103 protein-coding genes, 1 pseudogene and 1 riboswitch (2 of these 105 only partly in view) are annotated in these 113,397 nt (G+C 67.1%); of the genes and pseudogenes, 66 read left to right on the top strand and 38 right to left on the bottom strand.

Features of this window, described 5'->3' with window-relative positions; translation table 11 throughout:
- The 4 genes in view from hemB to F0U60_RS30290 are tightly spaced (at most 37 nt apart) and all read left to right on the top strand, a layout consistent with a single transcriptional unit that may run on beyond the window.
- Nucleotides 1–842, top strand: the 3' portion of a protein-coding gene (hemB, locus tag F0U60_RS30305) for a porphobilinogen synthase (protein ID WP_395804875.1). 130 nt of this gene lie to the left of the window's left edge; only the last 842 of its 972 coding nucleotides appear in the window; its start codon lies off the left edge, out of view; its stop codon occupies nt 840–842.
- Between the two features lie 37 nt (nt 843–879).
- Complete coding sequence (locus F0U60_RS30300; RefSeq protein ID WP_395804873.1) at nt 880–1,428, top strand: hypothetical protein; 549 nt, start codon at nt 880–882, stop codon at nt 1,426–1,428.
- Nucleotides 1,425–2,057, top strand: coding sequence for an RDD family protein (locus F0U60_RS30295; protein WP_239014222.1), 633 nt, complete (start codon nt 1,425–1,427; stop codon nt 2,055–2,057). Before F0U60_RS30300 ends, F0U60_RS30295 begins: the two co-directional genes overlap by 4 nt.
- Nucleotides 2,042–4,258 carry an ATP-grasp domain-containing protein gene (locus F0U60_RS30290; protein ID WP_395804870.1) on the top strand — a complete coding sequence of 739 codons (2,217 nt, stop codon included), beginning with the start codon at nt 2,042–2,044 and terminating at the stop codon, nt 4,256–4,258. The genes F0U60_RS30295 and F0U60_RS30290 overlap by 16 nt, the downstream gene beginning before the upstream one ends.
- 24 nt (nt 4,259–4,282) lie before the next feature.
- On the opposite strand, the gene F0U60_RS30285 is transcribed toward F0U60_RS30290, so the two are convergent.
- A complete protein-coding gene (locus tag F0U60_RS30285) occupies nt 4,283–5,473 on the bottom strand; it encodes an acyl-CoA dehydrogenase family protein (RefSeq protein ID WP_395804868.1) in 1,191 nt (396 codons plus the stop codon).
- A gap of 123 nt (nt 5,474–5,596) precedes the next feature.
- Here F0U60_RS30285 and F0U60_RS30280 point away from each other — a divergent pair, with 123 nt between their 5' ends.
- Nucleotides 5,597–6,541: an NAD-dependent epimerase/dehydratase family protein gene (locus F0U60_RS30280; RefSeq protein WP_395804866.1), complete on the top strand. Its 945-nt coding sequence runs from the start codon at nt 5,597–5,599 to the stop codon at nt 6,539–6,541.
- A gap of 28 nt (nt 6,542–6,569) precedes the next feature.
- Here F0U60_RS30280 and F0U60_RS30275 read toward each other — a convergent pair whose 3' ends face one another.
- Nucleotides 6,570–8,006: a carotenoid oxygenase family protein gene (locus F0U60_RS30275; RefSeq protein ID WP_395804864.1), complete on the bottom strand. Its 1,437-nt coding sequence runs from the start codon at nt 8,004–8,006 to the stop codon at nt 6,570–6,572.
- Between the two features lie 144 nt (nt 8,007–8,150).
- Here F0U60_RS30275 and F0U60_RS30270 point away from each other — a divergent pair, with 144 nt between their 5' ends.
- The 3 genes from F0U60_RS30270 to F0U60_RS30260 are packed head-to-tail and all read left to right on the top strand — an operon-like array spanning nt 8,151 to nt 10,316.
- A complete protein-coding gene (locus F0U60_RS30270; RefSeq protein ID WP_395804862.1) occupies nt 8,151–8,798 on the top strand; it encodes a TetR/AcrR family transcriptional regulator in 648 nt (215 codons plus the stop codon).
- Between the two features lie 32 nt (nt 8,799–8,830).
- Nucleotides 8,831–10,165 carry a P1 family peptidase gene (locus tag F0U60_RS30265; protein WP_395804860.1) on the top strand — a complete coding sequence of 445 codons (1,335 nt, stop codon included), beginning with the start codon at nt 8,831–8,833 and terminating at the stop codon, nt 10,163–10,165.
- Between the two features lie 40 nt (nt 10,166–10,205).
- Nucleotides 10,206–10,316, top strand: coding sequence for an aminopeptidase (locus F0U60_RS30260; protein ID WP_203405390.1), 111 nt, complete (start codon nt 10,206–10,208; stop codon nt 10,314–10,316).
- A gap of 51 nt (nt 10,317–10,367) precedes the next feature.
- Here the strand turns inward: F0U60_RS30260 and F0U60_RS30255 are convergent, their stop codons facing one another.
- Nucleotides 10,368–10,886 carry a hypothetical protein gene (locus F0U60_RS30255; RefSeq protein WP_395804858.1) on the bottom strand — a complete coding sequence of 173 codons (519 nt, stop codon included), beginning with the start codon at nt 10,884–10,886 and terminating at the stop codon, nt 10,368–10,370.
- Nucleotides 10,887–10,993: 107 nt separating this feature from the next.
- On the opposite strand from F0U60_RS30255, the gene F0U60_RS30250 reads away from it, so the two are divergent.
- Together F0U60_RS30250 and F0U60_RS30245 are read left to right on the top strand one after the other, a co-directional pair.
- Nucleotides 10,994–12,145, top strand: a complete 1,152-nt coding sequence (locus F0U60_RS30250) for an AI-2E family transporter (protein ID WP_395804856.1) — start codon at nt 10,994–10,996, stop codon at nt 12,143–12,145.
- 56 nt (nt 12,146–12,201) lie between these two features.
- Nucleotides 12,202–13,797, top strand: coding sequence for a hypothetical protein (locus tag F0U60_RS30245; protein WP_395804854.1), 1,596 nt, complete (start codon nt 12,202–12,204; stop codon nt 13,795–13,797).
- A 15-nt stretch (nt 13,798–13,812) separates the two neighbouring features.
- Here the strand turns inward: F0U60_RS30245 and F0U60_RS30240 are convergent, their stop codons facing one another.
- From F0U60_RS30240 to F0U60_RS30230, 3 genes are all read right to left on the bottom strand, one after another.
- Complete coding sequence (locus F0U60_RS30240) at nt 13,813–14,553, bottom strand: response regulator (RefSeq protein ID WP_395804852.1); 741 nt, start codon at nt 14,551–14,553, stop codon at nt 13,813–13,815.
- Nucleotides 14,550–15,830: a sensor histidine kinase gene (locus tag F0U60_RS30235; protein ID WP_395804850.1), complete on the bottom strand. Its 1,281-nt coding sequence runs from the start codon at nt 15,828–15,830 to the stop codon at nt 14,550–14,552. Before F0U60_RS30235 ends, F0U60_RS30240 begins: the two co-directional genes overlap by 4 nt.
- Nucleotides 15,831–15,929: 99 nt before the next feature.
- Nucleotides 15,930–16,331: a hypothetical protein gene (locus F0U60_RS30230; RefSeq protein ID WP_395804848.1), complete on the bottom strand. Its 402-nt coding sequence runs from the start codon at nt 16,329–16,331 to the stop codon at nt 15,930–15,932.
- 182 nt (nt 16,332–16,513) lie between these two features.
- Between F0U60_RS30230 and F0U60_RS30225 the strand changes: the two genes are divergently transcribed.
- The 6 genes from F0U60_RS30225 to F0U60_RS30200 all read left to right on the top strand — a co-directional run bounded on the left by F0U60_RS30225 (nt 16,514) and on the right by F0U60_RS30200 (nt 19,997).
- Nucleotides 16,514–16,786, top strand: a complete 273-nt coding sequence (locus tag F0U60_RS30225) for a ubiquitin-like small modifier protein 1 (RefSeq protein ID WP_395804846.1) — start codon at nt 16,514–16,516, stop codon at nt 16,784–16,786.
- Between the two features lie 14 nt (nt 16,787–16,800).
- On the top strand, nt 16,801–17,226 hold the full coding sequence (locus F0U60_RS30220) for a Mov34/MPN/PAD-1 family protein (protein WP_395804843.1): 426 nt from the start codon (nt 16,801–16,803) through the stop codon (nt 17,224–17,226).
- A gap of 193 nt (nt 17,227–17,419) precedes the next feature.
- Complete coding sequence (gene cysC / locus F0U60_RS30215) at nt 17,420–18,163, top strand: adenylyl-sulfate kinase (RefSeq protein ID WP_395804841.1); 744 nt, start codon at nt 17,420–17,422, stop codon at nt 18,161–18,163.
- Nucleotides 18,164–18,275: 112 nt separating this feature from the next.
- Nucleotides 18,276–19,160 carry an ATP-dependent sacrificial sulfur transferase LarE gene (gene larE, locus F0U60_RS30210; protein ID WP_395804839.1) on the top strand — a complete coding sequence of 295 codons (885 nt, stop codon included), beginning with the start codon at nt 18,276–18,278 and terminating at the stop codon, nt 19,158–19,160.
- 64 nt (nt 19,161–19,224) lie between these two features.
- Complete coding sequence (locus F0U60_RS30205) at nt 19,225–19,734, top strand: hypothetical protein (protein ID WP_395804837.1); 510 nt, start codon at nt 19,225–19,227, stop codon at nt 19,732–19,734.
- 98 nt (nt 19,735–19,832) lie between these two features.
- Nucleotides 19,833–19,997 carry a ribbon-helix-helix domain-containing protein gene (locus F0U60_RS30200; protein WP_095981058.1) on the top strand — a complete coding sequence of 55 codons (165 nt, stop codon included), beginning with the start codon at nt 19,833–19,835 and terminating at the stop codon, nt 19,995–19,997.
- Here F0U60_RS30200 and F0U60_RS30195 read toward each other — a convergent pair.
- Nucleotides 19,994–20,851, bottom strand: a complete 858-nt coding sequence (locus F0U60_RS30195) for a tRNA pseudouridine synthase A (protein ID WP_395804835.1) — start codon at nt 20,849–20,851, stop codon at nt 19,994–19,996. The genes F0U60_RS30200 and F0U60_RS30195 overlap by 4 nt on opposite strands.
- Nucleotides 20,852–20,913: 62 nt before the next feature.
- Here F0U60_RS30195 and F0U60_RS30190 point away from each other — a divergent pair, with 62 nt between their 5' ends.
- The 4 genes from F0U60_RS30190 (at nt 20,914) to F0U60_RS30175 (ending at nt 24,576) form a co-directional block, all read left to right on the top strand.
- Nucleotides 20,914–21,846, top strand: a complete 933-nt coding sequence (locus F0U60_RS30190) for an AgmX/PglI C-terminal domain-containing protein (RefSeq protein WP_395804833.1) — start codon at nt 20,914–20,916, stop codon at nt 21,844–21,846.
- Between the two features lie 68 nt (nt 21,847–21,914).
- Complete coding sequence (locus tag F0U60_RS30185) at nt 21,915–22,547, top strand: hypothetical protein (protein WP_203405377.1); 633 nt, start codon at nt 21,915–21,917, stop codon at nt 22,545–22,547.
- 201 nt (nt 22,548–22,748) lie between these two features.
- Nucleotides 22,749–24,026 (top strand): ATP-dependent Clp protease ATP-binding subunit ClpX, encoded by a 1,278-nt coding sequence (gene clpX / locus F0U60_RS30180; RefSeq protein ID WP_395804831.1) that lies wholly within the window; start codon nt 22,749–22,751, stop codon nt 24,024–24,026.
- A 178-nt stretch (nt 24,027–24,204) separates the two neighbouring features.
- Nucleotides 24,205–24,576, top strand: a complete 372-nt coding sequence (locus F0U60_RS30175) for an endonuclease domain-containing protein (RefSeq protein ID WP_395804829.1) — start codon at nt 24,205–24,207, stop codon at nt 24,574–24,576.
- A gap of 6 nt (nt 24,577–24,582) precedes the next feature.
- On the opposite strand, the gene F0U60_RS30170 is transcribed toward F0U60_RS30175, so the two are convergent.
- Nucleotides 24,583–26,100 (bottom strand): Hsp70 family protein, encoded by a 1,518-nt coding sequence (locus F0U60_RS30170; RefSeq protein ID WP_395804827.1) that lies wholly within the window; start codon nt 26,098–26,100, stop codon nt 24,583–24,585.
- Nucleotides 26,101–26,568: 468 nt separating this feature from the next.
- On the opposite strand from F0U60_RS30170, the gene F0U60_RS30165 reads away from it, so the two are divergent.
- The 6 genes from F0U60_RS30165 (at nt 26,569) to F0U60_RS30140 (ending at nt 35,238) form a co-directional block, all read left to right on the top strand.
- The gene (locus F0U60_RS30165; protein WP_395804825.1) at nt 26,569–28,851 is read left to right on the top strand and encodes a PrkA family serine protein kinase; all 2,283 of its coding nucleotides are present in this window, start codon (nt 26,569–26,571) and stop codon (nt 28,849–28,851) included.
- Between the two features lie 136 nt (nt 28,852–28,987).
- Entirely contained in the window at nt 28,988–29,878 is an 891-nt protein-coding gene (locus tag F0U60_RS30160; RefSeq protein WP_395804823.1) for a serine protease, read from the top strand.
- 79 nt (nt 29,879–29,957) lie between these two features.
- A complete protein-coding gene (locus tag F0U60_RS30155) occupies nt 29,958–30,419 on the top strand; it encodes a deoxycytidylate deaminase (protein ID WP_395804821.1) in 462 nt (153 codons plus the stop codon).
- Between the two features lie 257 nt (nt 30,420–30,676).
- The gene (locus tag F0U60_RS30150) at nt 30,677–31,357 is read left to right on the top strand and encodes a histidine kinase dimerization/phospho-acceptor domain-containing protein (protein WP_395804819.1); all 681 of its coding nucleotides are present in this window, start codon (nt 30,677–30,679) and stop codon (nt 31,355–31,357) included.
- 63 nt (nt 31,358–31,420) lie between these two features.
- Nucleotides 31,421–32,863, top strand: coding sequence for an enhancer binding protein Nla6 (gene nla6, locus F0U60_RS30145; RefSeq protein ID WP_395825523.1), 1,443 nt, complete (start codon nt 31,421–31,423; stop codon nt 32,861–32,863).
- A 356-nt stretch (nt 32,864–33,219) separates the two neighbouring features.
- Nucleotides 33,220–35,238, top strand: coding sequence for an ArsA family ATPase (locus tag F0U60_RS30140; protein ID WP_395804817.1), 2,019 nt, complete (start codon nt 33,220–33,222; stop codon nt 35,236–35,238).
- Between the two features lie 107 nt (nt 35,239–35,345).
- Here F0U60_RS30140 and F0U60_RS30135 read toward each other — a convergent pair whose 3' ends face one another.
- Together F0U60_RS30135 and F0U60_RS30130 are read right to left on the bottom strand one after the other, a co-directional pair.
- Nucleotides 35,346–35,813, bottom strand: a complete 468-nt coding sequence (locus F0U60_RS30135; protein WP_395804815.1) for a hypothetical protein — start codon at nt 35,811–35,813, stop codon at nt 35,346–35,348.
- A gap of 73 nt (nt 35,814–35,886) precedes the next feature.
- The gene (locus tag F0U60_RS30130; protein ID WP_395804813.1) at nt 35,887–36,576 is read right to left on the bottom strand and encodes a tetratricopeptide repeat protein; all 690 of its coding nucleotides are present in this window, start codon (nt 36,574–36,576) and stop codon (nt 35,887–35,889) included.
- A 97-nt stretch (nt 36,577–36,673) separates the two neighbouring features.
- Between F0U60_RS30130 and F0U60_RS30125 the strand changes: the two genes are divergently transcribed.
- Genes F0U60_RS30125 through cmk form a run of 3 tightly spaced genes read left to right on the top strand, consistent with a single transcriptional unit; the run spans nt 36,674 to nt 39,449 of the window.
- Nucleotides 36,674–37,642, top strand: coding sequence for an acetyl-CoA carboxylase carboxyltransferase subunit alpha (locus F0U60_RS30125; RefSeq protein ID WP_395804811.1), 969 nt, complete (start codon nt 36,674–36,676; stop codon nt 37,640–37,642).
- A 26-nt stretch (nt 37,643–37,668) separates the two neighbouring features.
- On the top strand, nt 37,669–38,763 hold the full coding sequence (gene hisC, locus F0U60_RS30120) for a histidinol-phosphate transaminase (protein WP_395804809.1): 1,095 nt from the start codon (nt 37,669–37,671) through the stop codon (nt 38,761–38,763).
- The gene (gene cmk, locus F0U60_RS30115; protein ID WP_395804807.1) at nt 38,760–39,449 is read left to right on the top strand and encodes a (d)CMP kinase; all 690 of its coding nucleotides are present in this window, start codon (nt 38,760–38,762) and stop codon (nt 39,447–39,449) included. Before hisC ends, cmk begins: the two co-directional genes overlap by 4 nt.
- 49 nt (nt 39,450–39,498) lie before the next feature.
- On the opposite strand, the gene F0U60_RS30110 is transcribed toward cmk, so the two are convergent.
- Nucleotides 39,499–39,990, bottom strand: a complete 492-nt coding sequence (locus F0U60_RS30110; protein WP_395804805.1) for a GAF domain-containing protein — start codon at nt 39,988–39,990, stop codon at nt 39,499–39,501.
- 130 nt (nt 39,991–40,120) lie between these two features.
- The gene (locus tag F0U60_RS30105) at nt 40,121–41,836 is read right to left on the bottom strand and encodes a serine/threonine protein kinase (protein WP_395804803.1); all 1,716 of its coding nucleotides are present in this window, start codon (nt 41,834–41,836) and stop codon (nt 40,121–40,123) included.
- 147 nt (nt 41,837–41,983) lie between these two features.
- Here F0U60_RS30105 and F0U60_RS30100 point away from each other — a divergent pair, with 147 nt between their 5' ends.
- Nucleotides 41,984–43,945 carry an ABC-F family ATP-binding cassette domain-containing protein gene (locus F0U60_RS30100; protein ID WP_395804801.1) on the top strand — a complete coding sequence of 654 codons (1,962 nt, stop codon included), beginning with the start codon at nt 41,984–41,986 and terminating at the stop codon, nt 43,943–43,945.
- Nucleotides 43,946–44,003: 58 nt separating this feature from the next.
- On the opposite strand, the gene F0U60_RS30095 is transcribed toward F0U60_RS30100, so the two are convergent.
- Nucleotides 44,004–44,807, bottom strand: coding sequence for a hypothetical protein (locus F0U60_RS30095; RefSeq protein WP_395804799.1), 804 nt, complete (start codon nt 44,805–44,807; stop codon nt 44,004–44,006).
- Between the two features lie 272 nt (nt 44,808–45,079).
- Between F0U60_RS30095 and F0U60_RS30090 the strand changes: the two genes are divergently transcribed.
- On the top strand, nt 45,080–46,339 hold the full coding sequence (locus tag F0U60_RS30090; protein WP_395804797.1) for a dipeptidase: 1,260 nt from the start codon (nt 45,080–45,082) through the stop codon (nt 46,337–46,339).
- 5 nt (nt 46,340–46,344) lie between these two features.
- On the opposite strand, the gene lnt is transcribed toward F0U60_RS30090, so the two are convergent.
- A complete protein-coding gene (gene lnt, locus F0U60_RS30085; RefSeq protein WP_395804795.1) occupies nt 46,345–48,012 on the bottom strand; it encodes an apolipoprotein N-acyltransferase in 1,668 nt (555 codons plus the stop codon).
- On the bottom strand, nt 48,009–48,662 hold the full coding sequence (locus tag F0U60_RS30080) for a hypothetical protein (protein ID WP_395804793.1): 654 nt from the start codon (nt 48,660–48,662) through the stop codon (nt 48,009–48,011). The genes lnt and F0U60_RS30080 overlap by 4 nt, the downstream gene beginning before the upstream one ends.
- Nucleotides 48,663–48,762: 100 nt before the next feature.
- Between F0U60_RS30080 and F0U60_RS30075 the strand changes: the two genes are divergently transcribed.
- Nucleotides 48,763–49,665: a hypothetical protein gene (locus tag F0U60_RS30075; protein ID WP_395804791.1), complete on the top strand. Its 903-nt coding sequence runs from the start codon at nt 48,763–48,765 to the stop codon at nt 49,663–49,665.
- Nucleotides 49,666–50,266: 601 nt separating this feature from the next.
- Here the strand turns inward: F0U60_RS30075 and F0U60_RS30070 are convergent.
- The gene (locus F0U60_RS30070; protein WP_395804789.1) at nt 50,267–52,519 is read right to left on the bottom strand and encodes an ATP-binding protein; all 2,253 of its coding nucleotides are present in this window, start codon (nt 52,517–52,519) and stop codon (nt 50,267–50,269) included.
- A 102-nt stretch (nt 52,520–52,621) separates the two neighbouring features.
- Here F0U60_RS30070 and F0U60_RS30065 point away from each other — a divergent pair, with 102 nt between their 5' ends.
- The 9 genes from F0U60_RS30065 to sugE all read left to right on the top strand — a co-directional run bounded on the left by F0U60_RS30065 (nt 52,622) and on the right by sugE (nt 62,984).
- Nucleotides 52,622–55,015, top strand: coding sequence for a transglycosylase SLT domain-containing protein (locus F0U60_RS30065; RefSeq protein WP_395804787.1), 2,394 nt, complete (start codon nt 52,622–52,624; stop codon nt 55,013–55,015).
- 69 nt (nt 55,016–55,084) lie between these two features.
- A complete protein-coding gene (gene selA, locus F0U60_RS30060) occupies nt 55,085–56,482 on the top strand; it encodes an L-seryl-tRNA(Sec) selenium transferase (protein WP_395804785.1) in 1,398 nt (465 codons plus the stop codon).
- Nucleotides 56,476–57,075 carry an HNH endonuclease gene (locus F0U60_RS30055; protein WP_395804783.1) on the top strand — a complete coding sequence of 200 codons (600 nt, stop codon included), beginning with the start codon at nt 56,476–56,478 and terminating at the stop codon, nt 57,073–57,075. The genes selA and F0U60_RS30055 overlap by 7 nt, the downstream gene beginning before the upstream one ends.
- 77 nt (nt 57,076–57,152) lie before the next feature.
- Nucleotides 57,153–58,883, top strand: a complete 1,731-nt coding sequence (locus tag F0U60_RS30050; protein WP_395804781.1) for a hypothetical protein — start codon at nt 57,153–57,155, stop codon at nt 58,881–58,883.
- 191 nt (nt 58,884–59,074) lie between these two features.
- Entirely contained in the window at nt 59,075–59,959 is an 885-nt protein-coding gene (locus tag F0U60_RS30045) for a P-loop NTPase (protein WP_395825520.1), read from the top strand.
- Nucleotides 59,959–61,218, top strand: coding sequence for a helix-turn-helix domain-containing protein (locus tag F0U60_RS30040; protein WP_395804779.1), 1,260 nt, complete (start codon nt 59,959–59,961; stop codon nt 61,216–61,218). The genes F0U60_RS30045 and F0U60_RS30040 overlap by 1 nt, the downstream gene beginning before the upstream one ends.
- Nucleotides 61,219–61,308: 90 nt before the next feature.
- A complete protein-coding gene (locus F0U60_RS30035; protein ID WP_203405347.1) occupies nt 61,309–61,572 on the top strand; it encodes a hypothetical protein in 264 nt (87 codons plus the stop codon).
- A complete protein-coding gene (locus F0U60_RS30030) occupies nt 61,566–62,513 on the top strand; it encodes an RluA family pseudouridine synthase (RefSeq protein WP_395804776.1) in 948 nt (315 codons plus the stop codon). Before F0U60_RS30035 ends, F0U60_RS30030 begins: the two co-directional genes overlap by 7 nt.
- A 69-nt stretch (nt 62,514–62,582) precedes the next feature.
- A riboswitch (guanidine-III (ykkC-III) riboswitch) is annotated at nt 62,583–62,641 on the top strand.
- Nucleotides 62,642–62,657: 16 nt separating this feature from the next.
- Nucleotides 62,658–62,984: a quaternary ammonium compound efflux SMR transporter SugE gene (gene sugE / locus F0U60_RS30025; protein WP_395804774.1), complete on the top strand. Its 327-nt coding sequence runs from the start codon at nt 62,658–62,660 to the stop codon at nt 62,982–62,984.
- 66 nt (nt 62,985–63,050) lie between these two features.
- Here the strand turns inward: sugE and F0U60_RS30020 are convergent, their stop codons facing one another.
- On the bottom strand, nt 63,051–63,719 hold the full coding sequence (locus F0U60_RS30020; RefSeq protein WP_395804772.1) for an ester cyclase: 669 nt from the start codon (nt 63,717–63,719) through the stop codon (nt 63,051–63,053).
- Nucleotides 63,720–63,883: 164 nt separating this feature from the next.
- Here F0U60_RS30020 and F0U60_RS30015 point away from each other — a divergent pair, with 164 nt between their 5' ends.
- Together F0U60_RS30015 and F0U60_RS30010 are read left to right on the top strand one after the other, a co-directional pair.
- On the top strand, nt 63,884–64,366 hold the full coding sequence (locus F0U60_RS30015) for a DUF6310 domain-containing protein (protein ID WP_395804770.1): 483 nt from the start codon (nt 63,884–63,886) through the stop codon (nt 64,364–64,366).
- A 1-nt stretch (nt 64,367) separates the two neighbouring features.
- On the top strand, nt 64,368–65,126 hold the full coding sequence (locus F0U60_RS30010) for a DUF5953 family protein (RefSeq protein WP_395804768.1): 759 nt from the start codon (nt 64,368–64,370) through the stop codon (nt 65,124–65,126).
- A 112-nt stretch (nt 65,127–65,238) separates the two neighbouring features.
- Here F0U60_RS30010 and F0U60_RS30005 read toward each other — a convergent pair whose 3' ends face one another.
- From F0U60_RS30005 to F0U60_RS29960, 10 genes are all read right to left on the bottom strand, one after another.
- Entirely contained in the window at nt 65,239–66,558 is a 1,320-nt protein-coding gene (locus F0U60_RS30005; RefSeq protein ID WP_395804766.1) for an HD-GYP domain-containing protein, read from the bottom strand.
- A gap of 5 nt (nt 66,559–66,563) precedes the next feature.
- Entirely contained in the window at nt 66,564–68,321 is a 1,758-nt protein-coding gene (locus tag F0U60_RS30000) for a HEAT repeat domain-containing protein (protein WP_395804764.1), read from the bottom strand.
- Between the two features lie 135 nt (nt 68,322–68,456).
- The gene (locus F0U60_RS29995; protein WP_395804762.1) at nt 68,457–70,928 is read right to left on the bottom strand and encodes an OPT family oligopeptide transporter; all 2,472 of its coding nucleotides are present in this window, start codon (nt 70,926–70,928) and stop codon (nt 68,457–68,459) included.
- A 127-nt stretch (nt 70,929–71,055) separates the two neighbouring features.
- Nucleotides 71,056–71,946, bottom strand: a complete 891-nt coding sequence (locus tag F0U60_RS29990) for an RNA polymerase factor sigma-32 (protein WP_395804760.1) — start codon at nt 71,944–71,946, stop codon at nt 71,056–71,058.
- A gap of 408 nt (nt 71,947–72,354) precedes the next feature.
- Nucleotides 72,355–74,379, bottom strand: coding sequence for a DUF3488 and DUF4129 domain-containing transglutaminase family protein (locus F0U60_RS29985; protein ID WP_395804758.1), 2,025 nt, complete (start codon nt 74,377–74,379; stop codon nt 72,355–72,357).
- Nucleotides 74,376–75,260 (bottom strand): DUF58 domain-containing protein, encoded by an 885-nt coding sequence (locus F0U60_RS29980; RefSeq protein ID WP_395804756.1) that lies wholly within the window; start codon nt 75,258–75,260, stop codon nt 74,376–74,378. The genes F0U60_RS29985 and F0U60_RS29980 overlap by 4 nt, the downstream gene beginning before the upstream one ends.
- 71 nt (nt 75,261–75,331) lie before the next feature.
- A complete protein-coding gene (locus F0U60_RS29975) occupies nt 75,332–76,312 on the bottom strand; it encodes an AAA family ATPase (RefSeq protein WP_395825517.1) in 981 nt (326 codons plus the stop codon).
- Between the two features lie 350 nt (nt 76,313–76,662).
- Nucleotides 76,663–77,055 (bottom strand): PAS domain-containing protein, encoded by a 393-nt coding sequence (locus F0U60_RS29970; protein ID WP_395804754.1) that lies wholly within the window; start codon nt 77,053–77,055, stop codon nt 76,663–76,665.
- Nucleotides 77,056–77,212: 157 nt separating this feature from the next.
- On the bottom strand, nt 77,213–77,533 hold the full coding sequence (locus tag F0U60_RS29965) for an STAS domain-containing protein (protein ID WP_395804752.1): 321 nt from the start codon (nt 77,531–77,533) through the stop codon (nt 77,213–77,215).
- A gap of 206 nt (nt 77,534–77,739) precedes the next feature.
- Nucleotides 77,740–78,453, bottom strand: coding sequence for a lytic transglycosylase domain-containing protein (locus F0U60_RS29960; RefSeq protein WP_395804750.1), 714 nt, complete (start codon nt 78,451–78,453; stop codon nt 77,740–77,742).
- Between the two features lie 265 nt (nt 78,454–78,718).
- On the opposite strand from F0U60_RS29960, the gene F0U60_RS29955 reads away from it, so the two are divergent.
- The 14 genes from F0U60_RS29955 (at nt 78,719) to cglE (ending at nt 95,070) form a co-directional block, all read left to right on the top strand.
- Nucleotides 78,719–78,874, top strand: coding sequence for a lmo0937 family membrane protein (locus F0U60_RS29955; RefSeq protein WP_116119722.1), 156 nt, complete (start codon nt 78,719–78,721; stop codon nt 78,872–78,874).
- Nucleotides 78,871–79,434 carry a hypothetical protein gene (locus F0U60_RS29950; protein ID WP_395804747.1) on the top strand — a complete coding sequence of 188 codons (564 nt, stop codon included), beginning with the start codon at nt 78,871–78,873 and terminating at the stop codon, nt 79,432–79,434. Before F0U60_RS29955 ends, F0U60_RS29950 begins: the two co-directional genes overlap by 4 nt.
- A 35-nt stretch (nt 79,435–79,469) precedes the next feature.
- Nucleotides 79,470–80,543, top strand: a complete 1,074-nt coding sequence (locus tag F0U60_RS29945; protein WP_395804745.1) for a HupE/UreJ family protein — start codon at nt 79,470–79,472, stop codon at nt 80,541–80,543.
- Between the two features lie 144 nt (nt 80,544–80,687).
- Nucleotides 80,688–81,086 (top strand): hypothetical protein, encoded by a 399-nt coding sequence (locus tag F0U60_RS29940; RefSeq protein ID WP_395804743.1) that lies wholly within the window; start codon nt 80,688–80,690, stop codon nt 81,084–81,086.
- A gap of 33 nt (nt 81,087–81,119) precedes the next feature.
- Complete coding sequence (locus tag F0U60_RS29935) at nt 81,120–81,893, top strand: hypothetical protein (RefSeq protein WP_395804741.1); 774 nt, start codon at nt 81,120–81,122, stop codon at nt 81,891–81,893.
- Nucleotides 81,894–82,035: 142 nt separating this feature from the next.
- Entirely contained in the window at nt 82,036–82,710 is a 675-nt protein-coding gene (gene rplC, locus F0U60_RS29930; RefSeq protein ID WP_395804739.1) for a 50S ribosomal protein L3, read from the top strand.
- 272 nt (nt 82,711–82,982) lie between these two features.
- A complete protein-coding gene (locus F0U60_RS29925) occupies nt 82,983–83,798 on the top strand; it encodes an outer membrane beta-barrel domain-containing protein (protein WP_395804737.1) in 816 nt (271 codons plus the stop codon).
- Nucleotides 83,799–83,812: 14 nt separating this feature from the next.
- The gene (locus tag F0U60_RS29920) at nt 83,813–84,943 is read left to right on the top strand and encodes an outer membrane beta-barrel domain-containing protein (protein ID WP_395804735.1); all 1,131 of its coding nucleotides are present in this window, start codon (nt 83,813–83,815) and stop codon (nt 84,941–84,943) included.
- A gap of 9 nt (nt 84,944–84,952) precedes the next feature.
- Nucleotides 84,953–86,491, top strand: coding sequence for a tol-pal system YbgF family protein (locus F0U60_RS29915; protein ID WP_395804733.1), 1,539 nt, complete (start codon nt 84,953–84,955; stop codon nt 86,489–86,491).
- A 285-nt stretch (nt 86,492–86,776) separates the two neighbouring features.
- Entirely contained in the window at nt 86,777–90,505 is a 3,729-nt protein-coding gene (locus tag F0U60_RS29910) for a tol-pal system YbgF family protein (RefSeq protein WP_395804731.1), read from the top strand.
- A gap of 47 nt (nt 90,506–90,552) precedes the next feature.
- A complete protein-coding gene (locus F0U60_RS29905; protein WP_395804729.1) occupies nt 90,553–91,995 on the top strand; it encodes a tetratricopeptide repeat protein in 1,443 nt (480 codons plus the stop codon).
- Between the two features lie 177 nt (nt 91,996–92,172).
- A complete protein-coding gene (locus F0U60_RS29900; protein ID WP_395804727.1) occupies nt 92,173–92,454 on the top strand; it encodes a hypothetical protein in 282 nt (93 codons plus the stop codon).
- 45 nt (nt 92,455–92,499) lie between these two features.
- Nucleotides 92,500–94,398 carry an AgmX/PglI C-terminal domain-containing protein gene (locus tag F0U60_RS29895; protein WP_395804725.1) on the top strand — a complete coding sequence of 633 codons (1,899 nt, stop codon included), beginning with the start codon at nt 92,500–92,502 and terminating at the stop codon, nt 94,396–94,398.
- Between the two features lie 75 nt (nt 94,399–94,473).
- Nucleotides 94,474–95,070 carry an adventurous gliding motility protein CglE gene (cglE, locus tag F0U60_RS29890; RefSeq protein ID WP_395804723.1) on the top strand — a complete coding sequence of 199 codons (597 nt, stop codon included), beginning with the start codon at nt 94,474–94,476 and terminating at the stop codon, nt 95,068–95,070.
- A 326-nt stretch (nt 95,071–95,396) separates the two neighbouring features.
- Here the strand turns inward: cglE and F0U60_RS29885 are convergent, their stop codons facing one another.
- From F0U60_RS29885 to F0U60_RS29875, 3 genes are read right to left on the bottom strand one after another with little or no spacing between them, the layout of a single operon-like run.
- On the bottom strand, nt 95,397–95,519 hold the full coding sequence (locus F0U60_RS29885; protein WP_395804721.1) for a DUF5953 family protein: 123 nt from the start codon (nt 95,517–95,519) through the stop codon (nt 95,397–95,399).
- A 1-nt stretch (nt 95,520) separates the two neighbouring features.
- Nucleotides 95,521–96,150, bottom strand: a complete 630-nt coding sequence (locus tag F0U60_RS29880; protein ID WP_395804719.1) for an ankyrin repeat domain-containing protein — start codon at nt 96,148–96,150, stop codon at nt 95,521–95,523.
- 3 nt (nt 96,151–96,153) lie between these two features.
- On the bottom strand, nt 96,154–96,939 hold the full coding sequence (locus F0U60_RS29875; protein ID WP_395804717.1) for a hypothetical protein: 786 nt from the start codon (nt 96,937–96,939) through the stop codon (nt 96,154–96,156).
- Between the two features lie 640 nt (nt 96,940–97,579).
- On the opposite strand from F0U60_RS29875, the gene F0U60_RS29870 reads away from it, so the two are divergent.
- On the top strand, nt 97,580–99,595 hold the full coding sequence (locus F0U60_RS29870; protein ID WP_395804715.1) for a DUF2075 domain-containing protein: 2,016 nt from the start codon (nt 97,580–97,582) through the stop codon (nt 99,593–99,595).
- Between the two features lie 142 nt (nt 99,596–99,737).
- On the opposite strand, the pseudogene F0U60_RS29865 reads toward F0U60_RS29870, so the two are convergent.
- The 5 genes and pseudogenes from F0U60_RS29865 to F0U60_RS29845 all read right to left on the bottom strand — a co-directional run bounded on the left by F0U60_RS29865 (nt 99,738) and on the right by F0U60_RS29845 (nt 104,057).
- Nucleotides 99,738–100,497: pseudogene (locus tag F0U60_RS29865) on the bottom strand (DUF5953 family protein).
- A gap of 1 nt (nt 100,498) precedes the next feature.
- Nucleotides 100,499–100,963 (bottom strand): DUF6310 domain-containing protein, encoded by a 465-nt coding sequence (locus F0U60_RS29860; protein WP_395804713.1) that lies wholly within the window; start codon nt 100,961–100,963, stop codon nt 100,499–100,501.
- A gap of 235 nt (nt 100,964–101,198) precedes the next feature.
- Complete coding sequence (gene istB, locus F0U60_RS29855; protein WP_395804711.1) at nt 101,199–102,026, bottom strand: IS21-like element helper ATPase IstB; 828 nt, start codon at nt 102,024–102,026, stop codon at nt 101,199–101,201.
- A complete protein-coding gene (gene istA / locus F0U60_RS29850) occupies nt 102,023–103,510 on the bottom strand; it encodes an IS21 family transposase (RefSeq protein WP_395804709.1) in 1,488 nt (495 codons plus the stop codon). The genes istB and istA overlap by 4 nt, the downstream gene beginning before the upstream one ends.
- 49 nt (nt 103,511–103,559) lie before the next feature.
- Entirely contained in the window at nt 103,560–104,057 is a 498-nt protein-coding gene (locus tag F0U60_RS29845; RefSeq protein ID WP_395804707.1) for a hypothetical protein, read from the bottom strand.
- Between the two features lie 907 nt (nt 104,058–104,964).
- Here F0U60_RS29845 and F0U60_RS29840 point away from each other — a divergent pair.
- The 3 genes from F0U60_RS29840 (at nt 104,965) to F0U60_RS29830 (ending at nt 106,039) form a co-directional block, all read left to right on the top strand.
- On the top strand, nt 104,965–105,288 hold the full coding sequence (locus tag F0U60_RS29840; protein ID WP_395804705.1) for a transposase: 324 nt from the start codon (nt 104,965–104,967) through the stop codon (nt 105,286–105,288).
- A 92-nt stretch (nt 105,289–105,380) separates the two neighbouring features.
- A complete protein-coding gene (locus tag F0U60_RS29835) occupies nt 105,381–105,476 on the top strand; it encodes a transposase (protein ID WP_395804703.1) in 96 nt (31 codons plus the stop codon).
- A 251-nt stretch (nt 105,477–105,727) separates the two neighbouring features.
- Nucleotides 105,728–106,039: a hypothetical protein gene (locus F0U60_RS29830; RefSeq protein ID WP_395804701.1), complete on the top strand. Its 312-nt coding sequence runs from the start codon at nt 105,728–105,730 to the stop codon at nt 106,037–106,039.
- 81 nt (nt 106,040–106,120) lie between these two features.
- On the opposite strand, the gene F0U60_RS29825 is transcribed toward F0U60_RS29830, so the two are convergent.
- Nucleotides 106,121–106,339: a hypothetical protein gene (locus F0U60_RS29825; protein ID WP_395804699.1), complete on the bottom strand. Its 219-nt coding sequence runs from the start codon at nt 106,337–106,339 to the stop codon at nt 106,121–106,123.
- Between the two features lie 213 nt (nt 106,340–106,552).
- Here F0U60_RS29825 and F0U60_RS29820 point away from each other — a divergent pair, with 213 nt between their 5' ends.
- The 4 genes from F0U60_RS29820 (at nt 106,553) to F0U60_RS29805 (ending at nt 109,417) form a co-directional block, all read left to right on the top strand.
- Nucleotides 106,553–106,729 carry a hypothetical protein gene (locus F0U60_RS29820; RefSeq protein WP_395804697.1) on the top strand — a complete coding sequence of 59 codons (177 nt, stop codon included), beginning with the start codon at nt 106,553–106,555 and terminating at the stop codon, nt 106,727–106,729.
- 267 nt (nt 106,730–106,996) lie between these two features.
- Nucleotides 106,997–108,631 (top strand): asparagine synthase-related protein, encoded by a 1,635-nt coding sequence (locus tag F0U60_RS29815; protein WP_395804695.1) that lies wholly within the window; start codon nt 106,997–106,999, stop codon nt 108,629–108,631.
- Nucleotides 108,609–108,887, top strand: coding sequence for a PqqD family protein (locus tag F0U60_RS29810; RefSeq protein WP_395804693.1), 279 nt, complete (start codon nt 108,609–108,611; stop codon nt 108,885–108,887). The genes F0U60_RS29815 and F0U60_RS29810 overlap by 23 nt, the downstream gene beginning before the upstream one ends.
- Nucleotides 108,884–109,417, top strand: a complete 534-nt coding sequence (locus F0U60_RS29805; RefSeq protein ID WP_395804691.1) for a lasso peptide biosynthesis protein — start codon at nt 108,884–108,886, stop codon at nt 109,415–109,417. Before F0U60_RS29810 ends, F0U60_RS29805 begins: the two co-directional genes overlap by 4 nt.
- A gap of 176 nt (nt 109,418–109,593) precedes the next feature.
- On the opposite strand, the gene F0U60_RS29800 is transcribed toward F0U60_RS29805, so the two are convergent.
- On the bottom strand, nt 109,594–111,102 hold the full coding sequence (locus F0U60_RS29800) for a B12-binding domain-containing radical SAM protein (RefSeq protein WP_395804689.1): 1,509 nt from the start codon (nt 111,100–111,102) through the stop codon (nt 109,594–109,596).
- Nucleotides 111,103–111,406: 304 nt separating this feature from the next.
- On the opposite strand from F0U60_RS29800, the gene F0U60_RS29795 reads away from it, so the two are divergent.
- Nucleotides 111,407–112,672: a hypothetical protein gene (locus tag F0U60_RS29795; RefSeq protein WP_395804687.1), complete on the top strand. Its 1,266-nt coding sequence runs from the start codon at nt 111,407–111,409 to the stop codon at nt 112,670–112,672.
- Nucleotides 112,673–112,734: 62 nt separating this feature from the next.
- Here F0U60_RS29795 and F0U60_RS29790 read toward each other — a convergent pair whose 3' ends face one another.
- Nucleotides 112,735–113,397, bottom strand: the 3' portion of a protein-coding gene (locus tag F0U60_RS29790; RefSeq protein ID WP_395804685.1) for a serine hydrolase domain-containing protein. 660 nt of this gene lie beyond the right edge of the window; 663 of the gene's 1,323 nt are visible here — the last part of the coding sequence; the start codon falls outside the window, past its right edge; the stop codon is at nt 112,735–112,737.

Genomic DNA, 113,397 nt, shown 5'->3' with positions numbered 1-113,397 from the left:
GCCGTCCGATCGGCTCCATGCCCGGCGTGTTCAACCTGTCGCTGGAGCATGCCGTCGCCGAGGCGAAGCAGGCCAAGGCGCTCGGTGTGCCCGCGGTGCTCCTCTTCGGCATCCCGGATCACAAGGACGCCCAGGGCTCCCAGGCCTACGCGCGTGAGGGCATCGTTCAGCGCGCCGTTCGGGAGATCAAAAACGCCATCCCGGACATGCTCGTCATCGTGGACGTGTGCCTGTGCGAGTACACGGACCACGGCCACTGCGGCGTCATTGAGGGCGGCCATGTCGCCAACGACGCCACGCTGCCGCTGCTCGCACAGATGGCGGTGACGTGTGCCCAGGCCGGCGCGGACGTCATTGCCCCCTCGGACATGATGGACGGGCGTGTCGCTGCCATCCGCTCGGCGCTCGACGAGGTGAAGCTCACCGAGGTGCCCATCCTGTCCTACGCGGCCAAGTACGCCTCCGGCTTCTACGGACCCTTCCGCGAGGCCGCCCAGAGCACGCCCCAGTTCGGTGATCGCCGCACCCACCAGATGGATCCCGGCAACGTGCGCGAGGCCCTCAAGGAGGTCGACCTGGACCTGGAGGAGGGCGCGGACATGATCATGGTGAAGCCCGCACTGTCCTACCTCGACGTCATCCACCGGGTGCGCGAGCGCGTGGACGTGCCGGTGGTCGCCTACAACGTGTCCGCCGAGTACTCCATGGTGAAGGCTGCCGCGCAGAACGGGTGGGTCGACGGAGATCGGCTGATGCTGGAGATTCTCACCTCCATCAAGCGCGCCGGTTCGGATCTCATCATTACGTACCACTCGCTCGAGGCCGCGAAGCTGCTCGGTTGACGGTGAGGGCGTAGCATCTCAAAGATCCTGATCGGCCATGGCCACCCGCAAGAAGAAACGGCCCCCCAATCGCAAGGCGGCCCCCTCGACCGCGACCCGTCGCCCGCTGCGCGCCGGTAAGCGTCCGGGTGCCGCCCGCACCGCTGTGCCCGCCGCCGCGCCACGTCCCGCGGGCCCGCTTCAGTACAAGGTTGTCGAGCTGTCCACCGTCGACGAAGGGACACTCGAGCGCACGGTGAATGAGTGGAGCTCCAAGGGTTGGGTGTTGGATGGCGTGCAGTTCGCCATGCGCGAGTCCTCCAAGCGTCCGGCCATGGCCTTCGTCTTCTTCACGCGCGAGGGCGAGCCAGCCACCCATGACGTGGAGGCCGCGCGCGGCCGGCTGAGGGAGATGTCCGAGACGGGCTCGCCTACGGCCGCGCTGGTGTCCTCGCCGGACTTCACCGGCAATGCCGCCGCCACTTCCTCGTACACCTACCAGCGGCCCCCGGGCACGGTGAGCGCCCATGAGCGACTCGCGCAGCTCGCGGGCCTGGACGAGCCCGAGCGCCCCGAGCGGGGTCTCATCCTGGAGCCCGAAGAGTGAGCGCCTCGCATCCGGTCTACTCCGCCCCTCGCCGTCCCGGCCTTCGCGTGGTGCACGACGGGGAAGAGCTCGGCTCGCCCTATCCCAAGGCTTCGCTGTGGATGCGGCTGGGTGCACGCATCGTGGACGTCGCCGTGGCGTGGGGGCTCCACGTGGTGTGTGGTGCCGCGGGCGGCGTGGTGGCGCTGCTCTTCCTGCTGCTGGCCGACGGCATGCTCCAGGGCCAGAGCGTGGGCAAGCGCATCTTCGGCGTGAAGGTGATGCACCTGCCCACGCAGTCAGCCGCGCGCCACCGCGACAGCACCCTGCGCAATGCGCCGCTGGCGCTCATCGTCCTCTTGGGGATGATGCCTCCGCCCCTCGGGTTGGTGGCCGGTCTGGCAGGTCTGGTGGTCATTGGAGGTATCGAGGCCCTGCGCGTGGTGAGGGATCCGCTTGGTTGGCGGCTCGGTGATACCTGGGCGCAGACGCAGGTGGTGGACGGGAAGGTCGTCGCCGGAGCAACGGTTGCAGCACGCACGCCCGTGGCGCCCGCTCGCGTCCCGGGCCGGTTTTTGTCCGCGGCCCGGGTTCGCCGGTGCCGCACGTTCAAGAAGTCCAGAAGGGGAAAGCCTTGCGCATCGCGCTGACCTACAACCTCAGGTTGTCCGACTCGGAAGACGAGGCGGAGTTCGATACCCAGGAGACCGTGAACACGCTGGCCGCCGCCATCGAGCGGCTCGGCCACCGTCTGGAGCGCTTCGAGGTGAGCGGCCCGGCCTCCCGCACCGTCGCTCGGCTCGAGGCCTACAGCCCGGACCTCATCTTCAACATCGCCGAGGGTCGCCGCGGTCGCTTCCGTGAGGCCTTCTACCCGGCGCTCTTCGAGGAGCTCGGTTTCGCGTACACCGGCTCGGACGCGTACGCGCTGGCGGTGACGCTGGACAAGCAGCTCACCAAGCTCGTCCTGTCCAAGCACGGCATCCGCACCCCCGGCTGGCAGTTCGTCGAGAAGCTCAACGAGCTCAAGGTCGAGGACCTGCGCTTCCCCGTCATCATCAAGCCCAACTTCGAGGGCTCCTCGAAGGGCATCACCCAGGACTCGGTGGCCGAGACGGTCGAGCAGGCCCGCGAGAAGGTGGCGCAGGCGCTGTCGCGCTATCCGGCCGGCGTCCTCGTCGAGGAGTTCATCAGCGGCAAGGACATCACCGTCCCCTACCTGCCGGCGGTGCAGAACGACCATGACGGCGTGCTCAGCCCGGTGGAGTACGACATCGACCCGGCCGCCATCGCCGGGCGCAAGTACGCCATCTACGACTACGAGCTGAAGACGAAGCGGGAGAGCGCCGTGAAGGTGCGCGCCCCGGCCAACCTTCCCCCGAAGGTGGCCGAGGAGATGCGCAACATGTCGAAGAAGATCCTCCAGGTGCTCGACTGCCGAGACCTGGGGCGCATCGACTTCCGGCTGAGCGACGCGGGCGTGCCGTACTTCCTGGAGCTCAACGCGCTGCCCAGCCTGGAGCCGGGCGCGGGCATCTACGCCGCCGCGGCCCTCGAGGGCATGCACCTGGACGGCGTCGTCAACGCCATCATCCAGAGCGCGGCGCGGCGCTACAAGATCAAGGACGGCAAGCGCCAGGGCAAGCCGACGCGCAAGTCGGGCCCGCTGCGCGTGGGCTTCACCTACAACGTCAAGCGCGTGAAGCCCGTGGCGGAAGGCGCGTCCGTGGAGGACAGCGAGGCCGAGTACGACTCGCCCACCACGCTGCAGGCCATCCGCGAGGCCATTGCTTCGTGGGGCCACGAGGTGGTGGACCTGGAGGCCACGGCGGAGCTGCCCAGCGTGCTGGCGAGCACGCCGCTGGACATCGTCTTCAACATCGCCGAGGGCTTCAAGGGTCGCAACCGCGAGAGCCAGGTGCCGGCCATGCTGGAGCTGCTGGACATCCCGTACACGGGCTCGGATCCGGCCACGCTCTCCATCGCGCTGGACAAGGCGCTGGCCAAGAAGATCGTCCGCCAGGCCGGCATCCACACGCCCAACTTCCAGCTCATGCACACGGGCAAGGAGCGGCTCAACAAGGAGTTCACCAGCTTCCCGCTCATGGTGAAGCCGGTGGCCGAGGGCTCCTCCAAGGGCGTGGTGAGCAAGAGCGTCTGCCACAGCGAGGCCGAGCTGCGCGAGGTGGTGAAGGAAATCGTCACCAAGTACCAGCAGCCCGCGCTCATCGAGGAGTACATCGGCGGGCGTGAGTTCACCGTGGGCCTGCTCGGCGAGCGCCGCCCGCGCGTGTTGCCGCCCATGGAGATCGTCTTCCTGGACAAGACGGAGAAGACGCCCATCTACAGCTTCGAGCACAAGCTGGATTGGACGGATCGCATCCGCTACGACGCGCCGGCGAAGCTCGAGCCTGCGCTGCTGGAGAAGCTCAGGGCCGCGGCGCGCAACTCGTTCATGGCGCTGGGGTGCCGCGACGTGGCGCGCATCGACTTCCGCATGGACGACAAGGGCCGCATCTACTTCATCGAGTGCAACCCGCTGCCGGGCCTCACGCCGGGCTGGAGCGACCTGGTGCTGATCGCCCAGGGCGCCGGCATGGACTACCGGGGCCTCATCGGTGAGATCATGGCCCCCGCCATCCGCCGCTACAAGGAGCGCGAGGCCCGTCGCGCCGCCGATGAGAGCGCTCTGATGAAGCTGGCCCTGGAGAAGGCCGCCCTGGAGAAGGCGGCCATGGCCGAGGACAAGCCCGCGGCCGTCTCCACCGGCAGCTCGTCGGGCTCTTCTGGCTCGGGTTCGTCCTCGTCCGGGGATGCGCCCGCCCGCGTCAGCATGGAGATGAAGGCCTGACGTGTCCGGGCACGGTCATGCCGCTCAGAGCATGACCGTGTTGGCTTCCTGGCCGAGCAGCACGCTGCCGATGAGCTCCAGCGTAGGCTGGGACACCATGGCGTGCTGCGTGGCGACGTGGATGTCGCGCAGGCAGCGCTGCAAGGGACTGGCGCGGTAGACGGCCGCGCCTCCCGCCATTTCGTACATCCGGTCCACCACGCGCGCGGAGCTCTTCATGGCGTGGGTATAGGCCAGCCGCAGCTCCGCCCGGTGGCGCAGGGTCACCTCGCGGCGCGTGGCGGCCTCGTAGGTGGTGTTCACCGTCTCCATCAGGAAGGCACGTGCGGCGCGCAGGGTGGCTTCGGCCTCGGCCACGGCCTCCTGCACCGCCGGCCGGGTGGCGATGGCATGGCGGCCGAGCGGCATGATCTTCTTCTGAGGCGCCAGCGCCGTCAGCTCATCGATGGCGCGGCGGGCGATGCCGAGCCCGACGGCCGGAAGGCCCAGCCCCAGCAGTCCGAAGGCGGGGAGGCCGTAGAGCGGACGGTCGACACGCGGGCGCTCGACGACGAGTGACAGGCTGCGCTCGGCGGGCACGAAGACGTCCCGCACCTCCATGTCGCCGCTGCCCGTGCCGCACAGACCCGCGGCATGCCAGGTGTCGTGCAGCGTCACATCCTCGATGGGGAAGAGGAGCACGCGCGTCTCGGGAACTCCCTCGCGCACCATGCGGGGAGCGCCATCCTTCATCACCACCACGCCTCCCGTCAGCCAGCGGCAGTTCTGGCTGCCACTTGCCCAGGACCAGCGTCCGGTGACGCGGTAACCGCCCTCGACAAGCTCGGCGCGCCCCTGAGGCGCGGCCACTCCGCCGGTGATGACGTCTGGGGCGCCGTAGATGGCGCGCGCGGCTGGCTCGGGCAGCCAGGCCGAGCACATGGCGGTGAGGGCACCGATCATGACGCACCAGCCCGTCGAACCATCCGCCCGCGAAATCTCCTCGACGGCCTCGACGACGAGGGCAGGGTGGAGCTCGAAGCCACCGTAGGTCTCGGGGATCACCATGCGGAAGAGCCCGGCCTCGGCCAGCTCGCGGGCGAGGTCAGCCGGCAGCCTGCGGGCGGTTTCGATCTCCTCGGAGCGGGAGGCCACCTTGGGGGCAAGCTGTCGGACGGCGGAGAGCACCGGGTGCTCTCCAGGGGTCTTCACGGCAGGGGTAGAGGGGATGGTCATGTGGAGAGCGTACGGGGCTTGGAACCGGGCTCGCTAGCAGAGTCTCGCGGGTGAACAGCCCGGCACGTGACGTGTTGCGATGAGGCGCCTCTTTTTCCAGTGTTCCCCATGGGGGGACACGGCATGCGCATCTTCGTCGCCGGGGCCACTGGCGCCATGGGAGTTCCACTGGTGAAGCATCTGGTGGCTGCTGGCCATCACGTGACGGGAATGACTCGGAGCGAGTCGAAGCGGTCGCTCTTGGAAGGGCTGAGCGCCACGGCGGTGGTGGCCGATGTCTTCAATCGCGAGCGGCTCGGGGCGGTGCTCCGCGAGGCCAAGCCCGATGTCGTTGTGCATCTGCTCACGGCCCTCCCGAAGCTGGGTCCCGTACGCCCGGCGGATCTCGTGGCCACCAACCGGCTGCGCATCGAAGGGACGAAGAACCTCGTTGAGGCGGCCATATCGGCCGGAGCGCGGCGGCTCGTGGCCGAGTCCATCGTGCTCGTCTATGGGTATGGAGACCACGGCTCCACGCTCCTGACCGAGGAGGCGCCGGTAGCCCGGACGTCGCCCCGCCCGTGGCTGCAGCCGACCATCGATGCCGGTCTGGCGCTCGAGGAGACGGTGCTGTCGGCCGCTCGCTCTGGGCGGTTGGAGGGCGTGGTCCTCCGTTTTGGCTTCATCTACGGCGCTGGCGCGGGCTCCACCGAAGGCATGGTCGCGATGATGAAGAAGCGACGGATGCCGTTGATCGGAGAGGGGAGCGGGGTCTGGTCGTGGATCCACGTCAACGACGCTGCCGAGGCGACGCTGGCGGCCATCGAGCGGGGCAGGTCCGGCGCGGTCTACAACATCGTCGATGACGAGCCGGTGACGTGGCGTGATTACCTGAACCACGCCGCGCGAGTGCTCGGCGCGCCGAGCCCCTTCCGGCTCCCTCTCTGGCTGGCCCGGCTGGCGAGCCCCTATGCCGCCATCAGCCTCACGAGCCGGTTTGCCGTCTCCAATGCCAGGGCCCGGCGCGAGCTCAACTGGCGGCCCGTGTATCCGACGTACCGGGAAGGGCTGGCGACCCTCTCTCGGTGAGCGTCTAGGTTTCCCAGCGGGGAGGGGCTCACTTCGCTGGCATGAAGCCGCCGTGGAAGGTGATGGGGAAGGAGTGCTCGAACCACGCCTTGGCCAGCGGCTCCGCCCCGGGGTTGCGCGCGTCCAGCACCGCCACGTACGTGAGGTCGCTCGGCGCATCGTACACCTGCGTCAGCACGTAGCCGTCGTCCTCCTGCGTGGCTCCCGCTCGCGGTACGAACACCGGCTCCGTGGCGTACGGCTCCCCGCCGAGCCCGAAGCGCTCCTCCCGGCCCGTCGTCATGTCCACCTTCGCCAGCGCGTCGAATGGGCCGCTCAGCGCCGCTGGCCCCGAGTGCACCGCCTGGTAGAGGTAACGATGCTCGCGCGCCTGCACCCAGGGCGACACGCGGGGGAACTCGCAGGACACCGCTGAGCGCTCCTCGGTGCGGAAGGTGCGCTCCTTCAGGTCCACCGTCGCCCGGTGCAGCCGGCCTCCCACATTGGACGAGGGCACTCCGCGCGGCAGCTCGCGCAGCCACGTGTTGATGCCGAAGTCCGGGAAGCGCACGTAGTCCACCACGAGGCGCCCGTCCTGCTGCTCGTACGCATTGGCGAAGTGCCACGTGAAGAAGGGCTCCGCCTCGATGCGCACCGGGTTCGCCAAGTCGTCGATGGGGATGACCAGGACTTCCGACCCCAGCTCCGGCCGCCACTCCAGGTTCTCCGAGTACGCCCCCAGCCCTAGCAGCATCCGGAAGACCTTCAGCCGCAGCGGCGTCACGAAGAAGATCAGATGGCGCTCGGTGACGATGTAGTCGTGGATCATCGTCGGCCCGGGCAGTGGCACCTGGCCCAGGTGCTTCACGGCCCCGCCGTCCGGCATCTCGTACAGCTCCAGGGTGGTGACGCGGCCGAACCGCATGCCGAAGTTGTATGTCGCCTTGCGCGAAGGCACCCGGTGCGGATGCGCGGAGAAGTTGCTCACGATGACGCCCAGGTTCGTCTCGCCCAGGACGCGCAAGTCCTCCGGGGAGAGCTCCGTGGGCACGCTCCCCTCGAACAGCGCGAAGATCCGCCCGTTCCACGCCATCACCGACGTGTTCGCCGCGTTCTTCTTCCCGCCGCGCCCCGTCAGCTTCGTCAACAGGGGGATGCTCGTGCCGTAGTTGCTGTGGGTGATTCTGCCTGCCTCGCGCTCGGCCAGGATGCTCTGCGTCTCGATCCGCCGTGCCGCCCCTTGCGCGCTGCTTCCGTCAAAGCGCACCGCCAGGATGCCGCCGTCTCCGTCGAACCAGTGCCCGTAACGCTGCGTGCCCACCCCGAAGCTCACCGGGCCCACCCGCATCAGCGTGCCCCGCAGATCCTCCGGCAGCTTCCCCTCCACCCGGAGCGGCTGGAAGCCGTGGTCCCGCGTGAAGTCACGGAAGGCCCCGCGCCAGCCGGGCTGCTCGGGAGGGGAAAGCTTCGTCGCCGTGCTCGTCATCTCGTGTGTCCTCCGGTTCGGGCCGCCCCTGGGTGGCTCCCCTGTCCATGATGAGATGTAGATATCAAAGTTTCCGATGTCAACATTTGAAGTTGACGGCGATTACATCTTGCGCGCGAATGCCCGTTGAGCGAGGAGGGCGGCATGGCCACCCGAGGTACCCGGAAGAAGACGGCGGACAAGCCCCACTACCACCACGGCGATCTGCGCCGGGCGCTGTTGGACGCCTCGCTGGCGCTCATCTCTGAGGAAGGCTTCGGGGCTTTGTCCCTGCGCGAGGTGGCCCGGCGGGCGGGGGTGACGCACGCGGCGCCGTACCGTCATTTTGCGGACAAGGAGGCGCTGCTGGTGGCGGTGGCCGAGGAGGGCTTCCGCGTCATGACGGCCCGCATGAAGGAGCGCATGGCTCGGGAGACGACCCCCGAGGGGCGGCTGCGTGCCTGCGGCGTGGCCTATGTGCTCTTCGCCATGGAGCACCCCTCGCACTTCCGGGTGATGTTCGGGCCGCACTTCACCCAGCCGCCGCAACTGGGCCCGCCCGGTGGGGACACCGATGCATTTGGTCTGCTGGTGGACTCCATCAACGAGGGCCTGCGGGCCGGCGTGTTCCGCGAGGGCGAGCCCCAGGTGCTCGCGTTGGCGTGCTGGTCCATGGTGCACGGGCTGGGCTCGCTGCTGGTGGACCGGAAGCTGGAGTTCGCGGGCGTCACCACCGTCGCGCAGGCGGAGGCGCTGGCCGAGGCGCACACGCGTGTGTTGCTGCAAGGGCTGGTGCGCGCAACGAGCGATTGACCGGAGGTGAGTCTCGGCTAGTTTGAGCACCCATGGCCAACCCACCCGAGACCGAGCCCACCGAGAAGCGAGTCCGAGCCCGGGAGCTCGGCATCCCACTGGGCCGCTTCAAGACAGGCCGGCACAACGCCATCACCGACGTGGAGGGAGTGCTCGTCGGGCACAGCACCATCATCCGGGGCGAGGGGCCGCTGCGGCCCGGCCACGGGCCCGTGCGCACCGGCGTCACCGCCATCCTGCCCAACCGGGGCAACATCTTCATGGAGCGCATGAACGGCGGAGGCTTCGTGCTCAACGGAGCCGGAGAGGTGGCCGGCATGACGCAGCTCATGGAGTGGGGCCTGGTGGAGACGCCCATGCTCCTCACCAACACCATGTCCGTGGGCGCGGTGTCCGACGCGGTGGCCCGCCACATGGTGGAGAAGTACCCGGGCATCGGTGACGAGCACGACGTCATCATCCCCATCGTCGGCGAGTGCGACGACAGCTACCTCAACGACATCGCCGGCCGGCACGTGCGCGCCGAGCACGTCTTCGAGGCCATCAGCAATGCCTCGGACGGCCCAGTGGCCGAGGGCAACGTGGGGGGCGGCACGGGCATGGTGACGTGCGACTTCAAGGGAGGCATTGGCACCTCCTCGCGCAAGCTCCCCGAGGCGCTGGGCGGGTACACCCTGGGCGTGCTGGTGATGTCCAACTTCGGGAAGATGCACAACCTGCGCGTGGGCGGCCTGCCGGTGGGCGAGGTGCTCGCGGAGAAGTTCAAGGACACGCCCCGGCGCGGGCAGACGTACGGCTCCATCATCGCGGTGGTGGCCACGGATGCACCGTTGCTCAGCCATCAGATCAACCGCCTGTGCAAGCGCGTGGCGCTGGGCATCGGCAGGGTGGGCAGCTACGCGGCACACGGCTCGGGAGAGATCGTCGTGGGCTTCTCCACGGCCAACATCATCCCGCGGCGCACCCAGAAGATGGTCTACAAGCTGAAGATCCTCCTGGATCAGCGGCTGGACCCCCTCTACGAGGCGGTGATGGAGGCCACGGAGGAGGCCATCCTCAACTCCATGTGCATGGCCACCTCCATGAAGGGGGTGAACGACAACTTCGTCCCGGCGCTGCCGCTGGACGAGGTGCGGCGCTTCGTGGACGCCTGCCGGCCCATCTTCGCCTCGGTGAAGAAGCGCCCCCAGCAGACGAGCGCTCCGGTGGCCCGGGAGAAGCCGGCGGACGTGGACAAGGAGGGGGAGGTGACAGCCGGGAAGGTGCTCCCTACCGAGGTCCGTGGGGCAGAAGGCATCCCTTACCCTACACGTCCCGCCCCGGACGACATCGAGGACTCCTCTTCCGGGGGAAGTTCTGGTACTTAGGCGCCTTTCGTCTGTCCTACCTGCATCAGGAGACACCTACATGGCCCGCAGCAAGAGCAAGCACCGCCGCGTTCAGCACAAGATCCGTCAGAAGTGGAAGCGCCAGTTCAAGCGCAAGGCGGCGAAGGCGGCCGAGGGCGAGAAGAAGTAGCTCTCGCTGCTTGCCTCGTCGGACCCGCTCCGCCCGAGCACGCCCGCTTGCTTATTGGCGGGTCGCCGTGAAGGGGCGGGTCACCGAGCATCGCCGGGTCGTTCCGGACGAGGTGCTCGAGAAGTTCCCCTGCCAGTCCCCCTCCAGCCTGGGTACGCCGCCGTCCCCGACCGCCGGGACGTAGCTCCCCGTGAGGCTCGCCGACTCGGGCCCGCTGGTCCCCCCATCCATCTGGCCGGTGCCCCCATCCATCTGGCTGGTTCCGAAGCCCATCAGGTTGAAGTCGTTTGTTGAGTAGAGCGTGCCGCGGAGCGTCAGCCCGTCCAGCGTGGCGGTCACGTTGCTGCCCTGTTGGCTCACCTCGATCGGACCCTTGGGCAGCACCACCGACACTCCACTGCAGGACGCAGGCGTCGTCCCTGGGTCGAGCTCCAGCGTGTAGCGCCCCTCGATAGGAGGGCACTGGGTGCATCCTTGTGAGGAGCCTCCGTCACAGGCGGAGGCGGTCAGCATCAGGGCTCCCAATGTGATGAGGGAGAAGGTGGGGAACCGGAAGCGTCCAGAAGTCATGGATCGTCTACCTGGGTGAGAGTGTGCGGGCTTCCCGCGAGGAAGTGACATTCCTACGTTTTGTCACGTCCTGGGCGGGCGTGCGGTGGTGGGGTGGGGGTGGGGACGTGACGGGTTTCGACACCAAGCGGTGGTCCAATCTTATCTTCGCCGGGCTGTTCGCCCTGGCGTTGATCCTCTTTTCGAGGATTCTTCTTCCCTTCCTGATGCCGGTGCTGCTGGGAGGCTTCCTGGTGGTGCTGTTCCTGCCGCTTCAGGATCTCCTGTTCCGCACCCGGCTGAGGGCCTGGCCCTCGCTGTGCGCAGGCCTGTCCACGCTGGCCATCTTCCTGCTCATCCTGGCGCCGCTGGCGCTGGTGGGGTGGCTGGTGGTGCGCGAGGTGTTGGGGATGATGGAGCACGGCCAGGATCTGCTCGACACGGTGGATCTGCGGCAGCTGCTCGCCACGAACCTGCCGCGCGGGCTGCGGCGCTATGTGCCGGCGAACCTGGAGGGCTCGCAGACGGAGCAGGCGCTGGTGGGGGCCATGGCGAGTGGGGCCTCGGTGCTCAGCGGGCTCTTGGGGGCCGGCACGGAGCTGATCATCGATCTGTTCCTGATGACGGTGGCCATGTACTACTTCTTCCTGGATGGCCGTCGTCTGTGGGCCGAGGCCACGCAGCTCATCCCGCTGGACAAGCGCTACATCCAGGCGTTCGCGCAGGAGTTCACCGACGTGGCGCACGCCATCATCTACGGCAACACCATCACCGCGCTGGTGCAGGGGGCGCTGGGGCTGGTGGGGCTGATGCTGGCGAAGGTGCCGCACGCGGGGGTGTGGGGCGCGGCGATGGTGCTGGTGGCGATGGTGCCGGTGGGGGGCACGGCGCTCGTCTGGGGGCCCATTGGCGTGGTGCTGCTGCTGGCCGGCAAGGTGAACGAGGGCGTCTTCCTGTTGGCCTGGGGTGCCTTCGTGGTGGGCAGCATCGACAACGTCATTCGGCCGAAGCTGTGTGGCTCGCGGATGGCGCTCCACCCGCTGCTCGTCTTCTTGTCCATGTTCGGCGGGCTGGCGGTGTTCGGGATGATGGGGCTGCTGGTGGGGCCGCTCATCGCGTCCCTCTTCATGGCCATGGTGCGTATCTACCGGCGCGACTTCCTGAAGCTTCAGCCCGTGGTGCTGACGTCGGACTCCGAGCCTCCGTCCCTGTCGGTCCCCGCGCCCGTCGTTGCATCGCAGTCGGTGGTCGGTCCCACGCCCTCGGTCGTCGAGGGCTGACGACGCTCTCGAGTCTGGACAAGGGCCCGCGCGCTGGGTGAGGCTGCCGGGCATCCATGAAGGCCTCCGGACGCTGGATGTGTCGATGGGGCGGCGCGGCATTGGCCCTGGCCCTGATGCTCACCTCACAGGTGGCGCTCGCCGAGCGCGTTGCCGTCTCGACGCTCGAAGGAGACAAGAGCTATCGGCTCCGAGCGCAGGTGACGGCGGCGCTGCGCAAGACGCGCAAGGTGCAGGTGGCGCCGCCCGCGGCGTGGGGAATGGCGGCCGGGAAGTTGGGACTGAAGGGCCCCGCCATGGTGGGCCCCGAGGCGATGTCCCGCCTGGCGCCGAAGCTCAAGGTGGATGCCGTCCTCACGGGCTCGGTGACGCGTGACGCCTTCAACGCCCGCCTCATCGCGAAGGATGGCCGGGAGCTATGGTCCGAGCGCTACCCGCTCAAGAAAGGGCTGCTCCCGCCCCAGGAGGCGAAGAAGCTCGCCCTGGCCGTGGCCGGGGCGCTGAAGGCGGCGAAGCAGGCCCCGCCCGAGTCACCACCTGAGCCCAAGGTCGCCGAGCCCAAGGCGGCGCAGCCGGCGCCCGAGCTTCCCGTAGTGGCCCGGGTCGAACCGCAGAAGGAGGAGCCGAAGCCGGCGCCTGTTGCCGAGGAGCCGTTGGCCCGGGCACCTCGCGCCTCCGAGGCGAAGCTTGCCGCCAGGTGGGTGGCGCTGGACGACGAGTCGCACACCTACACCCCGGAGTTCGCGGGCAGCGGAGGAGGCTTCCCCCTGGCCGAGGATGCTCAGGCCTCGAAGGCGGAGGAGGCGCCGGAGCGGGGCCAGTTCCCGTCGAGGGCGCGGGTGTTGCTCGGGGCGGCGGTGGCATGGCGCAAGTACTGCGCGCGGCCGGGCGTGGCGTCGTGCGCCCAGTACGACGCGCTGCCCGAGGATCAGCAGGTGGGAGACATCGCGGACTTCACCTCGAATGCGCCGTACGCGGGGCTCGCGGTGGAGGCGGAGGTGTTTCCCCTGTCGCATTGGCCGTCGTTGGTGCGAGGCGTGGGGCTCACACTGGGCTACCAGCGCAGCTTCGCGCGGACGACGGTGACGGTGTCGACGCCCGTGGGCCCGACGCCCGAGCGCGTGGTGTACGCGACGGACACGGCCTACGAGGCCATGCTCGCCTACCGCTACTTCTTCGACCTGGGGAAGCAGGGAACGCCGCAGTGGGGCTATGCGGGGTTGCGGCTGGGGGCACGCGGCCGGGAGTTCGACGTGGACGAGGCGGTGGAGTCGCCGCTACCGGTGACGCACCGCTTCTACCCGGCGGTGGCGCTGGACGCGTCGGTGCCGCTGATGGGCTCGGTGCGTATCGTGGGCTCGGGCCAGTTTTTCCTGCTGCCAACCCCCGGACAGTCGATTGGCGGCAATGAGGACGGCTCGCTGATCTCCGAGGTGCGCGACTACGGCACGTCGGTATCGACTCTCGGCTGGGCGGCGGAGCTGGGCGTGGTGGGCGACATCTGGGGCCCCTTCGGTTACTCCGCGCGCTTCCGGCTGGAGCACTACGTGGACCGCTTCGAGGGGCAGGGCACCCGGCGCGGCTGGACGGCCGGAGGCGTGGCCCAGGACACCTTCTCCAGCATCCTCGCGGGCGTCACGGCCTCCTGGTGAGGAGGCCGGGGGGCGTTACACCGAGATGAGGCCCTTGCGGATGCCCTCCGTGACGGCCTCCACGCGGTTGGTGACCTCGAGCTTGCGGTAGATGTGCTCGAGGTGGGTGCGGATGGTGGCCTTGGAGAGGTTGAGCAGCCGGGCCGCCTCGCTGTTGGACACGCCCTTGGCGATGAGCTGGAGCAGCTCCGTCTCGCGGTTGGACAGCGGCTTGCTCAGGGGCTCCTCCGCGTCAGAGGTGGCCGTGGGCGGTGGCTCGGGGGTGGCGGGAGCCGGGGCCAGGGGCTCGGTGGGCACGGGGCTGGGATCCGGCTCCACGCGGAAGTGGCGCAAAAGCCTGCGCGCCAGGCTGGGCTGGATGACGGTGCCGCCGGCGCGCACCTCCTTGATGGCCTCGATGATCTTGTCCGCGGGCGTGCCCTTGAGCAGGTAGCCCGAGGCGCCGGCCTTCACGGCCTCGAGGACTTTGTCCTCCTCGTCGAAGATGGTGAAGATGAGGATCTCCACCTGGGGCCACTGCGCCTTGACGTGGCGGGTGACGTCGATGCCGCTCATTCGCGGCAGGCCCAGGTCCAGCAGGAGCACGTCCGGGGTGGCCCGGGCCACCTCCTCGAGCGCAGCCTCGCCGGACAGCGCGGTGCCGACGATCTCGATGTCCTGATGGCCCTCGAGCAGGCGGAGCTGGTTCTTGAGGATGCGCGTCTGGTCCTCGACGACGAAGACGCGGATGGGGGAGGACGCGAGCTCTTCGGTCATGGGCTGGAGGGGAGGGAGAAGGAGACGCGGGTGCCGTTACCTGGCGCCGAGTCCACGATGAGGGTGCCGCCGAGCTTCATGGCTCGCTCGCGCATGTTGAGCAAGCCGTAGTGGCCGCGGGGGGTCTGCCGCGGATCAAATCCCTTGCCGTCGTCGTTGACGCTGAGGTGCACCCGGTCCTGGTCGTAGTCGAGCTTTACCTGCACCAGTTGGGGTGTGGCGTGCTTGACGGCGTTGGAGAGGCTCTCCTGGAGGATGCGGAAGAGGGCGAGCTGGGCGTCCGGGGACAGCTTCTGGGGCAGGCCGCTGCGCTCGAAGCGGATGTTGAGCTGGGTGCGCTCGTGGAACGTCTTCACGTAGTCCTCGAGCCCCTGGGTGATCTCGAAGTCCTCGCGCATCATCTGCAGGTTGCGGCGCAGCTCCTCGATGGACTCCTCGGCGGTGCTCTTGAGCTCCTGGATCTCCGAGCGCAGGGCGTCATCCTTCGCCATGCCCAGGAGGTACTCGGACTGGATGATCATCGAGGAGAGCGAGGCACCCAGGCCGTCGTGGATCTCCCGCGCCAGCCGGTTGCGCTCCTCCACCACGGCAATCTCCTTGAGGTCACCCTGCAGCTCCACCACCTCGCGGTGGGCGGCGGCCTCGCGCTCGTTCAGGTACACCAGCACATAGATGATGATGAAGTTGAGCGCCGAGTACCAGAGAAGCGTGAGCACCTCGACGGCGGTGACCTCGCGTTCCAGGAGCAGATCCAGCCGCGCGGTGATGGGCAGCGTCAGCATGGACGGGAGGATCGCCAGCGGCTTGGGGAAGAGGATGGCGAACAGGGTGGTGAAGAGCAGCTGCGTGCCGAGCAGCGGGCTCTGCAGACCGCCACCGACCTGGGGCTTGTTGATGAGCACCACCATGATGGTCAGGTCGAGGCACAGGGTGATGTAGGTCACCCAGCGGCCGGCCTTGGGGTGGTCGATGACCAGGTAGTTCGCGACGCTGTAGAGCAGCATCGTGAAGTAGCCGGCGAAGGCGAGGGTGCCCTGGAAGCCGAAGTAGAGGGACCACCGGGGGACCGCGAGGATGAGCAGGCCCAGGGTGAGGAACATGAGCCGCGCGTAGAAGAGGGCGCGAGCGCGGGCCACGAAGCGATCCTGCTCCCAGGAGGCGGCAGCCTGCTCAGCGGAGACGCTGTCGGTGAGCTTGCGCCGCTCGAGCACCGCACGCACGCGGGCGCGCCGGTGCGAGTCGGGATTGTCGTCTTCGAGCGTGAGGGCAGGTTCCATCAGACCGGCGAGCTTAAGGGACCTGCCGGGTTTTCGGGAATCCTGTCCCTTGGCGGGACGCCTGCCCCCCTGGTTGCGGGGGGCGGCGAGGGGAGGTGACTACTGGGCGCTCTTGTCGGCGCAGGCCTTGCGGGCCTCGGGCTGGCGCGAGAAGACGTACTCGAGCCGATCGCGGCTCTCGCCGGTGGCCTCGTTGAAGAGCGGACTGCCGCCCGCGTACATGGTGCCCTCGGGGTGGCCGTAGGTGTCGAGCTTGCGCTCCTGGAGCCAGCGGTCCACGCAGGACTCCACTGCCGCCCGGTTGCCGCCCTGGGCCTGGGTGCCCGAGTCGGTGGCGCCCGAGTCGGTGGGGGTTGCGCCAGAGAGACCGGCCCCGGTCGAGCCGGTTCCGGCATCACGGTAGGAGGGGTTGTCTGCCGGCGGGTTGGGGTTCTCCCCGGTCTTCTTGGGGCAACCGGTGGTGAGGAGGGCGAAGGTGATCAATGCAAGCGCGTGTCTCATGGGTCCTCTGTGAAAGGGGAAGGGGCTCCGGAGCAGGTGCGCGGCTGAGGGGACGACGGAGCGGGGCGGGAAGATATTCGTTCGGTGTGGGCGGCGGGTGGCTTTTCTCCGAGCGGAGTTGACGGCGGACAGGGGCTCGGCGAGGGTCGCGCGCGTCGAGCACACAGGGAGGAGGTTGAGGCATGGCCACGGTTCGCATTCCCACGTCCTTGAGGAGCTTCACGGGGAACAAGGGAGAAGTCCGCGTCGCGGGCGCCACGGTGGGCGAGGTGCTGAACAACCTGGAGAAGGCGCACCCGGGGATTGGCGCTCGCGTGCTCGACGACAAGGGTGCAGTGCGGCGCTACGTCAACGTGTTCCTCAATGACGAGGACATCCGGTTCCTGGCGGAGTTGTCCACGCCGGTGGCGGACGGAGACCGCATCACCCTCATCCCCGCCATTGCTGGAGGGTAGGGGGAGAGGCTCGGGTGGGCCACGTGTTGCCAGAAGAGCTCTCGGAGGTCGTCCGGCACCTGGAGTCCGCCTATCCGCGGGAGGGCTGCGGGGTTCTGCTGCGCGCGGGGGAGGAGGGCCCCTGGCGATTCCGCCCCTTGCGCAACGCCCATGAAGCACCCCGGCTCGCCTACGCCTTTGATCCGCGCGAGTGGCTCGCCGTCCTGTTGGAGGCCGAGTCTCGCGGTGAGCACGTGGCGTGTGTGGTCCACTCACATGTGGACTGCGGTGCGGATTTCTCCGACGAAGACCGACGCCAGGCGGCCCCGGAGGGGCATCCGCTCCTTCCCGGCGTTTTCTACCTCGTGATGGCTGTCCACGCGGGGGGTGTCAGGGACACCAGAATTTTCCGATGGGAGTGCGGAGAATTCCGGGAGTTTCCATTCTCGCAGGGTTTATAAATCGCCCAACCCTTGGAAATCTCTTGAGAAGACGGGCACCTGGCCGCCTGCCTCCCCCACCTGCGGAAAGGTGGGCACGAATTGTCAAACGACGTGATTTTCGTCTATAACGCCCCCGACTTTTGATCTGCCGCGCTCTCGGGGGGCACGGAGTAGAAGCCCCCCCGGAAGGCGCAGGGAGTTTGGGACCCGTATGGCGCAGACGACTGGTTTTACCGTTTGGCTGACCGGCATGTCCGGCACCGGCAAGAGTACGATGGCTGCCTACATCGCGGCCCGGCTCAGGCAGGTGGATCGCAACGTAGAAATCCTCGATGAGAACGAGCTCGAGGGTGCTCTGTGGCAGGGCATGGGAGACAGCAAGGACGAGCGCAATACGCTCGTGCGCCGGCTGGGTTTCGTGGCTGGTCTGCTCACGCGCAATAACGTGGCGGTGCTGGTTCCTTGCGTGAGCCCCTACAAGGCGGCCCGTGAGGAGAATCGCCGGACGATCGGCCGGTACATTGAGGTGTACGTGGACTGCCCGACCGAGAAGCTCATCGAGCGGGACAGCACGGGGCGCTACAAGAAGGCGCTGAGCGGGGAGATCCCCAACTTCATCGGCATCACCGAGCCGTATGAGCCGCCGGCCTCGGCCGAGGTGGTGATTCACTCGGATCAGGAGAGCGTGGAGGAGGGCGCTGGGAAGATCTTCCAGTCGCTGCTGGACCTCGGGTACGTGACGTCCGAGGAGCTGAAGATCATCACGGGCAAGAAGATGAAGGCGCAGCCGCCCACGAAGACGCCGGTGACGCGGGTGTCGTCGGCGAAGCCGGCCAAGGCGGCGAAGACGGCGGCCAAGTCGGGCAAGGGCACCAAGGCGCGTCCGGCGGCACGGGCGGCCCGGGTGGCCAAGCCGGCGAAGAAGGCAGCGGCTTCCAAGCGCAAGGCGCGCTAGCCAGGCTTCCCCCTGTCCGTTCAGGGGAGGGCCCGTGGGTTGATGCGCATCTGACGAGGACCCCCAGGTTGCATGAGCAACCCGGGGGTTCTTCGTTTATAGAGGTGCCCCCATGCTGACGCCCGAGCGGATCCAGGCCCTGTGTGACTCCTCCCGCCCCAAGCTGGACGCGATGCGTACGGCGTTGCGCGCGCACGGCTCCGTGCTGGTGGCGTTCTCGGGAGGGGTGGACTCCACGTTCGTGCTGAAGATCGCGGTGGAGGAGCTCGGGGAGCGGGCGTTGGCGCTGACCGCGCTGTCGGCGTCGGTGGCACCGGAGGAGGAGCGGGAGGCGCGGGAGCTGGCGGTGCGCCTGGGGGCGAGGCACGTGGTGGTGTCGAGCGACGAGCTGGCCAACCCGAGCTACGCGGCCAACCCGACGAACCGCTGCTACTTCTGCAAGACGGAGCTGTACGACATCTGCGAGGCGAAGCGGAAGGAGCTGGGGCTGGAGGTGGTGCTGGACGGCTTCAACGCGGACGACTTCAAGGATCACCGACCGGGGCACCAGGCGGCGAAGGAGCACGCGGTGCAGTCGCCGCTGGCGAAGGCGGGGCTGACGAAGGAGGAGATCCGAGCGTGGAGCCACGCGCTGGGGCTGCCCACGTGGGACAAGCCGCAGATGGCGTGCCTGGCGTCGCGGATTCCCTACGGGACGTCAGTGACGCGGGAGCGCCTGTTCCAGATCGCGGGGGCGGAGTCCGAGCTGCGCAAGAGGGGCTTCCGTCAGTTCCGGGTGAGGTACCACCAGGAGATCGCACGCATCGAGCTCTCGGCGGACGAGTACGAGCGCTTCCTGTCGGCAGAAGTGAGGCGCGAGGTAGACGCGGCCTTCAAGGCGTTGGGATTCAAGTTCGTGGCGCTGGATCTCGAGCCCTTCCGTTCAGGACGAATGAACGACGCAGCGGGAATCCAGCGCCCGGCAGCGGACAGCCACCCGCTCCCGGTCGTGAGCTAAAACGCCCCTCCCTCTCCCTCTGGGAGAGGGTCGGGGTGAGGGTATGTCGCTCCCGGGTTTTCCCATGCGCCACCTCTCGCTGTCGTTGCTGCTCTCGACACTACCCGCGCTGGCCCTGGCGGAGACCTGGACCACGCCGAGCCGTCCGCGCCGGACCGTGGCGCTACAAGCTGGACCCGCCCTGACATACACGGAGGGCTTCCAGGGAACACAACTGCGTCGGGGACTCAGTGGCCTGCTGGAACTCGGGATGAGCGTCCCGATGGGCTACGAGGAGGACGAGCTCTTCCTGCTGGCGCGAGCGGGAAGGGGAGCGCCGGGCATCAACCTGTCGGCGCACGTGGGCTGGAGGAGCGTCTTCGAGGGCACGGACGTGTGGCGCAGCTACGCGGAGCTGGGGGCCGGGGTGCACCTTCGACCGGACTTCTGGGTAGGACCGCGGCTGGGCCTTGGGGTCCGGCGCACCCTGTCGGAGCGCTTCTCCCTCTACGGAGGGCTGGGCACGCAGCTGGGATTTGGATCCGGACTCCGATTGGACGTAGAGCTGTGCACCGGCGTGCGCTGGGGCCTGTGATCCGTTTCTGATCCACGGGTGATCCAACGGGTCTGATGATTTTCTTGCGATCCGATGCGTCTGTGAGACGTTGTGCGCACCTGTAGGAGACAACGCACATGGACATGAATCCTCGTCTCACCTCGGTGGTGTTCCGTCTCAACCGCGAGAAGCTGGATGCGCTCAAGGAGCTGTCGCGGTCGACGAGGATCCGCCAGAGCGAGTACCTCCGGGAGGCGATCTCGGATCTGCTGACGAAGTACGAGGAGCGGCTGGTCGACTAAGCAGCCTGGGCGTCCGCTTCCGCCGAGAGGCAGAAGGGGGGCGCCGAGGGGAGGCCCGGAGCGAGGGCCCGCTCCTCAGGAGGGAAGGGCTCCTTGTCGGGCGGGTAGTGAACCTCCCAGAGCAGGAGCCCCTGAGCAGGGGCCTTCAGGCCCGGGATGGTCGTGCCCGAGTCGAGCGCCGCGCGGAAGCGCTCCTCGGAGAGGGCGCCCGAGGCGGTGAGCAGCGTGGAGCCCACCAGGTAGCGGACCTGGTAGCGCCCGAAACCATCTCCCCGCAAACGGAACTCGAAGAGACCTCCCCCCAGCTCGTGCAGGGTGGCCGACTCCAGCGTGCGCGGCTTGCGCTGACTGGAGTGCTCGTGGAAGGCGTAGAAGTCGCGGCGACCCACCATGGCGCCGAGCAACTCTGAGATCCGCTCGGGCTTCAGCACCGCGCCCTCCAACCGGGGCTCGAGTGAGGGCTCCATCACGAAGGGCCGCCACGCCTCGGACGGGGAGGAGCCGAGCTGGACGCGGTAGCGATACTCCTTGCCGACAGCGCTCCATTGAGAGTGGAAGCCATCGGGAGCGCGCCTCGCCACACACAGCCCGAGATCCGGCGGGAGCTGTGGGGGGAGCCGCTCGGCGAGCATCTCCGGGGTGTAGCAGGGAGGAAGCCGGACACTCACCACCTGCATGCGCGCGTGGACGCCGCGGTCGGTGCGGCCGGCGGGCATGATGGGGTAGGGGACTCCGGCCCTGCGCATGGAGTCCTCGAGAGCTTCCTGCACGGTGAGGCCGCCTGGTTGGCGCTGGAAACCGATGAAGCGGGCGCCGCGGTACCAGATCCACAGGGTGGCGGGGGTTCTTTTCACGGAGCGTGGGGGGTTGGAGGGGCGTTGTAGTAGCCCGTGTGGCCTGGGATACTTCCCGGCCCATGTCGGCCGCACAAGATCTCCATGACCTCGAGAGGACGCAGCTCGATTCCCAGTGGCTTTACCGTCAGGGGGACCTCGTCCTCGGACCCCTGACCGGGCACCAGGTGGTGGAGAAGCTGTACACCGGGGAGCTCACCGGAGAGACGGATGTGTCCGCCTCGGGCCCGAGCGGCTTCCGCAAGCTCAAGGACCTGGACGCCTTCAAGCTCCACGTCGCCAAGGCAGCGGTGAAGCAGCGGGTGGAGGCGGAGGCTCGGGCTGCACGGGCTCGGCGTAACCGCGCTCGACTCATCACGGGTGGCGTGGCGGCGGTGGTGGCCGGAGGGCTGGGGCTGGGCGCGTGGCAGATCGCGCGCTATTCGGCCGTGTACCTGCCGGGGGTGGATCGGGAGCTCGACATCCAGGTGGACCCGCCCGTCATCACCGTGGCCAAGCGCTCCGTGCCCGAGGAGCTGTTCGACTACCCGGGCGGGCCGAAGCCAGAGAAGCTCCCCAGCAAGCCCTCCGAGACGACGCCGGACAAGCCCGAGAAGCCGGAGAAGGTGGCCTCGGCCTCGCTGTCGCAGAAGCCGGAGCGTCGCGCCTCGGGTGGACGCCCGACGGGCAGGGTCAGTACGGACGCGGACGGCCTGTCGACGGAGGTCAACTACGATCAGGCGGCCATCAACCGGGTGGTGAAGCAGTCCCAGAGCACGCTCTACCACTGCTTCAAGGAGGAGGCCGAGCGCCGTCCGGGGTTCGCCGCCAAGGTGCCGCTCGAGTTCACCATCGGCAACGACGGCCGGGTGGCGCAGCTGTGGGTGGACCACCCGCAGCTCAAGAAGGGCCCGCTCTTTGACTGCCTGCTGGGCGAGATGAAGAAGTGGCCCTTCAAGCCCTATACGGGGGAGCGCGCCACAGTGAACCTCGCGTTCACCATCGGTAAGAAGTAGGCGGAGAAGGTTGGGAGGCAACGGGCCGCTTTTTTGCCCCCTCGGTTTTCCTGCCCGATACAGGGGGCATGGTGACCGCTGCAGAAGTCGACATCGAGAAGAAGGCTGCTTCCGTGCCCCCGGGCACCTTCCGCCACACCGTCCTGGTGGCGGCCAAGCGCTTCAAGTCCACCTGGGCCGAGCTGGGCAAGCTGCTCGTCCAGGTGCGGGACGAGAACCTCTGGGAGCCGTGGGGTTACGCCTCCTTTGAGGCCTACTGCCTCAAGGAGCTCCACATCAAGAAGCAGACGGCCCTGAAGCTGACGCGCTCGTTCAGCTTCCTGGCCAAGCACGAGCCCGCCGAGGATGTGGCCCAGCCGGACTTCCCCCAGAAGGCCCCGGCCTTCGAGGTCATCGAGGTCCTTGCGGACGCCGAGGAGCGGGGACAGCTCTCGCCGCAGGAGTATCGTTCACTGCGTGACAGTATCTGGGACCCCGAGAAGCCGCCGAACGAGCTCAAGAAGGAGATTGTGGAGCGCTTCCCCCGGCCGCCGCCGGAACCCCCTCCGGAGAGCTTCCAGGTGCGCAAGCTGGCGCAGATGGCCCGGAAGCTGGCCGCCGAGGTATCCGGGTGCCGCCGGGTTCCCCATGCCATTGCCGAGCGGGCGGGCGCCCTCGCCCAGGACCTCGAGGAGCTCGCTTCGGGCGTGAATGACGCCTGAACGGGTGTTACTCAACGCTGACCCCGTCCGACGGTGCACAGCCTTTCGGACGACACATTCGGGATGGGCTTCCTGTGGATTCAACCGGGGCCTATATTTTGGCGGAAGGCTGTTCGAGACGTGGGCAGCCAAACGACTTGGGTGTGGTGGTGTCGGCTGATAGGCTCCGGGGAACCGGGGTCGGTGAACTCGGAGGCGGCAGTGAAGAAGGAGCACCACGTCAACCTGTCCTGCTCGTTCTGCGGCAAGTCGCAGCGCGAGGTCCGCAAACTCATCGCGGGCCCCACGGTCTACATCTGCGATGAGTGCATCAAGCTCTGCAACGACATCATCGCGGACGAGAACGAGCGAGAGGAAGGCAAGCCGCAGGTGAGCTTGCCGACGCCGATGGAGATCAAGGCGTTCCTCGATGACTACGTGATTGGCCAGGACCAGGCGAAGAAGGTCCTGTCGGTCGCGGTGTACAACCACTACAAACGCATCTACCAGAAGAAGCCGACAGCACGGCCTCGCCCGGGGATGAAGCCCACGGGCTCGGAGGACGTGGAGCTGAGCAAGAGCAACATCTTGCTCGTGGGCCCCACGGGAAGCGGCAAGACGCTGCTGGCGCAGTCGCTGGCGCGCTTCCTCAACGTCCCCTTCACCATCGCGGACGCCACCAGCCTCACCGAGGCCGGCTACGTGGGTGAGGACGTGGAGAACATCATCCAGAACCTGCTCCACAACGCCGACTACGACGTGGAGAAGGCGGCGCGGGGCATCGTCTACATCGACGAGATCGACAAGATCGCGCGCAAGGGTGACACGCCGAGCGCCACGCGAGACGTGGGCGGCGAGGGTGTGCAGCAGGCGCTCTTGAAGATCATCGAGGGCACGCGGGCCAACGTCACGCCGAGGGGCGGGAAGAAGTACAACCAGCAGGAGTACGTGCAGGTTGATACGACGAACATCCTGTTCATCTGCGGCGGCGCGTTCCACGGCATCGACGGGGTCATCAAGCGCCGAGTGGGTGAGAAGGGCCTGGGGTTCGGGGCGAAGATCACCCACAAGGAAGACCGGAGCGTGGGCGAGCTGCTGGCCATGGTGGAGCCGGAGGATCTGATGAAGTTCGGGATGATTCCCGAGTTCATCGGGCGTCTGCCGGTGGTGGCGACGCTGAACGATCTGAAGGAAGAGGATCTGATCACGATCCTCACGCAGCCGAAGAACGCGCTGATCAAGCAGTACCAGAAGCTCTTCGAGATGGAGAAGGTGAAGCTGACCTTCACGAAGGAAGCGCTGAAGGCGATCGCGCGGGAGGCGATGCGTCGCAACTCGGGAGCGCGCGGACTGCGGGCGATCCTGGAGGACGCGATGCTGGACATCATGTACGACGTCCCGTACCGGGATGGGGTGAAGGAGTGCAAGATCACCGAGACGGTGGTGACCAAGCACGAGCCGCCCCAGTTGGTGATGGAGAAGGAAAAGAAGTCGGCGTAGCGGCCCACTTCATCATCCACAGGGAAACCCCCGATGCCCACGAGGCACGGGGGTTTTTCATTTCAAGGAGGCAACCCTCCGGCCCGTGGTGCTACGCATCCCTCCCTCTCCCCTCGGGAGAGGGTCGGGGTGAGGGTACGTGCATCGGGCGTCACACGGTGAACTGAGTCAACTTGGGTTGATCGACCTGTGTCGGCGGCTCCGAGCGAACACCACGAATGCCGAGTCCCTGCTGTGGAGGCTGCTGAGGGCCCGTCAACTCATGGGGGTGAAGTTCCGGCGCCAGCACCAGTTCGGTCCCTACATCCTCGACTTCTACGCACACGAGGCGAAGCTGGCCCTCGAGCTGGACGGGGACGGCCATGCGAGGCCCGAGCAACAGGCCCGGGATGCGGCGCGCACGGAGTTCCTCGAGGCGCATGGCCTCACGGTACTGCGGTTTTCCAATCGGGAAGTGCTGCAGGAGACCGAGGCGGTGCTCACACGGATTTGGAACCAGCTGAGCACGTCCCCTCACCCCGTCCCTCTCCCGGAGGGAGAGGGGAGATAGGCAAGCTCAGCTGCTCACGCGGACGGTGGTGTTCATCTCTCGTCCGGTGGCTGGATCCCTGGCGCGCATGGTGAGGATGCCTTCCACGTTCACGTCGAAGGTGATCTCCACCTGCACCGAGCCCGCTCGGGCCGGGCGGATCCCCGAGAACGTGAACTCACCCAGCAGATCGTTCTTCACCACCTGCTCGTGGTCGCCCTGGTAGATGCGCATGGCCAGCTCGGTCTGGTTGTCCATGCTCGTGGTCGCCACCAGCTGCCGGGCGTTGGGGATCGGCGCGTTGCGCGGGAACACCGTGTGGAACGCCCCGCCCGCGCGCTCCAGGCCGATGGCCATCGGAATCACGTCCAGCAGCTGCAGCCGCAGGCTCGAATTATCCTCCAGCGACTTCGCGTACAGCGCCGCACCCACGGCCACCGCTTCGTCCGGGTGCACGCCCTTGCTCGGCGTCTTGCCGAAGAACTTCGTCAACCGGTCCTGCACGATGGGCATGCGCGTCTGCCCGCCCACGAGCAGCACCTCGTCAATGTCCTTGGTGCTCAGCCCCGAGTCCACCAGCACCCGCGCCACCATCTGCAGCGTTCTATCCACCAGGTGGTTGGTGAGCTGCTGCAGCATCTTGCGCGTGAACTTCATCTCGATGTTCAGCGGCTGGCCCTGGGCCGTCATCGTGATGAAGGGGATGTTGAACTGCACGTCGTCGCGCGCGGACAGGTCGATCTTCGTGCGCTCGGCGAGGTCCTTGATGCGCTGCATGGCCACCGGATCCGTGGCCAGGTCGATGCCCGTCTTCGAAGCGAAGTCCTTGAGGACGTGGTGGATGATGGCGTTGTCGAAGTCGATGCCGCCCAGGAAGACGTCACCGCCGGTGGCCTTCACCTCGAAGATGCGGTCGCGGATCGCGATGATGGACACGTCGAAGGTTCCGCCGCCCAGGTCATAGACGAGCACCGTCTTGTTGACGCCCTTGCCCGCGCCGTAGGCGAGCGCCGCCGCGGTGGGCTCGTTGATGATGCGCACCACCTCGAGGTCAATGAGCTTGCCGGCTTCCTTCACCGTCTGGCGCTGCCGGTCATTGAAGTACGCCGGCACCGTCACCACGGCGCGCTTGATGGGCGTCTTCAGGTAGTTGGCGGCGACGTCGCGGATCTTGTTGAGGATCTTGGCGCTGATCTCCTGGAGGGTGAACTGCTTCTTGCCCACGTCCAGGACGACGTCGTTCTTCTTGCCAGGGCGCACCGAGTACGCCACGACCTTCTTCATCGCCTCGACGATGTCGCTCTGGAAGGGCCGCCCCACCAGCCGCTTGGAGCCGTAGATGGTGTTCTTCGGGTTGAGCTGCCACTGGCGCTTGGCCTCATAGCCGATCAGCTCGTTGCCCTTGTCATCGATCGCGAAGATGGAGGGGATGGTGTACTCGCCGCCCTTGTAGGGGATGAGCTTCACGTTCCCACCGTCCTCGACGATCGCGGCGCACGAGTTGGTCGTGCCGAGGTCGATGCCGATGATGGGATCCTTGTGCATCTTGCGTGGACTCCGGGCGAAGTGGGGCGCGAGGCGATCAGGGCCTGCCTCGGTCAAGGTCCCGGGAGGTTAGTTCAAGTTCACGGGGGTCGCGAGCGAGAGTAGGTGTCCAGCACAATCTGTGGGTGGTGCAGGTCCGCCCCGGGGGCATCCAGCCAGCGTCCAGCCAGCGGGTCGCCAAGGGCGTGAAGGCGCGGCCCTCGACCGTGTAGGAGCCAGTGGGCACGGACCTGGAACGAGGGCTCATACTCCGGGTGTACCCCCCCGCGTCGAGCCCGGCTGGCAGCAGGGGAAGCAGCACCTGCATGTGATGGAGAAGCACTGCCCACAACACAACGGAAACAAGGGCCCTGGACATCCCGCTCTCCGAGGGGAAAGTTCCGGGGGTCCGCGTGTTGCGTGTGCATGGCGGCGACTGGCCGACGTGGTTAGTGGGTTCCTGAACTACAGCTACAGAGGAGTCATCCCGTGGAAGCCAAGCGATACCTGCAGGAAGTGGGCGCCCAGGTGTCCGACGACTTCGTCAAGAATCGCTCCATCCTCTCCTTCGAGGAGTACCTCACGCTCTTCATGGGGGATCCACGGGGACAGTCGCGCAACGCCGCCCAATACCTGCGCGACGTGATGGACCACTTCGGCACGGAGACGGTGGCTCACCCCACCGGAAAGTTGCGCCGCTTCAAGGTCTTCGACGTCCCCGCCACGGATCGGGATGGCCGGGTCGGAGTCGCGGGCCAGGAGGAGGTGCAGAACGCCATCTACCGGCTGCTCGGCAACTTCACGCGCGCCGGCCGCATCAACAAGCTCATCATGCTGCACGGCCCCAACGGCAGCGCGAAGTCGACCCTCGTCAACGCGCTCAAGGCCGGCATGGAGGACTACTCCCGCCAGCCTCAGGGGGCCCTCTACCGCATCAGCTGGATCTTCCCCTCGGAGAAGCTCGTCAAGGGCTCCATTGGTTTCGGTGGCGAGCGCGCGGCGGCTGCGGCGGCGACGGCGGCTGCGGGGGGAGAGCTGTCCTCCTACGCACACCTGGACGCCGAGTCCATCGACGTGCGCATCCCCTGCGAGCTGCGCGATCACCCGCTCTTCGTGGTTCCTCCCGCCGAGCGCCAGCGGCTGCTCGAGGGCGCGCTGAAGAAGAAGGGCCTGGGCAATGGGGACGGGCAGGGGGACGGTGACTTCGTCCTCTCCGACTACGTGCTGCACGGAGAGCTGTGCCACAAATGCCGCAGCATCTACACGGCGCTCCTGAACAACTACAAGGGCGACTACCTCCAGGTGCTGCGCCACGTGCGCGTGGAGCGCTTCTACATCTCGCGCCGCTACCAGGTGGGCTCGGTGACGGTCGAGCCGCAGATGAGCGTGGACGCCATGTACCAGCAGGTGACGGCGGATCGGGCTCAGCTCCTCAACATGCCGCCTGCGCTCCAGAACGTGGCCCTCTTCGAGCCGCACGGCCCGCTGGTGCACGCCAACCGCGGCATCATCGAGTACTCGGATCTGCTCAAGCGCCCCCTGGAGGCCTTCAAGTACCTGCTGGGCTTCAGCGAGACGTCCCAGGTGCCGCTCGAGCACTTCGTGTTGCAGCTCGACGAGGTGCTCATCGCCTCGTCCAACGAGAAGCACCTGGGCGCCTTCAAGGAGCTGCCGGACTTCGCCTCCTTCAAGGGCCGCATCGAACTGGTGCGCGTGCCGTACCTGCGCCGCTACAGGGTGGAGCAGGAGATCTACGACGCGCAGATCACCCCCACCACCGTGGGCAAGCACGTGGCCCCGCACGCCACCGAGGTGGCCGCCATGTGGGCCGTGCTCACCCGCCTCAAGAAGCCCATCCCTGATCGCTACGCACCCGAGGTGAAGGAGCTCGTGGATCAGGTGACGCCGGTGGAGAAGATGCACCTCTACGAGGAGGGCGTGGTGCCGGATCGGCTCAGCCTCTCCCACGGCAAGGAGCTGCGCAAGCTGCGCACGGACATGTACGAGGAGTCCGACGCGTACCCCAACTACGAGGGCCGCAGCGGCGCCAGCGCTCGGGAGATCAAGACGGCGCTCTTCAACGCCGCGCAGAACGCCGACTACAAGTGCCTCAATGCCCTGGCGGTGCTCGAGGAGCTCGAGTCCATCTGCAAGGACAAGAGCGTCTACGAGTTCCTCCTGCAGGAGGTGGTGGACGGCTACCACGATCACGAGGAGTTCGTGCGCGCGGTGGAGGCCGAGTACCTCGACCGGGTGGACGAGGAGGTGCGTGAGTCCATGGGGCTCGTCTCCGAGGGCCAGTACCGCGAGCTGGTGGAGCGATACGTCTACAACGTGAGCCACTGGGTGAAGAACGAGAAGATCCGCAACCGGATCACCGGCGCCATGGAGCGCCCGGACGAGCAGCGCATGGCGGAGATGGAAGCCATCGTCATGCCGCGGGGCGAGGATCCAGGCGAGTTCCGCCGCGGGCTCATCTCGCAGATTGGCGCGCACAAGCTGGACAACCCGGACGCGGAGATGGACTACCCGCGCATCTTCCCGGACATGTTCCGCCGCCTGCGTGACCACTACTTCGAGGAGCGCAAGCGGGTGCTGCGCCGCAACAAGGAGAACGTCCTCAAGTACCTCTCCGAGGAGCGCAGCACGCTGTCCTCGCGCGAGCAGAGCCAGGTGGAGAGCACCCTGAAGACGATGCACGAGCGCTACGGCTACTGCGAGCACTGCGCCAAGGACGCCATCCTCTTCCTCATGAAGAAGCGCTACGGCTGAGCCGACAGCAGCAGACGGGCGAGCGGGCGCTCGGTGGGTGTGGTGCTTTCCGAAAATGCGTCGCAAGTGGAAGATGGGAACTCAATAGAAGTTGAAGGCTCTTGTTCCCCTTCCACTTCCTCGTCTCGGAGCGTCGATGACCCGTTTCTCCCTGGGCCTGCCCGCCCTCTTCGCCATGTTGTCCTGTGCCGCCGCGCCGAGCTCACAGGTCGTCTCGGAGACCTCGGGCACCGGGGGAGCCGGCAGTGCGCCAGTGGTGATGCAGCAGGTGGGCGCCCATACACCCCGGCTCACGCGCAAGGAGCAGGTGAGGCGGATCCTCCCGCACAACGTCCGGCTCGCCCTCGTCGAGGAAGGCAAGGCGAAGCGCACCGCCTCGGGCGTGGTCATCGGCAACGAGAAGACCGCCGAGGGGCTCGTCAGCTACGTGCTCACCAACGCGCACGCGGTGGAGATGGACGATCTGAAGAACCCGAGCCTCGTCGTCATCGTGGATGATCGCGCCGACTCCACGGAGTACGGGGCGCAGGTGGTGGCCACGGGCTCGGTCCCGGACATGGACCTGGCGCTCTTGAAGGTGCCCGGCCTGTCGCTCGCGCCCGCGCAGCTCGCCGGGGACTCGGAGCTGGAGCTGGGCGATGACGTGGTGGTGGCCGCCTCGCCTTTCGGCCGGGCCCTGTCGCTCTCGGGCGGCATGCTGTCCCAGGTGGAGTGGGACAAGGAGAGCAAGAAGCCGCGCATGGTGAAGACGGATGCGCCCATTGGCTACGGCGCCTCCGGTGGCGGCATCTTCAGCCTCGAGACGGGCAAGCTGCTCGCCATCGTCGAGGGCTATCGCACCGCCAAGGTGGGCTTCGCCGTGGCCGAGCAGAACTACAGCTTCGACGTGCCCATGCCCGGAGAGACCTTCGCCGCTCCGAGCGGCAAGGTGCGCCAGTTCCTCCAGCAGAAGGGCTTTGCTCGGCTGCTCGGTGGCACTGCCGGAACGGGCCCGGCCACGGACGGTTCACAGACCGCCAGCCGCTAGCTGCACGCTCCCGGGCACCTCCGGCGGGAAACTCGACAGCGGTCCCTCCCACGGTACATCCCGGGGAGGGGAGGTACGCATGAGCAACCGGAGCTCCTGGGATCAATACTTCATGGACATCGCGCGTCAGGTGGCCAGCCGTGCCACGTGCGACAGGAAGCACGTGGGCGCGCTCCTGGTGCGCGACAGGACCATCCTCTCTACCGGCTACAACGGCTCCATCCGAGGCCTGCCCCACTGCAGCGACGTGGGCCATATGATGGAAAACGGACACTGTGTGGCCACTGTCCATGCCGAGGCCAACGCCATCATCCAGGCAGCCAAGAACGGCGTGCGGATCGACAGCGAGCGCGACAAACCCACCACGCTCTACACCACCGCCAGCCCCTGTTGGCCGTGCTTCAAGCTGATCGCGAACGCGGGCGTGCGCCGCATCGTCTACGGCGAGTTCTATCGTGATCCGCGCATCTTCGAGTACGCGGCGCGGCTGGACATTGAGCTCGTGGGGCCGGGCCCGGAAGAGCAGCCGGCCGAGCGCTGAGCCCATTTCGATCACATTTTTCTGTACCGCACTGTTGGCAGGTTTACGAAACGCACGTGGACTTGTTCTTCAGTACAGGTGAAGCGTCATCTCGGGAACACCTGATACGCCCGATGGAAGACGCCTCGCTGTGGGAATTCCTCGCAGCCAGCAAGAATTACCGCCCCAGGGTTGACGGTACTTACAGGGCTCCCTAAATCCTCGCAGCGACAGGGCGGCGGGAATGAAGGGCGCCGGTCAAACCTCTAGGAGCTTTTGTGATCAACTCCACGGCTGCGAGCAGCAGTGCGCCCCCAGTGCGTGAAGGGGCGGACCCGGTAGTGGATGCCGCGCGTTATGGCGCGGTGCCCACGCTGATGGACAGCCTTCTCCACGATGTGCGCAACCCCCTGAACGCACTCTCCATCCACCTGGAAGTGCTGACGGAGAAGCTCAAGGGCGAGACGGGGCAGGTGCCGCCCTCGCAAGAGAAGAACCTCAAGGCCATGCGCGATCAGATCCAGCGCGTGGATGGCATCATGCGGCGCTTTGCCGAGTTCATCGTGAGCCGCCCGGGCACGCCCGGCGAGGCGGAGCTGTCCGAGACGGTGACGCGCGCCATGGAGGTGTTGGCGCACGAGGGCCGCAAGCGGCGCCTGCAGGTGCGTCCGGTGATCGCCCCCGGAGTGCGGGCCCGCCTGACGGACACCGGGGAGCTGGGCTTCCTGGTGGTGCAGTCCCTGATGAGGGCCTATGGCCGCTCGGAGCAGGGCGCCGAGGTGACGGTGACGGTGCGGGCCGAGGGTCCGCGCGCGGTGCTCGAGGTGGTGGATGCCACCCCCTCTCCGACAGAGACCGTGCCGGAAGCGGCGGCGGCGCTGGAGCTGCGGTGTGGGCAGCTCGGCGTGGAACTGCAGATGCGTGCCGGTATGTGCCGGTTGTCCTTTCCGCTCGTCTGAGCTGACAAGCGAGTTTCGGAACCCTTTCTTCACCCGAAGTGTCTGATGTCTGGAGGTTCTCACGTGGGCAGCGCGCGAATTCTGGCTGTGGACGACGAGCGCGATACTTGCGAAGCACTGGCGGAGATGTTGACCGCCTGGGGCCACAAGGTGGAGACCGCGTTCGACGCGCACGACGCCCTGCGCAAGGCCGGGGAGTTTCGGCCGGACGTGGTTCTGTCCGACCTGGCCATGCCGGAGACGGATGGTCTGGGTCTCCTGCGGGCGCTGCGTGACGAGTTGCCGGATTGTCCGGTGGTGTTCCTCACGGGTCATGGGACCATCGATGGCGCGGTGGAGGCGATCCGCGAGGGTGCCTATGACTTCATCGTCAAGCCGCTCGACACCGCGCGGTTGAAGGTCTGCATCGACCGGGCGCTGGAGAAGAAGGAGACGATGCGCGAGGTGCAGGGCCTGCGCCGGCGCCTCAAGCAGCTCGGCTCGTCGGACTTCATTGGCCAGTCCTCGGCCATGCGCAAGGTGTTCGAGCTCATCGAGAAGGTGGCCCCCTCCAAGGCGAGCGTGGCCATCACCGGTGAGTCCGGTACGGGTAAGGAGGTGGTGGCGCGCGCCATCCACAACCTGTCGCAGCGCCGCGACAAGCCCTTCATCGCCATCAACTGCGCCTCCATCCCGGCCACGCTGATCGAGTCGGAGATCTTCGGCCACGAGAAGGGCGCCTTCACCGGCGCGGATCAGCGGCGGCCTGGCGTGTTCGAACTTGCCCACGGCGGTACGCTCTTCCTGGACGAGCTCGGTGAGATTCCCATCGAGCTCCAGGCCAAGCTCCTGCGCGTGCTGGAGGAGAGCAAGCTGCGGCGCCTGGGCGGCAAGGTGGAGCTCGAGGTGGACGTGCGCGTGCTGTGCGCCACCAACCGCGATCTGCGCAAGGAGATCGAGGCCAAGCGCTTCCGCGAGGATCTCTACTTCCGCCTCAACGTCTTCCAGGTGCACCTGCCGCCCCTGCGCGAGCGGCGCGAGGACGTGCCCATCCTGGTGCAGTACTTCGTGGAGAAGTTCCGCGGGGACTCGGCCAAGCGCGTGACGGGCGTGCACCCGGACGCGATGGAGATCCTCAAGAACCACGAGTGGCCGGGCAACATCCGCGAGCTGCGCAACGCGGTGGAGCGCGCCGTGATCCTCTGCGATGGCGAGCTCATCATGCGCGAGCACCTGCCCCCCGACATGGCAGGCAAGAGCCCCGAGCGCCACACCTTCCGCCTGCCCTACGGGCTGTCGCTCGACGCGGTGGAGCGCGAGTACATCCTCGGCAGCCTCCAGCGGAACGGGAACAACAAGGCCCGGACGGCGGAGATCCTCGGCGTGAGCGAGAAGACGCTCTACAACAAGCTCAACCGCTATGCGGCCGAGGCTCGTGGCCAGGGTCCCGGTTCGAAGGGCTCCGAGGGGAACGCTTTATCCAGCCATGCCGGCCCCTCGCTGGGCAGCAATCCTGAAATCCGCTGAATCAGCGTTCCACCGCGAGTCCTGCCTACTCCGGAAGAGTCCTGACCGGAGCTAACCTTTGAGGTTGGCTCCGGAGTCCATTCCCGGCGCCCATCCTGACACCGGGAGAGCGGATGCTCGTGCGCATGTTCCTCATGAGAGCGAGGCATGCCGCACTGCGTAAACGGGAGGCTGGAGACCCCGTCTTCGCTTGACTCACAGGGTCACTGCGGGCGATCCTGCGGGTCACACACACCCACGGGGCACCCGGTGTCACAACTCCCTACCCAGGGACACTTCCGGTGTGCCCTCTCCGAGGTTGTCCGAAAAAACGGAGACCGGCCACGCCGGGGGGCGTCAAGGAAGGTCACGTTTTCATGAGCGACGCGCGAGTTCTTCACTTCTTCGGCGGCAAGGGCGGGGTGGGCAAGACCACGCTCGCGGCGGCGTACGCGCTGCGGCTCGCGGATGAAGCGCCCAAGGAGAAGGTGCTGCTCGTCTCGTTGGATCCAGTGCGCTCGTTGTCGGATCTCCTGAAGAAGAAGCTGACGGGGAAGCCGACGAAGGTGGAGGAGGAGGGAGAGGCCGCCAAGGAGCCCAAGCCGGAGACGAAGGCCAAGGGCAAGGCGGTGAAGGGCAAGGCGGACGGGGGCGTATGGGCGATGGAGGTAGAGCCCGCCGCGCTGGCCAAGGGCTTCCTGGCGAAGTACGTGCCCGCGCTGCAGAAGGTGGCGATGAAGGGCACGCACCTGTCGGAGGAGGACCTGGGCAAGCTTTACGGCCAGGCCACGCCGGGGCTGGAGGAGCTGCTGGGGCTCCTGCACGTGTTGGAGCTGCTGGAGAGCGGCGAGTTTGATCGGGTGGTGGTGGACACGGCTCCCACCAGCCACACGTTGCGGCTCTTCGACATGCCGGTGGGGCTGCGCAAGTTCCTGGGCCTGGTGAAGGCGGGGGCGGAGCGCGCCGCGAGCGGCAAGGGCAAGAAGGCTCCGGCTGCGACGGAGGAGCTGACGTTCCTCGAGGAGTTCGCGGCTCGGGCGGAGAAGCTGCTGGCGACGCTGAAGGATCCAGCGCGCTCGGCCTTCCACCTGGTGGCGCTGGCGGAGCCGGTGCCCGAGGCCCAGACGCGCATGTACTTCGCGCAGCTGCGCGAGCGTGGCATTCCGGTGGTTGAAGTCGTGGTGAACCAGGTGGAGGACAAGGAAGGCTGTACGGCCTGCCTGGGTCGCCGGGGGCTTCAGGCGCCGCATGTGCGCAAGTACCAGGCGATGGACAAGAACGTCCCGGTGCACCTGGTGGGCAAGCGCGAGGTGGCGCCGCGGGGCCTGGAGCTGCTCAAGCCGTTTGCCAAGGAGTGGGCGAGCGGCAAGGAGACGAAGTCGCTGGAGTTCGCCGCGTCCGAGGGCCCGCCGGCCCTGGTGCGCGCCCCGTCCATGCCGCCCATCGCGGCGCCGCCGCTGCCTCCCACGCGGCTCATCTTCTTCGTGGGCCAGGGCGGAGTGGGGAAGAGCTCGTGCGCGGCTGCCGCGGCGGTGACGCTGACGGAGAAGGAGGGGCCGGTGCTCCTCATCTCCACGGATCCGGCGCACTCGCTGTCGGACGTGCTGCAGAGCCGGCTGACGGACGTCGAGACGCAGGTGAAGGGCACCAAGGGCCTGTACGCGCGCGAGCTGGACGTGGCGGGCTGGTTCAACAACCTGCGCAAGCGCTGGAAGGAGAAGGCGGAGAAGGCCTTCGAGGGCGCGCCGAAGACGGGCAACGACGTGCCGTTGGATCTGCTGCTGTTCCGCAACCTGCTGGACGCGGCACCTCCGGGCATCGACGAGCTGGCCGCCATGTCGTGCCTGACGGACGCGCTGGTGCAGGAGCGCTTCAAGCGGATCGTCGTGGACTCGGCGCCCATGGTGAACTCCATGCGCGTGGTGGAGCTGGCGGACACGGCGAAGGCGTGGTTCACCGCGCTGCACGGAGTCCTGTCCAAGCACAAGGCGAAGGGCCTGGGCGAGCTGGCCGACGACATGGCCGCCTTCCTCAAGCACGTGAAGCGCTTCGAGGACGCGCTGGCCTCGCCCAACGAGTCACGCTTCGTGGTGGTGACGCGGGGTGAGGAGCTGGCGACGGCGCGCTCGGAGCGGCTGGTGGAGTATCTGAAGGAGCGCAAGCTCCAGGTCGAGCGCGTGCTGGTCAACCGGGTGGGTCCGAAGGCGGACTGCGCCAAGTGCGAGAACCGCCGGAAGAACGAGCTCAACGCGGCGAAGGCCATCGAGAAGAAGATCGGCCTGCCGGTCACGGTCGCGCCGGCCCTGGGCCGTCACCCAGCGGGGCTGCGCGAGCTCAAGGCCTTCCGTACGGCCTGGTACGCGCTGAGCGCCACCGCCAAGACAAAGGCGGCCTAACCGTCGTCCCTTCCTCTCCCTCTGGGAGAGGGTCGGGGTGAGGGTATGCCCCTCCAGGGTTCACCGCCCGTGTCACCCCACGGGCGTCCAATCCGGGCCTCTGCCGCTCACCAGGGATTCGCCCGGGGCAGACTCGGAAGCACCCGGGGCAGCTGCTGCCGAAGAATCCGCTGCGCGAGCTCTCGTGGCGTGCGGCTCTGCTCCCGGCTCGTCATCACCGTCGTGCCACGCTCCAGGCGCAGGGCGAGGGCCGGCCCCGCGAGTAGCAGACACATCGCGGGGACGATGCACAGCCCCACGGGGACGAGCGACGCGAAGGTCATCCCGAGCACACGGCGGACGGGCGAGGTAGCGAACCAGGGCGAGTGCGCCAAGGTGCTCAATCCACCCGCGAACAGGGCACCTCCGAGCAATCCCAGGAGCGCGGCGAGCAGCCAGCTCGCGCCGCCGATCGCCGTTCCGAGCACGGGCTCAACGAGCCCCGGAGCTTGGGCGGCCAGCAGGAAGGCGAAGAAGAAGGGAGTCACCGCCACCACCGCGACCAGCCCCCACTGCCGATTCTCGAGTCGCACCATCCCCCGCAACCTCCTGGGAGAGAGGGTGGGCAGGGGGGCCCCAGGCCGCCAACTGCCCCGGGGGGAATCCGTCCTACGCCTCGCACTCGGAGGGTGAGTCGAGGAACGTTCCCAGCTCCTCGAATTGGAGTACCCCCTTGGGGGTCATCTTCCCCGGAAGGGGCTTCTTTCCCGGGAAGGTCAGGGTGATGGAGCGCCCTTTGACGGTGTACGTCCCGGACACCTCCTCGGTGCGGCCCGGGTTGGCGTCGTCGTCGATGATCCTCCGCCACAGGACGACGCGTTGACCTTCGGAGAAGGTGAGCTTCCGGGTGGAGCCGTAGACGCCCTCACCGGGGGAGTACCAGGTCACCCGCCGGAGGAGCTCCGGAACATCGCCCTGTTTCGCGGGGGAGCGGCCCAGGTGGCGCTGCCAACCCACCGTGTCACGGATGGGATCCAGGTCCGCGTCCTCCTTGGCGCGGGCGAGCCGACGAGGATCGAGCCGGATGGCGGTGTTCAACCGCTCGAGGATTGTTTCCCGGTGAGCAGAGTACTGGCAGATCTCCCCCTTCTTGCGCAGCACGCCCAGGGTGGCGGCCACGTTGTAGTGGGCCAGGGCGTGCTTGGGGTCGGCCTTGGCGGCGGCCTCAAACTTTTCCAGCGCTTCGGGGTACTTGCCCTCCTGATAGAGGCGGAAACCCTCGGAGTTGAGGGCGCGGGCCGACTGGGCGGACGAGGGGAGGGCGAGGACGAGGGCGAGCAGGAGCAGCAGGCGGGGCATGGAACTCCGACGGGCGAGAGAAGGTGGGGATTCTACGCACCGCGTAACGGGTTGCGCGTTGTAAAGGCCTGGGGGCAGGTGATAGGGGTCCGGCGCCATGGCGAACGGCATCAACTATCCACTCGATTTCGAGCGACCGCTCATCGAGCTGGAGAAGAAGATCGACGAGCTCAAGGCCCTCTCGGCGAGCGGCTCGGTGGATTTCACCTCGGAAATCTCCAAGCTGGAGAAGAAGGCCAAGAAGCTGCAGACGGAGATCTTCAGTGATCTCTCGCGCTGGCAGGTGGTGCAGCTGTCGCGCCACAGCTCTCGTCCGTACTTCTTGGATTACGTCCAGCACCTCTTCACGGACTTCTTCGAGATGGCGGGAGACCGCCTCTTCGGAGAGGACCCGTCCATCGTGGGCGGCTTTGCGCGCTTCGAGGGGCAGGTGGTGATGTTGATTGGTCACCAGAAGGGGCGGAACACCAAGGAGAACATGGCGCGCAACTTCGGCATGCCGCGCCCGGAGGGCTACCGCAAGGCGCTGCGGCTGATGGAGCTGGCCGAGCGCTTTGAGAAGCCCATCCTCACCTTCGTGGACACGCCGGGCGCCTACCCGGGCATCGGCGCCGAGGAGCGCGGCCAGGCAGAGGCCATCGCGTACAACCTGGAGGTGATGAGCCGGCTGAAGGTGCCCATCGTCTCCACGGTGATTGGCGAGGGCGGCTCTGGCGGCGCGCTGGCCATCGGCGTGGGCAACCGGGTGCTGATGATGGAGAACAGCATCTACTCGGTCATCTCGCCCGAGGCCTGCTCGTCCATCCTCTACCGCGACGCCTCCAAGGCGGAGAAGGCGGCGGATGCGCTGAAGCTGACGGCCAAGGATCTCAAGGAGATGAACGTCATCGACGAGATCATCCCCGAGCCGGCCGGCGGCGCGCACCGTGACTACGCGAAGGCCGCGGAGAACCTGGGCAAGGCGGTCCGCAAGCACCTGAGCGAGCTGTCCGAGCTGACGGGCAACGAGCTGGTCCAGGACCGGTACCAGAAATTCCGCGCGCTCGGCGTGTTCTCCGGGCGCTAGTTGTTACCCAGGAAGCCAGGCACCCCATGAGACCGCTCGTTCCGCCCTACATCGAGACGCTCAAGCCCTACGTTCCGGGCAAACCCATCGAGGAGACGGAGCGGGAATACGGTCTCACGGGGGTCATCAAGCTGGCTTCCAACGAGAACCCGCTGGGCCCCTCGCCCAAGGCCATTGAGGCCATGCGCGAGGCGGCGCAGAAGGTTCATCTGTACCCGGACGCGAGCAGCTTCACGCTCGTGCGCCGGCTGGCCGAGCACCTCGGGGTAAAGCCTGAGGAGGTCGTGCTGGGCTGTGGTTCGAACGAGCTCATTGAGCTGCTCATCCGCACCTTCACCACGCCCGAGGACGAGGTGCTGCTGTGCAAGGGCTCGTTCCCGGCGTACCGGATCTCCGTGCAGGCCCATGGCCGGCCCTTCGCCGAGGTGCCCATGCGCGAGGGGCACCGGTATGATCTGGAGGCGATGGCGAGGGCGATCAACCCGCGCACGCGGATGATCTTCATCGCCAACCCGGACAACCCGACGGGGACGGCGTTCGGCCGCCAGGAGTGGGAGGCCTTCCTGGCGAAGGTGCCGGAGCACGTGCTGGTGGTCCACGACGAGGCCTACTTCGAGTTCGTGGATTGGCCGGAGTACTTCAGCGCGGTGGAGTACTTCCGCGCGCACCCGAACGTGGTGGCGCTGCGGACGTTTAGCAAGATCTACGGCCTGGCGGGCATTCGGCTGGGGTACGGGGTGATGGACGCGCGGCTGGTGGCGTACCTGCAGCGCACGCGGATGCCGTTCAACCTGACAATCCCCGCGCAGATGGGCGGGCTGGCGGCGCTGGAAGACGTGGAGCACGTGCGGCGTACGCGCGAGCTCAACAGCGAGGGGCTGCGCTTCTTCGAGGCGGAGCTGCCGAAGCTCGGAGCGCGCCTGACGAAGAGCCACGCGAACTTCGTGCTGGCGGACTTCGGGCAGCCGGCGGTGGAGCTGTACGAGAAGCTGCTGCGCAAGGGCGTCATCGTGCGGCCGGTGGCAGGCAACGGCTACCCCACGTCGCTGCGCATTTCCGTGGGCACGCGCGAGGAGAACGCGCGCTGCCTGACGGCGTTGAGGGAGGTTCTCGCTTCATGAGTCAGCGTCCCTTCATCGTGGCCATCGACGGCCCGGCGGGTGCGGGCAAGTCCACTGTGTCGAAGGTGCTGGCACGGCGGCTGGGCTTCGCGCTGGTGGACACCGGGGCCATCTACCGCTGCGTGGCGCTGAAGGCGCGGCGGGAGAGCATCGCGTTCGACGACGACGCGAAGCTGGGCGAGCTGCTGGCCCGGGTGCACGTGTCCTTCCAGGTGGTGGGCGAGGACAACCACGTGTTCCTGGATGGCGAGGATGTGTCAGGGGAGATCCGGACGCCGGAGAACTCCATGGCGGCCTCGCAGGTGTCGAGCCGGCAGGTGGTGCGCGCGGGGCTGCTGTCGCTGCAGCGGCGGCTGGCGCTGGAGACTCCGAAGGGCGCCATCCTGGAGGGCCGCGACATCGGGACGGTGGTGTTCCCGGACGCGGACGCGAAGTTCTTCCTGGAGGCCAACCCGGATATCCGGGCCCGGCGCCGGTACGAGGAGCTCTTCCAGAAGGGCGTGGAGCGCTCGCTGGAAGATGTCCTGGCGGATCAGATCAAGCGCGACCAGGACGATGCCTCGCGAGCGGTGGCTCCGCTGAAGCCGGCGGAGGACGCGGTGCGGATCGACTCGAGCAGCATGCCGCTGTCCGAGGTGGTGCACCGGCTGGAGCAGGACATCCTGGCGAGGATGTCCAAGCGGTAACTCCCTCTCCCTTTGGGAGAGGGCCGGGGTGAGGGTGTATCGGAGCGGACTACTTGCGCCGAGAGAACCACCCCATCAGCTCTTCCAGGGCGCGGCGGTCCACGTCGTCGAAGGTGGCCTTGTGCTCGGAGTCGATGTCGAGCACGGCGATCAGCTCGCGGTTGGGGCCGAACACGGGGACGACGATCTCCGAGGCCGAGCGGCCGTCACAGGTGATGTGGCCCGGAAACGCGTGCACGTCCTCGACGACGACGGTCTCGCCCTTGGCGGCGGAGGTGCCGCAGACGCCCTTGCCGAAGCGGATCTCCAGGCACCCGAGGGTCCCCTGATAGGGGCCGACGCGCAGCAGCTTGCCGGGCTCCACGACACGGTAGAAGCCGGTCCACAGGTGACCGAAGGCGTGGTGGAGCAGGCAGCTCATCGTGGCCATGCCGGCCACGTCGTCGTTGATGCCCTCCAGGACGGCCTCGACGTGCTTCTTGAGCTCGGCATAGGCCTCGGCCTTAGGCCTACCGCGCAAATCCAGGGTGACTTCAGCCATGGTTTGATCCTCGAGTCAGGGGCCGGAGCGAGGTCGCGCCGACATCCGGCGCTTCTTTAACCTGAACCTGATTCAGCCGCGACACCCGAGGAAGTGAACTTCGCGAGTCGCCTCCGAGTGAACCCTGGAGCTACTCGAAGATAGGGACGGAGTCGTCCTTCTCCTTGCTTGGCCTGGCGGGGCGCGAAGTCCTGGAGGGCTCGGCGGGCGCCGACTTCACGGGCTCCAACGTCACGTTCACTTCCTGCGGTGCATCCGACAGCACGCCCCTGAAGTCCAACTTGCGCTTGACGTCCTGGTGCTCGGGCAGCCGGAAGGTGAGCTCGTGCAGCTCGTTGCGGCGCAACTGGCGATCCTGAGGGGTCGTGCCGAGCTGCACGTCACCATCGAACACGGTGGCGCCGGCGGGAGTCGAGCGGAGCTGCACCAGGATCATGCTGTCCGCGGCGGGCGTAGCGGGCTTCTGCGCGGTGTCCGAACTGCTTGCCTCCATGGCGGGAGGAGGGGCCTCGGCCGGCGTAGAGGGGCGCATGACGACGAAGGCGCCTCCCGCAGCGATGAGCGCCAGTGGGACCGCCACGAGCGCGAGCTTCTTGCCCGAGAAGTGGCTCTGCGGCACTTTCGGGAGCGCCTCGGTGTGCTGAGGGACAACAAGGACCACGGGACGCGGAGTCGACTGGCGTGCGGCGCCACCGCTTCCCCTCGCGGAGCTCGGGTTGGACGACTGGGCGTTCCGAGAGGAGGGCTGGGCTCCTCGAGCCGACGAGGGCTGCGAACCCGACCGAGCCGCCGGAACAGCGGACGTCCGGGAGTTCCCGGCACTCGGAGTCGAGCGCCCCGGTTTTGACACGCTGCGCTGGCTTGGCTTGCTTCCGCCACTCACCTCGGGGGCCGAGCTGATGGGGAGCGCATCGAGCTCCTCGGGCGACAGGTCTGCCACCGCGTCCAGCATGGCGTCGATGAACTCCTGGGCGCTCTGGAAGCGGTCCTCCTGCTCGCGGGCCAGCGCCTTCTCGAAGAAGTCCTCGAGGGCCTGGGGCACGGGCGCGCCCTGGCGCTTGGCGGCCACCGTGGGCACCGGCTGCGTCAGCGCGGCGGTGAGCGCCTTGCGTACCGTGTTGGCCCCGTACGGCGAGGTGCCGGTGAGGCAGTAATAAAAGACACCGCCCATCGAGTAGAGGTCGGAGCGGTGATCAACGCCCTCGCCGCCGGCCTGCTCGGGCGGCATGTACTGCGGCGTACCGAGCACCTGGCCGGTGGAGGTGAGCTGCTGCTCATCCTCGTGCTCGAGCGCCTTCACCAGGCCAAAGTCCAGCACCTTGACGAAGTCTCGCCCGTCGAGCTGCTGCACCATGATGTTGTGCGGCTTGATGTCACGGTGGACGGCGCCCTGCTCGTGGGCGTGGGCGAGGCCGCGGCAGGCCTGCTCGATGATGTCCACCGCGCGGCGCAGGCTCATGGGCCCGTCGCGTTTGACCTGCTCGCGGAGGCTCTCGCCCTCCAGGAGCTCCATGACGTAGTAGCAGGTGCCGTCCTGGGCGCGGCCGAAGTCGTAGATGGTGATGATGTTGGGGTGGCGCAGGCGGCTGGCAATTTCCGCCTCACGCCGGAAGCGCTCGAAGAACTGGGGCGCAGCCGCCAGCGAGGGGTTGAGCGTCTTGACCGCCACGGGCCGCTGGACGGACGTCTGGGTGGCGCGGAAGACCATACCCATGCCTCCCTGGCCGAGCACGTCTTCGATCCTGTAGCGGCCGTCGAGCACCTGGCCGATGAGCGCCAACTGGGGAGCGCTGCAGGGATGATCGGGGCCTTCGGCGCTACCGCAGTGCGGGCAGGGGGGAGCCATCAGGGGGGCAAGTATAGGCAAACCCAGCAGGTGACGGGCAGGGGTCCTGACAGGGGGCTGTCTCGGTCTCAGGGGCCGGGGAGGGACCGGGCAGGCATCTCTGTCGTTCCCGGAAGGCCGCCGGACTGTTACACCCCCGGACCCGATATGAGCCTCGTCATCGCCCAGGACATCTGCCTCTCCTACGGGAAGAAGGTTCTCTTCGACAACGAAAGCTTCACCATCGGACCCAAGGACCGCATTGGGTTGGTGGGCGCCAACGGTACGGGGAAGAGCTCGCTGATGAAGATCCTGGCCGGGGTTCAGCACCCGGACTCGGGGACGCTCACCTACCGGCGCAAGTCACGTGTTGGTTACCTGCCCCAGGAGCTGGCGGGCCTGCCCGAGGGCTCGGTGGTGGACGCGGTGATGAGCACCGTGCCGGGCCGGGACTCGCTGGAGAATCGCCTGCGGGAGACCGAGGAGGCGCTCGGCAACGCGTCCTCCGAGGAGGAGCAGCTCGAGCTGGCGCAGACGCTCGCGGACCTGCACACGGAGTTGGATCACTTCGAGGATCACTACGGCCGGCACCACGCCGAGCGCATCCTCAAGGGCCTGGGCTTCCGGGAGGCGGACCTGGCCAAGCCCACTGGAGCACTGAGCGGCGGCTGGCGCATGCGCGCGGCGCTGGCGGGCCTGCTGCTCCAGGATCCGGACTTGCTGCTGATGGACGAGCCCACCAACCACCTGGACGTGCCGACGCTGGCGTGGTTCGACGGCTTCCTCAAGCGCTCGAACAAGTCGCTGGTGCTCATCTCGCACGACCGCGACTTCCTCAACCGGCAGGTGGGCCGCATCCTCTCGCTGGAGATGGAGGGGCTGCGCTCGTACGTGGGCAACTACGACACGTACAAGCGGCAGCGTGCCGAGGAGATGGAGCAGCTCAAGGCCCAGGCCGAGCGCGTTGAGGCGCGCAAGGCGGAGCTCCAGGCCTTCATCGACCGCTTCGGCGCAAAGGCCACCAAGGCCCGGCAGGCGCAGAGCCGCGCGAAGATGCTGGAGAAGATGGAGGACGTGCAGGTGATTGAGGAGCGCGCCACCATGCACTTCCGCTTCCCGGAGGTGGAGCGCTCGGGGCGCGACGTGGTGACGCTGGAGGGCATCCAGAAGCGCTACGGGGAAGCGGTGGTGTACTCGGGGCTGGACGCTCGGGTGGAGCGCGGTCAGCGCATCGCCGTGGTGGGCGCCAACGGCGCGGGTAAGACGACGCTGCTGAAGATCATCGCGAGCGAGCTGGTGCCGGATGGCGGCACGGTGAAGCTCGGGCACAACGTGGTGATGGGGTATTACGCGCAGCACCACGCGGACAAGCTGAACAAGCAAAACACCATCATCGAGGAGGTGCGCCCGCTCGCGGCGGACAAGCCAGAGAGCTTCATCCGCGGAGTGCTCGGGTCGTTCATGTTCTCGGGGGATGACGTGGACAAGCCGGTGGGCGTGCTCAGCGGTGGAGAGCGGGCGCGCGTGGCGCTGGCGAAGCTGCTGCTGGTGCCCTCGAACCTGCTGCTGATGGACGAGCCGACGAACCACCTGGACCTGGACTCGACGGAGATGCTCATCGAGGCGCTACAGGGGTACGGCGGAACGCTGGTGTTCGTGTCACACAACCGGAGCTTCGTGAACGGGCTGGCGACACACGTCTGGGACGTGGTGGGCGGCAAGGTGGAGACGCACCCGGGCAACCTGGACGACTACCTCTACCACCAGGAGCAGCAGCGGCTGGCGGCAGAGGCCGCGGGGCTGGGCGAGAAGCTGTCGGAGAAGACGCCGACGGCGGGGATGACGGAGAAGGAGCGCAAGCGGATGGAGGCCGAGGCGCGGCAGAAGCGCAGCGCCGTGGAGGGCCCCATCAAGAAGGAGATCGCGAAGCTGGAGGAGGCGATCTCCAAGCTGGAGGCGGCGCAGAAGGAGCGCGAGGCGCAGCTGGCGGATCCGGTGCTCTACAACGACTTCGCGAAGGCCAAGCCGCTGATGGACACACATCGCGAGGGCAAGGAGCAACTGGAGCAGCTCTATGCCCAGTGGGAGGCAGCGCAGGAAAAGCTGGCCGAAGCCTCCGCGTCACTCTGAGGTTCGCCCCCTCTCCCTCCGGGAGAGGGCTGGGGTGAGGGTATTCGCTTCCGTACCCCTACCGGTGATGCCGGCCACCCCAGCGGTGTTCTCGGGACGGGCTCGCATCATGATAGCGGGGGCCGCGATAACGAGGCGCTGACCAGCGCCTGTAGTGGTAGTGACGCACCATCGGGTAGCGCCGCCACGTGTGGAAGAAGTAGTGAGGATGTCCCCACCGCACGGTGATGCCCGCGTGCCGGTACTCCGGAACGACGACCCGGACCGAGCCACGCACGGCCCATCCGCCATCGACGAAGACCCACATGGGCCCTCGCCGCACCCATCTCGGAGAGACGAAGACGAGGCCTGGCCGGGGCGGTGCGACCCAGCTCCCACCCACCCAGGCCCACTGCGTGCCGGACCAGAACCAATAACCGGGTGCCCACGTGAGGTTCGGCGCGGGAGCGGGCGGAGGGGCCTCAACCTGGAGTTGAGGAGGGGCCTGGGTCGTCGTGACCTCTTCGCTCGTCAGATCGATGGGGATTTCCACCTCCATCGAGCCGGGACTCGCCCATCCCCCTGAGATCCAACGCCAGACATATCCGTCCTGCTGCCAGTAGCCGTTAACGAACTGGTAGCCCGGCATCTTCGCGATCCACGCCCCCGGCTTGAAGCGCCACTGGCTGTCATCCCAGTACCAATGGCCCGAGGTCCACACGGCATCGGCGAAGGGACGCGCCGTCGGTGTCTCCTCGGGGAGTGGCGGAGGAGGGGAGGGGGCCGTGGGCGCCAGCTCCTCCTCCGCGGCCAGGTCTTCGGCGAACTCGGAATCCGGCGCTGCGGCCGGGGCTGTCTGCGCATGAACGACAGGGGTCGCCAAGCCCAGAACCAAACAGACCAACCATCGAGGACTCATGACGCGTCTCCGTGTCTGCTGCCGAACCATCCTCTGACACGCAGGCAAGGGTGTGCCTCGTTGCCAGAGTTTGCATGCATGGGACGTTCATGACCCGGATTGATTCATGCCACTTCTCCCCACTGCCCAGATTTCAAGGCCGAGAGCCCGGGCTACGGGTCGCCTGGCTGCCTGGGTGTGGAAGACGGTGGAATCGAAGTATCGAGCCTCGTCGCGGGTGGGGTAAGCGATCGGCCATGAGACCCACCACTGCGTTTCTCAGCCTCGTCCTCCTCGCGGGTTCGGCTTGCACCCACGGCACGAACATTCAGCAGGGCACCCCGGTAACCCCCTCGTCCACGGACCTCACCGAGCGCAGCCGCGAGCTCGCCAAGCGCGTCATCATCGCCGATGGCCACGTCGACATGCCCTACCGGCTCAGGGAGAAGCTGGGTCCCGATGGGGAGCCCACCGAGGATGTCTCGCAGCGCACCGCCGAGGGCGACTTCGACTACCCGCGCGCCGTGGAGGGCGGGCTCGACGTGCCCTTCATGTCCATCTACATCCCGGCTGAGTACCAGGAGACGGGCGGGGCCAAGGCGCTCGCGGACTCGCTGATTGACATGGTGGAGAAGATCGCCCGGAAGTCCCCCGAGAAGTTCGCCATGGCCCGCTCGGTCGAGGAGGCCCGGCGCAACACCCGGGAGGGCAAGATCTCCTTCGCGCTGGGCATCGAGAACGGTGCCGCCATCGAGGACAAGCTGGAGAACGTCGCGCACTTCCAGCGGCGCGGTGTGCGCTACATCACCCTCACGCACTCCAAGGACAACCTGCTCAGCGATGCCTCCTTCAACGCGGGCAAGCGCACCTGGAACGGCCTCAGCCCGTTCGGCAAGCAGGTGGTCGCCGAGATGAACCGGGTGGGCATCATGGTGGATGTCTCGCACCTCTCGGATGACGCCATCCGCCAGGCGGTGGAGACGAGCCAGGTGCCTGTCATCGCCTCGCACTCCTCGTGCCGCCACTTCACGCCCGACTTCGAGCGCAACATCAGCGATGAGCTCATCCGCGCCGTGGCCGCGAAGGGTGGGGTGGTGATGATCAACTTCGGCTCCGCCTTCCTCTCCCAGGCCGCCAACGCGTACCAGCAGCAGATCCACAAGGACATCACCACCTTCGCCACGACGCGTGGCCTGAAGCCGGACAGCCCCGAGCTGAAGGCGTTCGTCGAGTCCTATCTGCGCGAGCACCCGGCCCCGCTCGCGAAGGTGGAGGACGTGGCCGATCACATCGACCACGTGGTGAAGCTGGTCGGGATCGATCACGTGGGTCTCGGCTCCGACTTCGATGGCGTGGGCCCCACGCTTCCCATCGGGCTCAAGGACGTGTCCCAGTATCCCAACCTCTTCCGCGTGCTCCTCGAGCGCGGCTATAGCGAGGCGGACATCGAGAAGATCGCCTCGGGCAACGTCTTCCGCGTGTGGCAGCAGGTCGAGGCCCACGCCGCGAGCCGCTGAGCGTCTCAGGCTCCGGGGAGTGGGTGTGGTGACTCGGCCTGGCGTTCCTTCCGCCGGGCCAGCAGCGAGGGGCCGAGGAGGAGCACCACGCTCAGCACCAGGGCGGTGGGGCCTGGCCAGTCACCCCAGGCCACCATCAGTGTGGACAGGTGAGGCGTCTGGGGAACGGTCACGGCCATGCTTCCGCGCTGGTCATCCGGCACCGCGGTGAGCACCTCGCCCGTGGGGCTGATGAGGGCGGAGATGCCCGAGTTGGTGACGCGCACCTGCGGCAGCCGTGTCTCGATGCTGCGAAACGCTGCGTGCATCAGGTGCAGCTTCGGCGCGGGCGTCCCCGAGAACCACGAGTCGTTGGACAGCGTGACGATGAACTCGGCGCCCCGGCGGGCCTCCTCGGCGACGTAGCCGGGGAAGATGGACTCGTAGCAGATGAGCGGCGCGATGGTGAGCGTCCGGCCCTCGCGGAGCTGCATCGACAGGGTCTGTGGGCCGGGGCCCCGCTTCCAATAGCCCGTCCAGGGCAACCGCTCGCGCAGCCACGGCGAGTCGATGGCTTCAGGGACCCACTCGGTCAGCGGGAAGAGCATCGTCTTGCGGTACGCCGAGCGGGTCAGTGTCCCGTCTCGCCCCGGACCCACGAACATGGCGGCGTTGTACTCGCGCTCCTGCTCCAGGTCGTACGTGCCGAAGAGGAGCGGCACCTGGCTTCGCGAGACGTATCCGGAGATCTCCGCATCGAACTCGGCGCCCGCCTCGCTCTTCGGTGTGCCGAAGGTCGTCGGGTACACCGTCTCGGGCCAGACGAGCAGATCCAGCTTCCGGTTCTGGAGCAGCTCGTCCGAGAGCCGGTAGTGCGTGTCCAGGATCATCCGGACGACGTCGTACATGCCCATCTCTGCCGCGAGCTTCTCGTACTTCGTGATGTTCGCCTGTACGACGCCGACCACGAGGTCCGGTCGCGAGGCCTTGGCTTCGGCCACCTGTTGGTAGCGGAGCTGTCCATACCCGAGCCCGCCCAGCAGGATCGCCGCCAGCACTGCCAGAGGCGCCAGCGCGCGCCGCGAGCCCTCCCTCGGCCCGTGGGCTACGAGGGCCTTCCCCGCGGCGAGCACGCACTCGTTGGCGATGAGGACCACGAACGTAAGCCCGTGCGCTCCGGCGATGTCCGCGCCCTGGCGCAGGAGCTCGGACGCGTAGAGGCCATGTCCGAGGGTCTCCGCGAAGAGTTTGGGGCAGAGCCACTCGGTGCCCACGTACACGAGCGCGCCCGTGAGCGTGATGCGCCAGAAGGCCCACGGGCCTGCCTGCGTGGTGCGCTGCAGGTGGTAGCGCACCAGCGCGAAGGTGATGAACTGGAACTCCATGAAGGGAGCCAGCACCCACAGGGCGAGCCAACACACCGCCAGGGGCGCCTGGGAGTAGCTTTGTATCGCCGCGGGGAACCACCCGAAGAGCGCCGAGGTGAAGGCGAGGCTCAGGGCCACACCGGCGAGCACGGCCTCGCGCCAGGAGCTGATCCGGTTCAGCACCAGCAACCAGGGCACGAGCGACACCCAAACGACCGACACCCAGCGTGGTTCCAGACTCCCGAACAGCCACGCGAGAGCCGTGGTGCCCGCGACGCCGAGCAACAGGCTCGCCAGACGTCGCGCGCGTACCGCACCTGTGCTCACGGAATGGGCTCCACTCCCTCGGGTCCCGCCGGAACATCCAGGATTTCGATGGGCATGCCCGGGGGCGCCAGCTCAGGCGGGACGACGCGGTTGGCGGGCAGCTCGACGGGCCTTCCGTTCGAGTCGGTCGGCTTGTAGTCCGGGTGGAACATGAGGATCGGCTTCACGCGCTCACCGTTGTCCGTGGCCTGGTAGTGGCGCACGTAGCCGGGAGGCAGCTCGAAGTCCTCGGGCACGACGATGCCCTGCTTGAGGGGCTTGGTGCCCGGGCGATACAGGTTGATTCCCTCCGCCGGTCCCGAGGGCGTGGCCTCCTGCGTCATGGGCTCTTGCTCGGGGGCGGGCTCGGACGGGGAGGGGATCCCCAGCCCGGACACGGGTATCGCCACGGGCCGCGGGGCCACCTTCCGGGCAGGCCGGAAGGGAGTGGGGGAGGGGGTGCTCTCCGCGAGCTTCACGGGCTCGGCCTCTGGGGTGGCCGGCACGGAGCCTGGCGATGACACGAGCCAGGTACTCAAGAGCAGACACACGACGGTGAAGCCGAGCGCCAGCCCGACGATCCACATGCCGCTGCCCGTGCGCTTTCGCTGGATATGCGTCACGCCGTCGCTGTCGACGCGCCGCTCTTCATTGGGAGGTTGCGAACCCATTCTCGCCCCTGTTCTCAGGGCCTCGTATGCTACGGGTCCCCTGCCGCCCGGGCAATCCGTCGAAGTGCCCGGTGGATGACCCCTGCTCCAAGTGAACCCCATGCACGCAGCCGATGCGTCTGCCGAGCCCTCTGCCGATGGTCGGATCATTGCCCCGCGTTTCCAAGTCCACGCTTACGGACGGGTGCCACGAATCCTCGGGGCCGTGCTTCAGGTGCTGCTCGTCGCAGACCTTCTCTACCTCTCTCTGCTCATTGTCTTCGACACCTTCACCGGGGCGTTGAACCCCACACCGCCTGCTCAGGCGGGCTGGCTTGCCCTGCTCGCGCTCGTCCTGTTCGGCCTTCTCCAGCTCCTCCGTTGGTTCTCCGCAGCCACTTTCTTGGTCGAGCCGGAGCGGCTCGTGCTGGAGCGCCGCGGCGATCGGTTCGAGATTCCCCTGAGCTCGGTGGTGTCCATCCAGCTCTGGCGGCTGCCCCTGCCGGGCGCGGGTCTATCGTTGCGAATGAAGTCGGGGCGCACCTTCCAGTACTCCCCGCAGGTGTCGGATCCCCTGCCGTTGCTGGAGGCGCTAGGCCGCCATAACCCCGAGCTCTCCGCGACGGCGAGGCCTTCGCTCACCGCGTTCGCGCACGCTCGGGCGATGATCGTCCGCCAGCGCTGGTACCACCTGGCATTCAAGTTCGTCCTGTTCCCGCTGCTCCCCGCGGGCATCATGTTCCGAGCCAACCAGTACATCACCTACGGTGGGCCGTTTGGTCAGTACCAGATGTACGGACTCGGGCCCTACCTGCAGAGTTTGGGTACTTACTGGACCTTCTTTACGGCGGTGCTCGTGTTGCTCGCGGTGCTGTTGCGCGTCCCGTCTGAGTTGATTGCTTTCATTGGGGCGTGGCTCTCACCACCGCACGCGAGGGGCGTGAGGCGGTTCGTGGAAGTGGCCAACGCGGTGCTCTACTACGTGGGCTTCCCCGCCTTCATGGCGGCGCGGTTCTTCCTGTAGGCGTCAACGGGGTAAGGCTGCCATGCCCGGGCATCTGACAAGGGAAGAGGGCGAGCGGCTGTCGCGCCTGGCCCAGGAGTGGGATCGTCTCTACCTCTCGCTTCGCAAGGCATCCCTCGCCGAGAAGATCCGAGCATTCAAACGACTCGAAAAGCGGTTTCTGAAGGAGATGCGTACCGCGGCCGGGAAACGAGAAGTGCGCAGGCGGATCACCAGGAGCCTGCTCATGGAGAACCGTACCGGTCCCTGGAGGCGGTTTTCGCCGTACCTGCGGCGAATGGAGCGGCTTGGCTACTCCTCGATGGACTGTCGCTTGTTGGTTTGTTGCTGGGCGGCGCAGGCCGCCAGCGGTTCTCGAGTGGGACTGCGTAGGGCAGCTGCGCTCATTGCCGACGTCGAGCGGCGGGCTCGGATTCGGCCGCCGCATCCGGCAGCACGAGAGCAGGTCGAGTTCATGTTGGCGCGGGCCCGGACATTCGCCGGCCTCGATACCCATGGCGTTGCCTCGGAGGGGCACAAACGCCGCAAGAAGGCGGCTACGCGAAGCCCCACTCGAACGAGTAACCGGTAATGGCGCTGTCCGGTTCTGGTGGGTTCTTCCTCAGCTCGCGCGGCGCTTCTTCTCGCGCTTCGACTTGCGCTCGGACTTCGGCGGCGGCGTGAGCTCCGGGTTGCTGTTTTCCAGCGACAGGGACTCGGCGGACCTCGTGGCGGGGAAGGGGGTCCCGTCCACGATGATCGGCTCCGGGTGCTGGGCTGGCTCGGAGGGGGGCACGGGCACGCGGATGATGAATGTGGCGCCTTCACCCGGCTTGCTCTGCACCAACAGCGTCCCACCGTGGTTCTTCACGATGCGCTGGCTGATGGCCAGCCCCAGCCCCGTGCCCTTCTGCTTCGTCGTGAAGAAGGGCACGAAGATGTGCTGCTGTTGATCCTGCGGAATCCCGGGGCCCGTGTCCGTCACGTGCAGCTCCAGGAACGAGTCCCCCGCAGAGGATCGGAAGTCGTTGAAGCGATCCGGCCGCACCGTCTTCAGCGTGATGCTGCCCCCGGTGTCGCCCATGGCCTGCATCGCGTTCTGCACCAGGTTGATCAACACCTGCTTGAGCTGCTCCGCGTCCGCCTCCACCCGCGGCAGGGACTCCTCCAGCTCGACCTTGAGCTCGATGCCCTGAGGCATCTCGTTGTGGATGAGCTTCACCGTCCGCGTCACCACCTCGTTCAGGTCCGTGGGGCCGAAGCTCTGCTTCAGTGGACGCGAGTAGTCGAGGAACGCCGACACCACGCCATTGAGCCGGTTCACCTCCTCGACGATGACCTCGACGAACTCGCCCTCCTCACCCGGCAGCCGCTTGGGATCGAGGCACTGTGCCGCTCCCTTGATGGCGCCCAGCGGGTTACGGATTTCATGCGCCAGACCCGCGGCCATCTCGCCCAGGGCCGCCAGGCGATCGCGCTCGCGGATCTTCTCGTACAGCTTCGAGTTCTCCAGGGCCGTCGCCAGTCGCTCGGCCACCTCCAAGATGAGGGCGATTTCATCCGAGGCGTAGGCCTCTGGCACGCGCTCATCCCACAGGTTGAGGAAGCCGATGACGCGATCATTGCCCAGCAGCGGCACGGTGATGCCGCCCTTCATCTGCAGGAGCGCCGCGCGCGTGTCGTTGAGCCGCTTGAGCTCATCGCGGAAGCGCTTGCCCTCCACGGCCTGCTGCCGCAGCACCGCGATGCGCCGCTCCACGTTCTCCAGCAGTACCGCCTTCTGTCCCGAGGCCACCGCGAACAGCACGCCACGCGCCGCGCCCGTGTCCAGGAAGGTCACCGGCACCGGCCCCCGCGCGTCCAGCAGCCGATAGCCCGGCCGGTCCTCCGCGAGCAGGTACAGTGAGGCATGGGTGATGCGCCCCGACTCGTGCAGCGCGTCCAGCACCATGCGCGCCAGCTCGGAGATCTCGATGACGCCCGCCATCCTCGCGCGCACGTTGCTGAGCACCCGCAGCAGCTCGAAGCGCTCGCGGAAGAAGATGGCCACCACCTGCTCCTCCACCTTCACCCGCAGCGGCTCCAGGAGGATGAGCACCACGAAGGCCGCTACCACCGTGTTGAAGAGGAAGAGCGAGGTGTTGTTCTCGTCCACCCACACCGTCAGCACGGTGAAGACCGCGGCCAGGATGCTGGCCAGCACCGTCTGCGAGGCGATCTTCCCCAGCAGTTCGTGCAGGTCCATCAGCCGCAGCCGCAGCAGCGTCTGGGCCAGGAAGAACAGGTAGAGCGTGGTGAAGACCGGCCCCAGGGTGGGGAAGGGCAGTCCGTAGCGCTCCAGCAAGTCCAGCGCGCTGAAGAGGATGGCCGCCCCCGCTCCGATGGCCAGGTACGTCAGCCGCAATCGTTCGATACGCGACTCAGAGGTGCTGACTCGTCGGAGCAGCAACGAGACGGAGGCGAGCAGGGCACCGAGCACCCAGGCGCCCATGGCCACGCGGGCCCACCGGTTCTCGGCCAGGGGCGAGACGGCCACGGCCAAGCCGAAGATGGAGGAGAGGAAAGCGAGCCGCCGGCCGAGCAGATGCGTGCCCTTGCTCACCCCCAGAAATTCGAGGAAGAAAGCCACTGCCGCGCCAGGAACCAGCGAAGCCAGTAGAATGGTGGCACCCACGGCCACCCGCGTCACCCACGGGTACTCCGCACGCTCGAACAGGCTGTGCAAGAAGCTGGACAGGTAGTACCCGCCCACCGTCAATGCGAAGACGGAGTAGAGCGTGAGCACTCGAGGACGCCCCGCCCGCAACAACATGGAAACGCCAAGCGCCAGCCCGATGATGGATGCGAGAAGAGCGCTCTGTGTCCGAATGTCCATGCGTGGTGGCCAGTCTAACCTCCGTTCGTTCGCGGAAATTTTTTCCCTGCGCCCAGTTGTCTCCCGGGCTGCTCAGGCGCATCACCTGAGGGCCCATCCCGTATGAAAGCCTTCGTCCCCCTGCTTGCCGCTGCCGCCGCCGCCACGTCGCTGGCCTTCACCCAGGCGCCGCTCTCCGAGGAGCCCTCCGCGGCTCCTCAGGCCCTCACGGGCAGTGCCCCGTCCGAGGCTCAACTCTCGCCCCCTCCCGACTCGGAAAAGGCCGTTGTGCCTCCCGGGTACGTGGAGGTGCTCAACCCCGCGTTCCCGGATGGACCTCCGCCTGCGCCCGCGCAGCCGAAGATCTTCAAGGGTCGCGCCTACGGCCTGGATGACCTGGCGCCGTACTTCGGCGAGGGCAAGCTCAAGGAGGCCAAGGAGGCCTTCGACAAGGGCTTCTACGTCCGCGCCCGGGAGCTGCTGGAGAAGGAGGGGGACTCGCTCCCCGTGCGCTACCTGCGCGCCTTGAGCGCCGTGCGCGCCGGGGATGACAAGCGCGCCGCCGAGGAGATGACCGCCCTGGCCGGAGACTACCCCGCGCTGCGCGATCGCTGCCTCACCCATGCCGGCGTGGCCCTCGAGTCGCTCGGGCGCTTCGCCGACGCCGCCGTGTTGCTCGCGCAGGTGCCTGATAGCTCTCGGCTGTACGCCGATGCCCGCCTGGCGCTCGGCCGCGTCCTGCGCAAGGCGAAGGATCCGGAGGCCGCGCTCGCCGCGCTCGCGCCCCTGTCCAGTCGCACCTCGCCTTCGTGGGGCCGCAACGTGGGCGCCGAGGCCCTCATGGCCAGCGCCGACATCGCCGCGGAGAAGAAGGACAAGACCCGCGAGCGGGAGTTCCTCTGGCGCTTGTGGGCCAGCCATCCTCTCACGCCCCTGGCTCAGCAGGCCGAGAAGCGCCTCAAGGGACAGCAGGCTCCGATCGAGATGAAGGTGCTGCGCGGCGAGCAGCTCATCGAGCTCAACCGCAACCGCCAGGGTCTCGACGTGCTCGAGCCGCTGCTGCCCAAGCTCAAGCTGCCCGACGTGCTCGCCTGCCGCGCGCACTTCGCCTACGGCAAGGGCATGCGCAAGGAGCGCCAGCACACCCGCGCCATCGCCGCGCTCACCCCCGTGGTGGAGAAGTGCCAGGAGCGGGATCTGCTGCCGCGCGCCCTCTACGTGCTCGGCTCGTCGCGCTCCATCGTGGATCAGGTGAAGGGCCCCGAGACGTACGAGCGGCTCGCCCGCGAGTACCCGGACCACTCCTTCGCCGACGACGCGCTCTTCTACGCCGCGGATCTCTATGTGAAGACGGGCCGGCTGGAGCTGGCCTCGCAGCGGCTCAAGGATCTCGCGAAGCTCTATCCCCAGGGCGACTTCCTGGGCGAGGCGCTCTTCAAGGACTTCTGGATCTCCCGCACGCTGAAGACCGCGGACGGTGGCCTGCCCATGCTCGTGGAGATCGAGAAGCGCTTCGCCGACGCGGACGAGACGTACGACGTGGAGCGCGCGGCGTACTGGCGGGCGCGCACCCTGCAGGACAAGGGGGACACGAAGGCCGCCGCGGACATCTTCGAGAGGCTCGCGGTGGAGCACCCGGCCACCTATTACGGGCTGATGGCGCGCACGATGCTGGGCGAGCTGGAGCCGGCGCGCATGGAGCGCGTGACGCCGCAGATCGACTTCACCCAGCAGGAGCGCCGCGGTCCCTGGCCCCTGCACGCGGGGACGATGGAGAAGGATCCGCACTTCACCGCCGCCGTGGAGCTGCTGCGCCTGGGCTTCCCCGAGGCTGTCTCCTCGGAGCTGCTCGCCGTCAACCGCACGAACCTGCCCGCTGAGAACATCCGGCTGCTCGTCCACCTGCTGGCGCAGGCTGGCGACGAGCGTGGGGCTCATGCGGTGGCCCGCGTGGCGCTGCGCCGCGATCTGAGCGGCCGTATCACCCCGGAGACGCGGCCGGTGTGGGAGGTGGCCTATCCCAATGCCTTCCGCGAGCTGATTGAGAAGCACACCCGCGCGGCCGGCGTGGAGCCGGATCTGCTCCAGGCGCTGATGCGCGAGGAGAGCGCGTTGGATCCCAAGGCGCTCTCGTGGGCGGGCGCGCTGGGCCTCACCCAGCTCATGCCCTCCACGGCGCAGGCGGTGGCGCGTCAGCTCAAGCTCAAGAAGGTGACGACCCAGGCGCTGCTGGATCCGGATCTCAACATCAAGCTGGGTGCCCACTACCTGGGCTCGCTCGTGAAGCGCTTCTCCGGACACACCCCGTTCGCCGTGGGCAGCTACAACGCCGGTCCGCTGGCGATTGACCGGTGGCGCGCGGATCGCCCGGGCATGCCGCTGGACGCGTGGGTGGAAGAGGTGCCCATCGCGGAGACGCGCGGCTACATCAAGCGTGTGCTGCGCTCCTACAACACCTACCAGCTGCTCTACGGCCGGCCCGCCAAGGCGCCCGTCGTGCAGGCGTCCAGGAAGTGATGTGAACATGCGGTGAAGGGCAGGGGGGTTGGCTGGCGCGAGCGCCCCCGCTCCCTTACACTTCGGATCGTGGGTGCACCCTCGGCCGAAGACGGGGGGAAGAACGCGCTGCTGCGCGCGCTCCCCTCCATCGAGCAGCTCCTGCGCCGTCCCTCTCTGGAGGCACGGTTGTCAGGCCTCCCGCGAGCCCGGGTCGTGGCGGCGTTGCGGCTCGCGGTGGAGCGTGTGCGCGGGCGGCTGCTGCGCGGCGAGGCCCGTCCCTTCGAGGACTCGGACGTAGACGAGGCGCTGCGCACCCTGGCCACACCCAACCTGCGGCCGGTGCTCAACGCCACGGGCGTCGTGCTGCACACCAACCTTGGCCGTGCTCCCCTGGCGCCCGAGGCCGTGGCCCGCGTGGCCGCTGTGTCTCGCGGCTACTCCAACCTCGAGTACGACCTGGACGAGGGCGAGCGTGGCAGCCGCTATGCCCCCGTCGTTGAGCTGCTCACCCAGCTCACCGGTGCCGAGGACGCCCTGGTGGTGAACAACTGCGCGGGCGCGGCGCTGTTGGTGCTCGCCACACTTGCCGCGGGTCGCGAGGCCATCGTCTCGCGTGGGGAGTTGGTGGAGATCGGCGGCGGCTTCCGAGTGCCGGACGTGATGAAGCAGTCCGGGGCGCGGCTGGTGGAGGTGGGCACGACCAACCGTACTCGGCGCTCGGACTACGAGTCGGCCCTCACGCCGGACACGGGCGTGTTGATGAAGGTGCACCGCTCCAACTTCGCGCTGGTGGGCTTCACGGAAGAGGTGGAGGTGAAGGAGCTGGCCGCGCTCGGCCGTGCGCGCGGGGTGCCTGTGTTCGTGGATTTGGGCTCGGGAGCACTGGTGCCGCTCACCGGCGAGGGGCTCACCGGCGAGCCCACCGTCCCGGCCACTGTGGCCGCGGGCGCTGACGTGGTGGCCTTCTCTGGCGACAAGCTGCTCGGTGGGCCGCAGGCGGGCATCATCGTGGGCCGCGCCGCGCTGATCGCCCGCATCAAGAAACACCCGCTCACCCGAGCGTTGCGCATCGACAAGATGACGGTGGCAGCGCTGGAGGCCACGCTGGAGCTGTACCGGGATGGACGCCCGGAGGCGGTGCCCACCTACCGGTTGCTTACCTGGCCCGTGGACGTCCTCCGCGCGCGCGCCGAGCGGCTTCACACGCTCCTGGCGGAGAAAGGCCTCAAGGCTCGCGTGGCTCCGACTTTGGGACAGGTAGGCGGGGGAGCGATGCCCTTGGCCCGGTTGCCTTCCTTCGCGTGCATCCTCACTGTTGGAGAGCCAGCCGCCTTCCTGGAATGTCTTCGGGGGGCGGACGTTCCGGTGATCGGGCGGATCTCGGACGGCGAGGTGGTTCTCGACGTCCGATGCCTGGCGGAGGAGGACCTTGGGCCGGTCGCTGATGCCGTTGGTACGGCCATACAGGGAAGGCAGCCATGTTGAACAGCGCCGTTCTCGTCCTGAACCGTAATTATCAGCCGGTACACGTCACCTCGGTGAAGCGAGCCCTCTCGCTCCTCTACCTGGGGGTAGCCAAAGCCATCGACGCGCAATACCGCCTCTATGAATTCGAGGACTGGGCCGCGTTGAGCGCCGCCGCTCCGCACGACAGCATCAACACCATCAACCGGCGCATCCGCGTCCCCCGAGTCGTGGTGCTCTCCGCCTACGAGTACCTGCCACGCGGAAGGGTGCGCTTCTCCCGCCTCAACATCTACGCGCGCGACCATGACACCTGTCAGTACTGCGCTCGGCAGTTGCCGCGTTCGGAACTGAACCTGGACCACGTGGTGCCTCGCTCCCAGAACGGCAAGACGAGCTGGGAGAACGTGGTGTGCTCGTGTGTGCCCTGCAACCTGAAGAAGGGCGGGCGCACGCCGGAGCAGGCGGGCATGAAGCTGCTGCGGACGCCCGTGCGTCCTCGCTGGACGCCCTTGTTCCGCGGTGCCTCCCGTCGAGTCACCTACCGTGAGTGGCTGCCGTTCCTGAATCTGGCGGACGCCTCGTATTGGAACGTGGAGTTGCTCGACGACTGAGTGACCGTTGCCCCGGGGGTGGGGTCTCCCTGAACGCGTGGACCATGTCCGCGTGTGGATTGAGAGGGGAGGCACACATGAGGGGCAACCGATGGCTGGTCGCGGGCGCGCTCGCAATGCTCATGAGTTTCATGGGCTGCGACTGTGGCGACACCCCGCCCGGTAACAACGATGACGCCGGAGTCGTGGACGGCCGGGACGCGGGGGATGGCCAGCCGGATGGCGGAGACGGGACGGTTCTAGACGGCGGTCCGGGCTCCCAGTGTGTGGCGGCGGGGGCGCTCTGCAGCCGGGATGTCGGTGCCCAGTGCTGTACGGGCGTGTGCGGTGAGGATGGCCGCTGTCCAGAACCCAACCCACTCTGCCGGAGCGCTGGCGAGGCCTGCACCTCGGGCGTCCAGTGCTGCACCAACGTGTGCTCCAACGGCACGTGCGGCGCCAGCCAGTGCCTCGACATCGGTGGCGCGTGCTCCAGCGCCGAGGAGTGCTGCACCAAGACGTGCACCAACGGTACGTGTGCCCAGATTCCGAGTGACACCACCTCGGCATGCAAGGTGGTGGGCCAGGCCTGCGGCGCGGATGGGGACTGCTGCTCCACCAACTGCCAGGCCGGCATCTGCGCCCGCGCCTACTCGTGCCAGGGCTACAACGACATCTGCACCAGCAACGCGGAGTGCTGCGGAAACGCGTGCTCGGCCAACGGTGACGGCGGCGTGGGCCGGTGCCTGTTCGTCACGGGCGGTGGCGGTGGCGGATGCATCCAGGACGGCAACCCGTGCAGCGAGGGCTCCACGTGCTGCTCGCGCACGTGTGTGGACCTGGGCTACGGCGCCACGGTCTGCCAGCCCGTGGGCGGTTGCAAGCTGACTGGAAACTTCTGCACCCAGGACAGCGACTGCTGCGGCGGTGGGACGTACCCGGATGGCGGGCCGATCAACCCCAACGGCTCCGTGAAGTGCAGCAACGGCCGGTGCGACAACGGGCAGGCCTGCAACGGCGTGGGCAACATCTGCGGCGCCGGCAAGCTGCCGGATGGTGGCATGACGGACATCAACGCGTCGCAGAACTGCTGCGACGGCAGGAAGGCCGTGTGCCATGCCGACTCGACCGGCGTGCCGAGGTGCTTCGGTGGCTCGGGGGTTGATGGCGGCCTGGGGGCGTGCCCCACGGGTTACACGGGCGAGGCGGGTTGCTGCATCGCGCCAAACGACACCTGCCAGTTCTCCGATCAGTGCTGCGACGGCGCCCTCTGCCTGCCGGCGGGAGACGGCACCGGCCGGCTGTCGTGCCAGAAGCCCACGTGTGCTCCGGTGGGCACGTCCTGCGATGACCCGGCGGTGACGTGCTGCGCGGGCACCCAGTGCTTGCCCAACTCCGAGCTGACCAAGGCCTGTCTGGTACCGTACACCCCGCCTCCCTCGGACGGTGGAACGCCCCCCACTGACGGTGGAACCCCTCCTCCCGACGCGGGGACGGGTGGCGGGACGTGCCAGTCCAATGGCGCCACGTGCTCGGCTGGGACGCAGTGCTGCTCGGGCATCTGCTCGGGTGGGACCTGCCAGGCGCCCCAGGCGTGTCAGCCGCAGAACGGTGCGTGCACCTCCGGTTCGGACTGCTGCCAGGGCCTGCGCTGCGACATCCCCCTGGGGACGGTCACCGGCACCTGCCAGCCCGGGGCTACCTGCTCGACCAGCGGACAGGCGTGCTTGACCAGCGGCGAGTGCTGCTCCGGCCTGGCCTGCGGCACCTCAACGGGCAGTGCGTGTGATGGCACTTCGCCCTGTGTGTGCCAGTTGATCCTCAAGTAGTTGGCCAGGGAGTCGACGCGGAGCCCAGGACGGGTTTTGATACGGGTGCTTTGAGTCCCCCCAGTCCCTCCTCCGCGTCGCAGCCCGCCCGGTCACCCTCGCCCGCCCCATCCGCGGGCGGGGCCGCCGCGCGTCCGGACCCCGATTCTCCGGGGCTCGGCGCGCGGGCCCGTCCTCACCGCATCATCGCGGTGGGCGGCGGCAAGGGTGGTATCGGCAAGTCGCTCGTCTCCGCCAACCTCGGTGTCGCGCTGGCCATGAGAGGCCAACGCGTGCTCCTGGTCGATGCGGACCTCGGCGGCGCCAACCTCCACACCTGCCTCGGCGTGGGCCAGCCCACAGCCACCCTGTCGGACTTCATGTTGCGTCCGAAGGCGCGGCTGGAGGACGTCATCGTCCCCACGGGCGTGCCCAACCTGTCGCTGATCGCCGGCGCGCTGGACGTCCTGGACGCGGCCAACATCAAGTACGCCCAGAAGCAGCGGCTGCTGCGCAGCCTTCAGACCCAGACGGTGGACTACCTCATCCTCGATCTGGGGGCGGGCTCCAGCTTCAACACGCTCGACTTCTTCATCATCGCCGACCACGGCGTGCTGGTGATGCTGCCCGAGCCCACCTCGGTGGAGAACGCCTACCGCTTCGTGAAGGCTGCCTTCTACCGGCGGCTGCAGCAGGTGGAGTCCAACTACGGCATTGAGCGGCTCGTGGAGCGCGCCCTGTCCACCCGCGAGGGCGCCGCGCGCACGCCCTTCGAAATCATCCAGCACGTGCGCCAGCACAACGTCTCGCTCGCCGAGCGGCTCGAGAAGGAGCTGACCGCCTTCCGCGTGAAGCTGGTGCTCAACCAGGCGCGCTCCGATGGCGACCTGAACGTGGGCGCCGCGGTGGTGTCCGCGTGGAAGAAGTTCTTCGGTCTGGAGATGGATGACCTTGGGGCCATCCGCTACGACGACGAGGCGTGGCGCGCGGTGCGCAGGCGCCGGCCCATCGTCATTGACAAGCCCGAGTCTCCGGCCGCTGTCGGTATCCAGAGCATCGCCGATCGCCTGTTGGCGCTCGACGGGGTGACGGGGTGATGTCCGCCATGAAGCACTTCGAGCAGCAGTCCTACTATGAACTCCTGGAGGTGCCCGTCAGCGCCTCGGAGGATCAGATCCTCGACGCCTATGCGCGCGCGATGGAGACGTACTCTCCCGACTCCATCGCGGTGTACTCGTTGGTGGAGCCGGAGCAGCTCGATGCCCTGCGGCAGCGGCTCACGCAGGCCATGGAGGTGCTCTGCGAGCTGGAGCTGCGCATCGAGTACGATCGCAAGATCGGCATCACGCGCTCGCCCGAGGAGGTGAGCCGCCTGCGGGCGGAGTCCCTGAAGCGCGCGGCCGAGTCGGATGGCAAGGAAGTGCCCGCGAACGGGGCAGGGGCGTCGCCGGTCTTGACGGTGGTGGCCCCGGTGGAGCCCGTGGCCGAGGTGAAGCCGCAAGAGCTGCCGGTGGAGCAGGCGCAGCCGGTCGTGCAGGCGCAGCCGGTGGCCCTGGCGCCGTCCGCCGCCGAGGCGGAGCCGCTGGATGCCGTGGTGGTGACCGAGGTGGAGCCGGAGTCCGAGACGGCGCCAGTGGTCGAGATGAAGCCCCGCAGGCCGCCGGAGGAGCCCGAGGAGGACGCTCCCGTGGCCATGCCGGATCCGAAACCGGAGCTGGGGTCTGGGGGAGCCGTGGCGAGTGTGGAGGCAGCGGCGGCGGAGGAACCCCTCCCGGCTCCGTCCGTGGCCGCGACGCCGGTCGCAGCTCCGCCCAAGCCCCGCTCCCTCACGCCGATGCCCGGGACCCTGCGGTCGGTGGCCCATGCCCGGCCCAGCGCTCCGGTGGCGCGCCCTGGTGCGCCTGTGCCTCCTCCGTTGCCATCGCGCAATGGGGCCCGACCTTCCCCCGCACGCATGCCCAACGGGCAGCAGCTTGGGGATGCTCCCGTGCTAGCCCAGGCCTCGGCCATCGCCACGGCCGAGTCGGCGCTCGCCCAGGTGGCGGTGAAGGCTCGCGACTCGCGCACCCGGCTCAAGACCGTGGTGGACATTCCCTCTGATGCTGAGTTCAACGGCGAGCTGCTGCGCCGCATTCGTGAGGGCCGCAACATCTCACTGCAGATGCTCGCGGACAGGACCCGCATCTCGGCCCGGCATGTGGAGAACATCGAGGCGGACCGCTACGGCATCCTCCCTGCGGGCGTCTATCTGCGCGGCATGTTGATGAGCATCGCCCGCGAGCTGGGGTTGGATCCGCTCCGCGTCTCCAGGAGCTACATGGGCCTCGTCGCATCCGGTGAGAAAAACCGGCGATGAGACGGTGCTGAGCGGCCGGGCGTCTCCTGGGTGTTTGTCGCGTGTCAGCGAAGTTGACACCCTGGGGGGGGCTGCTTAGAAAGGTCCAGGATGACTGAAGAAGAAAAGATCAAGGCCATGCGGCTGGCCCGCGCGATTGCCTCGGATATCTCGCTCTACAACGAGCAGAAGATCATCAAGGGCATCGAGCAGGACAACCTCTTCGAGGTCCTCAAGGAGGAGCTCGACGAGGGCCGAGAGCTCTACAAGAGCCGCGTCAGCCCCGAGATCTTCCAGAGGATGAATTTCTTCGAGCGGGCCATCAACGACATCGTCCTGCGCTCCAAGGCGCACGTGAAGTCGAAGATTTGGTAGCCCCCGACGCGCGCGAGCACCGGGCCCCGCCCGAGGCCCGTGGCGAGAGGCTGGATCAAGTCCTCGCGCGTCTTTGTCCCGAGCTCACGCGCTCGCGCATCCAAGGCCTCATCGAGGCCGGTCACGCGCAGGTCGACGGCAAGCCCGCGAAGGCCTCCCTGCGTCTGAAAGGCGGCGAGCTGCTCTCCCTCGTGGTCCCCGCGCCAGTCCCCGCCGTGCCGGTGGCCGAGGAGCTGCCGCTGGCGGTGCTGCACGAGGATCGCGATCTCGTCGTGGTGGACAAGGCGGCGGGCATGGTGGTGCACCCGGGGGCGGGTCACGCCTCGGGGACGCTGGTCAACGCGCTGCTGCACCGGGTGAAGGACCTGGCCGGGGTGGGCGGCGAGCTGCGCCCGGGCATCGTCCACCGGCTGGACAAGGACACGACGGGCTGCCTGGTCGTCGCCAAGCACGAGAAGGCGCTGGTGGCGCTGCAGAAGGCCTTCAAGACGCGCGCGGTGGAGAAGACGTACCTGGCGCTCGTGCATGGGGTGCCCAAGGCCGCCGAGGCGCGCATCGAGACGCTCTACGGCCGTCACCCGGTGCACCGCCAGCGCTTCACCGGCAAGGTGAAGGAGGGGAAGCCGGCCATCACCGTGTACCGGGTGCGCGAGGCCTTCGAGGGCGCCGCCTGCGTGGAGGTGGATCTGCTCACGGGCCGCACGCATCAGATTCGCGTGCACCTGGCGGAGGCCGGCCACCCGCTGCTGTGCGACAGCGTGTACGGCGCGGGCCGCAAGGCGAAGGGCAGGGCGGAGGAAGCACAGGAGGTGCTGGGTCGCCAGGCGCTGCACGCTTGGAAGCTGGCCTTCCCCCATCCGCGCACGGGCAAGGTGCTGCACGTGGAGGCGCCTTTGCCTCCGGACTTCACCGCCGCGCTGAAGGTGCTGCGAGGCCGTTAGCCGCTCCAGGAGCGCTGGACAGGTGCGAGGGCCGCGGTTAAGTCTTGCCCCGTCACGATGGGCTCATGGGGAGCGCCATCGGGCCCGGACGAGGTGCGCCGTACCCGGTCACGACAAGACGACGCCTGAGAAGGAGTGTGCGTCATGGCGTGGATTCTCCTCGTCGTTGCGGGTCTGCTCGAGATCTGCTGGGCCATCGGGCTCAAGTACACCGAGGGCTTCACTCGACCCCTACCCACGGTGCTGACGGTCGCGGCCATCATCGCCAGCATGGTGCTGCTGTCGATGGCGGCCCGGAGCCTGCCCATCGGCACGGCCTACGCGGTGTGGGTGGGCATCGGTGCCTTCGGCGCGGCCATCTTGGGCATCTTCCTGTTCCACGAGCCCGTCACTCCCGCGCGTGCCTTGTTTCTCGCCATGCTCCTCACGTCGATCATCGGCTTGAAGCTCACGAGCGGTGGGGAGCACTGAGCTCGGAGTGGGCCCGCCCCGGCGGCCACGAGGGTGACCGGGGCGGGCCGTGAGCGGCGAGAGGGCCTACTTCGTCCCCGCGGCGTGGACCGGGCACCCGGTCGCGATCTGACTGAGGAAGAGGCTGTTGTCGTAGTAGTGCTCCACCTCGACCAGCCGCAGATCTTCCGCCACGCGCGCCACGCTCATGCCGAAGAGCTCCACGCGCTTGCCGGTGGGCTGCTGGCCCTTGTAGGGGCCCGTGAAGTTGCCCCAGTGGCGCCACTTGAAGCTCACCACGGGCGGCGGCGAGTACACCTCGAGCACCTCCCAGAAGAACCCATCGGGGAAGGCCGTGTGGAAGACCTCATGTGACGAGTCGAAGGTCTCCTCGCTGGCCTTGTAATACGGCGTGTCTCCGAGGAAGAGGTTGTAGCTGCCCCTCGCGGCGATGTCCTGGCCGGTGTGCCAGGGCCCGCCGTTGGTGCGATTGCGAAACTTGTCGAGCACGACCGAGACCCACTGGGTGGGATCGGCCTTGTGGGAGACCTCCATCTCGAACACCCGCACGAGGTCCTCCACCACCATCTCCAGCGACTTCTCCGGGAAGTGGCGCGTCCGCTCCTTCCCCACGGTGATGCGCGTCAGGTGGTAGTCGGGACGGCCGTGGCGCCACTTCACGCCCTCGTCGTTCTCGACCACCGCATCTCGTCCTTGCAACCAGAGGGGCTCTGCTGCCGACTTGCCGATGCTCATCTCAGCTCCTTGTGCGTGCAGTGTTCACTGCGGGTCGTATGTTGACTGATTGACGACAAAACCGCGAATTCCCGAGAGCCCTCGGGGTAGGAGCAGGGCGCGGAAGCAGTCTGGAGGGAGCGCCTGCTGCTGTTGGAGCAGAAGCGGACCTGCCCCCTCGCTTGATGAAAGGACGTGACGATGCGCTTGCGGACTTGGAGCGCGCTCCTGGTGCGGCGAGCGCACCGGCCCGGGAGCCCTCGCCGCAGAAGCAGCTCGCGTCCGCCCTCGTGGAGGAAGACGACCCGAGGTGCAAGCCCGTTCCGGTGAAGCACTTGGGCGGTAATGACCCGCACAACAAATGCGCCGACCTGATGCCGAACAACAGCTTCCCCGGTTGGGATGTGTTCGTGAATGGGAAGAACTTCGATGCGCTGCAACTGGCCACGCGCACTCTATGGGATGTCAAGACTGATAATTTCGACAAGCACTCGCCGCGTTCCCGGAGGTTTCTTGCGGAGGTGAAGTACCCCGAGATTAGACGCGAGAAAATGCTTGCAGAGGAGTGTGGGTTCGAATTCGCCGTTGGCGTCCGAAGCCAGGCGCACAAAGATGCGCTGCTTGAGCTAGATCCCGACCTCACTGTCGTTGTCATGGATTGGTGCTGAAATGCCAGCCGAGCAAAACTCCCTTAACGTGATCGTCTACGCGCCTGCGCTCGTGGGTGACGAGAAGCGCCCTCTTGCCATCGTCCAAGGAATGGAGCGCGCGCTTCCCGGCTTGCGGCTGGAGTGGACGACCTCTGGAAAGGACGACCTTATTGCATTGCCCAACCGCGACGAGGGGATCGCGACAGACAAAGCAAACGGCGGGTTCTTCTTTCTTTGCAACGATGACGAAAATCACCCGGTGACACTCAGCGGGTGGGAGAATCCTGATGGCCTTGCCGCAGGAGGGCCGCCGCACTTTCAAGTCTGTGCGAGCCTGCCGCTAGATGCAGTTGGAATTGCTGCGGCCGTAGATGTGCTGGAGGCGGTAGGAGATGGCGCTCGCGCGGTCTGGGGAAAAGCGTCGCCGGACGGCTATGGTGGGATAGTGGCGCAGCAGTTTCGCCGCCAGGGCGACAAGCCGCATGTGCCGCCCCACGGATTGCCCTCACTCAAGCGCCCTCGGGACAATCCTGCGCCTGAGATTCCCCATTACCTCGCGTGGCTGAACTACTGGTCGGCCGCTGCCGCCCGAGCCATCGGTTTCCCGGACCCCGCCCGCGACGCGGAACTGCTCTCGCGGGCGCGGCGCACGCCATCGGGTGGGTGGGTTGTGCAGCTCACGGAGGCGCCGCTCGACCTGGACAACCCCGCGCACCTGGACGCGCTCAAACGGACCTACGAGCGCTTCCCGGAGATCGGCGGGCGTTTCACCCCTTGAGATTGCTGGGCTTCTCTTGGCAAGGAGTACGGGACTTGAACTCGTGGGCAGGACGATAGGAACTTCTGCCGAAGGTCGCGCTTGGGGCCCGGCCCCAACTGCTGGGCAGGGCTCAGAGGCCGCCCAGAGACATCGTCTGCTGCCGCCGGCTCAGCACCTTCACCGGCTGGATGGCCATCACGCGCATGAAGACCTGGAGCAGCTCCGGGTCGAACTTGTTGCGCATCTCCGTCCACATCAGCATCAACGCCACCTCGGGGCCGTACGCCTCCCGGTACGGCCGCCTGGACGTCAGCGCGTCGAACGTGTCGCAGATGGCGATGATCTTCGCGAACACCCCGAGGTTCGTCTTCGGGATGATCATCTGGATGTTGCCTCGCCCGTCCCGCACCGCCGTGCCGAAGTCCGCCTTGTGCTCGAACGTCGTCACCACGCGCAGCAGCGTCGAGCGTGAGAAGCCCTTCTCCATCAGGATGTTGCGGATGGAGATGAGCGGCGCCTTCTGGATGATTGCTTTCTCATCCGCGCTCAGCGCGCCCTTCTTGGTGGCCAGCTCCTCGGGAATGGTGCTCATCCCCGCGTCGTGGAAGAGCGCGATGTAGCCCAGGTCTCTCAGCTGCGCCTTGGTCAGCCCCAGCTCCTGCCCGAACACGATGCTCATCAGGCACACGTTCACCTGGTGGTACACGAGGTAGTCCGCCTCGCGCTTCATCGTGGTCATGCCCAGGAAGTGCGTCTTCTGCTCGAAGGAGATGTCCACGAAGTCCTGCACCAGCCGCAGCGCCTTCGTCGTGTTCAGCGGCTTGCCCTGCTGCACGGACTCCAGGTACTTCGAGAGGAAGAAGACCGCGCGCGCGTAGACCGTCATCGCGTACTTCTTGCGGTCCACCTTCTGATCATCCGGGTTGGCCAGATCGTCTCGGTTCAGCTTCTCCCGGAGCCGGGAGAACTTGGCCACCTTCATGTTGAGCAGCTTGCGGCCCGCCAGCCCGTCCTCCTCGGCCGTCGCCGACTGCTCCTTGCTGAAGATCCAGATGAAGTTCTTCAGGTCCGGCACCGTGACGGGCTTGTTCAGCGAGATACCGCCCACGTCCTTGGAGCGCATCTCCCCCAGCAGGTAGCGCTGGTTGTCGATGGAGTTGAGGTCCACCTTCACCAGCATGTTGTTGAGGTAGAACGAGTCCTTGACGCCCACCAGCTCCAGCCGGCCTTCCTTGGAGATGATCTGGTTGACGATGTCCTGGAGCTGGAGCAGCGGCTTCTCAAAAACCGCGTTGTCCGGGTCGTACATCTTCACCGAGCGGATGAGCATGTACAGGCCCGAGACGAGTCCGCGCGCCAGGGTCTGCAGCTTCTCCGAGTAGGCGCGGCCGAACTCGCCGACGTTCTCGCCCTGGCTCTGGGTGACCTTCAGGTTGTGGTTGTCCAGCATGGCTCCTACTCCTCCTCGGTGGCCGTCTCGCCGAACAGCATCTTCTTCGTCTGGTACATGGCCTTGCGCGCCGCGGTGAGCACCTCGACGGGTTGGCTCTTGTCCTCCACCACGCCCTGCAGGGCCTTGTAGGAGGGGATGGAGCACGCACCCGCCAGCCCGGCGATGGCCAGCAGCTTGTCCTCCAGGACCTTCTTCTTGGTGAGCAGGGTGGGCTTCACCGCCAGCATCTGCAGCATCAGCGAGATGGCTCCAGGCAGCGCCGTGGAGCCGAACGCGGTGTAGATGGCCGTGCGCTCCTCGATGCTCTTCTTCTCGAAGCCCGGATCCTTCATCAGGCGCACCAGCTCCACGTAGGCCTTGTCGCGATCGAACTCGGGCAACAGCCGCGCCGCGAGGATGCGCACCTGGGTGACGGAGTCGTTGAGCGCCTCGACGATGAGCTTGCGCGCCTCGGCGGTGCGGCCGCGGGCGATGATGTTCATCACCTCCAGCTTCACCGCGAGGTTCTTGTTGATCATCACCAGGCCGAACATCTTCACCCGGTCCGGGTGGTTGCTCTTCTCCAGGATGTAGACCATGTCGCGCACCGTCTGGGGCCGCTCGGACTCCAGCCGCTGCACGAAGGGCTGCGGGTTCTCCTGCGCGAAGCGCGCCAGCACGTCGCACACGAGGATGCGGTTCTCCGGGATCTCAATCGTCTCCAGCGCGTTGAGCATGGTGAACACGGTGGAGGGATCCAGCACCTGGAGGTACCGGGTGATGTCCACCGGGTGCTTCGGGCGCGTCGTCTTGAGCACCTCTGCCAGACGCATCACGCGCTGCTCCTCGCCCATCTTCTGGATGAAGTGGGCGAGCAGCTGGGCGGTCGGGCCCTCCGGCTCTCTCTGCGCCATGGCGCGCAGCTTGAGGACCATCTGGTTGATGGTGCCGTAGTCGTCCTGGATGAGCATCGCGTCCAGGAGCTGGACGAAGACCTCCTCGAGCAGCGCCGTGTCGTCCACGCCGCCTTCGACGACCTGGAAGATGGCGCTCACCAGCTTGGGGAAGAGCCGGGAGTGTTCCTCCTCGGTGATCTCCCGCTGGAGCCGGGCCTTGAGGTCATCCGAGGCGTAGTTGCCGGCCACCACCAGGCCGCGCATCTGCTCCACGCCGTCCAGCTTGGAGTCCAGGTCCTCCGCGTTCACGCGGGCAAAGCGCAGGAAGTCGTCCGAGTTCGTCTTGAGGCGCGAGTAGAGGTAGCCCACCACCTTGTCGACCTCGACCTCCACCTCCTGCTCGGTGACCTCGTCCATCTTGAAGCCCTCGACCACCACGTACTCGAGGTGCTCCAGGCCCGCTCGCCACAGCTGGGCCAGCACATCCTCCGCGCCGCGATCGGGGTCGGACAGGGAGATGAGCGTGAACGACACCAGCTCCTCGATCGTGAGGCCTGGGCGGAAGATGATCTGCCGGATGCCGTCCCGGTAGAACTTGTAGGGCAGCGGCGTGTCCTCGGAGAAGACCGCCTCGCCGTGCAGCATGAAGTTCTGCTGCTCCACCCTGAGGGACAGCGGGCCGTACTTGTCCGTGTACGCGGCGAGTGCCTCGTGGGCCCGGCCGAGGAAGTCGGGGAACCTCGCCTCGTTGTGCCGGTACATGCCGATCTGCTTGATGCCCTTGAGCAGATGGAAGGTGAAGTTGCGCGCCGACTCCACCTTCTCCTGCACGGCGGGATCCATCCCGGATTCCCGGTCAGCGGTGCTCGCGGTCTGTGCGGCCATTGACGTCCTTGGGTGGGCGAGTGGGCGAGGGGGGGAGTTCAGTGTACCCTGATTCTTCCCGTTTCGCCTCTCCTTAAACGTCAAGAACCCTGGGGGTTTACCCGCTCGGGCCAACCCTGCTTGGAGGTTCAGTGGCTACTTCGCGGGCCTGGCCTGCGCGCCGCTCTCGCCCTTGAGGCTGGTGAGCAGCAGCAGGGCGGTGAGGAGGGCGAAGACACCCAGGCCCCACATGTTCGACTCCTGCAGGAAGCGCGAGAAGGGCGTGTCGCCGAGTCGCTCGGGGATGTCGATGGCGCGCGTCCAGGCCCCGTCGCTGGCGATCTCCAGGAAGGCGATGAGCACGCCCGCGATGGCGCCACCGGCGATGTAGCCCGAGGAGAGCAGGGTGCCGGGGGAGAACTCGGACTCGGCGGCGGTGCCCCCGCGTACCCGGTCCACCACGTAGCGCACCATGCCGCCCACGAAGATGGGGGCGGTGCTGGAGAGGGGCAGGTACACGCCCACCGCGAAGGGCAGCGAGGACACGCCGCACAGCTCGAGCATCAGCGCGATGAAGACGCCCACCAGCACCAGATCCCACGGCAGCTTGCGCGTGAGGATGCCGTCGATGATGAGGGCGAAGAGCTGCGCCTTGGGGGCGGGGTAGCGGGTGAGCGTCTGCCCCTCGTAGCTGGTGATGCGTCCGCCGATGCCCGGATCCACCACGTAGTGGATGGCCCCCGCGTCATCCACCAGGTACGTGCCCGAGGGCACCGGGGTGTCCGCGCCCCGGACGTATCCCACCCGCCAGGTGCGCTCCGGGCCCTGCGTCACCGCGCCCAGCTCGGACACCTTCACCGTCTGCCCCGAGGGCAGCCGCACGTCCGTGCCCGCCACGCGCTCCACCGGCAGCGCGCTCCAGCTCCGCAGCTCGGGCGCGCCGCCTGGCCCCTGTGCCACCTCGAGCCCCTGTCTCCACAGTGGACCCTTCAGCTCCGCGAGCTTCACGCCTCTCGCCGACAGGGCCTGCTCCGGAACCGCCCAGGGGTACGTGTGCTGCGTGCGCGTCTGGTCGCCCACCACGCTCACCGTCTGACCTGGATGCGTCTCGGGGATGATGGCGGTAGCGCCCCGGTTGAGCACCACCAACACCAGACCGATGAGGAGCGCGCTGGTGAGCACTCCCACGAAGAGGGCGAGCTGCTGCCGCCGGGGCGTGCCTCCCACCAGGAAGGCCGTCTTCAGATCCTGCGCCGTGGTGCCGCCGTTGGAGGCCGCGATACCCACGATGGCCGCCGTGGTGAGCGCCATGAAGCGGTCCTCGGAGCTCGTCCACCCCAGCATCAGGTACACAAGGCAGGTGATGAGCAGCGTGGCCACCACCATGCCGGAGATGGGGTTGGACGAGGAGCCGATCTCTCCCGTGATTCGAGCGCTCACCGTCACGAAGAAGAAGCCGCACACCACGATGAGCACCGAGGACACGAAGTTGACGTGCAGCGGGGGCGCCAGCCAGATGGCCAGCACGAGCAGCGCGCTGCCCACGAGCACGACCGTGATGGGCAGATCCTGCTCGGTGCGCAGCATCACCGGCGCCGCCTCCTTGCGCCGCGAGGCCAGGAGGGTGCCCAGCCCGCGCTGGAAGGCACTGATGATGGTGGGCAGCGAGCGGATGAGGCTGACGAGCCCGCCGGTGGCCACCGCGCCCGCGCCGATGTACAGCACGTACGCGTCCCGCACCGTGTCCGGATCCATGTCCCGGATGAGCGTGCCGTCCGGCCGCAGGAGCGGCTGCTCCAGGCCGCTGCCGAAGAAGGTGATGAGGGGAATGAGGATGAGGTAGCTGAGCACGCCACCCGCGAAGGTGATGGCCGCCACCTGTGGGCCGATGATGTAGCCCACGCCGAGCAGCTCCGGGCTCACCTCCATGGAGATGGAGCCTCCTGCGTAGCCCACCCGCTGCGCCAGCCCAGTCGCTGTCGTCTTCACCTGGCTCAGCGCCGTGCCCACCACTTCCTTGAAGAGGTGCAGGCCCGCGTAGGCGAACTTGTAGAGCCCGCCCACCGAGAAGCCGAGGATGACCGTGCGGGCGTTCGTCCCGCCCTCCTCGCCGACGATGAGCACGTCCGCCGCGGCGGTGCCCTCGGGGTAGGTGAGCTTGCCGTGCTCCTGGACGATGAGCCCGTCACGCAGGGGAATCATCATCAGCACGCCCAGCACTCCGCCGAGCGACGCCACCAGGAAGGCGTGGAAGAGGTCGATGTCGTAGCCGAGCAGCAGCAGGGCAGGCAGCGCCGCGGCCACTCCGAAGGCGAGCGACTCGCCAGCCGAGCCCACCGTCTGGACGATGGTGTTCTCCAGGATGTTGGAGCGGCCCAGCGCCCGGAAGATGGCGATGGACAGCACCGCCACCGGAATGGAGGCGGACACCGTCAGGCCCACCTTCACGGCGAGGTACACCGACGAGGCACCGAAGATGATGCCCAGCACCGAGCCCAGCACCAGCCCGCGTGCCGTCAGCTCCGGGCGCGACTCGGTGGCGGGGACATAGGGCTTGTGGGCGAGGGCCCTGGGGGCCTGGGCAACGGGGACGCGGTCCTCGGAGAGCGGCGGTTGGCCGTGGGACACGGGGGCTCCTCACTTTGTGCGGGAACCCAGCCCTTGTAGCAAAAACCAAGGCGCCTCCACCCCTCATCGGTGTGGAAGCGCCTCGGCGAAGCGTCCCCCCGGACGCAATCGGAGAACCTCGTGTGGCCTACTGCACGGCTGCGGTGGTGTCGGGATCCACCTCGGCCATCAGCGCGGCCAGCTCGGCCTTGAGCTTGTCCTTGGCGCGGATCTCCAGCTGGCGGGCGCGCTCACGCGAGAAGCCGAAGTGCTCACCCAGCTCCTTCAGCGTCATCGGCCGCTCGTTCATCACGCGCTGCTCGATGATGAAGCGCTCGCGCGGATCCAACCGCATGAGGGCCGTGCGCACCCGGGCGTTGATGAGGCCCGCCTCCTCCTTGTCCGCGAACTCATCGTCCTGCGGCGCGCTCGCGCTCACCACGAAGTCCACGTGGCTGTTGCCCCCGTCCTCGCCCATGGGCGCGTCCAGCGACAGATCCCGCCCGCCCATGCGCTGCTCCATCTCGCGCACCTCGCCGGGCTTCACGTGCAGGCGCTTGGCGATCTCATCCACGTTCACCACCGAGCCGTCCACGCTGCCGAACTTCTCCAGCTCGCGGCGCGTGCGGGCCAGGCTGAAGAACAGCTTGCGCTGCGCCTGCGTGGTTCCGAGCTTCACCAGCGACCAGCTCTTGAGGATGTAGTTCTGGATGTACGCGCGGATCCACCACACCGCGTACGAGATGAGGCGGATGCCCTTGTCCGGGTCGAACTTCTGCACCGCCTTCATCAGGCCGATGTTCCCCTCCTGGATGAGGTCGGACATCTTGATGCCGTAGGAGCGGTACTCGTACGCGACCTTCACCACGAAACGCAGGTTGGAAGTCACCAGCCGGTGGCCCGCCGCCAGATCGCCCTTGATGTACTTGCGGGCCAGAGCCTGCTCCTCTTCTACCGAGAGCAGGGCGTACTGGTTGATCTCCGAGAGGTACATCGCCAGCGAGCCCGAGTTGGACGATTGCTCAGTAGAGAGCTGCATGGGTTCTCCCGAGTGGCCTCGCGCCGAGGCCGGTGAGAAGAGGTTTGAACCTCGTGACAACTAGATGGAGGGTGCCTAGAGCAACGGGTGTGCCACGCCTCCACGCGAGATTTCTCCAGTCACAACGCATACTTGGCCGATGCGACCGCACGACGGTGGACGGAAACCCGTAAGCGTTACAGGTCAGGGGCGGCGCCACCGGGGAATTGAGGAAGTAAATAATTCGCCTCTCTCCTCAAATGACCTCCTGGTGCCCTGATTGCCATTGGACTTCTGATCAGGGCGTCGTGGGCGGGAGGGGTCGCCTCCCGTCGTCCCACCGGTAATAAGGAGGCCGCGCAGCCGCTGCGAGGTGCACGTTGATGCACCCCTGGAGGGCGGACGGAGAGGCGAGGGCTCGTCAGCGCGCTACGCGGCGCGGTTGTTCGCGGCCTGCTTGCGTTGCGCGTCGATGGCCTGCTTGAGGTCCTTCAACATGCGGGACGCCTCGCCGGGCTGCAGCGGGCGCTGGCCAAAGCGGGCCTCGAGGTAGCGGCGCGTGAGCGGCGACACCGTGGGCGCCAGCGGATGCGCCTCTCGGGAGAGCCGCGCGGACACGTCCTCGAGCGTCTCGCCCTCCAGTGAGCGCACGCCCACCGTGGCGAGCTGGCGCTCCACTGCGTCCACGAAGCGCGTGGCCTCCAGGGCCGGTGTCCGAGGCTTGCGCCGCGAGAGCTGCTTCCACGTCCAGTACACGGCCGCACCGACGAGCGCCGCCGTCAGCCACGCACGCAGGGGTGGCAGCCGGGTCCGCTCCTTGCCTGGCTCGCGCGGCGGACGCGACAGATCGCGCATGAAGTTCATCTGGTCGCGGAAGGAGTAGTCGACCACGGACGAGCGCCACGCCGACTCGATGGCCTCGTACATGGAGATGAGCGACTCCAGCAGCTGCAGCGACTGGTTGGCGCGGAACGCCGCGGGGGTGGCGTCCACGGTGATGAAGCCTCGTCCGGGCACCAGCACGTGCGTCCAGGCGTGGGCATCTCCGGCGCGGACGATGTACTCGTCTCCCACTCGCTCGCCGCCGAAGAAGCCCGTGGCGAGCCGGGCCTCGAAGCCCAGGGTGCGCAGCATCAGCGTGAGCGCCGAGGCGAAGTGCTCGCAGTGGCCCGCCTTGCGCACGAACAGGAAGTCCACCAGCGGATCCGCCACGTCCCCACCCAGCTCGAGCGTGTACTGGTACTCGCGCTGCAGCCAGGCCGAGAGCTTGTCGGCCGCGGCCAGTGGATCCTTCTCGTCGCCCACGACCTGCCGGGCCAGCGCTTCCACACGGGGATCCAGGTTGTCTGGCAGGGCCAGGAGCTGGTCCGCCTCCTTCTGATCCATCTTGCCCGGATCCGTGTCCGTGCCCGGAGGCACGCTGTACACTTCGTAGGCATACCCGAGCCCCTGCTCCACGAAGCGCAGCTCGTCGCCGCCCAGCTCCTGCAACTGGGTGCGCTTGTCGCCCGTGACGGTGTGCGTCAGGGCATTGCCCAGCTTGGCGGGCGTCTCCAGGGCGATCAGCGTGCGGCTGCCGTAGGCGGGCAGCAGCTCGATCTTCTGGTACACCTGCTTCTCCGAGCCCCGGCGCAGCGTCACGCGCGTGCGGCGGCGATTATTCGGCGCGCCGATCGTCGACCACTCCTGGCCGTCGAAGGTGTCATAGGTGCGGCCCACCCAGTAGGACGCGAGCTGCTCGACGCCGGGGTCAGGCGTCAGCTTCGCCCGCAGCACCACGCGGGGGTTGCTCTTGAGGGTGCCCGAGCCGCCCAGGCGCACGGTGTCGGCGAAGCCGGTGGTGGCCGTGCCGAGCCCCGGGGAAGCGCGGCGCACGCCCATGTTCCAGTTGAGGCGCGGGAAGAGGACGAAGAAGGCAATCGCGCCGAGCATCGCGACGGCGGTGCCCATGGCCAGCGGGCGCACCACCTGGCGTACCGGCACGGGCTCGCCCGGGGGCACGGCGGCCTCCACCACGCCCAGCCCCAGCGAGAGGCTCGCCAGCACCGCAAAGGCCAGCAGGCACACGGCGAAGAGCAGCTCACCGGAGAGCGCCGCGCCACCGGCGATCATCAGCAGTCCGGCCAGCAGCACCTGTCCGTCCGTGGTGGGGCTGGTGTCCGACAGCAGCCGCTGGGAGGCGACGAGGCCTGCGAAGGAGCAGGCGGCCACCACCAGGTCCATCTGTCCCGAGGCCACGGCCAGGTAGAGCGCGCCCGCCACCGGCACCAGCAGCACCGCCGTCAGCCGAGGCGCGCGAGCGAAGGGGCGAAAGCCCATCAACGCCACCACCAGCGCGAGCACGACGAGCCCGAGCGCCCAGATGGGCACCTGGCCGGACACGGCCATGGACGCGAACGCAGCTCCTGTGCCCAAGTCTCGCAGCACCAGCCGCAGCCGGTTGGGCCGTGTCATGCTGCTTCCTCCCGCTGCTCCTCGAAGCCCAGCCACGCCAGCGCTCGGAGGATGGCGCGCTCCTGTCCACTGCCCGCACCCGGACGCAGCCGCTGGCCGGGCAACTCCAGTCCCACCTCATGGCCGGCTTCGATCAGCCGGTGGGCCTGATCCGCCACCTCTTCGCAGCGCCGCTCCAGCGCGTCACCCACGAGCCCTGACTGCACGTCGAGGATGTACGTGCGGCGCTCCTCGCGCTCGCGCTCCACCTTGAGCAGCTTGCCCGCGGAGGCGCTCTTCAACCAGTGCACGCGCCGGGCGTCCTCGTGCTCGCCGAGCTCGCGAAGACCCGCCACATCTCCGGTGCCGTCCAGTCGGTGGGGGTTGTTGGACTCGCCCACGTTGCCCACGACGGCCTCGCCTGGATCCGCGCAGGAGATGCCCCGCCGCGGATAGACGAGCAGGGTGGCCTCCAATGGGAAGACGCGCGTCTTGGCGAAGAGGCCCAGCGGCCAGGTGGTGGTGACGCGCACGCCCGTGAGCTTCAGCGGGCCTCGCCGGGGGGCGGTGAGATCGGCCCGCACCACGTGCTCCGCGCCCGCCGGCAGGTAGCCCACGCCGCCTTCGCCCGTGAGGGGAGAGTCCACCTCGGACAGGGTGAGGGCGAAGGCATGCCCCTTGCGGCGCGTGACGCCCCAACGGCAGGCGAACGGCTCTCCCGCGAACGCACCGTCCGTGCCGACGCGCCGCACCGACAGGTCGCGCAGACAGCGCTCGGACAGCACGCCAGAGAGGATGATGACGCTGAGCAACAACCCGAGCACCAGGTAGAGGAGGTTGTTGCCAGTGTTGAGCGCGCCCAGGCCCACACCGAACGTCACCACGAGATAGGTGCGTCCCATTCGCGTCACCTTGAGGGTGCGCGGCGGACGGAGGGCGGCCTTGAGGCGCCGCCAAGAGACACGCGGAGGACTCACCGGGGCGCCGGGACCTTCCGGGCGACCTCCTCGAGGAGGTGAGCCGCCTCATCACGGGTATAGGCACCCTGGTTGGCGCTGCGCAGCAGCAGCCGGTGCGCCAGGCACGGCCCGAGCACCGCCCGCACGTCCCCGGGCGTTACGAAGGAGCGCTCTTCCCAGAGGGCATACGCGCGGGCGGCCATGCCCAACGCGAGCACTGCGCGCGTCGAGGCACCGCGCTCGATGTCGCCGTGGGCGCGCGTGGCCTGGGCCAGCCGCACCACGTAGTCGGCCACGGTGTCGTCCAGACGCTGCGCGGCCACCTGCGTGCGCAGCTCGCTCAGCTCCTCGGGAGACGTCACCGCGGTCAGGAGGTCCACGGGAGAGCTCGAGTCCCGCGTGGTGAGCAGACGGGCCTCCACCTCGGGCGAGGGGTGGCCCAGCGACAGGCGCATGAGGAAGCGGTCCAGCTGCGAGTCCGGCAGCGGATAGGTGCCGGAGAAGTCCACCGGGTTCTGCGTGGCCACCACCGTGAAGGGGCGGGGCAGGAGATGGGTGGCACCATCCAGGGACACCTGGCCCTGGGCCATGGCCTCCAGCAGCGCGGACTGCGTGCGCGGCGGGGCGCGGTTGAGCTCGTCAGCCAGCACGAGCTGGCGGAAGAGCGGGCCGGGCCTGAAGGTGAAGGTGGCCGTCTGAGCGTGGAACACCTGCGCGCCGAGGATGTCGGCGGGCATCAGGTCCGCGGTGAACTGGACACGAGAGAAGGAGAGGGCGAAGGAGCGGGCGAGTGCTTCCACCAGCGTCGTCTTGCCCACTCCGGGGACGTCTTCCAACAGCAGGTGCCCTCCTGCCACGATGCACGTGACAGCGAGGCGGATCTCCTTGTCCTTGCCCTGCACCGCCAGAGACAGGTGCGCGGCCACGCGCTCCAGCGTGGTCCGCGCGCTGGCGGAGGAGGGAAGGGAACTGACGGATCGGGCAGGGGCGTTCATCTGGCCCACCACTTTACCCCAGTCGAGCGGCCTCAGAACCCGGGGGGTTGGCGATTGCTCACGAGAGCAGGCAGGCAGGGAGGGCATCTCCCGCCGGCTCCCCCTGGGGTTGTCTGTTGCACACTCCCAGGTTGACGGGGAGTGCTGGTGGGCCACGGATTCAGGGGTCGAGGGCTTGCCGGGGCCATACTTCAGCGCGTTGTCCACCAGGTTCACCACCACCTGCTCCAGCCTCAGCCGATCCCACCGGCCTACGACCGGCCCTGGCGCGGTGAGCTCCAACTGGCAGCCCACCGTCGTGGCCTGGAGCTCGAACCGGGACACCACCTCGCGGGTGAGCGTCACCAGGTCTATCTCCTTGAGCCTCGGTTGGAGTCGGCCCTCGGAGATCCGGGAGACGTCCAGCAGATCATCCACCAGCCGCACCAGCCGTTGGAGCTGCCGGCGTCCGGCCTCGGCACTGCGGGTGACGAGCTGGGTGAAGGGGGGGTCCGGCGTTGGTCGGTGATGTCGACCGCGATGGCGTAGATGACGTCCCCGCTCGCGTAGATGCGGTGGGAGAACCAACCCCAGAAGATGTGGCCGAACACTTCTTCCCGCGGCCTGCCAATCATCCGCTCCGCCGCCGGGTTGAGGTAGAGCACCCGAGCCTCTCGGCTGTAGATGCCGATGGCCTCCTCCATCTGCTCATAGAAGCAGGTGTCCAACCCGAGCAGCGGTGGTGCACTTCCAGAGGAAATCACCTTTCAAGGGTGGACCTCGGATGCATTGATTGGCGCCTCCCTCCAGTCGGAGGTCCGCCTTCCAATCAAGAACCCCACCGGATGAACAAATGGGCACGGGAGGATCAGGCTGTCCAGCCCAACGTCGTCACCTTGATCCTCCCGCCCATGCTGATACTCACGCCAGGACTTCTTCTGGCGTGTAATACGCGCGCGGCGTCACGCTGCCCGTGCTGAGTCCGAAGTAGCGGAACATCCGCTCGTGGTGCCCCGCCAGCCCGCGCAGCTGGATCTTCCGATCCTCCAGCGCGTGGGTAAGCACGGCCACCGCGGAGTCGCGAAACTCCCGCAGGTGGGTGAAGTCCACCACCACCTCCCGCGAACCCAGCTCGTCCAACGAGCTGCGCAGCAGCATCGCGGTGCGGCCATCCAGCGTGCCCGTGAGACGCAGGGTCAACCGCCCCGCGAGTTCTTCCCGGTGAATCTCAAGCCCCGCCATGGTTCGTCTCTCTCCATCGAAGCCGGATGCGTCTATTTGTGAAGAACCGGAGTGTGTCGGGTAAGTCCGGTCCGGCGTGGAACCACCCACCCCGGCGCATCAGATCGGCGACTTAGAGTGCTTCCGTTTTCGCGGGAAAGGCAGTCATGCCACTGAAAAAACCGCCTCTTTGTCGTACAGCGGGCTCGCAAACTGTTTGCCACCCATCACCCAGGTCCGCCAGACGTCTTCTTCTGAGCTTCCAGCCGTGACAGCTCCTGTGCCTGCTGGGCCTTCAGGCGACGGAACTCGCGCATCACCTTGGTCGGGTAGCCCGCCATGAAGCGATCTCGCGCGTCGCGCTTGGCGAGGATCTTCTTCGCCAGGGTGGGCCCCGCGTTGTAGGCCACCAGCGCCTTCTCCGGAGTGCCGAAGCGCTCGATGAGGTTGGCCAGGTAGGCCGTCCCCAGCTCCACGTTCAGTTCCGAATCAAACAGATTGGTGTGGCGCCGCAGCTTGAAGCCGGCCTTGTCTGCCAGGTAGCTGCCCGTGTCCGGCATCACCTGCATGAGCCCCATCGCGCCGACGTGGGACACCGCATAGTTGTTGAACGAGCTCTCGCAGCGGATGACCGCCACCACCAGCATGGGGTCCACGCCGTTGCGCTTGGCCTCGCGGACGATAGCCATGGCCAGCCGCCGCTGCTGCCGCTCCGGCAGTTGGGAGGCCTGCACCGCCGCCGTCACCCCCAGCAGCTCCGCCTCCGCGTAGAGCGCCGCCTCCTCCTCCAGCCGCGCCAGATTGGCCTCCTGCTCGGCCAACCTCGCGCGCAGCTCTGTGACCTCCGCGCTGTTCTGCCCAGGGAAATAGGGCTGGAAGGCCAACGCCGTCGTGCTCACCAGACTGCTCGCCACCACCATCGCCACCGCCCACCCTCTCATCACTCACCCTCCCCACGCGCGCTCAGTGAGCCGCACGTCCCGTGTGGCAGATGCCCGCCGCTCAAAGCAGTCACCGTGCCAGCGAGGCAAATGCCCGGAATCACGAGGGAGGCCATGTGGGAGGGAAGGGGCGCTCCAGAAAAAAAGTCAGATCTGGGAAACGATCTTCCCACGCAGAGACTGTCGAAAGGAGGGGTTGCCGAGGCCAACCAGGCGACCCAGCTTTTCGCCCGGTCCCCCGCAACATGGGAGAGGAGTGGGCGGCGTGTACTGGACGATGAGTGCGATCCTGTTCGTGCTGTGGGTGCTCGGGTTGATCAGCGGTTCAACCGAGGGGCGGTGGGTGCACCTGCTGCTGATCTTCTCGATGGTGACCCTCATCCTGGCGCTGGCGCGCCGGGGCAGAGGGGCGCTCGCATGAGACGCTACGCCCCCGCGATCATCGATCTGGAGCTACCGCAGGACGCGAGCGGCTTTGTGCGGCGCGAGTGTCCGCAGTGCCAGCGGGACTTCAAGACGCGGCCCTGCCGCCATGACGCGAGCATCCTCCAGCGGAGGTTGGCCTCGCTCTTTCCGTTCGAGAACGCGCACGAGAGCTTCGACGAGGTGCCGGATTGGTGGTGCCTCTACTGTGGACACCGGGCGCCGGGGGACGAGTGGCTCACCCCCGCGCAGCAGGCCCACGTGGAAGCCCTGGCGCGGGCTTGGGCCAACCACGTGCGCTACGAGCAACTCGCCTACGTGTCGCGCACCCTGTCCCTCAACCCCCGGCCCACCTTTGTCAGCGTGGAGCCAGAGGCGCTTCCCGGGCCCATGCCGCAGGACACGGATGATCTCCGAGTCATCCCCCTGGTGTGCTGCGGTGAGGAGGTGAAGGCCCTCTGGGATTGGGAAGGGCCGCTCTACTGCCCGCGCTGCGGCTCCCGACACGGGGGCTTGAGCGGCCGGCAGCAGATCCACCTGCAATTCATCGAGGAGTAGACGAGAGCGGGCGACCGGGGGCACTCTCCGGACCCATGTGGCTGACGGCCCAGCGGCTGGCCTGCCTCGCCCTGCTGTTGCTGGTGGGGAGCGCGGGCGCGCATGACGCGGACATCCTCTACGCGCAGCTCTGGCGCCCCGAGGCGGGCAAGCCGGAGGTGCGTGAGCGCATCACCCTGACGGCGGACACGCTCGCCCTGCTCATCCCCGCGGACGCGGACGGGGATGGCACGCTCACGCAGGCGGACCTCGACGCACGTGCGCAGGCGCTGGCGGTGGGCATCTGGGACGCCATCCCGCTGAGCGCCCGGGGTCAGCCCTGTACCCGTACCGGCACCACCGCGCGAATCCGCGAGGCCTTCGTGGAGCTCGGCGCCTCTTTCTCCTGCGCGCCCGGCGAGCTTCGTCAGCGCTTCACCCTGCTGTCCCTGTTGCCGCCCAACTACAAGGTGGTGCTCGGCAGCTACGTGCAGGGAGAGCAGGGGCAGCGCTTCGCGGACGCCACCCAGCCCACACTCGTGGTGTCCGAGCCAGGACAACCAGAGCGGCAAGCCGTCTCGGGCCTGCTCGCGTGGATCGGCCTGGGGCTCACGCACATCTTCGAGGGAATTGATCACCTGGCCTTCCTGCTGGCCCTCTTGCTGGTGGGGGGCAACTGGCGACGGGTGCTGCTGTTGGTGACAGCGTTCACCGTGGCCCACTCCCTCACCCTGGGGGCCACCGCGTTGGGCTTCATCCTCCTGGATGACACGCGCACGCGCTGGGTGGAGGCGGCCATCGCCGCGTCCATCATCTGGGTGGCGCTGGAGAACCTGCTGCTGCGTGAACACCGCCACAGGGTCCTGCTCACCTTCCTCTTCGGGCTGGTGCACGGCTTCGGCTTCGCCAGCGTATTGAGTGGCTACGGCCTGGACGACTCCGTGGTGACGGGCTTGTTCGGTTTCAACCTGGGCGTGGAGCTGGGACAGGCGGCCGTCGTCGCCGTGCTGCTGCCGATCGTCCGGCTCGTGCAGCGCCGGCCCGTATTGCACCAGAGGACAGTTCGCGGTCTGTCGCTCCTCATCCTCTCGGCCGGAGGGTATTGGTTCTTGGAGCGCGCACTGGGGTGATCGGTTGAATCCTGGCGAGTCCGTCCCTAGTTTCGAGCCGGGATTGGGGGCAGGACTTGGGGAGGGCCGATGGGCGCAAGGCATACCCGCTTGGCTGCAGCACTGGCCGCGGCGTGGGAATCCGAAGTTGTTTCAGCACGGCGCATGACGATGCTCGCCGAGCGACTGGGTGATAGCCGCGGACGAGCGCGGCTGATGGTACTCGCCGCTTTTTGTAGAGCACATGCTTCGAGGCTGCTGGCCCGGTTGGCGGCACTGGGGCGCGGTCCTCTGCCCGTGCCGCCCGAGGAGATTACCCTCGACGAGGACACGGTGATGGAGTTGCGCCGGGAGGGGGCCTTCGCGCGCGCCTCCGCGGCTCGCTACGAGTCCACCGCCGAGCTGGCCCGCCAGCACGCGGACCTGTCCAGCGCCTGGGTCTGTGAGCTCAACCGCACCGAGGAGCAGGACCGCTCCCGGGAGCTCTTCGCCCTGGCCGAGGGGGCCGCCCAGGCTGCCGCCGAGGCCAGTGCTCCCCCGGTCGCCGCTCCGGCTGAGAGCTGACAGCCTGCTCGCCTTAGGCGTAAAAAGGGGGGCATGCCCAAGGCGGAGAGCTACAACGACTTGATATTCCAACTGGGCGATCTCGCGAGGGATCGTCTGGCGGGCAAGCCCAACTGTCCTCGGACCATGGACCGCGTCTACCGCGCCGAGTCGGCGCTGGTGGCCCGCCGTGATGAGTTGGCCGGGCTCGAGCAGCAGATGAACGACGAGGACGCGGCCTGGCAGGACTACCTCGCTCAGTACGAGGACGAGCGGGCTGTCCAGTTTGAGATCGTCAAGAAGTGGAAGAAGGCGGTAGACGCCGTGGAGGGGCAGACGAAGAACCTCCGCAAGACGCTGTCTGGCCGCCGCGCGGACATGCGCTACGCCCAGGACGCGCTCAAGAAGCTGGAGAAGAAGCACGCCGACCTGGAGCTCACCACCCAGGACGAGGCCAAGCTCTCTGTCTCGCGCGACAACCTGAAGAAGAACCGCATCCAGACCATGCGTCTGGCCCGCGAGGTGGAGGAGCTGGCGCGTCAGATCGAGCTGGTGCTCACGCCCAAGCCCGGGCAGCCCGGGGCGCCCGGCATCCTGGCACACAAGCGCATGCTCGAGCTGGAGGACGAGATGACCGCCCGCAAGGAGGCCTTCGAGCAGGCGATGGCGGAGATCGACCAGGCGATCGCCGAGAAGGAGACCGAGGTCCAGGCCGCGGAGGATTATCTGGATCAGGCGCTGTTCCTCCTCGGCGAGGACGTGTATGCGCAGCGCATTCAGGACGCGCAGCTCGCACCGCTCTATCCCCGGTTGGATCGCGCGGAGTGAAGCCAAGGCCTCCCGCCGTGCTTGACGGTGGGGGGCAAGCTGCTACATTGCGCCGCTTCCCGGCGTCCGGGGACTGAAGTCGGACGCAAACTGCTGAAATCATTGATGTTTTCGTGCAAGACGCACGAGTTGTGAGGACGACGTGAAGGGTCTTATTGGCAAGAAGATTGGAATGACCCAGGTGTTCAACGAGGAGGGTAACCTCGTTCCCGTGACGGTGGTCGACGTCAACACCTGCCAGGTCGTTGGGAAGCGGACTCCGGAGAAGGACCAGTACTCGGCGGTGACGCTGGGCTTTGGGGAGATCCGCGAGAAGAGCCTGACGAAGGCGGATCTGGGCTTCTTCAAGAAGAACAACGCGCCGCTGCGCCGTCACCTGAAGGAGTTCCGGGTGAGCGCGGAGGACGCCGCGGGCTACAACGTGGGCGACGCCGTGAAGGCGGACCTGTTCACCAAGGGCCAGCTCGTGGACGTCACCGGCATCACCAAGGGCCGTGGCTTCCAGGGCGTCATGAAGCGCTGGAGCTTCAAGGGCTCGCAGACGAAGACGCGTGGTACGCACGAGTACCGCCGTCACCCGGGCGCCATCGGTCAGCGTAAGACGCCCGGCCGCGTGTACCCGAACAAGAAGCTGCCCGGTCACTACGGCGTGGAGCAGGTGACCACCCAGAACCTGACCGTGGTGGACGTGGACGTGGAGAAGGGCCTGCTGCTCATCAAGGGCGCGGTCCCCGGCCACAACGACGGCATCATCGTCGTGCGTCCGAGCATCAAGGTGGCCCTGCGCGAGCAGCACAAGGCCGCGCGCGCCAAGTAAGGCCGCAAGCCCTGTGTGTGCTCCCTCCCTCGCTGAGGGAGGGCCGGGTTCATCGTCCTACCGAGCCTCCAGGCACCGCCACAGGGTTCATCCTCGACGCCCCGCTCCGGCTACCCACCGGGCGGGGCGTTCGTGTTTCTGGCCTTCAGATCGGGCCGAAACGTTGGCCAGCGTGCGCTGGAGTGCTGTGTGCATGCCGAAAGCCCACTCCCGGTGAGGCCGGTCCCTTGCCCCTGGGTGATCGCGTGCCCACATGGATGCGCCACAAGGCCATGACTGCACGCATCTTTCCCCGTTTCGTTTCGCTGGCACTGCTGCTGACGGCGCTGTCCGCCTCGGCGCAGGAGCAGGTGCTGGATCCGGCCGCCGTGCGCCACCGGCTCTTCTCTCCAGGGGAGCGGCTGGAGGCGTCCATCACGGTGGGCCTGCCCGCGCGCGAGTACCTCACCGCGCACTACAACCTGAACGTCGGCGTTGCCTACAACCTCTTCAACACGTTCGGGTTGGAGGCACGCGCCGGCTACGCGCTCAGCCGCCACACGGGCCTGGCGCGCTCCATCTCCGAGAGCTTCCTCAACCGTGAGGACAAGAAGATCACGGACGAGCTCGAGGACATGTGGGAGATGGGGGCGCACGGTGTGGTGGGAGCCCGCTGGGCGCCCATCTACGGCAAGCTGTCGCTGCTGGCCGACGAGACGGCGCACTTCCAGGCCTACCTCTGGGCAGGCGGCGGCCTGGCCTCGCTGCGGCGCCAGTCGGTGATCCAGTGCACGCAGGTGGTGGATCGCGGGCTGGGTGTCTGTGACAACCGGACGGACCTGAACGACCGGGGCAGCGCGACGGAGTCCTACTGGCGCGTCGACACGCGCGTGGCGCCGGTGGTCTCGGGCGCGGCGGGCTTCCGCTTCTTCCTGGCGAATGGGCACGCGCTGCGCTTCGAGCTGCGCGACTGGGTCTTCGCGGACCAGTACCGCGTGAATGTGTCGCGAGAGGACTGGGAGGCGGGGCGGGAGAGTGGTGAGCCCGCGCCCAACCCGGGCCTGACGCACCTGGTGCAGTTCGACATCGGCTACTCCTTCCTCTTCTGAGGCTGACGTCTCACATGCGATCGACCTCGCTCTTCGCGTTCCTCCTGGCCACGGCCACTCCGGCGGCGGCCCTGGCGCAGGCCCCTGAATCCGAGCGGCCCGTTCCCTCGGAGACGGCGCCCATTCCCGTAAAGCCGGAGCCCCGGCCCGAGCAGCCTGAGTCCGAGCAGCCCGAGCAGCCCGCGGCCGAGCCTCCCGCGTCCCTGGAGTCCCAGACGCCTGTGGCGGCGCCGCCGGATGCGCCCCTCGTCTCGGCGGATCCGGCCGAGCTCCAGCCGGTGGCGGATCCGAACCAGCAGCGCCTGGTGAACGGGGCGCCGCTGCATAACCCGAACGTGGCCGTCCACGTGGTGCAGAAGAAGCGCTTCGCGGACGAGGGCCGGCACGAGTTCACGCTCTACCCGGTGGTGGCACAGGTGAACGGCCGGTTCACCCAGCACACGGGCAGCGCGTTCCATTATACGTACCACCTGCAGGAGAACTTCGGCCTGCAGCTCTCCACTCAGTACAACTGGTACTCGAACGAGAGCCCCTTCAACCTGGAGCTCATCGACAAGGTGCGCGAGCAGGCGCAGGCGGCCTCGGCGCTGCTGCTGCTGTGGGGCGTGCAGGCGGGCGTGGAGGTGACGCCGCTCTACGGCAAGTTCGCCTTCTACGACAACCACCTCCTGCAGTTCAGCCTGGTCCTCAGCGGCGGAGCGGGCATCGGCTCCACGCGCGTGCTCGTCCGTCCCGAGGTCTCCAACCAGGTGGACGGCGAGTCGTTCACCGTCCCGGCCCGCTTCGGTGACACGGGGACGAAGTTCCTCGGCTCGGTGGGCGGCGGCTTCCGCGTGCAGTTTGGCGACTCCATGGCGCTGCGCCTGGAGGTGCGCGATCAGGTCTACACCGCCCGCGTGGATCGCGTGGACGGGTGCAACCAGCAGGACTTCCAGAAGCTGGAGGACGCCCGGGGCAGCGGCGCGCCCTTCTCGGAGCTGGGACTGAGCGGCAGCTGTCAGTTCCAGAAGTTCGACGGGGTGGACCCGAAGACGCGCAAGAACTACCGCGAGGACATCGTCCTGGGGAAGGACCTGGTCAGCAATCCCTCCTCGGACGTGCTCAACAACCTCAGCTTCTACGCTGGCTTCTCCTACCTCTTCTGAGCCCGCGCCATGCATCGACTGATTGTCGCTACCGTCCTGGTCCTCGCGCCGCTGGTTGCTTCCGCGCAGGACATGAATGCCTACAACCAGGCGCTCGCATCGTTCAACGCGGGCAAGATGGAGGACGCGGCGCCGCGCTTCTTCGAGCTGTCCGTCAACGCGACGGACGCCGACGTGCGCGCCCGCTCCGAGTACTACCTGGCCCAGTCTCTCGCGCGGAAGGGCATGACCGTCAGCGCGCTCGTCACCTACGCGCGGATCCTCGACACGGGTCCCAACCACCCGTCCTACCTCCAGGCCGTGGAGGGTCTGGTGGACGTGCAGCAGCGGCTCAACGAGCAGAACCTGGTGCCCAACATCCTCGACAAGGCGTACACGCCCGAGGTGCAGGACAAGTGGGTGAAGCTGCCCAAGGAGGTGCTGGCGCGTGTCCACTACCTGGTGGCCACCATCCGCCAGCGCCGGGGCCGCTTCGAGGAGGCCCGCTCGATGCTCGAGGCGGTGCCGTCTGACAGCCGCGTCTTCGCCCGTGCGAGCTACCTGCTGGGCGTGGTGCTGGCGGATCCCCACTTCCCGGGCCGCCCCACCGAGGCGGACACGCTGGACGCCGCCGCCCTGGCCGCCTTCCGGCGGGCGCTGGACGCGAAGGGGCCGCAGCTCGGCCATGACGAGGTGAAGCAGCTCTCGCTGCTGGGCATCGGCCGCGTGCACTACGGCCGCCACGAGTACCCGCAGGCGGTGGCCGCCTACGAGGCCGTGCCGCGCTACGCCCGCTTCTGGGATCAGGCCCTCTTCGAGAACGGCTTTGCCCGCTTCCAGGGCGAGGACTTCGGCGGGGCGCTCGGCAGCCTCCAGGCGCTGCACGCCCCGCAGTTCGAGGGCGCCTTCCAACCCGAGTCGTGGATCCTCAAGGCGACCGTCTACTACTACAGCTGCCTCTTCGACGAAGTGAAGACCACGCTGGCCGCCTACGATCAGCTCTACGAGCCCATGGCGAAGCAGCTCGAGCCGTTCGTCGGGGAGGAGATGGATCTCCTGTCCTCCTACAACCTGGTGGCGGCGGAGAACCGGCGGCTGCCGGCCCCCATCTACCTGTGGATCCGCAACAACGAGCGTGTCCAGGACGTGATGCGGATGATCTCCCAGGTGGACGCGGAGAAGCGCCTGACGACGGAGCAGAGTCAGTGGCGGATCTCGGGGCTGGTGCGGGAGCTGAGCGCCTCACTCGAGGAGGTGCGCGGCACGCTGATGCAGATCGGCGGGCGCTTCGCCAAGAGCCGCCTGCAGGAGGCCGCGCAGAACCTCCGCACCTTCGCGGACCAGTCGGAGATCATCCGGGTCCAGACGGCGCTCGACGAGAAGGATCTGCTGCTCGCGGGGGTGGATCAGAAGGCCGTGCTCAAGAGCCAATCCATCTACCGCCCGAAGATGCCCGGCGCCGCGTGGAACTACTGGAAGTTCCAGGGCGAGTTCTGGCGCGACGAGATCGGCTACTACCAGTACACGCTGAAGCGCGGCTGCCCGGCGAAGTTGCAGGGCCAGAAGTAACACCGCGGTAACACCGTGAGGTCGGTGAAGGACATGAGGGGCGGGCCCGCGCATCGTTCGCGTCGGGTGCCGCCCCTTCGTGTTGTTCAGCGCTGAATCCTCACTCTGTCATCACTTCTCATTCCAACACCGCGTTTCTACTTTCCCTTGTCCCTTTCGGTGGGTGGTGAGGGAGGCGATGGGGGCGACCCGGCTTCAGCTGGAGCTCGTGGCGGGTGGGATGCGCATGACGCGAACCTGTCGCCGGGTGACCTCTTTTTACTCGGACCCACCACAGGAGCTCGCATGAAGGCGGTTCTTCGTTTCGGTGCGCTGGCGGTGGGCGTGGCCCTCACCGCGGGTGGGGCAGGGGAGGCGGCAGAACCCTCGCGGAAACCTTCTCAGGCTGCGGTGTCCCGCAAGGGAGAGTCCCGCAAGAGCGCCGCGCGCCAGCAGTCCTCGAAACAGCAGTCGAAGCCGGCGTCTTCCAAGCAGGCGGCCTCCAAGCAGGAGACCACCAGGCAGGAGACCTCCAAGCAGGACGCTTCGCAGCAGGAGGCCGCACGTTCGCAGCCTGCGGAGCGCGAGCCCGAGCGCCAGGGGCCGGCCCGCATGGGGCCCTCGCGCATGGGCCCAGCGTCGATGGACAACACGCCGCGCATCGCCGACGCGAAGAAGGACGCGCTGGCGGATCGCAAGCGTGACGAGGCCATCGAGGGCTTCAAGCGCCTCATCCCCAAGCTTCAGGAGGGCTCGCACCGCAGGGCAGACATGCTCTACCGCCTGGCTGAGCTCTACTGGGAGAAGTCCAAGTACCTCTACCAGCAGGAGATGAACCGCTTCCTCGCGGCGGAGAAGGCCTTCGACGCGGCCACCGCTCGGGGCGAAAAGGTGGAGCCGCCCAAGCAGGATCACCGCGAGAGCGAGCGCTACCGCGCCGAGACGATGGGCATCTACGAGTCGCTGCTGAGCGACTACAAGGACTGGCCCCAGCGCGACGAGATCCTCTTCTACCTGGGCTACAACCTGCAGGAGCTCAGTCGGCGCGATGAGGCGGTGAAGCGCTACCTGCAGCTCATCGAGGAGTTCCCCCAGTCACAGTTCGTCCCGGACACCTACGTCCAGCTGGGCAACCACTACTTCGACAACAACAAGCTGAAGGAGGCGCGTGACTACTACGAGAAGGCGCGCGCCTCGAAGGTGCCCAAGGTGTACGCCTACGCCGTCTACAAGCTGGCGTGGTGTGACTACAACGCGGGTGCCTACGACGAGGGCCTCGCCAAGCTGCACGAGGTGGTGGACTACGCCGGCGAGCGGGGCGAGGAGCTGGGTGACCTCAAGACCGAGTCGCTCAACGACGTCATCGTCTTCTACGTCAAGCTGGACAAGGCGAAGGAGGGCATCGCCTACTTCAAGCAGAAGGCTCCCGAGAAGCGGCAGGAGCGGCTGATCTCCAAGATGGCCGCGCAACTGATCGACGTGGGCCTCTACGACAGCGCCATCGAGACGTACCGTGTCCTCATCAACGACAGGCCGATGGGCTCCGGCGCGCCCGACTACCAGCAGTCCATCGTCCGCGCCTATGAGGGCCTGCGCCAGCGCGACCAGGTGCGCGCTGAGATGAAGCGCATGGTGGAGCTGTACCGGCCCGGCGGCGAGTGGTGGCAGGCCAACTCCGGCAACAAGCCCGTGCTGCGCAATGCCTTCAGCGTCACCGAAGAGGCCATGCGCGTGATGGTGACGGACTACCACCAGGAGGCGCAGAAGACGCGCCAGGTGGAGACGTACCGGCTCGCCCGCGACATCTACAAGCAGTACGTCGACACCTTCGCCTCCAGCGAGGATCCCGAGTTCATCTCCGACTCCGCCTTCAACATGCGGTTCTTCTACGCGGAGATCCTCTGGGCCCTCGAGGAGTGGGAGGCCGCCGCCGCGCAGTACGACGCCGTTGTGGCCTTCCAGGTGCCGGATCGCGACTCGGCTCGCGAGGTGACCAACGAGAGCTACCGCAAGAGCGCGTCCTTCGCCGCCATCATGGCCTACGACAAGCTCGTGAAGATCGAGCGCGGTCAGCTCGCCAAGAGCGACCTCAAGGACGGCCAGAAGGTCGACGAGAACAAGTCCAAGGGCCACGTCGAGAAGAAGGGCCGCATCACCAAGAAGGACACGGATCAGGCCGAGGAGCCGCTCACGCGCTTCGAGGAGCGCCTGGTGGCCGCGTGCGATACCTACAACCGCCTGTACCCGGACAACCCGGATGAGATCGACCTGCGCTACCAGGCGGCCCTCATCGTCTACGACCGGCACCACTACCTCGACGCGGCCCGGCGCTTCGGAGAGATCATCAACAAGTTCCCCTCCGAGCGGCGCTCGCGTGACGCGGCCGACCTGACCATGTACGTGCTCGAGTCCCGCGAGGAGTGGCTCGAGCTCAACAAGCTGTCACGGCAGTTCCTCGCCAACGAGAAGCTGCTCAAGCCCAGCCCCGAGTTCGCCGCGCGCGTGGCTCGCGTGGTGGAGGGCTCGCAGTACAAGTGGATCCACGAGGTCGTCTACCAGAAGGAGAAGAACCCGGCGAAGGCCGCCGAGCTCTTCCTCGACTACGTGAAGGAGTTCCCGAAGTCGGAGAACGCGGATCGCGCGCTGACCTCGGCCATGGTCATCTTCCAGGAGGCCGGGCACATCGACCGGGGCGTCGCCGCCGGCGAGCGCGTCCTCACCGACTACGCGGGCAGCATGTTCGAGCCCAAGGTGCGCTACACGCTCGCGCGCCTCTACGAGAAGATCGCCGAGTTCCGCAAGGCCGCCGCCATGTACGCCGCCTTCGTGGACGCCCAGGACGCCGCCACCCGCGCCATTGACGCGAGCAAGGCGAAGCCGACCAAGGAGGCTACCGCCAAGAAGGGCAAGAAGGACGCCAAGGCCTCCATGTCGTCCAGCGATACGCAGAACACGGATGAGGCCCGGGCCAGCAAGCTCGAGGAGCGCCGCGCGCTGCTCGCCGAGTCCGAGAAGTGGGTGCCGGATGCCCTCTTCAACGCCGGCCTCTGGTGGGAAGGCGTGGGCGAGTCCGACAAGGCCATCGCCGCCTACCGCGCGTACTTGACGCGCTTCAAGGACCGGCCGGACGTACCGCAGATCGCCTTCAACATCGGCCTCGTCTACGAGAAGGATGGCAAGACGGCCGAGGCGGCGCGTGCCTTCGAGTCCTTCGCCGAGATGTACGGGCGTGACTCGCGCACCTCCGCTGCCCAGGTGTACCTGGCGCGCTACCAGCAGCTGATCGCCTACCGGAAGGCGAAGAACGCGAAGGACACCGAGCGCGTGCAGGGCGAGCTCGTGCGCAACTGGGCGAAGCTGTCCTCGCAGGAGAAGCAGCGGCCGGATCTCCTCAATGCCTACGGTCACGCGCGCTTCCTCGCGGTGGAGGCCGACTGGCAGCGCTACGTGGACATCCGCTTCAAGCGTGTCGCCACCATCCGCAGGGACCTGGCCGCCAAGCAGCAGTCCATCCAGAAGCTGGAGAAGGCCTACACGGAAGTGCTGGCCACCGGCTCGGGCGAGTGGGGCATCGCCGCGCTCACCCGCATCGGCCTCGCCTATGCGGACTTCGCGCGCAACATCATCGAGTCGCCGGATCCGGCCGGGCTCGACGAGGAGCAGCTCTCCATGTACCGCGGCGAGCTGGAGAACCTCGCGCTCCCGCTGGAGGACAAGGCCAACGAGGCGCTTGAGAAGGCGCTGGCCAAGGCCTACGAGCTGTCGCTCTACAACGAGTGGACGATCGCCGCGCAGGACCAGGTGAACCGCTTCCACCCGGGCGCCTACGCCCAGGTGCGCCAGATTCCCTTCCGCGGCAGCGAGTTCTTCGTCACCGCCGACGTGGCCAAGGAGCTGGGTCTCCCTGACACCAGCCAGGCCGGTGCTGCTCCGGCGCCCGCTGCTCCGCAGCCCACCGAGGCACCCGCGGCCCCCGAGTCCGCGCAGCCCTCGGCGTCCATTCCGTCCACTGCTTCGGGGGAGGTTCGGCCGTGAAGGTGACGCTCATGCATCCGTGTGATTCTGCAGGGAGGACGACGTTCATGGCGTTCCGCCGCACCCTCGCCGCCGCCACGCTGGCCCTCACGGCCGCGTGCGCCACCACCTCGCAGGTGAAGCCCACCCAGGTGGTCTCCGAGGCACCCACCCAGGCTCCGGTTCCGGAGCAACAGCAGCAGCCCGCTGCTCCCGAGCCGCCTTCGAAGAAGGACGACCGGGCGCGTGAGCTCTTTGCCGAGGCCGTCGCTGCCTTCGACGCGGGCGACTACGCGAAGGCAGAGAAGGGCTTCCGCGAGGTGCTCGAGAAGGCGCCGCAGAGCCTCAACTCTCAGTTCAACCTGGGCGTCATCGCCGAGCGTCAGGGCCGTCTCGAGGACGCCCAGGCCGCCTATGAGAAGGTGCGCTTCCTCGAGCCGGGCCATGTGCCCACGCTGCTCAACCTGGGCCGGCTCTACCGCATGCAGGAGAAGTACGCGGAGGCCATCGCCCTCTACGAGGCCGGGTTGAAGGCGCCGGGCCGCGAGTACGACGCCTCGCTGCTCAACAACCTCACCGTGGCCTACCGGCTCGCGGGCCAGCACGAGAAGGCCGAGGCCACTGCCCGCCGCGTGCTCGCGCGTAAACCGGATGATGCCGAGGCGTACAAGAACCTCGCGCTGGTCTATTACGACCAGGGGAAGTTCCGGCTCGCCGAGCTGGTGCTCGCCAACGCGCGCAAGCTCGATGAGAAGGACCCCGGCATCTACAACAACCTGGGGATGATCTACCTGAAGCTGGAGGATCGAGCCCGCGCACTCGCCCAGTTCCAGAAGGCGGTGTCGCTCGACGAGCGCTTCGCTCCTGGCTACCTCAACCTGGGTGCCATGGCCCTGGCCTGGCGTGACTACGCCGGCGCCGAGCGCTCCTTCGCGAAGGCCGTCGAGCTGGAGCCCGGCTCCCACGAGGCGTGGCTCTATTACGCCTACGCGTTGGACGGACAGAAGGGCAGGGACGCGCAGAAGGGTCTCAAGGCGGGCGAGGCCTTCGAGAAGGTGCTCTCGCTGCGCGCGGATCAACCCGAGGCCCTCTGTGGCGCGGGCTGGGCCTACGCCGTCGAGCGCGCCGGTTGGGACAAGGCCGAGGGCTTCCTGCAGAAGTGCAAGGAATTGGGCACTACGAGCGCGCAGGACAAACAGATGATCGACGCGAAGCTCCAGGGCCTCGCGGCCATGCGCAAGAATGCCCAGCCTCAGCCCACGCCCGAGGAGAAGGAGCAGAATCCGGCGGCGGTCGGAGGCAGTGGTTCGCTGCTCGACAAGGTGTCCGAGGAGGCGGTGCCGCAGGAGGGTGTGCCTCCACAGGACGCCGTCCCCGCGCAGGACGCCGCGTCGGGTGCCGCGCCTTCGGGTGAGGCCTCGCCCACGCAGGAAGGAGCGCCTGCGCAAGAGGCGGCGAAGGAGAGCACTCCAGCGGCCGAGCCTCCGGCTGAGGCCCCGCAGACCGAATAACCTACCGGCCTGGGTGGGAAAATTTTTCCACCCTTTAGGGCCTCGCGTGGTGGCGGTGAGTGCAGATCGCTGGGATTTCGCGGCATTCCAGCACCCAGGACGTTGGTGCAAGGCATGCAAGGGATTGGAGGGAACCTCACCAGGGACCCGCTGTCCCACCCGACGAGGAGACCTGACATGAGACGACTGGCAGCGGCAGTGGCGGTGGTGGCGTTGTGGGCGGGGCCGGCGCTCGCGGAGGACGAGCAGCAGACGCAGGTGAAGGTGATTCAGGAGGAGGACAAGGTCGTCGTTCGAAAGAAGACGACGATCGACTTCACCGACATGGCGGTGGAGGGCGAGCTCACCAAACCGGAAGGCTCGTATGTCTTGAATCGGAAGAAGACGGACTTTCAAAGCCTCATCCGAGTCCGGGACAACTTCAACCCCGAGCTGCAGAAGTCGGTCGACAACCTCTAGTGGGCGGGAATGGGACGGGACGGAAGGGAGGAGGAAGGATCCTCTATGGCGGCGGGGAAGACGAACGGTGTGAAGCTGAGGATCACCGGGCCGGATGGCTCCGTGCACGAGGCTGTCTCCGAATCGGAGAGCATCATCGTGGGCTCGGGGGCACAGGCGGCGGTGAAGATCCTGGATCCAAGGGTCTCGAACCTTCACGTGATGTTGAAGGTGGAGTCCAGCGGTTCAGTGACGGCCATCGATCTGGGCAGCGAGAGTGGCACGCAGGTGGGCGGTCAGCGGGTGGTGGGGCCGAAGACGCTCTCACCCGGTGACGTGCTGCTGGTGGGCGGCTCGCAGGTGGAGGTGCTCTTCGGAGACGCGGAGCTGCCTCCACCGCCGGCGGGTGCGGAGGTGAACGGTGCGGCGTTGCAGGGCTCGGTGCTGCATCCACCCATGCAGGTGGTGGCGCCGGCGCCGAGGGTCCCGGAGATAATCACTCGGGCGACGCCGCCGGGTCTGCGCGCGCGTTCGGCTCCGGGCGTGGTGGCGAAGAAGGCGGCAAGGCCCAGGGTCGCGGCGCACATGCAGGAGCCGCTGCCTCCGGACGCGCTGCCCACGAAGGACGCGAGGGTCCTTCAGGTGCAGCTGCTCTGGGGCGATCAGATCCTCGCGGTGCAGCACTTCCGTGACGGCGTGCCGGTCACCATCGGCGAGGCGAAGAAGAATTTCTTCCACGTGTATGACTCCGAGGTGGGAGCGCGTCACGTGCTGGCGGTGGCGCGCGGCGAGCTGTACGAGCTGCACGTCCCCGAGGCCGCGGGCGTCATCGTCACCCGGAACGGTGACGTGAGGACGAAGGACAGCCTGCGCGCGGAGGGCAAGCTGACGGTGTCGGGCCGGGAGCAGGCGTACACGCTCGGCCTGCACGAGCGGGCGGAGGTGTCGCTCGGGACGCTCACCTTCGTGGTGCGCTACGTGAAGCCTTCGCCGGCCGTGGCGGTGAACACGCTGGAGGAGGCGGACTTCACCTGGTTCAAGATCGTCAGCGTCAGCATGCTGGCGGCTGGCGCGGTGGTGGCGGCCATGCTGCTCGCGCCGCGCTCCGAGGCTCCCTCCGACGACGACATCTTCCAGAGCCAGCAGCGGGTGGCGAAGCTCCTGGTGCAGCCCCAGAAGAAGATCGACACCAAGAAGCTGGATCTGAAGGGCGCGGAAGAGGGCGCGAAGGCCAAGGACGAGGAGGGCAAGTTCGGCAAGGAGGAGGCCAAGAAGGCCGAGGCCGATCCCTCCAAGCCGGGCACCCCGGTGGTGGACAAGAGCAAGCGCGAGAAGGATCGCCAGGTGGTGGGCAAGGTGGGCCTGCTCGGCGCGTTCAAGGGGCTGAAGGGTGGGGCGTCGGACGTCTTCGGTCCGGGCGGCCTGGGGACGGGCATCAACAACGCGCTGGGCGGCCTCAAGAGCGGTGCGGGCATGGGGGATGCGCAGGGCGTGGGCGGGCTCGGCTCGCGTGGCCAGGGCACCGGTGGTGGCGGGACGGCGCTGGGACTGGGCGGCCTGGGCACCAAGGGCAATGGCCGCGGCGCGGGTGACGGCGGCGGCATCGACCTGTCTGGCCGCGGGAAGTCGATCACGAAGATCGTCCCTGGAAAGACGACAGTGATTGGCGGCCTCGACAAGGACGTGATCGCGAAGATCATCCGGAGCCACCAGAACGAGATCAAGTACTGCTACGAGACGGAGCTGAACAAGAACCCGAGCTTGGCGGGCAAGGTGGCGGTGGCGTTCACGATCGATCCGGCGGGAGGGGTGTCGGAGGCGAACGTGACGGAGACCACGCTGAACAACTCGGCGGCGGAGAACTGCATGCTCTCGCGAATCCGCCGCTGGAAGTTCCCCGAGCCGAAGGGTGGCGGAGTGGTGGCGGTGACGTATCCGTGGCTGTTCTCGCCGGCGGGTGAGTAACCGAGCGTCTCTGAAGTGACACCGTGTAGATCCCCTCTCCCTCTGGGAGAGGGTCAGGGTGAGGGTCGTCCCGATATGAAGAAGCCGCTGTTGGTCGCCGTGCTCGCGATGCTGCCTACCACCGCTTTCGCGGCGACACCGCCAGAAGGTGTCCCACTGGAAGTCCGCCGCGGCTTCTTCACGGAGGCCGACATCGGGGCGTTCTTCACGCTGGGCGGGGAGAACATCTACTCAAATGCCCAAACGTACCTGCAGCTTGGGGTGGGGTACGACGTGACGGACAAGCTCACGCTGGGCGTGCACTTCGGGTTGGGCTCGTCGGCGGCGAACTGCTTCGCCGGGTACGTGCCGGACTCGGATGTGTGCAGCATGTCTGACAACTTCACGGTGGCGTTCGCCGACATAACGGCGGGGTACATGGTGTCGCTGGCGGACCGCCTCTACCTGGTGCCGAAGGTAGCGGCGGGCCTCACGCGGTTGGATCCGGCGCCGGTGGGCAGTGGCGATCCGGGAGCGGCGATGACGGCACCGAACGCGGGGTTGGGCATTGGCCTCGAGTACGCGACGCCGATGGACCACTTCTCGGTGGGAGCGGACTTCCTGGCTCGGTACCTCATCGGGCCGAACATCCCCACCTTCGCCATCTTCCCGCGGGTGAAGTACACCTTTTAAAAACTGACGGGTTCGAATCCCGTCGGGGACAACCTGGGAAGCCCAGCAATCGAGGGGCTGGGCCTGGAGGACGCGGCGCAGTTGCTGCGGAGGGTGGCGTGCTGACGCTCACGCGGGCAGTGCGCGTGTACGCCTGTGCGGTCTCCCTGGTATTTTGGCTGCGCGACATGGTGGTGGGCCGCAAGCACCGGAGCAGCTTGGCTGCCCCTGTACCCTCAAGCTGTGGGAGGCAGGCGGGCCGCGTACCCTCACCCTCGGGAACGTCACCTTCCCAGTGAGCCCGAAGGCGGAACCTTGAGCACGGCCACTGCGAGCCGCGCCGAGTCTCAAGGGGTGGCTCGCCCGTAGATCTCAGGGAAGCGCTCGTAGGCCCGTTTAAGCGCGTCCAGGTGGGCGGGGTTGTCGAGATCGAGCGGCGCATCGGTGAGCCGGAGGTGCGCGCCCCACATTCTACGGGTTGCGGCCCTGCGCTCCCCGGAGCAGTTCGAACGCGGCGTCCCATAGTTGGGAATCGGATGCACCGCGCGGCGGCAGGCGGTCGCGGGCGGGCCGGTCGTCCTCGTCCGGGGCCTCTGGATCGGCGCCCGCGTCGAGAAGCAGCCTCATCATCGGGATGTCCAGCCGCGATGCCGCAAGCCCGAGCGCAGTGTATCCGGCCTGCCCGCCCCATTCGTTGATCGTCCTAGCGGCCCCCGCGCCCAGGAGGAGAGAGGCGATGCCCAGATCGCCCACGCCCGCGCACGCCCGCAGCGGCGTGTCCCCTTCGCTGCTACGCACGTTGGGATCAGCTCCCGCCTTCAGGAGCGCTTCGACTGCCGCCTGCTGGCCTTCGAAGACCGCCACCAACAAGGGGGTCACGTCCCGCCCGACGTTCCATGCGTTGACGTCCGCGCCGTGTTCAAGGAGCGCCATGAGCACGTCGAGCCCGCCTCTCTCTGCGAGTTCGTTGATGGCCACATGCAGCGGACGCAAACCCGGCCACTGCGCCTGCGGCTCGTTCGGATCGGCACCACCGGCCAGCAGCGCTTTGACCCGGGACGCATCGTGCTGTTCGATCGCTGCGAAGAGTTCTTTCGACATAACTCATAGCTGCGCCATCGGATGACCAGGGGCGCAATTCTGGTCTTCAAGCTTCCTGGTATTCGCGAAGGCCTTCTCTACTTCGGTGATTGCGTTTTCATGGCTCGGGTCGGGCTTACCTCCAAAGCATTCTTTCTGAATCTGCCACCGCTTCTCCAGGAGCTTTTTCTGAGCTTCAAGACGCTGCCGGATCCTAGAGCACGGCACCTTGGCCATCTTCTTATCGTTCCATGATCCGGGCGACTTCGGATCGAGGGGTGGGACTGACCGGTTGAGCAGATCCTTCTCCTCCTGAAGCTCGTCGAGCCGGCTGTTCTTGCAGGTCTGATCCGCGTGGCGGGGGACCCGGTCGTACTCCTCCACGCTGGTGTAGTTCCTACCCGTCGCCGGATTGGTCTTTTTCCGCCAATGGGTGGGAGCCGTGACCGCCGCAACCGGGTCCGAATCAACGTCCGGCACGACCTCCTCTGATTCCTGACGCTCAAATTCCTCTATGAGCCGCCGCGACTCCTCCGCTACGTCCAGCAGCCGCGCCTCGTACTCCCGCTGAGCGTCGACCCACTCCGGGCGACGGTCGATCTCCGACCCGACGGTGCTGAAGGGGTAGAGCAGGACGAGGCCCACGAGCAACGGGCCCACCCGGGGGAGGAATTCAGCCAACGTCTTGGCGCGTCCCGCCTGCGCGACGCCCTCCGCCCCCCTCACCACCTCGGCGGCTTGCCCGCTCGCTTTCGCGGCTCGGGAGAAGCGCTCGAAGGCCCGTTCCGCTGCGGTGAGCTTGCGGTCCAACTGCTCCCACTGACGCGGCTCGATGTCTTTGCGTGCCCGAGACAGCAGTGCCCTGGCCTTGTCCAGGTCCGTCTTTCCAATCCGCGACCGTTCCGGCGCCGGCTCCATCGGCGCGGAAACGAGCCGGATGCGCGGGCTCGAAGTGGGAGTCGACGCGAAGGCGTGGGGCCGCGGCATCGACTGCGGGGTAGGCGCGCTAGCGCAGGCTGAGAGAAAGATCAGAACTGCGATGCACGCTCGGAAACGCATGGCTAAGTCCTCCAATCGAGTCAGGACCTAGCGGGTCCTGGCGGGGCCGTTCGGAGTCTGACAGCGCGCACCGACAGCAAGGGACGAGCACGCGGGGGGAGCGGCACACGTCAGCCGCAGCTCGGGCCTGTGGAGGGCTCCCAGGGCGGTAGTGGTACCAGCAGCGGGTAACAGCGCGTCCTGCTTGGGGTTTTCTATCGCCTCGTCTGCGGGTTCGAATCCCGTCGGGGACACAAAAGCCAAGGCCGGAAGCCGCTGAGCAATCAGGGGTTTCCGGCCTCGGTGTTTTCAGGCCGCGTTAAATCAGCTGCTTTGCGTAAAGGCGGGCCATACCGAAGGTCATAGTGTGCCCCAGATGCAGAGCCTCGAATGACCTGCTACGCCTAAGGGGATGGAACGCTCGTACTACGCGGCTTGGACTCGCGAATTGGCGGCGACGCCGACGTCGGCGGTGCTCGGTGCCCTCGCGGCGCGCCTCCCCTTCAACCTCGAGGTGACCCAGCGGGAAGCGTGGCTGTTCGAGATCAGGCACCTGAGCGAGCTCGCCGCGGCGCTACCCGACGCTTTTGTCTTCTTCGAGTTCACCATCCCTCGAATGGGGCGTCGTGCTGACGTCGTGTTGCTCTACCGGGGCTTGGTTTTCGTGCTCGAGTACAAGGTAGGCGAGCGCACATTCGGGCGCTCTGCGATCGACCAGGCGCTTGGCTATGCGCTCGACCTCAAGAACTTCCACGAGGCGAGCCACGACGCGCGCATCGTTCCAGTCCTGGTGGCCAGTGACGCGCCCGACACGACGCTCTCGCTCGTATGGAGTGACGACGGCGTGATGCAGCCCGCATTGGCCAATCGGTCGGGGCTTCTCGATGTGATCAAGACCGTCGCGGATCGGTTCGGAGGTGACACCCTAGAGCCCAGAGTCTGGGCGGCCGGCCGGTACAAGCCGACACCGACCATCATCGAGGCGGCTCAGGCGCTCTATCGCGGCCATCGCGTCGAGGAGATCTCGCGATCGGAAGCTGGTGCCGAGAACCTCACGGAGACGGCTGGGTACATCGGTCGGGTGATAGATGACGCCAAGGCACGCGGCCGCAAAACGATCTGCTTCGTGACCGGCGTGCCCGGATCGGGAAAGACGCTCGCCGGTCTCAACATCGCGAACGAACGGATGAAGGCGCACGACGATGAGCACGCGGTGTTCCTGTCGGGCAACGGCCCGCTCGTCGACGTGCTTCGCGAAGCCCTGAAGCTCGATGCCCTCGAGCGTACGCGGCACCTGCCGCGCGCTGAACGGCCCACGGGTGAGGCCGAGTACCAGAAGGCCTGCGCCTTCATTCAGAACATCCACCACTTCCGGGACGACAACCTAGAGAGCGATCTCCCGCCCGTGGAGAAGGTGGTGGTGTTCGACGAGGCGCAACGCGCCTGGGGGCGCGAACAAGCCAGTGCCTTCATGCGGCAGAAGCGCGGGCGCGCGGGCTTCGCGATGTCGGAACCCGAGTTCTTGCTGTCGGTGATGGATCGGCACCAGGACTGGTGCACTGTGGTGTGCCTCATCGGCGGCGGACAGGAGATCAACACGGGTGAAGCGGGTCTTGCCGAGTGGCTAGAAGCGCTCGCCTCGTCATTCCCCACCTGGGACGTGCACCTCCCCGAGCAAATTCTCGGCCCCGAGTACATGCTCACTGGCGCGGCCGAAAAGGCGCTGGCGCGTCTTCAGCTGCACAAGAGCGAGCACTTACACCTGTCGGTTTCCGTTCGCTCCTTCCGCGCCGAACACGTGTCGAACTTCGTCGGGGCACTCATCGAAGGCGACGCTGCTCGTGCTCGGGAGCTTGCCGAAGCGCTGATTAACTACCCAGTGCTGGTGACCCGCGACGTCGCCGCGGCGCGTACGTGGCTACGCTCGCAACGACGGGCCAACGAGCGCGCCGGGCTGCTCGCATCCTCGAACGCGCTCCGGTTGAAACCGGAGGGAGTGTACGTGAAGGCCAAGATCAACCCTCCCCTGTGGTTTCTGGCCCCGAGCACCGACGTTCGCGCGTCGGACGCGCTCGAGGACGTGGGCACGGAATTCGACGTGCAGGGATTGGAGCTCGATTGGGCTTGCGTGTGCTGGGACCTGAACCTCAGGCGTGGTTCGGATGCATGGAAGGCCGCGGCGTTCAAGGGTACCGCCTGGCAGAGTGTCTCCGACCCGCAGCGCCAGAACTACGTCGCGAACAGCTATAGAGTGCTCCTAACCCGAGCACGGCAAGGCATGGTCATCTTCGTACCGAAAGGTGACCCGCTAGACGCCACCCGTGAGCCCGCGTTGTACGACGCCATCTACGAGTTCCTGCTTGATTGCGGCATCGGTGAGCTGGGCCGGCACGACGACGCGATGTCGAGCGCGCGCCATGCTGTGTAGTTCGGTCAACGCCGCCGCGCGTTCGAGTGTCCGGTGAAGGTGTCAAAGCAATCGTTCCAACGACTCCCGCTCTACGAATCGTTTGATTTGACACCTTCCTCGGTGGCGCCCTGAGCACGGCCACCGCGAGCAGTGCCGAGCCTCAAGGGGTGGAGCGCCCGCCGATGTCTGGGAAGCGCTCGTAGGCCCGTTTGAGCGTGTCCAGGTGGGCGGGGTTGTCCAGGTCAAGCGGTGCACCGGTGAGCCGGACAACCCACCCGCCGCTCTCAGTGCGCCGCGCCCGCGAGAGCAGGTCCGCGTCGCGGGCCGGGTCCGGGAAGCCGATGGCGCTTGCGGCAGCGGCTGACCAGTAGTTCAACCACCCAAAGAACTCGGGAATCTCAGGCGAAGGGATCTCCTCTGGGAACTTGATTGCAGGCAGCCCCCGTGGCGGCTTTTCAGGCCCATACAGCTTCGGGCCCGTTTGGTCCGCAATGTCCAGCATTACGCTATCCGGCGTTAAATGGCCCCACAACGCGCGCGCCCTCCGCTACTCCCTCCAATATGTCCACTGCGGCAGCGATAACAGTCTCGTCAACTGGCAGGCTCGCGGAGACTTTAAGCTGCGGTTGGTTGCCCGGGCACTGCCCCGCAGGTATCTCCCAGCCGGTAAGCGTCACGACATGGTTCTCGTCGTCGTTGCAGAGGAACGGAAGGCCCCCGTCTGCCATTTTCTGTGTCCTGACCCACTCATCTCGCTGCGGCAATGGAATAAGTCCTTCCGCCTCTGTCATCGTCCACCCCAGGCGCAAACCGGGGAGCGCTCGTTCCAGACCATGAGCGACGGCGAGAGGGCGGCTGTCGTTGTCTATGAGCACAGGCGCGTAGACGCCGAGGGTGAAAGAAATTTTGTTGTCTGACATTTCAACACCAATCCATGACCACCACATCAAGGGTATTATCTGCCTTGAGCGGAGCTTCTTTGTGCGCCTTGCTGCGCATGCCAACGACAAAGCGATATCCGCAGGCTTTGGCGAGTTCTCGCTCCCGCTGTATTTCCGGCAGTTTCATCCTGACAAAGAACGTTTGAGAGCGAGGCGGTTGCTTTTCAAAGTCATCCGTCTTGACGTCCCACAACGTGCGCGTGGCTAGTTGCAGCGCATCGAAGTTCTTCCCATTCACGTACACATCCCCGCCGGGGAAGGTGTTGCCCGGCATCGTGTCGGCGCATTCATTGTGCGGGTCATGCCCGCCGAGGTGGCGCGGCAAGGGGATGGGCTTGCATCTCGGGTCATCTTGCTGCGTGAAGGCGGACGCGGGCTGCTTCTGCGGCGAGGTCTCCCGAGCCGGTGCTTTCGCCGCACGAGGCTGGACTTCAATCTCCACCATGAGCTGCCGCGAGGCCTCCGAGATGTCCCGCAGCTGTTGCCCAGCGTCAATTACTTTTTCCCCTTGGCGACAATTACACTTCCCCATCGGGTTGATGCCCTGACTGCGTTCACTTCGTCGTCGCCGTAGTCGTCGTCACGTCCATCGAAGCCTCTGGGTCGGTCACCTCCTGTGCTGTGGGCAGGGCTGTGGATGAGGGGGGCCGGGGGGAGACTCAAAACCTGTGGACAGGCTGTTACTCGTCCCCGGGCGCCTTGCGCGGGGCCTTGTCGGCCGTCTCCCGGCTCCTGGCCTTCTCGCTGCGGTAGCTCTCCCCGGTGAGCTCCAGAATCAGCGCGTGGTGCACCACCCGGTCAATCGCCGCCGCCGTCGTCATCGCGTCCTTGAAGATTCGGTCCCACTGCGAAAACACCAGGTTGCTCGTAATCAGGACGCTCCTGCGCTCGTAGCGCTGGGCCAGGAAGGTAAACAGCACCTCCATCTCCTCCCTGTCCTGCTGGATGTAGCCGATGTCGTCGATGATGACCGCGTCGTACCCGTCCAGCCGCCGCAGCTCCTTCTCCAGCAAGAGGCTCTTCTTGGCCGAGAGCAGTCGCTGCACCAGCAGCACCGCCGGGATGAAGAGCACCTCGTAACCGCGCTGCACCAGCTCGTGGCCTATGGCGCTCACCACGTGCGTCTTGCCGCGGCCCGGCAGCCCGAAGGCCAGCACGTTCTCCGCGCGCTCGACGAAGCCGCCCTCGCACAGGGCCGGTAGCTGGCGGCGCACCTTGGCCGGCAGCTTCTCCTGCTCGAGCGTGGCGAGCGTCTTGTCCGTGGACAGCCCCGAGGCCTTGAGCAGTCGCTCTATCCGCCGGCCCCGGCGCTCGCTCAGCTCCAGCTTCACCAGTTGGCGCAGGTAGTGCGGGCACGTCCATCCCTCCTGCCCGGCGCGCCTGGCCAGCTCCTCGTGGTGGGCTGCAAACGCAGGCAGCTTCAGCGCTCGCAGCAGCATGGCCAGCGTCTGCTGCTGCTCGTCGGCGGCGCTCGCCGCTGCTCGCAGGGACGTGGAGGTGGTGCTCATGAGGCCACCTCCCGCTGCGCCACCAGCAGCGCGTCATAGCTGCTCAGGTCCACCTCGGGCTGTGCCAGCTCGGGCACCTCGGGCCTGGCTGGCGCCACCAGCGCCTTCACCTGCTCGGCACCGCGCAGTCCGCCCTCGGCCAGCAGTCGCGTCAGCACCTGCTCCACCTGGGACTCCAGCGTGGAGGCCGAAAGGTGAAGAATCCGCAGGTACTCCACATCCGCGGCTCTCCCCTCGTGCACCCGCTGCAGCTCGTCATACGCCTGGCGGAATACCAGCGAGGGGAAGAGGTCCTCCCGGTAGCGGTACTGCGCGAAGGCCCCTGGCTTCTGCACCAGCGACCAGATGATGTGCCGGTAGTTGATGCGGTGTCCGTTGCGGCCCACCAGCCTGTCCACCACCAGCTGCGGCTTTCCCGCGTGCAGCACCTCCAGCCTGTCGTCGTACACGCGCACCCGCACGCGCTGGCCCACCAGCCGCGAGGGTACCGAGTACGTGTTGTGCTGCACCCGGATGGTGCTCCATGCCGTGACGACTACCTCCAGCTCGCTGTACTCCACCAGCCGCTGCACCGACAGCGGCCTCATCGCCGCGAGCTCCTCCTCCACCTTCGCGCCGCGCAGCCGGTTGGCCTTCTCCAGCACGCTCTGCACCCAGCTCTCGTACGCCGCGGCGCTCTCGAAATCCCGGCTGCCGCGCATCAGCAGGTGCTGCAATAGCCGGCGTTTGAGCGCGCCGTTGAGCGCCTCCACGTCCCCGTTCTGCTCCTTCTTCCCCACTTCAATGGTGCGCGGCTCCATGCCCAGGTGCTTCATGAGCGCGAGGTACTCGGCGTTGAAGCCCCGCTTGCCGTTGCGCAGGTCGTGCGTGGCGCTGGTGGAGTTGTCCGTCTGGTGGTAGCGCGGCACCTTCCCCAGCCGGAAGACGGCCGCCTGCACTCCTCGCTTGATGGCCGCCATGGACTCCGAGTGGCACACCGTCGCCCATTCCCAGTTGGAGTAGGGCAGCACCGGGTGGCACAGCAGGTGCGCGAAGGGCTCGCCTCCCACCGTCACCTCCAACTCCTTGGCCCAGGTGAAGTCCGTCTGCATCGCTTCCCCGGGCCGATGCTCCTGGGCGAAGAACACCTGCTTCTCCGGTCCCTGCTGCGCTCTCCACTGGCGCACTCGCCGCTGCAACGTGCGCAGCTGCCCCGGCTTGTAGCGGCCCGGCTCGCGAGCACACAGCTCCTCGAAGAGCGTCTTGGCCTCCAGCTCCGGCGCCTCCTTCAGCCGCTCGGCCAGGCTGTCCCACTGCTCCTCGAACGGGTCCTCCCGTGTCCTCCAGGTGCGCTCCTGCTTGAGCTCCGAGGGGAACTTCCCCTCCTTCACGTACTTGCGTGCCGTCTTGCGGTCCATCCCCGCCCGGGCCGACGCCAGCCCGAGGCGACCGTGCTTCGCCATCTCTTCCATCAGCTTCCTCACCTGGGCATCCGTCGTCCTCACCCGTCCATCCGAACCTCCGGAGTCACCGGGTTTCTACCGACGGCTGCCGTCACTCTGGATGGGGAGGTGTAATTGTCGTTGATGGGGAGGTGTAGTTGTCGCTGAGCAGCTGTACCTCGAACTCCCGTTGAGCGTCGACCCAGGGCGGGCGGCTATCAGACTCCGGCCCGGCGGTGCTGGAGGGCCAGAGCAGGACGAGGGCCACGAGCACCAGGCCCACCCTGGAGAGCGCTAAAGGGGCCTCGCTTGCGCGTCCAGCCTGGGCGAGGCCCTCGGCTCCCCTCGCCACCTCTGCGACTTGCCCGCTCGTCCTCGCGGCGCGGGAGAAGCGTTCGAAGGCCCGTTCCGCCGCGGTGAGCTTGCGGTCCAACTGTTCCCACTGACGCGGCTCGATGTCTTTGCGCGCCCGAGACAGCAGTGCCCTGGCCTTGTCCAGGTCCGCCCTTCCAATCCGCGACCGTTCCGGCGCAGGCTCCATCGGCGCGGAAACGAGCCGGATGCGCGGGCTCGAAGTGGGAGTCGACGCGAAGGCATGGGACCGTGGCATCGACCGCGGGGCGGGCGCGCTAGCGCAGGCTGTGAGCAGTACCAGGAGCGCGCTCCAAGTTAGCAAGCGCATCGTCACGTCCTTCATCAAGCGAAGGGGCAGGCTCAAGTCGGACCCGTTGGGGAGTATGGCAGCACGATCCCAGCTTCGCAGGACGGTACGAGGAGGGCCTCATCTTTTTCTCTCCCGGAGGGATCCGGGCCTTTGTCGCGGGCAGCCGGCTGCTGAAGACCGACAAGGTGGTGCCCGGCTGTTATTCCGTGTGGAGTGTGAGTCCGCGTCCGCTGGTGAACGGGGGCGCTACACGCTCTTCGGTGATTCGGACCGGACCCGAGAGCTTCGACGCATATGACTGCATGCCGGCTTCGATCATCACGGCCACCGGTAGGTCCTTGACCGGCGCCCCGTTCGCCGTCCAGCAGGCAAGGCCGTCGCGCCACGCTTTGGGGAACCAGCGCGCGCTCGCCGGGAGGCTTCGGACGATCGCTTCCTCAGAGAGGTTGTTAGAGGTCAGGATCGGCTCGAGCACGCTGACACTGGCTATCTTCTCCGGCTGACGGACGGCCAGATGGATCGCCGTCCACCCACGATCGACATCCCGAAGAAATGGAAAAGCTGACGTCCTGCCGGGCAACAACAGCAGCGGTACGGCAGCGGGAGCGGCTCCGGCGAAGTGATAAAATCGTACCACCCCGTACGTCGTACGGAGGTCGAGCGTCGATCCGATCGAGGCATGTCCGCCATCGCGCGCTCGTACGCCACGAGAAGGCGGTCGCGAGTGCGCTCGGTAGGCCTGTAGCGTATCCTCAGGCCCCTGCGTGGAAGTGCGGCGTTACCTGCAACGCCGAGTCGAAGAACTGAATGAACGACACGGCCTCGACCTGCCCACCCCGCAGGCCTTGCCGCCGTGCCCTTTGACACTGCAGAGCGGCATCCTTCAGTAGCACCCACCGCACCCGACTCCCTGCCACTACACCGGCTGGCTAGGGCACTGAGAGGCAAGGGGTGCCCATGGCGCGCAATCACGCTGACGGACCTCCTCCTCCTGGCAGGCCGGGAGGTGGCTCCGCTGGCCGACTGGCTGCTGGAAAAGATTGCCGCCCAGCGGGTGGTGCAGGCTGATGAAACACCTCTCAAGGAGCAGGTGCCACGCAAGACGCGCCAGGGCTACCTGTGGATATTCCTCGCGGATGACGAGGGGAGACAATCCTGTCAGCGGCTACCGTTTTAGCCCGAACCGCAGCGGACAGACGCTCGTGGAGGTGCTGGGCGGCACTCCGGGAGCGCTCATGGTGGGCGGGCATACCCCAAGGCCGCGCGCAGGTGGGCTGCTGGTCACACGCACGCAGGAAATTCTTCAAGGCGCTCCCCGTTGCGCCCGAGGCCCAGCAAGCCATGGACTTCATCCGCGAGCTGTAACCGGGTGGAGAACGAGGCCCTGGCCGCGGCCTTGTCCGCACGAGCGCACAATGTCTGGCGCCAGGAGAGGAGCGGGCCTGTGCTGGAGCAATCCGTCAAATTCCGGATGGGTACGATACATCCTTCTGTTGATCAAAGAGGTAAGGCGCGGAAGGACCGCGCCCCTTGTGACTCCGGAGGGGGAATCACGTGGACGTCCGCAGCTCTCGCCTCGTCCCGCGTGGTGGCTGATCCCTCCGCCTGGAGGTGCCATGAGTCTCAATTGTTTCAGCCGCCTGGCCGTGACCCTGCTCGGGGTGATCACCCCGACCGCCGCCGCCTCGCTCGTCGTTCTGACGACCTATCATCAGCCGTGCCATGCGCCGCTTCGGCAGTGGCCGCTCCCTCAAGTGGAGGCAGAGCCGAAGCAGCAAGAGGCAAGCCCGCCGCCAGAGACAGCGGCGAGGGTGGAGCCGCCGAAGGAGCGCACGTCGCGATTGGGCTGGGCTGCTGCGCCGCACTTCGCGCTGATGTCTTCGCTTGTCCCCTGTGTGGAGGCCTCAGGCGGGTGCTGGCGTACGTGACGGCACCCGGTGGGGTGCGCGCCATCCTGGCGCACCTGGGACTGCCCACGCAGGCTCCGACGCTGGCTGAAGGCGAGGACTTCAGTCTGTCCCGCATGGCCAGGCGTATGGGGACAGCCTCAACGTGCCCCAGAGATGGCCCATGACGAACTCTGACTTGTTGGTGTCCTCCGAGGCATGGTGCAGCGCCTTCACTCCTGGCGTCTTCTTTCCTGCCTTGGCTGACACCAACCCGTCCACGACATACACCGGCTTGCCCTCGAGTTGCAGCAGCGGGGCGCGGCACTCGAGCAATTGCACCCACCGCGCGCAGAGCGCTTGGACGCAGAAGGCGGAGGAAAGAAAAGAGTGTAGTGGATTGTATTATCCACAGGAGGACAGCCGAACCCATCGAAAGAAATGACATTGTCAGCGCTAACGGATCCGAGCCATGAATCCTTGATGCGCACGTCTGGAGCTGTTTGTGGTGCTCTCGAAGTTCACGTGAAGCAACAACCGAAGGAGGAATGAATCATGAACGCCAATCCGAAGAACGGGCAGTTTCATCAGTGCAATGAGCAGATTGTGACGCTGAACGAAAGGGTGGCCTACGAGCCGCCCGTGTTGACCGCCATGGGAAAGGTCGAACACCTCACGGCACTCCTCTTCCGCGGCGTGCCTGATCTGTTAGCGCACGGCAACATCATCTAGCAGCGCGCAGACAGTGTAGGCACTGTAGCGAGCCGTCGTAGACGATCGAACCATTCAGTGAAGATCAAGGGGCCCCGGGTCGACGCTGGTGTGTTGAGACCGCGAACACAGCTCGCTGGATGAATGGCTCGGATCCGGCAGTTTCAAGGTGCGGTTATGGTACATGGCAGTAAAATCAGCGGAGACTACACAGGCTGTTCCGGGCAAGTCGTTTTTTCGGATGCCCCGAATGGTATCCGGCTTCGGGGCGTCTCGGAGCCTGCACGGGTGACGGCTCGCAAGGGGTGCTACGCCCAGCAGTGGCTGAATCCGCGCGGGTCGGGCGCTGCGCTGCCCTCCCCAGCCGAAAATGAGCATGTGTTACTGTCTGGTGCCCTCGCCGAACCGGCGACCGCCGAGTTGGCGGCCCGGATTCGCGACCTGCTGGTGAATGGACGTTACGAGGAGCTAGGGCAGATAGCCGGCGAGCTGGTCGGGTGCCTGGTGACCCCGAAGAAAATCTATCTGTTCAAGAGCATCATGGGCAACAGCAGCACGATCTTCTTCCAGCGTTCTGGAGACGCGGTTCGATGGTCCACCAATCCGGCGGACTTGATCGAGGATCCGGACGCGGAGATCGACCGCGCGGCGATCTGGCGCTGCTGTCGGGGCGAAGGGCCCATCATCTACCACTCCATGGAGCGAGTCCGGCCGGGCCAGGTGGTGGTCCTCGAGCAGCACCGCACGACCGCCGTCGAGTACGATCGGATCACCCCGATGGCGCTGCCGCGCCGCACCACGCTCCCTGAGTACGCTGAGATTGCCTATGACTTGCTGCTCGATGCCGCGCGTCCCTATGCGGGCAGCGGGCGAATCGGTGTGCTGCTCAGTGGCGGCATCGACTCCTCGTCCGTGATCACCGCGCTGGTGGATGCCGGGGCGGATGTGATTGCCTACCATCTGAGCACCGATGATCAGCTCGCCGACGAGTCGAGCTACGCGCGCGCCGTGTGCGAGCATCTCAACGTCCCGCTCGTGTCGATCCTGACCGACAATGGTGAGGGCTATCTTTCCAGGAGTTGGGAGTTCCCGCACCCCTACAGTCACACGGGGTACCGCCACCTTGAGCAAGCCGCCGAACGAGTCGCAGCTGACGGCGTGAGATTCCTGCTCACGGGACGGGAGGGCGATATTCTCTTTGGCCCGCTGCGCTACGGCGTGAGGGACATTCTGTTGGGCGACGTGCGCTGGCGCGAGAAGCAAGAGATGCTGTGTGGAGTGCTGTCCTCGCGCTGGCAATTGCCGAGCATTCTCAAGAGCTGTCTATCCAACGCTTCCCTGCTCGAAGGCAGCATGCCGATCGGCGAAAACGCACGCCGGAGCGACTTTCTCGTCCCCATGCTCGGCATGAGCGAGGAGAAGGTCGACTTCAACTTCATGGTCCAGGAAGCCACCATGGATCTGACCCTGTTCCGGCCGCGCGGCGTGCTCCTGTGTTCGCCGATGGGCAGCAAGGAATTGCGTCGGCTGTCGATGCGCTTGCCCAACGCTTACAGATGTATTCCATTTCAAGGAAGGGTGATCGACAAGCCGGTGCTGCGGATGATGTTGGCCCGTCGGCTGCCGGAGCTCATCTGGCGCCGCGGAGGGCGATCGTGGCTGAACTCGCCGCCGCAGCGGTACGCCTTGCGTTATTCGCAGCCGTTACGCGAGCTGATCGGCAGTCCGGGGTCCCACCTCGTCCGAACGGGCATGGTGAACCCGGCGCTGCTGGCCGAGACGCTTGGTCAGCCCGTGTCGGTCCGGCGCAACGCCGAAGCCCTCATCTGCTCGGCCATGGTCGAGTTGTTCCTCCGGAGCATGGAACAGAGACTCGGCACAGCGTGGAAAGGATCCCAAGATGCCCCTGCTTTCGCTAGCTAACCATGCCATTTTCGACGCCACCGATGGAGCGGGGCTCATCCTCGACACGCGCGCTGGCGTTTACTTCAACCTCAACGTCACGGCCACGCTCATGCTCCAGGCCGCGCTGGCATGCGAGACTATCGAGCAAGTCGTAGCGCACCTTGTCGAACGCATCGACGGCAGCGCCGACACGCTGCGCACCGGCCTCGAGGGACTGGTCACGGAGCTCCGCGCCCGCGAGCTCTTGCTGCCCAGCGCGACGAGGTCAGTATGAGGAATGGAGCCCCCGACTGGGCCTTCCTCCTCGCGAGCTCCGATGGCCCAGAGCCGTCTCCGGTTCCCGTGGGGCTGCGGGTTCGAGCCGCCGCGCACACCGCCCGCGCCCTGCGGATGCTTCGAAAGCAAGGCTGGGGACCTGCTTCTCGCTACCTACAGCGGTTGCGCCCTGTCCCGGGGAGTGACCGCTACGCCGCGCTTCCGCCACTCGCTGCGATCCGCCTCGCCCGCCAAGAGATCCTGTGGAGCCAGCTCGTCCTGCGGCTCCTGGAGCCCAATGGGCTCTGTCTGCCTCGCTCGTTCTCGCTCGCTGTCTACCTCTCCGCTCTGGGCTTGCCCTGCGAGGTCACGGTGACGCGCGAGCTTTGCTCGAGCAACCCAGAGTACAGCTTCCACTCCTGGGCTGAACTCCACGGCGAGGTGCTCAATGACACTCCCGCGGTCAAGCAGGGATTCAAGGTGCTCCAGCGGGTTTCCGCTGACGCCATCGCCGCTCGCAAGGGCGGCGGAAACCCGGAGCGGTGCTGAGGAGAGCAGCCTGGCCTCCGTCAGCTCCTCGTCGATACTCGCGTACTCGTCGCGCTGGCCGAACCGAACGAGCGAAAATCTCGGGAGGGGCGGCGGCGGGCATTGCGGGGTGCTGGGTCACGACGCGCGTGTTACTGGACCGTCCGACACTGCTCGCTCTCCGAGGAACGGGAGCGCTACACGCTGGGACGGATGGGGGACACCATGTGCCCAGGCAGCGAGCCTTCGCGCGCCAGCCGTCGGCGGTAGCGCAGGTGGCGCAGGCGGGTGAGGTGCACCAGCGGCGACCACACCTTGTGCGTGAGGCGGTGGCGGATGAGGAAGCGCCACAGGAAGTTGCTGCGCTTGTAGAGTAGCGCCATCGCCAGGTACGGCAGCACGGCGCTGGCCTGGCGGGGCCTGCGCGCCCAGATGGAGGAGAGTGAGAAGAGCCGCCGGTAGATCCACGCATAGCCGGCCTCCAGCTCCTCGGGGCTCATGTGCTTGGGGCGGAAGACACAGTGCGCCGTGTCGTAGAGCGCCCAGTCCTGGTGCAGCAGCCGCCCCTCGGCCTCCATGCGGCGGAACAGCGGCGTGTTCGGATAGGGCGTGAGGATGTGGAAGGTGGCGCACTCCAGGCGAGTGTCTTCGATCCAGCGCGCCAGGTTCTCGAAGACATCCGGCCGATCGTGGTCGAAGCCCAGCACGAAGCTGCCATTCACCTGGATGCCATTGCGGTGGAACACCTCCACCCGGCGCGCGTAGTCCTCGGCGCGCGGGCTCTTCTTTCCCGCCGCGCGGATGTTGTCGTCGGTCAGGCTCTCGAAGCCGATGAAGACACCCGTGCACCCGGCGAGCGCCATCTCCCGCACCAGGGAGGGATCGTCTGTCACATCCAGGGTGACGGCGGCGCTCCAGATCTTCTCCAGCGGGGCCAGGGCCTGACACAGCTCGCGGAGGTAGCGGCGGCTCGAGCCGAGGTTGTTGTCGACGAAGACGCCATAGGGCGCGCCCGTGGCGCGGAAGTCCTCGGCCACCAGGGCCGGGGTGCGCATCTGGTACTTGATGCGTGTGTCGCCCGTGGCCAGGTAGCAGAAGTCACACCGGTTGTGGCAACCCTGCGTGGCGATGAGCGAGGCGGGGGTGAGAAAGCCGTAGTCCGGCAGGATGCTCCGGTCCGGCGGAGGGTCGGCGGCGTAGTCGCGGTACTCGGCGCTGTAGCGGGGCTTGAGCTCCCCGCGCTCGATGTCCCGCAGCATCCTCGGCCAGACGGGCACGCCGTTGCCCACGCAGACGGAGTCCGCGTGCGCCTGGACCTCGTCCGGGCAGGACAGGGCGTGCAGGCCACCCATCACCACGATGCAGCCGTGCGCCTTGAACCAGGCGGCCAGCGCATAGGCGCGCTGGGCGAAGGTGAGGTGCACGCTGATGCCCACCACCTGCGGCACCTCCTCCATGGGCGGGGCGCCTTGCAGCAGGTTCTCGTCCCAGTAGCGCACGCGCCACTCGGGGGGCGTAGCTCCGGCGAGGCTGGTGAGCGCGAGCGTAGGCGTGAGCACGTGCTTACCGAAGCTCGCGTTCACGTCCTTGGGATAGAAGGGATTCACCAACAGCACCGTGCGCGGTATCGGGGTGCCCTTGCGCGCTGGGGGCAGCACCGGGGCCACCTGCATCGGGTTCGACTGTCTGACAGGCCTCGCATCCATCCGCGTCCTCCCTGGGAGATGACGGGGAGCAGGCTACGGGCCGGCAGTCAGAGATTCGGGGGACCCCGGGTGAGCGGTCGTAAGACGAGGCTGAGCGGTCACTCTCAATGGCGTGGAAGGGCTCAGCCGCGCCGCCGAGCGGCGAATTGGGTGCGGCCTGCCGATATGTCGGGGGACTTTGCCCGTTAATTACCCCGAGAGCCGTCAATCCAGGGGCTCTTCACGAATGACGTGCTACCCCCCCATCCGGGATCGATCTGCCTCATTCCTGATCGACACCGGCTCCGTCTCAGGAGCTTACGCCATGTTTCGTATTGGCCTCGCAATCGCCGTGCTCGTCGCGTGCGCGCCCGCGCTCGCATCCCCCCTTGCTCGCATCGAAGCTGAACAGCTCGCGTCCGTCGGCACACCGTTAGCGGTGAAGCGCGAGCACGTCACCGACGATATCTATCACTATCAATACGACATTCGCGTTGGTTCCACGCCGAACGCACGCTTGCGCATCCACCGCGTCGTCCGCGAGCTCTCGCCGTGGCGACCGCGTCCAACCCGGCAGGCCGTGATGCTGCTGCACGGAGACTTCGCCAACTTCGTCACGAACTTCGTGCCGTCGCTCGGCAATCCCGCGTCGTCGGCCCCGGGGCTCGCCCCGTATCTGGCGTCTCGTGGCATCGACGCATGGGGCGTGGATCGGCGCTGGACGCTGCCCGGCGACGACGGTGATATCTCCGATCTGGGCGACATGAGCGTCAATCAGGCGATTGGAGACACCTCTGTCGCGCTCGCCTTCGCGCGGGTGATGCGGACCCTCTCCGACCGCGATCCGGGTCGGATCGTCCTCGGCGGATTCTCGCATGGCGCCCAGCTCACCTACGCGTACGCCGCCGCCGATGGCCGCCACATCTCGGCGATCGCCGCGCTCGACATCTACTACGACATCGCGCCCGAGGATGCCGACCTGCGGGAGCTGGCGTGCGCCAATGCCGCAGCGGGACGCGACGCCCTGGCCCAGGGGGTGACCGACTCCAGCAACAGCCTTTTCATCACGGCGGGCCAGTTGGCTCGGAGCGCGCCCGATGAGACCTCGCCCCTGTTCCCGTCCTATACGAATCACGGGGTCCTGCTCACGCTGTCGGGTATGACCTGGTTGCTCGCGCCGTACACGCCGCTGTACCACCTGAGTGCGCCGATCTTCGACGCCGATGGCAATGTCGAGGGGTTGCGCGAGTCGTCTGAGGACATCGTGAGCGCGTGGTTCGCCAGCGCGCCTCCGCACCAGTCGATGCGCGAGACTGCGGACTTCGATGACATCTGGTGTGGCACGACACCGCGGCCCGAGCTCGCGAAGATCCGCGTCCCGTTGTTCTATCTCGGTGCCGCTGGCGGGTTCGGCGATCACGGCCTGTACTCGACGACGCGGGTGTCGTCGACCGACGTCACGACGCTCGTCGTCCGTCGGTTCGGGCCAGAGCGAGTCGCCGAGGACTTCGGCCACGGCGACCTTCTGTATGCGGCCGACGCGCCGACGCTCGCTTGGAAGCCGCTCGCGGCGTGGTTGCTGCGTCACTGACTTCCTCATTCCGTCTGCGTCGGGCTCGTAGGGACGTCCGGGCTCCGGCTAGTAGACGAAATCTAGGTTGGGAGCGCCTCGTAGGCGGAGCGCCAGAAGTCCACGGAGGCTGCTGGCGTCGCGGAGTCCCACAGCCGCTGAGTCATCAGGATGCCAATCAGACCGGTCTCGGGATCCCAATAGCAGGACGTTCCGTACCCGCCGTCCCAGCCAAAGCCGCGAGGCTCCCCGGGCTCATGCTGGTGGACGATGGAGAGCGCATAGCCCCAGCCACGCTTGTCCCAGAAGCCGGGGAAGAAGGGCGACACGGCCTTCTGCTGAGGCGTGATGTGGTCGGTGGTCATGAGCTCGACTGAGCGCTCGGAGAGGAGACGTCTGCCGCCGTGCTCCCCCTTGTTCAGCATCATCCGGGCGAAGGCGAGGTAGTCGTCGGCCGTCGAGACCAGGCCACCCGCCGCGGACGGGAAGCCCGGCGGGTGGCTGAACCGGCTGTCCTGACCGGCGGCGTCGAAGACCTCGAACTGCCCTGTCACGGGATTGCGCTGGTAGCACGTGGACAGCCGGTCGAGCTTGTCGGCCGGAACGCTGAAGCCAGTGTCCTTCATGCCCAGCGGCTCGAAGAGGCGCTCCCGGAAGAAGTCCTCGAGCGCCTGGCCAGAAGCTCGCGAGAGCAGCACGCCCAGGACGGTGATGCCGGTGTCGTACATCCAGGCCTCGCCCGGCTG

This window comes from Archangium minus (assembly GCF_044360475.1).
In the GTDB taxonomy this organism is placed as follows: Bacteria; Myxococcota; Myxococcia; order Myxococcales; family Myxococcaceae; genus Archangium; species Archangium minus.
This window is presented reverse-complemented; position numbering and strand designations above follow the sequence as displayed.

Excerpts from the sequence above, each read along its gene's own strand:
- F0U60_RS29880 (WP_395804719.1), bottom strand. The coding sequence starts at position 96,150 with ATGTCGAAAGAACTCTTCGCAGCGATCGAACAGCACGATGCGTCCCGG.
- F0U60_RS30050 (WP_395804781.1), top strand. The coding sequence starts at position 57,153 with ATGAGGGGCAACCGATGGCTGGTCGCGGGCGCGCTCGCAATGCTCATG.
- F0U60_RS30225 (WP_395804846.1), top strand. The coding sequence starts at position 16,514 with ATGGCCACGGTTCGCATTCCCACGTCCTTGAGGAGCTTCACGGGGAAC.
- F0U60_RS29950 (WP_395804747.1), top strand. The coding sequence starts at position 78,871 with ATGAGACGCTACGCCCCCGCGATCATCGATCTGGAGCTACCGCAGGAC.
- F0U60_RS29845 (WP_395804707.1), bottom strand. The coding sequence starts at position 104,057 with ATGCCACGGTCCCATGCCTTCGCGTCGACTCCCACTTCGAGCCCGCGC.
- F0U60_RS29820 (WP_395804697.1), top strand. The coding sequence starts at position 106,553 with ATGAACGCCAATCCGAAGAACGGGCAGTTTCATCAGTGCAATGAGCAG.
- F0U60_RS29915 (WP_395804733.1), top strand. The coding sequence starts at position 84,953 with ATGCATCGACTGATTGTCGCTACCGTCCTGGTCCTCGCGCCGCTGGTT.
- F0U60_RS29895 (WP_395804725.1), top strand. The coding sequence starts at position 92,500 with ATGGCGGCGGGGAAGACGAACGGTGTGAAGCTGAGGATCACCGGGCCG.
- F0U60_RS30000 (WP_395804764.1), bottom strand. The coding sequence starts at position 68,321 with ATGGCCGCACAGACCGCGAGCACCGCTGACCGGGAATCCGGGATGGAT.
- F0U60_RS29985 (WP_395804758.1), bottom strand. The coding sequence starts at position 74,379 with ATGACACGGCCCAACCGGCTGCGGCTGGTGCTGCGAGACTTGGGCACA.
- F0U60_RS30270 (WP_395804862.1), top strand. The coding sequence starts at position 8,151 with ATGGCCACCCGAGGTACCCGGAAGAAGACGGCGGACAAGCCCCACTAC.
- F0U60_RS30200 (WP_095981058.1), top strand. The coding sequence starts at position 19,833 with ATGGACATGAATCCTCGTCTCACCTCGGTGGTGTTCCGTCTCAACCGC.
- F0U60_RS30275 (WP_395804864.1), bottom strand. The coding sequence starts at position 8,006 with ATGACGAGCACGGCGACGAAGCTTTCCCCTCCCGAGCAGCCCGGCTGG.
- hisC (WP_395804809.1), top strand. The coding sequence starts at position 37,669 with ATGAGACCGCTCGTTCCGCCCTACATCGAGACGCTCAAGCCCTACGTT.
- F0U60_RS30170 (WP_395804827.1), bottom strand. The coding sequence starts at position 26,100 with ATGCACAAGGATCCCATCATCGGCATCGACCTCGGCACGACCAACTCG.
- F0U60_RS29870 (WP_395804715.1), top strand. The coding sequence starts at position 97,580 with ATGGAACGCTCGTACTACGCGGCTTGGACTCGCGAATTGGCGGCGACG.
- F0U60_RS30065 (WP_395804787.1), top strand. The coding sequence starts at position 52,622 with ATGAAAGCCTTCGTCCCCCTGCTTGCCGCTGCCGCCGCCGCCACGTCG.
- cmk (WP_395804807.1), top strand. The coding sequence starts at position 38,760 with ATGAGTCAGCGTCCCTTCATCGTGGCCATCGACGGCCCGGCGGGTGCG.
- F0U60_RS30300 (WP_395804873.1), top strand. The coding sequence starts at position 880 with ATGGCCACCCGCAAGAAGAAACGGCCCCCCAATCGCAAGGCGGCCCCC.
- F0U60_RS30140 (WP_395804817.1), top strand. The coding sequence starts at position 33,220 with ATGAGCGACGCGCGAGTTCTTCACTTCTTCGGCGGCAAGGGCGGGGTG.
- F0U60_RS30185 (WP_203405377.1), top strand. The coding sequence starts at position 21,915 with ATGGTGACCGCTGCAGAAGTCGACATCGAGAAGAAGGCTGCTTCCGTG.
- F0U60_RS29800 (WP_395804689.1), bottom strand. The coding sequence starts at position 111,102 with ATGGATGCGAGGCCTGTCAGACAGTCGAACCCGATGCAGGTGGCCCCG.
- F0U60_RS30235 (WP_395804850.1), bottom strand. The coding sequence starts at position 15,830 with ATGGAACCTGCCCTCACGCTCGAAGACGACAATCCCGACTCGCACCGG.
- F0U60_RS30255 (WP_395804858.1), bottom strand. The coding sequence starts at position 10,886 with ATGACTTCTGGACGCTTCCGGTTCCCCACCTTCTCCCTCATCACATTG.
- F0U60_RS30040 (WP_395804779.1), top strand. The coding sequence starts at position 59,959 with ATGTCCGCCATGAAGCACTTCGAGCAGCAGTCCTACTATGAACTCCTG.
- F0U60_RS30160 (WP_395804823.1), top strand. The coding sequence starts at position 28,988 with ATGACCCGTTTCTCCCTGGGCCTGCCCGCCCTCTTCGCCATGTTGTCC.
- F0U60_RS30035 (WP_203405347.1), top strand. The coding sequence starts at position 61,309 with ATGACTGAAGAAGAAAAGATCAAGGCCATGCGGCTGGCCCGCGCGATT.
- F0U60_RS30070 (WP_395804789.1), bottom strand. The coding sequence starts at position 52,519 with ATGGACATTCGGACACAGAGCGCTCTTCTCGCATCCATCATCGGGCTG.
- F0U60_RS29900 (WP_395804727.1), top strand. The coding sequence starts at position 92,173 with ATGAGACGACTGGCAGCGGCAGTGGCGGTGGTGGCGTTGTGGGCGGGG.
- F0U60_RS29905 (WP_395804729.1), top strand. The coding sequence starts at position 90,553 with ATGGCGTTCCGCCGCACCCTCGCCGCCGCCACGCTGGCCCTCACGGCC.
- F0U60_RS29960 (WP_395804750.1), bottom strand. The coding sequence starts at position 78,453 with ATGAGAGGGTGGGCGGTGGCGATGGTGGTGGCGAGCAGTCTGGTGAGC.
- F0U60_RS29885 (WP_395804721.1), bottom strand. The coding sequence starts at position 95,519 with ATGTGGGGCGCGCACCTCCGGCTCACCGATGCGCCGCTCGATCTCGAC.
- larE (WP_395804839.1), top strand. The coding sequence starts at position 18,276 with ATGCTGACGCCCGAGCGGATCCAGGCCCTGTGTGACTCCTCCCGCCCC.
- F0U60_RS29925 (WP_395804737.1), top strand. The coding sequence starts at position 82,983 with ATGACTGCACGCATCTTTCCCCGTTTCGTTTCGCTGGCACTGCTGCTG.
- F0U60_RS30110 (WP_395804805.1), bottom strand. The coding sequence starts at position 39,990 with ATGGCTGAAGTCACCCTGGATTTGCGCGGTAGGCCTAAGGCCGAGGCC.
- F0U60_RS30010 (WP_395804768.1), top strand. The coding sequence starts at position 64,368 with ATGCCAGCCGAGCAAAACTCCCTTAACGTGATCGTCTACGCGCCTGCG.
- F0U60_RS30125 (WP_395804811.1), top strand. The coding sequence starts at position 36,674 with ATGGCGAACGGCATCAACTATCCACTCGATTTCGAGCGACCGCTCATC.
- cysC (WP_395804841.1), top strand. The coding sequence starts at position 17,420 with ATGGCGCAGACGACTGGTTTTACCGTTTGGCTGACCGGCATGTCCGGC.
- F0U60_RS30205 (WP_395804837.1), top strand. The coding sequence starts at position 19,225 with ATGCGCCACCTCTCGCTGTCGTTGCTGCTCTCGACACTACCCGCGCTG.
- F0U60_RS30100 (WP_395804801.1), top strand. The coding sequence starts at position 41,984 with ATGAGCCTCGTCATCGCCCAGGACATCTGCCTCTCCTACGGGAAGAAG.
- F0U60_RS30075 (WP_395804791.1), top strand. The coding sequence starts at position 48,763 with ATGCACGCAGCCGATGCGTCTGCCGAGCCCTCTGCCGATGGTCGGATC.
- F0U60_RS30015 (WP_395804770.1), top strand. The coding sequence starts at position 63,884 with ATGAAAGGACGTGACGATGCGCTTGCGGACTTGGAGCGCGCTCCTGGT.
- F0U60_RS29795 (WP_395804687.1), top strand. The coding sequence starts at position 111,407 with ATGTTTCGTATTGGCCTCGCAATCGCCGTGCTCGTCGCGTGCGCGCCC.
- F0U60_RS29965 (WP_395804752.1), bottom strand. The coding sequence starts at position 77,533 with ATGGCGGGGCTTGAGATTCACCGGGAAGAACTCGCGGGGCGGTTGACC.
- F0U60_RS29830 (WP_395804701.1), top strand. The coding sequence starts at position 105,728 with ATGAGTCTCAATTGTTTCAGCCGCCTGGCCGTGACCCTGCTCGGGGTG.
- F0U60_RS30155 (WP_395804821.1), top strand. The coding sequence starts at position 29,958 with ATGAGCAACCGGAGCTCCTGGGATCAATACTTCATGGACATCGCGCGT.
- F0U60_RS29920 (WP_395804735.1), top strand. The coding sequence starts at position 83,813 with ATGCGATCGACCTCGCTCTTCGCGTTCCTCCTGGCCACGGCCACTCCG.
- F0U60_RS29990 (WP_395804760.1), bottom strand. The coding sequence starts at position 71,946 with ATGCAGCTCTCTACTGAGCAATCGTCCAACTCGGGCTCGCTGGCGATG.
- F0U60_RS30260 (WP_203405390.1), top strand. The coding sequence starts at position 10,206 with ATGGCCCGCAGCAAGAGCAAGCACCGCCGCGTTCAGCACAAGATCCGT.
- F0U60_RS29805 (WP_395804691.1), top strand. The coding sequence starts at position 108,884 with ATGAGGAATGGAGCCCCCGACTGGGCCTTCCTCCTCGCGAGCTCCGAT.
- F0U60_RS29975 (WP_395825517.1), bottom strand. The coding sequence starts at position 76,312 with ATGAACGCCCCTGCCCGATCCGTCAGTTCCCTTCCCTCCTCCGCCAGC.
- F0U60_RS30190 (WP_395804833.1), top strand. The coding sequence starts at position 20,914 with ATGTCGGCCGCACAAGATCTCCATGACCTCGAGAGGACGCAGCTCGAT.
- F0U60_RS30280 (WP_395804866.1), top strand. The coding sequence starts at position 5,597 with ATGCGCATCTTCGTCGCCGGGGCCACTGGCGCCATGGGAGTTCCACTG.
- F0U60_RS30265 (WP_395804860.1), top strand. The coding sequence starts at position 8,831 with ATGGCCAACCCACCCGAGACCGAGCCCACCGAGAAGCGAGTCCGAGCC.
- F0U60_RS30090 (WP_395804797.1), top strand. The coding sequence starts at position 45,080 with ATGAGACCCACCACTGCGTTTCTCAGCCTCGTCCTCCTCGCGGGTTCG.
- F0U60_RS30285 (WP_395804868.1), bottom strand. The coding sequence starts at position 5,473 with ATGACCATCCCCTCTACCCCTGCCGTGAAGACCCCTGGAGAGCACCCG.
- F0U60_RS29910 (WP_395804731.1), top strand. The coding sequence starts at position 86,777 with ATGAAGGCGGTTCTTCGTTTCGGTGCGCTGGCGGTGGGCGTGGCCCTC.
- F0U60_RS30005 (WP_395804766.1), bottom strand. The coding sequence starts at position 66,558 with ATGCTGGACAACCACAACCTGAAGGTCACCCAGAGCCAGGGCGAGAAC.
- F0U60_RS29810 (WP_395804693.1), top strand. The coding sequence starts at position 108,609 with ATGCCCCTGCTTTCGCTAGCTAACCATGCCATTTTCGACGCCACCGAT.
- F0U60_RS30135 (WP_395804815.1), bottom strand. The coding sequence starts at position 35,813 with ATGGTGCGACTCGAGAATCGGCAGTGGGGGCTGGTCGCGGTGGTGGCG.
- F0U60_RS30055 (WP_395804783.1), top strand. The coding sequence starts at position 56,476 with ATGTTGAACAGCGCCGTTCTCGTCCTGAACCGTAATTATCAGCCGGTA.
- F0U60_RS30105 (WP_395804803.1), bottom strand. The coding sequence starts at position 41,836 with ATGGCTCCCCCCTGCCCGCACTGCGGTAGCGCCGAAGGCCCCGATCAT.
- F0U60_RS29935 (WP_395804741.1), top strand. The coding sequence starts at position 81,120 with ATGCCCAAGGCGGAGAGCTACAACGACTTGATATTCCAACTGGGCGAT.
- istB (WP_395804711.1), bottom strand. The coding sequence starts at position 102,026 with ATGAGCACCACCTCCACGTCCCTGCGAGCAGCGGCGAGCGCCGCCGAC.
- sugE (WP_395804774.1), top strand. The coding sequence starts at position 62,658 with ATGGCGTGGATTCTCCTCGTCGTTGCGGGTCTGCTCGAGATCTGCTGG.
- F0U60_RS29940 (WP_395804743.1), top strand. The coding sequence starts at position 80,688 with ATGACGATGCTCGCCGAGCGACTGGGTGATAGCCGCGGACGAGCGCGG.
- F0U60_RS30130 (WP_395804813.1), bottom strand. The coding sequence starts at position 36,576 with ATGCCCCGCCTGCTGCTCCTGCTCGCCCTCGTCCTCGCCCTCCCCTCG.
- F0U60_RS29980 (WP_395804756.1), bottom strand. The coding sequence starts at position 75,260 with ATGGGACGCACCTATCTCGTGGTGACGTTCGGTGTGGGCCTGGGCGCG.
- F0U60_RS30020 (WP_395804772.1), bottom strand. The coding sequence starts at position 63,719 with ATGAGCATCGGCAAGTCGGCAGCAGAGCCCCTCTGGTTGCAAGGACGA.
- F0U60_RS29945 (WP_395804745.1), top strand. The coding sequence starts at position 79,470 with ATGTGGCTGACGGCCCAGCGGCTGGCCTGCCTCGCCCTGCTGTTGCTG.
- F0U60_RS30080 (WP_395804793.1), bottom strand. The coding sequence starts at position 48,662 with ATGGGTTCGCAACCTCCCAATGAAGAGCGGCGCGTCGACAGCGACGGC.
- F0U60_RS29860 (WP_395804713.1), bottom strand. The coding sequence starts at position 100,963 with ATGGTGGAGATTGAAGTCCAGCCTCGTGCGGCGAAAGCACCGGCTCGG.
- F0U60_RS30240 (WP_395804852.1), bottom strand. The coding sequence starts at position 14,553 with ATGACCGAAGAGCTCGCGTCCTCCCCCATCCGCGTCTTCGTCGTCGAG.
- F0U60_RS30245 (WP_395804854.1), top strand. The coding sequence starts at position 12,202 with ATGAAGGCCTCCGGACGCTGGATGTGTCGATGGGGCGGCGCGGCATTG.
- F0U60_RS30230 (WP_395804848.1), bottom strand. The coding sequence starts at position 16,331 with ATGAGACACGCGCTTGCATTGATCACCTTCGCCCTCCTCACCACCGGT.
- cglE (WP_395804723.1), top strand. The coding sequence starts at position 94,474 with ATGAAGAAGCCGCTGTTGGTCGCCGTGCTCGCGATGCTGCCTACCACC.